Origin of the sequence: Pseudomonas sp. SORGH_AS_0199 (assembly GCF_031453735.1) — a bacterium.
Taxonomy (GTDB): Bacteria; Pseudomonadota; Gammaproteobacteria; order Pseudomonadales; family Pseudomonadaceae; genus Chryseomonas; species Chryseomonas aestiva.
The window spans coordinates 3,626,828-3,741,024 of sequence record NZ_JAVJAE010000001.1; the positions used below are offsets into that span (position 1 = coordinate 3,626,828).

99 protein-coding genes, 2 tRNA genes and 2 pseudogenes (2 of these 103 running past the window's edge) are annotated in these 114,197 nt (G+C 67.1%); 47 read left to right on the forward strand and 56 right to left on the reverse strand.

All coding sequences use genetic code 11. The annotated features are described in order from the left end of the window. A protein-coding gene (prmB, locus tag QE444_RS16995; protein WP_273862266.1) for a 50S ribosomal protein L3 N(5)-glutamine methyltransferase crosses the window boundary here: on the reverse strand, positions 1-267 show its beginning. It extends 648 nt beyond the left edge of the window; only the first 267 of its 915 coding nucleotides appear in the window; it begins with the start codon at positions 265-267; the stop codon falls past the left edge of the window. A 111-nt stretch (positions 268-378) separates the two neighbouring features. Here prmB and QE444_RS17000 point away from each other — a divergent pair, with 111 nt between their 5' ends. Next, positions 379-2,145, forward strand: coding sequence for a thiamine pyrophosphate-requiring protein (locus QE444_RS17000; RefSeq protein ID WP_309740200.1), 1,767 nt, complete (start codon positions 379-381; stop codon positions 2,143-2,145). Positions 2,146-2,214: 69 nt separating this feature from the next. Next, complete coding sequence (locus QE444_RS17005; RefSeq protein WP_309740202.1) at positions 2,215-2,538, forward strand: hypothetical protein; 324 nt, start codon at positions 2,215-2,217, stop codon at positions 2,536-2,538. Here QE444_RS17005 and QE444_RS17010 read toward each other — a convergent pair whose 3' ends face one another. Genes QE444_RS17010 through QE444_RS17020 form a run of 3 tightly spaced genes read right to left on the reverse strand, consistent with a single transcriptional unit; the run spans position 2,539 to position 5,248 of the window. After that, complete coding sequence (locus tag QE444_RS17010; protein ID WP_133861079.1) at positions 2,539-3,408, reverse strand: rhomboid family intramembrane serine protease; 870 nt, start codon at positions 3,406-3,408, stop codon at positions 2,539-2,541. Continuing rightward, positions 3,405-4,364: a metallophosphoesterase gene (locus QE444_RS17015; RefSeq protein ID WP_285386102.1), complete on the reverse strand. Its 960-nt coding sequence runs from the start codon at positions 4,362-4,364 to the stop codon at positions 3,405-3,407. The genes QE444_RS17010 and QE444_RS17015 overlap by 4 nt, the downstream gene beginning before the upstream one ends. Beyond that, on the reverse strand, positions 4,364-5,248 hold the full coding sequence (locus QE444_RS17020) for an NAD(+) kinase (protein WP_007158929.1): 885 nt from the start codon (positions 5,246-5,248) through the stop codon (positions 4,364-4,366). Before QE444_RS17020 ends, QE444_RS17015 begins: the two co-directional genes overlap by 1 nt. Positions 5,249-5,288: 40 nt before the next feature. Here QE444_RS17020 and QE444_RS17025 point away from each other — a divergent pair, with 40 nt between their 5' ends. Beyond that, a complete protein-coding gene (locus tag QE444_RS17025; RefSeq protein ID WP_309740207.1) occupies positions 5,289-6,269 on the forward strand; it encodes a DUF1853 family protein in 981 nt (326 codons plus the stop codon). Here QE444_RS17025 and QE444_RS17030 read toward each other — a convergent pair. The 3 genes from QE444_RS17030 to QE444_RS17040 all read right to left on the reverse strand — a co-directional run bounded on the left by QE444_RS17030 (position 6,242) and on the right by QE444_RS17040 (position 10,799). Beyond that, positions 6,242-7,165: a pyridoxal-phosphate dependent enzyme gene (locus tag QE444_RS17030; RefSeq protein ID WP_309740209.1), complete on the reverse strand. Its 924-nt coding sequence runs from the start codon at positions 7,163-7,165 to the stop codon at positions 6,242-6,244. The genes QE444_RS17025 and QE444_RS17030 overlap by 28 nt on opposite strands. 11 nt (positions 7,166-7,176) lie before the next feature. Beyond that, the gene (locus tag QE444_RS17035; RefSeq protein ID WP_187979675.1) at positions 7,177-8,490 is read right to left on the reverse strand and encodes a chromosome partitioning protein ParA; all 1,314 of its coding nucleotides are present in this window, start codon (positions 8,488-8,490) and stop codon (positions 7,177-7,179) included. 287 nt (positions 8,491-8,777) lie between these two features. After that, complete coding sequence (locus QE444_RS17040) at positions 8,778-10,799, reverse strand: NADPH-dependent 2,4-dienoyl-CoA reductase (RefSeq protein ID WP_309742020.1); 2,022 nt, start codon at positions 10,797-10,799, stop codon at positions 8,778-8,780. A gap of 229 nt (positions 10,800-11,028) precedes the next feature. Here QE444_RS17040 and QE444_RS17045 point away from each other — a divergent pair, with 229 nt between their 5' ends. The 4 genes from QE444_RS17045 to QE444_RS17060 all read left to right on the forward strand — a co-directional run bounded on the left by QE444_RS17045 (position 11,029) and on the right by QE444_RS17060 (position 16,428). Further along, positions 11,029-12,051 carry a carbon-nitrogen hydrolase family protein gene (locus tag QE444_RS17045; protein ID WP_187979677.1) on the forward strand — a complete coding sequence of 341 codons (1,023 nt, stop codon included), beginning with the start codon at positions 11,029-11,031 and terminating at the stop codon, positions 12,049-12,051. After that, complete coding sequence (locus tag QE444_RS17050; protein ID WP_187979678.1) at positions 12,048-13,091, forward strand: AraC family transcriptional regulator; 1,044 nt, start codon at positions 12,048-12,050, stop codon at positions 13,089-13,091. The genes QE444_RS17045 and QE444_RS17050 overlap by 4 nt, the downstream gene beginning before the upstream one ends. A gap of 65 nt (positions 13,092-13,156) precedes the next feature. Further along, the gene (locus QE444_RS17055) at positions 13,157-15,682 is read left to right on the forward strand and encodes a mechanosensitive ion channel domain-containing protein (RefSeq protein ID WP_309740220.1); all 2,526 of its coding nucleotides are present in this window, start codon (positions 13,157-13,159) and stop codon (positions 15,680-15,682) included. Positions 15,683-15,687: 5 nt separating this feature from the next. After that, the gene (locus QE444_RS17060; protein ID WP_280306407.1) at positions 15,688-16,428 is read left to right on the forward strand and encodes an NUDIX domain-containing protein; all 741 of its coding nucleotides are present in this window, start codon (positions 15,688-15,690) and stop codon (positions 16,426-16,428) included. On the opposite strand, the gene cysE is transcribed toward QE444_RS17060, so the two are convergent. Genes cysE through QE444_RS17075 form a run of 3 tightly spaced genes read right to left on the reverse strand, consistent with a single transcriptional unit; the run spans position 16,410 to position 18,332 of the window. Then, positions 16,410-17,198, reverse strand: a complete 789-nt coding sequence (gene cysE / locus QE444_RS17065) for a serine O-acetyltransferase (protein WP_309740223.1) — start codon at positions 17,196-17,198, stop codon at positions 16,410-16,412. The two genes, QE444_RS17060 and cysE, sit on opposite strands and share 19 nt — an antisense overlap. A 15-nt stretch (positions 17,199-17,213) precedes the next feature. Continuing rightward, positions 17,214-17,780 (reverse strand): GNAT family N-acetyltransferase, encoded by a 567-nt coding sequence (locus QE444_RS17070; protein WP_187979682.1) that lies wholly within the window; start codon positions 17,778-17,780, stop codon positions 17,214-17,216. Between the two features lie 9 nt (positions 17,781-17,789). Further along, positions 17,790-18,332, reverse strand: coding sequence for a helix-turn-helix domain-containing protein (locus tag QE444_RS17075; RefSeq protein WP_273862278.1), 543 nt, complete (start codon positions 18,330-18,332; stop codon positions 17,790-17,792). 666 nt (positions 18,333-18,998) lie between these two features. Between QE444_RS17075 and QE444_RS17080 the strand changes: the two are divergent. The 8 genes and pseudogenes from QE444_RS17080 to QE444_RS17115 form a co-directional block, all read left to right on the forward strand. Then, positions 18,999-19,175: pseudogene (locus QE444_RS17080) on the forward strand (general stress protein); the annotation flags it as partial. 221 nt (positions 19,176-19,396) lie between these two features. Then, positions 19,397-21,202, forward strand: a complete 1,806-nt coding sequence (locus QE444_RS17085) for a methyl-accepting chemotaxis protein (protein ID WP_309740227.1) — start codon at positions 19,397-19,399, stop codon at positions 21,200-21,202. Between the two features lie 2 nt (positions 21,203-21,204). After that, positions 21,205-21,660: a chemotaxis protein CheW gene (locus QE444_RS17090; RefSeq protein WP_273862279.1), complete on the forward strand. Its 456-nt coding sequence runs from the start codon at positions 21,205-21,207 to the stop codon at positions 21,658-21,660. After that, complete coding sequence (locus tag QE444_RS17095; protein WP_187979685.1) at positions 21,657-22,904, forward strand: protein-glutamate O-methyltransferase CheR; 1,248 nt, start codon at positions 21,657-21,659, stop codon at positions 22,902-22,904. Before QE444_RS17090 ends, QE444_RS17095 begins: the two co-directional genes overlap by 4 nt. Beyond that, the gene (locus QE444_RS17100) at positions 22,901-23,428 is read left to right on the forward strand and encodes a chemotaxis protein CheW (protein WP_187979686.1); all 528 of its coding nucleotides are present in this window, start codon (positions 22,901-22,903) and stop codon (positions 23,426-23,428) included. The genes QE444_RS17095 and QE444_RS17100 overlap by 4 nt, the downstream gene beginning before the upstream one ends. Continuing rightward, a complete protein-coding gene (locus QE444_RS17105) occupies positions 23,425-25,611 on the forward strand; it encodes a hybrid sensor histidine kinase/response regulator (RefSeq protein ID WP_273862280.1) in 2,187 nt (728 codons plus the stop codon). The genes QE444_RS17100 and QE444_RS17105 overlap by 4 nt, the downstream gene beginning before the upstream one ends. Then, complete coding sequence (gene cheB / locus QE444_RS17110; protein ID WP_273862281.1) at positions 25,608-26,645, forward strand: chemotaxis-specific protein-glutamate methyltransferase CheB; 1,038 nt, start codon at positions 25,608-25,610, stop codon at positions 26,643-26,645. Before QE444_RS17105 ends, cheB begins: the two co-directional genes overlap by 4 nt. 96 nt (positions 26,646-26,741) lie before the next feature. After that, the gene (locus QE444_RS17115; RefSeq protein ID WP_273862282.1) at positions 26,742-27,788 is read left to right on the forward strand and encodes a diguanylate cyclase; all 1,047 of its coding nucleotides are present in this window, start codon (positions 26,742-26,744) and stop codon (positions 27,786-27,788) included. Here the strand turns inward: QE444_RS17115 and QE444_RS17120 are convergent. Then, the gene (locus tag QE444_RS17120; RefSeq protein ID WP_133861098.1) at positions 27,785-28,699 is read right to left on the reverse strand and encodes a diguanylate cyclase domain-containing protein; all 915 of its coding nucleotides are present in this window, start codon (positions 28,697-28,699) and stop codon (positions 27,785-27,787) included. The genes QE444_RS17115 and QE444_RS17120 overlap by 4 nt on opposite strands. Positions 28,700-28,705: 6 nt before the next feature. Continuing rightward, positions 28,706-35,311: a response regulator gene (locus tag QE444_RS17125; RefSeq protein ID WP_309740235.1), complete on the reverse strand. Its 6,606-nt coding sequence runs from the start codon at positions 35,309-35,311 to the stop codon at positions 28,706-28,708. A gap of 170 nt (positions 35,312-35,481) precedes the next feature. Here QE444_RS17125 and QE444_RS17130 point away from each other — a divergent pair, with 170 nt between their 5' ends. Further along, positions 35,482-37,587 (forward strand): NAD(P)-binding protein, encoded by a 2,106-nt coding sequence (locus QE444_RS17130; protein ID WP_309740237.1) that lies wholly within the window; start codon positions 35,482-35,484, stop codon positions 37,585-37,587. Here QE444_RS17130 and QE444_RS17135 read toward each other — a convergent pair. From QE444_RS17135 to ccmA, 10 genes are read right to left on the reverse strand one after another with little or no spacing between them, the layout of a single operon-like run. Beyond that, positions 37,513-38,409: a hypothetical protein gene (locus QE444_RS17135; RefSeq protein ID WP_309740239.1), complete on the reverse strand. Its 897-nt coding sequence runs from the start codon at positions 38,407-38,409 to the stop codon at positions 37,513-37,515. The genes QE444_RS17130 and QE444_RS17135 overlap by 75 nt on opposite strands. Before the next feature lie 35 nt (positions 38,410-38,444). Then, the gene (gene ccmI / locus QE444_RS17140; protein WP_309740240.1) at positions 38,445-39,629 is read right to left on the reverse strand and encodes a c-type cytochrome biogenesis protein CcmI; all 1,185 of its coding nucleotides are present in this window, start codon (positions 39,627-39,629) and stop codon (positions 38,445-38,447) included. Continuing rightward, on the reverse strand, positions 39,623-40,081 hold the full coding sequence (locus QE444_RS17145; protein ID WP_133861103.1) for a cytochrome c-type biogenesis protein: 459 nt from the start codon (positions 40,079-40,081) through the stop codon (positions 39,623-39,625). The genes ccmI and QE444_RS17145 overlap by 7 nt, the downstream gene beginning before the upstream one ends. Continuing rightward, the gene (locus tag QE444_RS17150) at positions 40,078-40,611 is read right to left on the reverse strand and encodes a DsbE family thiol:disulfide interchange protein (protein ID WP_280306390.1); all 534 of its coding nucleotides are present in this window, start codon (positions 40,609-40,611) and stop codon (positions 40,078-40,080) included. Before QE444_RS17150 ends, QE444_RS17145 begins: the two co-directional genes overlap by 4 nt. Next, positions 40,611-42,572, reverse strand: a complete 1,962-nt coding sequence (locus tag QE444_RS17155; RefSeq protein WP_309740245.1) for a heme lyase CcmF/NrfE family subunit — start codon at positions 42,570-42,572, stop codon at positions 40,611-40,613. The genes QE444_RS17150 and QE444_RS17155 overlap by 1 nt, the downstream gene beginning before the upstream one ends. Further along, positions 42,569-43,024 carry a cytochrome c maturation protein CcmE gene (gene ccmE, locus QE444_RS17160; RefSeq protein WP_133861106.1) on the reverse strand — a complete coding sequence of 152 codons (456 nt, stop codon included), beginning with the start codon at positions 43,022-43,024 and terminating at the stop codon, positions 42,569-42,571. Before ccmE ends, QE444_RS17155 begins: the two co-directional genes overlap by 4 nt. After that, positions 43,021-43,197, reverse strand: a complete 177-nt coding sequence (gene ccmD, locus QE444_RS17165; protein ID WP_309740248.1) for a heme exporter protein CcmD — start codon at positions 43,195-43,197, stop codon at positions 43,021-43,023. The genes ccmE and ccmD overlap by 4 nt, the downstream gene beginning before the upstream one ends. After that, on the reverse strand, positions 43,194-43,940 hold the full coding sequence (locus QE444_RS17170; RefSeq protein ID WP_309740250.1) for a heme ABC transporter permease: 747 nt from the start codon (positions 43,938-43,940) through the stop codon (positions 43,194-43,196). Before QE444_RS17170 ends, ccmD begins: the two co-directional genes overlap by 4 nt. 10 nt (positions 43,941-43,950) lie before the next feature. After that, positions 43,951-44,622 (reverse strand): heme exporter protein CcmB, encoded by a 672-nt coding sequence (gene ccmB / locus QE444_RS17175; RefSeq protein ID WP_187979696.1) that lies wholly within the window; start codon positions 44,620-44,622, stop codon positions 43,951-43,953. Then, positions 44,619-45,224, reverse strand: a complete 606-nt coding sequence (gene ccmA / locus QE444_RS17180; protein WP_309740254.1) for a cytochrome c biogenesis heme-transporting ATPase CcmA — start codon at positions 45,222-45,224, stop codon at positions 44,619-44,621. The genes ccmB and ccmA overlap by 4 nt, the downstream gene beginning before the upstream one ends. 107 nt (positions 45,225-45,331) lie before the next feature. Between ccmA and QE444_RS17185 the strand changes: the two genes are divergently transcribed. Next, a complete protein-coding gene (locus QE444_RS17185; RefSeq protein ID WP_309740256.1) occupies positions 45,332-46,906 on the forward strand; it encodes a flagellar hook-length control protein FliK in 1,575 nt (524 codons plus the stop codon). Continuing rightward, a complete protein-coding gene (locus QE444_RS17190) occupies positions 46,903-47,217 on the forward strand; it encodes an EscU/YscU/HrcU family type III secretion system export apparatus switch protein (protein WP_133861112.1) in 315 nt (104 codons plus the stop codon). Before QE444_RS17185 ends, QE444_RS17190 begins: the two co-directional genes overlap by 4 nt. Positions 47,218-47,638: 421 nt before the next feature. Here QE444_RS17190 and mazG read toward each other — a convergent pair whose 3' ends face one another. From mazG to QE444_RS17215, 5 genes are all read right to left on the reverse strand, one after another. Then, entirely contained in the window at positions 47,639-48,484 is an 846-nt protein-coding gene (gene mazG, locus QE444_RS17195) for a nucleoside triphosphate pyrophosphohydrolase (RefSeq protein ID WP_309740260.1), read from the reverse strand. A 68-nt stretch (positions 48,485-48,552) separates the two neighbouring features. Then, positions 48,553-50,793, reverse strand: a complete 2,241-nt coding sequence (relA, locus tag QE444_RS17200; RefSeq protein ID WP_208691702.1) for a GTP diphosphokinase — start codon at positions 50,791-50,793, stop codon at positions 48,553-48,555. Positions 50,794-50,856: 63 nt separating this feature from the next. After that, positions 50,857-52,221: a 23S rRNA (uracil(1939)-C(5))-methyltransferase RlmD gene (gene rlmD, locus QE444_RS17205; RefSeq protein WP_309740263.1), complete on the reverse strand. Its 1,365-nt coding sequence runs from the start codon at positions 52,219-52,221 to the stop codon at positions 50,857-50,859. After that, a complete protein-coding gene (gene cysM / locus QE444_RS17210; protein ID WP_309740265.1) occupies positions 52,208-53,107 on the reverse strand; it encodes a cysteine synthase CysM in 900 nt (299 codons plus the stop codon). The genes rlmD and cysM overlap by 14 nt, the downstream gene beginning before the upstream one ends. 80 nt (positions 53,108-53,187) lie before the next feature. Next, complete coding sequence (locus QE444_RS17215; RefSeq protein ID WP_178118384.1) at positions 53,188-54,078, reverse strand: alpha/beta hydrolase; 891 nt, start codon at positions 54,076-54,078, stop codon at positions 53,188-53,190. Positions 54,079-54,290: 212 nt separating this feature from the next. On the opposite strand from QE444_RS17215, the gene QE444_RS17220 reads away from it, so the two are divergent. Beyond that, positions 54,291-57,059 (forward strand): response regulator, encoded by a 2,769-nt coding sequence (locus QE444_RS17220; RefSeq protein ID WP_133861116.1) that lies wholly within the window; start codon positions 54,291-54,293, stop codon positions 57,057-57,059. Positions 57,060-57,063: 4 nt separating this feature from the next. Here QE444_RS17220 and dinB read toward each other — a convergent pair whose 3' ends face one another. From dinB to QE444_RS17235, 3 genes are all read right to left on the reverse strand, one after another. Further along, entirely contained in the window at positions 57,064-58,161 is a 1,098-nt protein-coding gene (dinB, locus tag QE444_RS17225) for a DNA polymerase IV (RefSeq protein WP_309740270.1), read from the reverse strand. Positions 58,162-58,254: 93 nt separating this feature from the next. Further along, the gene (locus QE444_RS17230) at positions 58,255-58,488 is read right to left on the reverse strand and encodes a hypothetical protein (RefSeq protein ID WP_017642220.1); all 234 of its coding nucleotides are present in this window, start codon (positions 58,486-58,488) and stop codon (positions 58,255-58,257) included. A gap of 23 nt (positions 58,489-58,511) precedes the next feature. Continuing rightward, entirely contained in the window at positions 58,512-58,838 is a 327-nt protein-coding gene (locus QE444_RS17235; RefSeq protein WP_187979704.1) for a hypothetical protein, read from the reverse strand. A gap of 171 nt (positions 58,839-59,009) precedes the next feature. On the opposite strand from QE444_RS17235, the gene QE444_RS17240 reads away from it, so the two are divergent. The 5 genes and pseudogenes from QE444_RS17240 to QE444_RS17260 all read left to right on the forward strand — a co-directional run bounded on the left by QE444_RS17240 (position 59,010) and on the right by QE444_RS17260 (position 63,857). Then, positions 59,010-59,156 (forward strand): hypothetical protein, encoded by a 147-nt coding sequence (locus QE444_RS17240; RefSeq protein ID WP_166655896.1) that lies wholly within the window; start codon positions 59,010-59,012, stop codon positions 59,154-59,156. A 90-nt stretch (positions 59,157-59,246) separates the two neighbouring features. Beyond that, positions 59,247-59,323, forward strand: a tRNA-Met gene (locus QE444_RS17245). A gap of 190 nt (positions 59,324-59,513) precedes the next feature. Next, complete coding sequence (mprF, locus tag QE444_RS17250; protein WP_263258930.1) at positions 59,514-62,171, forward strand: bifunctional lysylphosphatidylglycerol flippase/synthetase MprF; 2,658 nt, start codon at positions 59,514-59,516, stop codon at positions 62,169-62,171. Between the two features lie 7 nt (positions 62,172-62,178). Continuing rightward, positions 62,179-63,455: pseudogene (locus QE444_RS17255) on the forward strand (virulence factor family protein). A gap of 96 nt (positions 63,456-63,551) precedes the next feature. Next, positions 63,552-63,857, forward strand: a complete 306-nt coding sequence (locus QE444_RS17260) for a hypothetical protein (protein ID WP_133861121.1) — start codon at positions 63,552-63,554, stop codon at positions 63,855-63,857. Positions 63,858-63,903: 46 nt separating this feature from the next. On the opposite strand, the gene QE444_RS17265 is transcribed toward QE444_RS17260, so the two are convergent. Next, complete coding sequence (locus QE444_RS17265) at positions 63,904-65,745, reverse strand: potassium transporter Kup (RefSeq protein WP_133861257.1); 1,842 nt, start codon at positions 65,743-65,745, stop codon at positions 63,904-63,906. A 306-nt stretch (positions 65,746-66,051) separates the two neighbouring features. Between QE444_RS17265 and rimO the strand changes: the two genes are divergently transcribed. Continuing rightward, positions 66,052-67,377, forward strand: coding sequence for a 30S ribosomal protein S12 methylthiotransferase RimO (rimO, locus tag QE444_RS17270; RefSeq protein ID WP_187981377.1), 1,326 nt, complete (start codon positions 66,052-66,054; stop codon positions 67,375-67,377). Between the two features lie 7 nt (positions 67,378-67,384). Here the strand turns inward: rimO and cadR are convergent, their stop codons facing one another. The 3 genes from cadR to QE444_RS17285 all read right to left on the reverse strand — a co-directional run bounded on the left by cadR (position 67,385) and on the right by QE444_RS17285 (position 69,832). Beyond that, on the reverse strand, positions 67,385-67,855 hold the full coding sequence (cadR, locus tag QE444_RS17275; protein WP_133861122.1) for a Cd(II)/Pb(II)-responsive transcriptional regulator: 471 nt from the start codon (positions 67,853-67,855) through the stop codon (positions 67,385-67,387). Positions 67,856-68,079: 224 nt separating this feature from the next. Beyond that, complete coding sequence (locus QE444_RS17280; protein ID WP_133861123.1) at positions 68,080-68,259, reverse strand: hypothetical protein; 180 nt, start codon at positions 68,257-68,259, stop codon at positions 68,080-68,082. A 169-nt stretch (positions 68,260-68,428) separates the two neighbouring features. After that, positions 68,429-69,832 (reverse strand): hypothetical protein, encoded by a 1,404-nt coding sequence (locus QE444_RS17285; RefSeq protein ID WP_309740281.1) that lies wholly within the window; start codon positions 69,830-69,832, stop codon positions 68,429-68,431. A gap of 136 nt (positions 69,833-69,968) precedes the next feature. Between QE444_RS17285 and QE444_RS17290 the strand changes: the two genes are divergently transcribed. Next, entirely contained in the window at positions 69,969-70,220 is a 252-nt protein-coding gene (locus QE444_RS17290) for a CsbD family protein (RefSeq protein WP_017642209.1), read from the forward strand. A gap of 80 nt (positions 70,221-70,300) precedes the next feature. On the opposite strand, the gene QE444_RS17295 is transcribed toward QE444_RS17290, so the two are convergent. The 3 genes from QE444_RS17295 to tesB all read right to left on the reverse strand — a co-directional run bounded on the left by QE444_RS17295 (position 70,301) and on the right by tesB (position 73,116). After that, positions 70,301-70,669 (reverse strand): response regulator, encoded by a 369-nt coding sequence (locus QE444_RS17295; protein WP_133861125.1) that lies wholly within the window; start codon positions 70,667-70,669, stop codon positions 70,301-70,303. 25 nt (positions 70,670-70,694) lie between these two features. Beyond that, positions 70,695-72,143 (reverse strand): ATPase domain-containing protein, encoded by a 1,449-nt coding sequence (locus tag QE444_RS17300; RefSeq protein WP_133861126.1) that lies wholly within the window; start codon positions 72,141-72,143, stop codon positions 70,695-70,697. Between the two features lie 112 nt (positions 72,144-72,255). Then, positions 72,256-73,116, reverse strand: coding sequence for an acyl-CoA thioesterase II (gene tesB, locus QE444_RS17305; protein ID WP_133861127.1), 861 nt, complete (start codon positions 73,114-73,116; stop codon positions 72,256-72,258). A 171-nt stretch (positions 73,117-73,287) separates the two neighbouring features. Between tesB and QE444_RS17310 the strand changes: the two genes are divergently transcribed. The 7 genes from QE444_RS17310 to QE444_RS17340 all read left to right on the forward strand — a co-directional run bounded on the left by QE444_RS17310 (position 73,288) and on the right by QE444_RS17340 (position 81,163). Beyond that, positions 73,288-74,904: a histidine kinase famiy protein gene (locus QE444_RS17310; protein ID WP_133861128.1), complete on the forward strand. Its 1,617-nt coding sequence runs from the start codon at positions 73,288-73,290 to the stop codon at positions 74,902-74,904. Further along, the gene (locus QE444_RS17315; protein WP_280306359.1) at positions 74,901-75,533 is read left to right on the forward strand and encodes an exopolysaccharide biosynthesis protein; all 633 of its coding nucleotides are present in this window, start codon (positions 74,901-74,903) and stop codon (positions 75,531-75,533) included. The genes QE444_RS17310 and QE444_RS17315 overlap by 4 nt, the downstream gene beginning before the upstream one ends. Beyond that, positions 75,530-76,456, forward strand: a complete 927-nt coding sequence (locus QE444_RS17320; protein WP_187979707.1) for a histone deacetylase — start codon at positions 75,530-75,532, stop codon at positions 76,454-76,456. Before QE444_RS17315 ends, QE444_RS17320 begins: the two co-directional genes overlap by 4 nt. Before the next feature lie 12 nt (positions 76,457-76,468). Further along, a complete protein-coding gene (locus QE444_RS17325; RefSeq protein WP_158891225.1) occupies positions 76,469-77,245 on the forward strand; it encodes an NYN domain-containing protein in 777 nt (258 codons plus the stop codon). A gap of 154 nt (positions 77,246-77,399) precedes the next feature. Next, positions 77,400-78,641 carry a zinc-dependent alcohol dehydrogenase gene (locus QE444_RS17330; RefSeq protein WP_309740289.1) on the forward strand — a complete coding sequence of 414 codons (1,242 nt, stop codon included), beginning with the start codon at positions 77,400-77,402 and terminating at the stop codon, positions 78,639-78,641. A gap of 53 nt (positions 78,642-78,694) precedes the next feature. Continuing rightward, complete coding sequence (locus tag QE444_RS17335; RefSeq protein WP_309740291.1) at positions 78,695-79,939, forward strand: TIGR03862 family flavoprotein; 1,245 nt, start codon at positions 78,695-78,697, stop codon at positions 79,937-79,939. A 108-nt stretch (positions 79,940-80,047) separates the two neighbouring features. Then, complete coding sequence (locus tag QE444_RS17340) at positions 80,048-81,163, forward strand: FUSC family protein (RefSeq protein ID WP_309740293.1); 1,116 nt, start codon at positions 80,048-80,050, stop codon at positions 81,161-81,163. An 18-nt stretch (positions 81,164-81,181) separates the two neighbouring features. On the opposite strand, the gene QE444_RS17345 is transcribed toward QE444_RS17340, so the two are convergent. After that, positions 81,182-83,074: an alkaline phosphatase family protein gene (locus QE444_RS17345; RefSeq protein WP_309740294.1), complete on the reverse strand. Its 1,893-nt coding sequence runs from the start codon at positions 83,072-83,074 to the stop codon at positions 81,182-81,184. Between the two features lie 138 nt (positions 83,075-83,212). Between QE444_RS17345 and QE444_RS17350 the strand changes: the two genes are divergently transcribed. Further along, positions 83,213-84,529 (forward strand): DEAD/DEAH box helicase, encoded by a 1,317-nt coding sequence (locus QE444_RS17350; RefSeq protein ID WP_309740297.1) that lies wholly within the window; start codon positions 83,213-83,215, stop codon positions 84,527-84,529. 150 nt (positions 84,530-84,679) lie between these two features. Here QE444_RS17350 and cysS read toward each other — a convergent pair whose 3' ends face one another. Both cysS and QE444_RS17360 read right to left on the reverse strand, forming a co-directional pair. Further along, a complete protein-coding gene (gene cysS, locus QE444_RS17355) occupies positions 84,680-86,065 on the reverse strand; it encodes a cysteine--tRNA ligase (protein ID WP_309740302.1) in 1,386 nt (461 codons plus the stop codon). Further along, the gene (locus QE444_RS17360; RefSeq protein WP_309740304.1) at positions 86,065-87,753 is read right to left on the reverse strand and encodes a glutamine--tRNA ligase/YqeY domain fusion protein; all 1,689 of its coding nucleotides are present in this window, start codon (positions 87,751-87,753) and stop codon (positions 86,065-86,067) included. The genes cysS and QE444_RS17360 overlap by 1 nt, the downstream gene beginning before the upstream one ends. 146 nt (positions 87,754-87,899) lie before the next feature. On the opposite strand from QE444_RS17360, the gene QE444_RS17365 reads away from it, so the two are divergent. From QE444_RS17365 to QE444_RS17375, 3 genes are all read left to right on the forward strand, one after another. After that, complete coding sequence (locus QE444_RS17365) at positions 87,900-88,394, forward strand: peptidylprolyl isomerase (RefSeq protein WP_280306354.1); 495 nt, start codon at positions 87,900-87,902, stop codon at positions 88,392-88,394. Next, positions 88,391-89,119 carry a UDP-2,3-diacylglucosamine diphosphatase gene (lpxH, locus tag QE444_RS17370; RefSeq protein WP_280306353.1) on the forward strand — a complete coding sequence of 243 codons (729 nt, stop codon included), beginning with the start codon at positions 88,391-88,393 and terminating at the stop codon, positions 89,117-89,119. The genes QE444_RS17365 and lpxH overlap by 4 nt, the downstream gene beginning before the upstream one ends. Positions 89,120-89,303: 184 nt before the next feature. Further along, positions 89,304-90,116 carry an HDOD domain-containing protein gene (locus tag QE444_RS17375; RefSeq protein WP_187979714.1) on the forward strand — a complete coding sequence of 271 codons (813 nt, stop codon included), beginning with the start codon at positions 89,304-89,306 and terminating at the stop codon, positions 90,114-90,116. Positions 90,117-90,190: 74 nt separating this feature from the next. Here the strand turns inward: QE444_RS17375 and QE444_RS17380 are convergent. The 13 genes from QE444_RS17380 to aroC all read right to left on the reverse strand — a co-directional run bounded on the left by QE444_RS17380 (position 90,191) and on the right by aroC (position 101,094). Next, a tRNA-Ser gene (locus QE444_RS17380) sits at positions 90,191-90,280 on the reverse strand. 533 nt (positions 90,281-90,813) lie between these two features. Beyond that, positions 90,814-91,551 (reverse strand): proteasome-type protease, encoded by a 738-nt coding sequence (locus QE444_RS17385; RefSeq protein WP_158891243.1) that lies wholly within the window; start codon positions 91,549-91,551, stop codon positions 90,814-90,816. 97 nt (positions 91,552-91,648) lie between these two features. Next, positions 91,649-92,449: a transglutaminase family protein gene (locus tag QE444_RS17390; protein ID WP_187979716.1), complete on the reverse strand. Its 801-nt coding sequence runs from the start codon at positions 92,447-92,449 to the stop codon at positions 91,649-91,651. Then, a complete protein-coding gene (locus QE444_RS17395; protein WP_158891247.1) occupies positions 92,446-93,399 on the reverse strand; it encodes an alpha-E domain-containing protein in 954 nt (317 codons plus the stop codon). Before QE444_RS17395 ends, QE444_RS17390 begins: the two co-directional genes overlap by 4 nt. Positions 93,400-93,461: 62 nt before the next feature. Beyond that, entirely contained in the window at positions 93,462-94,871 is a 1,410-nt protein-coding gene (locus QE444_RS17400; RefSeq protein ID WP_187979718.1) for a circularly permuted type 2 ATP-grasp protein, read from the reverse strand. 257 nt (positions 94,872-95,128) lie between these two features. Further along, a complete protein-coding gene (locus QE444_RS17405) occupies positions 95,129-95,470 on the reverse strand; it encodes a ribonuclease E inhibitor RraB (RefSeq protein WP_133861144.1) in 342 nt (113 codons plus the stop codon). A 103-nt stretch (positions 95,471-95,573) separates the two neighbouring features. Continuing rightward, entirely contained in the window at positions 95,574-96,425 is an 852-nt protein-coding gene (gene speE / locus QE444_RS17410) for a polyamine aminopropyltransferase (protein ID WP_273862309.1), read from the reverse strand. A 96-nt stretch (positions 96,426-96,521) separates the two neighbouring features. After that, the gene (locus QE444_RS17415; protein WP_026083979.1) at positions 96,522-96,734 is read right to left on the reverse strand and encodes a PLDc N-terminal domain-containing protein; all 213 of its coding nucleotides are present in this window, start codon (positions 96,732-96,734) and stop codon (positions 96,522-96,524) included. Positions 96,735-96,839: 105 nt separating this feature from the next. After that, complete coding sequence (gene mtnC, locus QE444_RS17420; RefSeq protein ID WP_309740313.1) at positions 96,840-97,526, reverse strand: acireductone synthase; 687 nt, start codon at positions 97,524-97,526, stop codon at positions 96,840-96,842. Next, entirely contained in the window at positions 97,523-98,074 is a 552-nt protein-coding gene (locus QE444_RS17425; RefSeq protein WP_017642184.1) for an acireductone dioxygenase, read from the reverse strand. The genes mtnC and QE444_RS17425 overlap by 4 nt, the downstream gene beginning before the upstream one ends. After that, entirely contained in the window at positions 98,071-98,685 is a 615-nt protein-coding gene (locus tag QE444_RS17430; RefSeq protein WP_133861148.1) for a methylthioribulose 1-phosphate dehydratase, read from the reverse strand. The genes QE444_RS17425 and QE444_RS17430 overlap by 4 nt, the downstream gene beginning before the upstream one ends. Positions 98,686-98,824: 139 nt before the next feature. Next, positions 98,825-99,988, reverse strand: a complete 1,164-nt coding sequence (locus tag QE444_RS17435; protein WP_309740318.1) for an MFS transporter — start codon at positions 99,986-99,988, stop codon at positions 98,825-98,827. Between the two features lie 14 nt (positions 99,989-100,002). Next, positions 100,003-101,094, reverse strand: coding sequence for a chorismate synthase (aroC, locus tag QE444_RS17440; protein ID WP_187979723.1), 1,092 nt, complete (start codon positions 101,092-101,094; stop codon positions 100,003-100,005). Between the two features lie 135 nt (positions 101,095-101,229). On the opposite strand from aroC, the gene QE444_RS17445 reads away from it, so the two are divergent. From QE444_RS17445 to QE444_RS17490, 10 genes are all read left to right on the forward strand, one after another. Next, entirely contained in the window at positions 101,230-102,198 is a 969-nt protein-coding gene (locus QE444_RS17445) for an alpha/beta fold hydrolase (RefSeq protein ID WP_309740321.1), read from the forward strand. A gap of 43 nt (positions 102,199-102,241) precedes the next feature. Then, a complete protein-coding gene (locus tag QE444_RS17450) occupies positions 102,242-103,021 on the forward strand; it encodes a hypothetical protein (protein ID WP_187979725.1) in 780 nt (259 codons plus the stop codon). Positions 103,022-103,166: 145 nt separating this feature from the next. Next, a complete protein-coding gene (locus QE444_RS17455) occupies positions 103,167-105,548 on the forward strand; it encodes a penicillin acylase family protein (RefSeq protein ID WP_309740323.1) in 2,382 nt (793 codons plus the stop codon). A 242-nt stretch (positions 105,549-105,790) separates the two neighbouring features. Then, positions 105,791-106,987 (forward strand): CmpA/NrtA family ABC transporter substrate-binding protein, encoded by a 1,197-nt coding sequence (locus QE444_RS17460; protein WP_280306337.1) that lies wholly within the window; start codon positions 105,791-105,793, stop codon positions 106,985-106,987. A gap of 11 nt (positions 106,988-106,998) precedes the next feature. Then, on the forward strand, positions 106,999-107,571 hold the full coding sequence (locus QE444_RS17465) for an ANTAR domain-containing response regulator (protein ID WP_027599890.1): 573 nt from the start codon (positions 106,999-107,001) through the stop codon (positions 107,569-107,571). 133 nt (positions 107,572-107,704) lie between these two features. Beyond that, positions 107,705-108,946 (forward strand): alanine transaminase, encoded by a 1,242-nt coding sequence (gene alaC, locus QE444_RS17470; protein ID WP_187979727.1) that lies wholly within the window; start codon positions 107,705-107,707, stop codon positions 108,944-108,946. Positions 108,947-109,040: 94 nt separating this feature from the next. Then, positions 109,041-109,235 carry a hypothetical protein gene (locus QE444_RS17475; RefSeq protein ID WP_273862316.1) on the forward strand — a complete coding sequence of 65 codons (195 nt, stop codon included), beginning with the start codon at positions 109,041-109,043 and terminating at the stop codon, positions 109,233-109,235. Further along, positions 109,235-109,990 (forward strand): hypothetical protein, encoded by a 756-nt coding sequence (locus QE444_RS17480; protein ID WP_133861156.1) that lies wholly within the window; start codon positions 109,235-109,237, stop codon positions 109,988-109,990. The genes QE444_RS17475 and QE444_RS17480 overlap by 1 nt, the downstream gene beginning before the upstream one ends. A gap of 123 nt (positions 109,991-110,113) precedes the next feature. After that, positions 110,114-110,629: a DUF4142 domain-containing protein gene (locus QE444_RS17485; protein ID WP_017642172.1), complete on the forward strand. Its 516-nt coding sequence runs from the start codon at positions 110,114-110,116 to the stop codon at positions 110,627-110,629. 439 nt (positions 110,630-111,068) lie between these two features. Then, on the forward strand, positions 111,069-112,280 hold the full coding sequence (locus QE444_RS17490; RefSeq protein WP_309740330.1) for a nitrate/nitrite transporter: 1,212 nt from the start codon (positions 111,069-111,071) through the stop codon (positions 112,278-112,280). Positions 112,281-112,315: 35 nt separating this feature from the next. On the opposite strand, the gene QE444_RS17495 is transcribed toward QE444_RS17490, so the two are convergent. The 3 genes in view from QE444_RS17495 to QE444_RS17505 are tightly spaced (each overlapping or abutting the next) and all read right to left on the reverse strand, a layout consistent with a single transcriptional unit that may run on beyond the window. Further along, on the reverse strand, positions 112,316-112,888 hold the full coding sequence (locus QE444_RS17495; protein ID WP_273862318.1) for a GNAT family N-acetyltransferase: 573 nt from the start codon (positions 112,886-112,888) through the stop codon (positions 112,316-112,318). Then, entirely contained in the window at positions 112,885-113,421 is a 537-nt protein-coding gene (locus tag QE444_RS17500; protein WP_309740332.1) for a GNAT family N-acetyltransferase, read from the reverse strand. The genes QE444_RS17495 and QE444_RS17500 overlap by 4 nt, the downstream gene beginning before the upstream one ends. Continuing rightward, positions 113,418-114,197: the final stretch of a dipeptide ABC transporter ATP-binding protein gene (locus QE444_RS17505; RefSeq protein ID WP_309740335.1), read on the reverse strand. The gene runs 873 nt beyond the window's last position; only the last 780 of its 1,653 coding nucleotides appear in the window; its start codon lies beyond the right edge, outside the window — the gene reads right to left on this strand; the stop codon is at positions 113,418-113,420. Before QE444_RS17505 ends, QE444_RS17500 begins: the two co-directional genes overlap by 4 nt.

The window sequence follows — 114,197 nt, forward strand, 5'->3', positions numbered from 1 at the left end:
TTCGCCGAGCAGATAGGCGGTCGGCACACGCTCCTGGATGCGCTTGTGCAGGAGCACCCCGAGTGCGTAGCGCTCGTCGTCTTCCAGGGCGCAGTCCAGGTAGCGATCGGCGGTGTCCCAGGGCAGGTGCACGGCGCCCAGCACCAGGGCGCGGGCCTCGTCCCAAGCGTTGTCGTGGCCATGGCCGAAGAACAGCTCTTCGGCATGGAAGCGGCTGACGGCCCAGCGGATGTGGTCGCGCAAGGTGCGCAGGCGGGATTCGCTCATGAAAGGCTCCGGATGATCAGCCGCGCATTCTAACCCGCGCCCGGTCCGGCTGCAGGAACTTAACGTCCGGGCCCTTCTTCCTAAATCTAGACCTTCAACGAGGAGAACGTCATGAGCAAGACCGTAGCCGACCATCTCTGGGAGCGCCTCGGCCAGTGGCACGTCGAGCGCATCTTCGGTTACCCCGGCGATGGCATCAACGGCATCATGGGCGCCCTGGGTCGGGTAGCCGACCAGTTCGACTACGTGCGGGTGCGCCACGAGGAGATGGCCGCCTTCATGGCCTGCGCCCATGCCAAGTTCACCGGCGAGGTGGGCGTCTGCCTGGCCACCTCCGGGCCCGGGGCCATCCATCTGCTCAACGGCCTGTACGACGCCAAGATGGACCATATGCCGGTAGTGGCCCTGGTGGGCCAGCAGGCCGCCTCTTCACTGGGCAGCGACTATCAGCAGGAAGTCGACCTGCACACCCTGTTCAAGGACGTCTCCGCCTATGTGGAGACGGTGGTGCATCCGGCGCAGCTGCGCCATGTCATCGACCGCGCCTTCCGCGTGGCCATCGCCGAGCGCCAGGTGGCGACGGTGATTATCCCCAACGACATCCAGCAGCTGCCGGCGGTGGAAAGTCCGCCGCACCAGCACGCCAATCTCCTTTCCGGTGCCGGGGCCATCCCGCCGCGACCCTATGCCCAGGAAGACGACCTGCAGGCCGCGGCAGACATCCTCAATGCCGGCAAGAAGGTTGCCCTGCTGGTGGGCGCCGGCGCCCTGCAGGCGCGCAGCGAGGTGATGGCGGTGGCCGAGAAGCTCAGCGCCGGGGTGGCCAAGGCGCTGCTGGGCAAGGGCGTACTCTCCGACGAACTGCCCTATGTCACCGGCGCCATCGGTCTGCTCGGCACCGAGGCCAGCGATCTGCTGATGAAGGAATGCGACACCCTGCTGATCGTCGGCTCGACCTTCCCCTATACCGAATTCCTGCCTCAGGAAGGCCAGGCGCGAGCGGTGCAGATCGACCTGCATGTGCGCAACATCAGCATGAGATATCCCATCGAGCAGCCGTTGCTGGGCGATGCCGCCGAGACCCTGAGACGCCTGCTGCCACTGCTGGAGAGCAAACCCCACGATAAATGGCGCGCGCGCATCGAAAAGAGCGTGGCCGCTTCCTGGCACTCCATCGAGCAGCGCGCCCTGGCGCCCGCCGAGCCGATCAATCCGCAGCGGGTGTTCCACGAACTTTCCAGCCAGTTGCCGCAGGATGCCATCCTCTGCGGCGACAGCGGCTCCCACACCAACTGGTATGCCCGCGACATCCGCATGCGCGGGCAGATGCTGGGGTCGCTGTCGGGCAAGCTGGCGACCATGGGCTGCGGCATTCCCTATGCCATCGCGGCCAAGTTCGCTCATCCGGATCGTCCGGTGATCGCCCTGGTGGGCGATGGCGCCATGCAGATGAACGGCAACGCCGAACTGGTCACCCTGCAGCAGTACTGGAAGAGATTCAGCAATCCGACCTTCATCGTCATGGTGCTCAACAACGGCGATCTCAATCAGGTGACCTGGGAGCAGCGTGCCCTGGCTGGAGACCCCAAGTTCGCCCCGGCCCAGGATGTACTCGACTTCCCCTATGCCCGCTATGGCGAATTGCTCGGCTTCAAGGGTCTGCGCATCCATCGCCCGGACGAGGTGGCCGATGCCTGGCAGCAGGCCTTCGAGGCGGATCGCCCGGTGGTGCTGGAATTCGTCACCGACCCCAGCGTGCCGCCGCTGCCGCCGCATATCAGCTTCGAGCAGGCCAGGGCCTTCCTCGGCGCTATCGCCAGTGGCGATCCGAATCGCTGGGACATGCTCAAGCAGGGAGCCCGGCAGCTGCTGCGCTAGCCCGCGCCGCTCAGGCTCGCCAAGCAACGCCGAGGCGTATAACCTCGGCGGCCTTACAGAGCCTGGGGTATGAGCATGCAGTTGCCCGAGCACGACCGTTTCGATCCACCGCCGCTGCGCCTGCGGCGGCCCTTCCTGACCTCCCTCGCCGCCGGCCTCGGCACCCTCTCGGTGCTGACCGGCCTGGCCGCGCTGCTGGCGGGCGGTGCGGCCCTGCTGCAGTGGCCGCAGCTGACGGCCTATCTGAGCCTGACCCGCGAGACCGCCCAGGGCTGCCTGGGCGGCGGTGCGCTGCTCTTGCTCATGGGGCGCTGGTTGCGTCGCCGCAGCCAGCGGCGCTGGCGCTATCGCAACGCCTTGCGCCTTTCTCCCGAGCTCAAGCGGCGACGCTAGCTAGCGCTGCCGCAGGCGGGCCAGGCCACCGCCCAGCAGTCCGGTGAGGCAACCCAGCACCAGACCGCCGACATGGGCGCCATTGGCGATGGAGCCGAAACCGAGCAGATCGAAGACCCCGGTCAGGCAGATCACCAGCCAGATCAGCATCATGGCCACCACGCCACGGGGCATGCGATAGGCCGGATTGGGCGCCAGCCACTGGAACAGCCAGCAATGGCCGAGCAGACCATAGAGCACGCCGGACAGACCGCCGAACAGCGCCGGCCCGGTCCAGGCGTACTGCACCAGGTTGGAGCCGGCGGCGAACACCAGGGTCAGGAGCAGCAGCAGCAGGCCGCCCTGGCGGAATTCGATGCGGCGACCCAGCTCCCAGTACCAGAGGGCGTTCATCGCCAGATGCAGCAGGCCGAAGTGCAGGAAGATCGGGGTGACCAGTCGCCACCATTCGCCGCGGGCCAGGCTGGCGTCGAGATCGAGAAAGGCGATGTGCTCCGCGTCGATCAGGCGGAATTCCTGCAGCGTCAGGTAGTGGATCAACGCCAGGTTGTCGCCCAGTTCGGTGGCCAGGCCCAGCAGCAGGGTGACGGCGAGAAAGACGGCGCTGACCGGACTGGCCTTGAGTTGCGCCAGCAGCCCGAAGCCCCGCGGTCCACGCGTCGCCTGGACCTCGCCGCGCGGATCGCCGTCGGGATAGCGTTCATAGAGGCTGCGGGTCTCTTCGATCCGCGCCGGGTCCAGCACCCAGAGCACCTGGCTGTCGCCCTCTTCCACCACCCGGTGGCGGATCTGCAGGCGCCGCAGCAGGCGCGTGAAGCCCAGCAGGTCACGGCCCAGGGGCACGCGCAGCACGGGTTGCGGCTGGTTCATCGCCCCTCCTCGCGCTGCACGTCGATCCAGACGAACTTGGCCGGGTCGATCTGGCGTTCGTCGTCGAGGCGGTAGGCCACCAGCTTGCCGTACTTGACCGCACTGTAGTCCAGGCAGGCGAGGTTCGGCCGCAGAGGTTCGGGATGGCCATCGCGCCAGTAGTGACCGACGAACAGCATCGGCTCATCCTCGCCATAGCAGAGCAGCCCGGCCTTTTCCTCGTCGCTCAAGGGTTCGCAGGCGATTTCCGCCGGCAAGGCATCGGGCTGGAAGACCACGTCGCCATAGGTCTGGGGATCGCTTTCCCAGAACTTGGTGCGAAAGCGCGCCCGCACATAGCCATCGCTGCCGGTGAGGCGCAGGCCATGGGGCAAGGGCAGCGACACGCCGTTGAGCAGGCGCGAGGCGACCCGACTGGCCAGGCTGCCGCCGACGATGGACTGGCGCACGAAGTCCTCGTCGATGCAGGCATCCGGATAGTGGTGGAGGAATTCGTCGATCAGCCGCTGATCCCAGCAGGCATGGACGATGCGGAAGTGCCCGAAGTCCTTGCACAGCGGCAGCCGGTAGAGCCAGCGCAGATGGTCCTGCCACTCGCCGGGATGGTCGGCGAAGGCCGCCAGGGTCTCCTGGATCAGCTGGCGATGGCGCGGCGTGTGTTCGCGTACCCAGGTCTGGCCGGTGCCGGGCAGCGCCGGGGTGTGCCAGGCCAGGGCATTGAGTTCGTGATTGCCGAGGATGCAGTGGGCATGGCCGCCTTCGACCATGGCCCGCACCCGGCGCAGGGAGCCGCGGATGCGCGGGCCGCGATCGACCAGGTCACCGAGAAAGATCGCCTGGCGCTCGGGGTGCTGCCAGACGCCGTCCACCTGCTGATAATCGAGACGCTCCAGCAGCAGGTCCAGGGTATGGGCGCAGCCGTGGAGATCGCCGATCAGATCGTAGCCCAGGGGCATCAGTCGTCTCCCAGCCGACTGCCCCAGCCGAGCTTGGTCCGGCAGATCTCGTAGTAGTTGTGATCCAGCGGATGGATCAGCCTGAGTTTGTGCGGCTTCTTCTGAATGGTCACGGTATCGCCGGGTGCGCAGGTGAAATGATTCTGGCCATCACATGAGACCTGCGGATAGATCGTCATGTTCGGCGACACCAGGATCGACAGGGTGCTGTCGCCGGACACCACGATGGGCCGGCTGGACAGGGTGTGGGGATACATGGGCACCACCACGATGGCATCCAGCTTGGGATGCATGATGGGGCCACCGGCCGACAGCGAGTAGGCGGTGGAGCCGGTGGGGGTGGCGACGATCAGGCCGTCGGCGCGCTGGCTGCAGACGAACTGGCCATCGATGTACAGCTCGAATTCGATCATCCGGGTGGACTTGCCCGGATGCAGCACCACGTCGTTGAGGGCATCGCCCTGGCCGATCATCTCGCCGCCGCGCTCGACGAAGGCATCGAGCAGGAAGCGCGTCTCCATCAGGTACTGACCGTCGAGCACCTCGGCGACCTTGGTCTCCAGTTCATCGGGACGGATATCGGTGAGAAAGCCCAGCTTGCCGCGGTTGATGCCCAGCACCGGCACCCGCGGGCGCACCAGGGCGCGGGCGGCGCCCAGCAGGCTGCCGTCGCCGCCGACCACGATCACCAGGTCGCAGATCTCGCCCATGAGCTTGCGCGACACCGTCTGCAGGCCATGCCCGGGCAGGACCTCGGCGATGGTGTTTTCCAGGATGACGTTGCGCCCGCGTTGCAGCAGAAAGGTCTTGAGCCGGCGGATGGTGTCCAGCACCTGGGTGCTGCCGAGTCGACCGATGATGCCGATGTTACGAAAGGAGTCCATGACGCGCCGGCGGCCCCGTTGGCTGGAAAGTGCGGAAAGTATGGGCGAAAGGCCGTGGCAGCGGCAAACCGCCCTCATCCGACCGCGGGTCGCCGCCGGTGATCCGCAGCGGACCGGCTTGGCCTATGCTGGCACCATGACGCCCTTCGCCGAATTGCACGCCCTGCCCCGCCGCTTGAGCCAGCCCCAGGTACGTGACCTCGCCTGGACCCTGATCGCCCCGCCGCTGCTGGAAGCCGCCGACACCCGCCATCCGCTGGTCGCGAGCGACTGGGCGAGTCATCCCGGCAGACTGGCCGACTGGCTGCGGCAACAGGACGCGGCGCCCGCGGCCCTAACAGCCTGGCTTGCCCAGGGCAGCGACCGCCGGCTGGGGCGCCAGTACGAAAGACTTTGGCAATTCGCCCTGGAACGGGCACCGGGGCTCAGATTGCGCGCGGCCAACCTGCCCCTGCGCGAGGGCGACCGTACCCTGGGCGAACTGGACCTGCTGGTGGAAGACGCCGAGGGGGTCCATCACCTGGAACTGGCGGTGAAGTTCTACCTGGGCGAAGGTCCACCAGACGCGCCGCGCTGGCTGGGTCCCGGTGGCGAAGACCAGCTGGCGCGCAAACTCTCACACCTGCGCCAGCGCCAGCTGCCGCTGTCGGCCACGCCCCTGGCCCAGGCCAGCCTGACGGCGCTGGACATCGCCCCGCCGCGGGCGGCGCTGTGGCTGGGCGGCTATCTGTTCCAGCCACTCGACCGCACCCTGCCCTGGCCGGTTGGCGCCCTGCCACCCCGCCAACCCCAGCTGTGGTGCGAGCGGCAGCTGTTGCCGGACGGTCATTGGGAGGTGCTGCCCAAGGGCCACTGGCTGGCGCCCGCAGTCGCCGACACGCCCTGCCTGCCGCTGCCGGACGGCGAGCCGAGCTGGCCGCAATTGCTGGTGCGGCGCGATGCACGTGGCGACGAAGAGGCGCGACTGTTCCTGGTGCCTGCGGGCTGGCCGGTTCAGCCGCCGGCCAACGCCGCCAGCTGAGTTTCCAGCGCGCGGCGGCCCTGGAGACCACCGCTGTGGACCAGCACCAGGCGACTGCCCGGCGCCAGCGCGCCGCCCTCGATTGCCTGGCGCAACGCCAGCCAGAGCTTGCCGGTATAGAGCGGCTCCAGGCCGATCCCAGTCTGCGCCTCGAATTCCGCCATGGCCCGCGCCAGCTCGGCATCGAGGCGGCCGAAGCCGCCGCGGCTGGCGTCCATCAGGCGCCAGTTGACGCCAGTGTGCTGCGCGAGCAGCCGGTCGAGCGTGGCTTCGACGCCATGCCCGGGTGGCACCGCCAGGCCGCCCACCACCTGCCAGGCGGGATCGGCGGCGCGGATCACCCCGGCCAGGGTGGTACCGGTGCCGGCAGCCAGCCAGAGTTGCTGGCAATCGGGCCAGCCCAGGGCGGCGAGTCCCTGCCGCAGTTCCGTGACGATGGCCGCGCAGGCCGCAGCGGCCTGCGCGTCGCAGCCGCCTTCGGGAATGGGTAGCAACCCGGGATAGCGCGCCTGCCAGGACTGCCAGAAGTCGCTGTCGTGGCGGCGGCGATAACCGCCATAGCCGAGCCAGTGCAGCGTCATGCCATTGGCCTGCAGATCCTCGACGGTGGGCGTCCGGCAGGGCTCGCCACGCAAGAGGCCGACGGTGGCGAAGCCTTCCTCCCGGCCCAGGGCGGCCAGCGCATGCAGATGATTGGAGTGGGCACCACCCAGGCTGATGAGCCCGCGGCCTTCGCCCCGAGCCAGGCGTTCGCGCCAGGGCCGCAGCTTGTAGGCCTTGTTGCCGTTATGCCCGGCCGAGCGCTGATCCAGGCGCAGCACCGCCAGGCGCAGGTCCCGCGCCGCCAGGATGGCGAGCTGCACCTCCTGGAGCACGGCGGGCGAAGGAAAGATCATCAACCAGGGAGTCAGAGATTGGCGACGTCACCATCGCTGTCATCGCCGCGGTGCTCGGCGCACAGGGTCGAGCGCAACGGATCGAACTGGGCGGGGTGTTCCACCCGCACCACCGGCCGTCCGCAGCGCTCGCCCTCCACCTCGGCCTGGCAGACCGGCTGCTGGTGATGCTCCAGCCAGCGCTGATACTGCTCCCGGCTGACCTTGCAGTGCTCGGCGACGTAACCCAGGGGATCGGCGCTGAAGCGAGGGACGTCCTGCCGGCTGAGGATCAGATGACCGGCGCCGGGCTGGAAGGTGACGAAGAGGATGCCCTGGCGCGCCAGGCGCTCCAGCTGGCCTTCGTTGCTGTCGCCGATCAGCTGGGCGCAGCGCTCGCGCAGCTGGCGGATGTCTTCCTGCAACTGGCCGTCCAGCTCGTCGCGGTACTTGAGTTCCACCTCGCGGATGGTCAGCTGGTTCTTCAGCTCGCCCACGGCGGCGGCCACCCGGGCCTCGCTTTCGGCTTCGGACTGGATGCGCAGCGCCTCGATCTTGTAGAGGGCGTTGCGCTCCAGGGTGCGCATCTGCTCGTTGAGCTCTTCGCGCTGCTGGCGAGTTTGCTCGTGCTGCTGCTCCAGGTGCTGGGCCAGGGCGGCATAGCGCACCTCCAGCTCGGCCTTGGCCGCGCGTACCTCGTCGGCGTCGCGCTGCAGACGCGCCAGGTCTTCCTGGTGCTGGCGGGTCAGGGTCAGCAGCCGGGTACGCTGACCGGCGATCAGCTTGTCCAGCGCCTCCTGGTGTTCCTGGGCGAGGATGCGGCGGACCCGTTCGAGACGGGCCTCGACATCGATGCCGTCGGCGGCGCTAGGGTGGTATTCCCCGGCCAGCTCCACCTCGCCATCGCGCGGCGCGACCAGGCCCAGGCAATCGCGGATCGCCTGCCAGTCGTCGTGCTCGGTCTCGCTGCGGGGATCCCAGAGATCGCCCTGGTGCCAGGAAATCGGGCAATGGCTGCGACTGGCCAGGCGGATCGGTCCGGCGCCCAGGTCGGGGCCGACATCGCCGCGCTCGGCCAGCTCGCCCAGCGGCAGGTCCCATTCCGGCAGCGGTTTGCCCTGGGCATCGAAGGCCAGCAGGAAGAACACCGCGGCCTTGACCCTGCGGTGCTCGTCCAGCAGCAGATAGACGAAGCGATGGCGCCGTCCGGCGCAGTCGAGCAGCGTCTGGTCGCCCTGCCAGAGCGCCTGAAAATCGGGGAACAGCAAGGCGCGATTCACACCCTGGTCGCCGAACCCCAGCACCACCGGGGTCAGTACCGTCTCTACGTTCAACGTCTCTGCCATCTCTCGCCGCGTGCTCTGTCGATCCCACATGAATACCGAGGCCGGCGTCTCGCCAATTGGCGACCGGACCTGCGTCCGCCCGCCGACCTCTGGCGGCGACACGGTAGACCCGCGTCGCCGCCCAACTCCTTCGACGCGCCGGGCCCCCACCCGACGCATCAGGACGGCAGCTTAGCCAATCCTGGTCGGCGGGATGGAAGAGAGGCCAGACATTGGGACGAGGGTCGGTCCGGAACCGATGTTATGCGGAGTGGATCACAGAAATCATCCCTGATCGCAACGAAGAGTTACAGCTGGGCGGCAAGGCGAGTGGCCTGATCGATGGCGCGCTTGGCGTCCAGCTCGGCGGCGACATCCGCGCCGCCGACCCGGTGCACCGCCACGCCGGCGCCGAGCAACTCGACTTCCAGCTCGCGCAGGGACTCCTGGCCCGCGCAGAGCACGACGTTGTCGACGTCCAGCACCTGCTCGCTGCCATCGGGCAGGCGCAGGCGCAGGCCGGCGTCGTCGATACCCAGGTATTCCACCCCGCCGAACGCCTGGACGCCACGCTGCTGCAGGCGCGAGCGGTGGATCCAGCCAGTGGTCTTGCCCAGGCCCTTGCCGGGTTTGCCCGGCTTGCGCTGCAGCAGCCAGACTTCGCGTGGCACGGCCGGCGGCGTCGCCGGGGCCAGCCCGCCGCGGCTGCTGAAACTGGGATCTATGCCCCACTCGCGGTAGAAGGCGGTGATGGGCTCCGCGTCCTGATGGCCGTGGGTGAGGAAATCCGCCACGTCGAAACCGATGCCGCCGGCGCCGATCAGGGCCACCCGCCGCCCTACCGGCTTGCGTTCAAGCAGGACGTCCAGGTAGCCCAGCACCTTGGGATGGTCGACCCCCGGAATGGGCGGCACCCGCGGCGTCACGCCGGTGGCCAGGATCACCCCGGCGAAGCCCTCGGCCTGCAATTCGGCGGCGCTGACGCGCTGGTTGAGGCGGACATCCACCGCCAGTCGCTCCAGACGCCGCTGGAAATACCTCAGGGTCTCGCCGAATTCTTCCTTGCCGGGAATGCGCCTGGCGACATTGAACTGGCCACCGATGCGCTCGCTGGCCTCGAACAGCACCACCTGGTGGCCGCGCTCGGCCAGGGTGCAGGCGGCGGCCAGGCCGGCCGGCCCGGCGCCGACCACGGCAAAGCGGCGTGATTCGGCGGCGGGCAGGATCTGCAACTCGGTCTCGTGGCAGGCGCGCGGATTGACCAGGCAGCTGGTCAGCTTGCCGGCGAAGGTGTGGTCCAGGCAGGCCTGGTTGCAGGCGATGCAAGTATTGATCTCGTCGGCGCGGCCGGCGGCGGCCTTGGCGACGAAGTCCGGGTCGGCCAGCAGCGGCCGGGCCATGGACACCAGGTCGGCCTGGCCGGCGGCGAGGATGGCCTCGGCCACCTCCGGGGTGTTGATGCGGTTGGTGGCGATCAGCGGCACCCGCACCCGGCCCTTGAGCTGGGCGGTGACGGCGGCGAAGGCGCCGCGCGGCACCAGGGTGGCGATGGTGGGGATGCGCGCCTCGTGCCAGCCGATGCCGGTGTTGATCAGGCTGACCCCGGCGTCTTCCAGCCAGAGCGCCAGCTGCAGGCATTCCTCGGGGGTGCTGCCCTGTTCCACCAGATCCAGCAGCGAGAGGCGGAAGATGATCAGGAAATCCGGGCCGGTCGCCCTGCGGATGCCTGCGACGACGGCCAGCGGCAAGCGGCAGCGACTGGCGAAGTCGCCACCCCAGCGATCCGTGCGATGGTTGGTCCGCGCGGCTATGAATTGATTGATGAAGTAGCCTTCGGAACCCATCACCTCGACACCGTCGTAGCCGGCCTGCTGCGCCAGCGTGGCACAGCGGACGAAGGCGGCGATCTGCCCCTCCACCTCGGCCTCGTCCAGCTCGCGTGGGGTGAAGGGATTGATCGGTGCCTGCAGCGCCGAGGGCGCCACCAGCTGGGGGTTATAGGCATAGCGACCGGCGTGCAGGATCTGCAGGCAGATACGGCCGCCGGCGGCATGCACCGCGTCCGTCACCGGCCGATGGTGCTCGGCCTCCTCGGGAGTGGTCAGCTTGGCCGCGCCCTTGGCCACCGCCCCCTCTTCGTTGGGCGCTATGCCCCCGGTGACGATCAGCCCCACCCCGCCCCGCGCCCGCTCGGCAAAGAAGGCGGCCATCCGCGCGAAGCCGCCAGGCCGCTCTTCCAGCCCCGTGTGCATGGACCCCATCACCACCCGGTTGCGCAGGGTGATCGACCCCACGGGCAGGGGTTCGAGCAGATGCGGATAGCTATTCATAGGGGTGGTATTAAGGGGGGCAAGCTCGATCATGGCGGTCTCCGGTGGTTGGCCTTTCTGGGAAAGCCTGGCGCCACGATAGGAGCAGCGCGGGCTGGCCTCAATCACCGGAAATGACAACCTCTTTACCCAAATGTACAGCCGCCCCTTGGCAGTGGCGGTCTGGTCTCCTACCCTGAGCACCTTTATCTCGCCCGGCCCGGGAGGCCGGGACCGCTCTGGAGTGCCGATGCGCAAGCTCGTGTTCCTGGTGCTGATCGCCCTGTTCGCCGTGCTGGCGGGCTGGGTGGCCCAGCGGCCAGCCTTCCATTACCTGTCGGATCTGCGCAGCAGCCTGGCGGTGGACCTGACCACCACGCCAGCGGCGGCCACCACCGGCAACCTGCTGGGGATCGAGCCCGAACTGGTCGCCCTGGACTATGGCAATCCCGAGCGATTGCGCCTCAAGCTCGCTGCCTATCTGGCCAATGCACGGCGCCTGGGCCTGATCGGCGCCCAGACCATCGTGGTGCTGCCCGAGCACCTGGGCACGCCCCTGGCGCTGATGGGCGAGAAGCCCGAGGTCTATGCCGCGGCGCGCAGCGAAGAGGCCATCCAGTGGCTGCTGCTGGGCAATCCGTTGCGCGTGGCTCGCGCCTGGTTCCAGGCCGAGGGTGACCGGCGCCTGGCCGACAGCCTGTTGCGCATGAAGGCCTGGGACATGGCCAGCGCCTATCAGCAGCTCTTCGGCGGCCTTGCCCGCCAGTACGGCGTCACCCTGGTGGCCGGCTCCATCGTCCTGCCCGGTCCGACCCTGGTGGACGGCGAATTGCAGGTGGGTACGGGACCTTTGCGCAATGTCACCCTGGTCTTCGGACCCGACGGCAAGGTGCTCGGCCAACCGCTGGTGCGACCGCTGACGGCCAGGGACAGCGGCGACGATCTCAGCCCGCCGCTGCTGCGACTGGAGACGCCGCTGGGCCGTCTCGGCGTCATCCAGGGCAGCGACACCGGTCGCGCCGGCGTGCTGGACGCTCCCCAGGTGGACTTGCTGGCGATTCCCGCCCTCGCCTCGGGCGCCACCCCGGCACCGGCACCCTTCGACATCCAGCGCCTGCGCGCCGCCGGCATCCGCGCCGCCCTGGAAGTGCAGCTGCGCGGCCGCCTCTGGGAATGGCAGGCCGGCGGCGGCAGCCAGGCCTTCACCCCGGATGCGACAGCGGCCACCGATGCTGCCCAGGCCGGGAGCAAGCTGATCAATCTGCGGCTATGAGCGCGCCGGCGCTGCGCCTGGGCGACCTCTCCACCGGCTTCGTGCTGGCGCTGGCGGCAGCCGTCGCCCAGCGGGGTGCCGATGCCGCCGGCCTGCTGGCACGCTTCGGCCTGACCGCGGCGCGGCTGGCCGAACCTGGCGGACGGCTGTCGATCCCCCACTACATGCGCCTGGGCCATGCGGCCCTGGAACTGACTGGCGATTCGGCGCTGGGCCTGGCCATGGGCCGGGCGATGCGGCCGGCCTTTCTCGGTCTCGCCGGCGTCACCGTGGGCCAGGCGCCGGACGTGCGTCACGCCGCCGAGACGCTGCTCGAACTGGAACCGCTCTATGGCCGCAACTACCGGGGCCGGTCGCGCTATGCCGCCCAGGGCCGCGACGCCTGGCTGCACTTCTATAGCATCAGCCCCTACAACGGTTACAACCGCTTCGTGGTTGACGTGGTGCTCAGCGCCTGGCTGGCGCTGCTGAGCGCCGTCGCCGGGCGCCCGCTACAACCGCGCCGCGTCCTCATCGAATACCCCGCACCGGCGGACGTGGCGCCCTACCACGCCGCCTTCGGCTGCGCGGTGGAATTCGGCGCCGCCGAGAATGCGCTGCTACTCGATGCCGCGACCCTGGCCCGGACCGGGTCCGAGCATTGCCCGGCCACCTGGCGCCAGCTGCTGGCCCTGAGCGAAGTCGAACACGGCCGCCTGACCCGCACCCGCGGCCTCACCGAGCGGGTGGTCGAAGTCATGGGGCCCTTGCTGCGGCACGGCGAGCCGACCCTGGAGCAGATCGCCAGCCGGCTGCGTCTGCCGTCCTGGACGCTGAGGCGCAAGCTGGCCGAAGAAGGTACCCAGTACCGTACCCTGCTCAACCTGACCCGCCGCGACCTGGCGCTGGCCTATATCCGCGATACCGAGGCCAGCTTCGGCGAGATCGCCTATCTGCTTGGCTTCGCCTCCCCCGCCGCCTTCCAGCGCGCCTTCAAGCGCTGGACCGAGCAGACGCCGGGTGACTGGCGGCGTCTCCAGCGGCAGGGAGTGGCCAACTGAAGGGAGCATAGGCGAGGATCGCGGGTCCTAACTGGCTGATCCTTCATCAGGACCGCTATCGCCCCATGCCGAACTTCCTGCTCGCCCTGTTGCTGCTGTGCCTGGCGTTGCCCCTACGCGCCGCCGAAACCCCTGGCCCGCCCCCGACCGGTCTCGATCCTCAGCAGGCGCGCCAAGTCGCGGCCCTGCTGCAGGATCCGCAGCGCCGCCAGGAGCTGATCCTGACCTTGCAGGCCATCGCCAGCCAGCCGGCGAGCGCGACCGGGACGAAGGCGGCACCGGCGGCTACGGCAACCGCCGCCACTGCACCAGCGGCAGCCGCCCCGGCGCCAGGCGAGGAAAAGGCGCTGGTACCGCTGGAAGCCAATGGCCTGATCGCCCAGACCCTCAGTCGCGTCGGTCGCTGGGCCGACAACCTGGGCAGCGAGCTGAACCAGGTGCAGCGGGCCGTGCGTACCCTGCCCGACTGGTCGCGCGCCAGCTTCACGTCCGAAGCGGGTCGCCGCGCCCTGCTGCAGGCCTTGCTGACCCTGGCCACCCTCTTTGCCGCCGGCCTGGTGGGCGAGTGGCTGATCCATCGGGCGCTCCGGCGCCCGCGGCAACGGCTGCAGCGCCATGCCGATCTGGCCGACACCCGCGCCCGACGCCAGGCCCAGCAGCAGGCGGCCCAGCAGTCCCCTGCTGAAGCGTCGGCACCGGCGGTCGAGGAGGCCGCTACCCGCCCGGCCGAAGCCGCGGTGGCCCTGGTCAAGACTCAGCGTGATGGCGTGGATCAACTCGAAGAGGTGCCCATCGCCCCGTCCGACAGCGCCGCACCTGCGCCAGCCGCGCCGGTGACCGAATCCACTGCCACCGATCCCGCATCCGCCAACCGCGCCCGACCCAGCGCCGAGGAGCACTGGACCACCCTGCGGCACCTGCCCTTCGCCCTGGGACTGCTATTGCTGGAACTGCTGCCGCTATTGGCTTTCTGGGCCACGGCGGCGCTGCTGATCCACTATCTGGTGGGCGCGGATGCCAATCAGCGCGAGCTGGTCGGTGGCTTCCTCGGTGCCTATCTCACCACCCGCCTGGCGCTGATCGTCATCCGCCTGCTGATCGATCCCGCCGCCCACGGCATCCGCCTGCTCAAGGTCAGGACCGCCCTCGCCTGTACCCTGCTGCGCTGGCTGCACGCCTTCGTGGCCCTGATCACCTTCGGCCTGGCGCTGGCCCAGGCCGCGGACATCCTGGGTGCCAACGAAGAGGGCCGCGAAGCCATCGTCAAGCTGGTCTCGCTGCTGGCCCATCTGTTGGTGGTGGGACTGATCTTTCATGTCCGCCGGCCGGTGGCCGCCCGTATCGCCGGGCGCCAGGATGGCAGTGGCGCCCTGACCGTGCTGCGCGCCTGGCTGGGTCAGGTCTGGGCCGTATTCGCCGCCGTGTTCGTCATGGGTGGCTGGACCATGTGGGCACTGGACATCGAGAACGGGCTGCCGCGGCTGATGAATTTCGTCGCGCTGTCCGCCGGCATCGTGATCCTCGGGCGCCTGGCGGCGGTATTCCTGCTCGGCCTGCTGGGTCGCTTGTTCCAGCCCGCAACCACCGAAGGCGGCAGCGCTACCGATCTGCACCTGCAGCGCTACTATCCGCTGGCGCGCTGGCTGGTGGGGGTGATCGTCACCCTGATCACCGTCCTGGCGCTGTTCCAGTCCTGGGGCTGGAGCGTGCTGGACTGGTTCGGTGACGGCAGCATCGGGCGCAGTCTGCTGTCCGCCTTTCTCACCATCCTCATCGCCGCCGTCATCGCGGTGGTGGTCTGGGAAGGCGCCAACGCCACCGTGAATCGTCGACTGAGCAGCTGGAACGAACGCGGTGACACGGTGCGGGCCGCGCGCTTGCGTACCCTGCTGCCCATGCTGCGCACCGGGCTGTTCATCCTGGTCGCGCTGATCGTCGGCCTGACCGCGCTGAGCGAACTGGGCATCAACACCACGCCGCTACTGGCCAGCGCCAGCATCATCGGCGTGGCCCTGGGCTTCGGCTCGCAGAAGCTGGTGCAGGACTTCATCACCGGTATCTTCCTGCTGCTGGAAAACGCCATGCAGGTGGGCGACTGGGTCACCGTGGCCGGGGTCTCGGGTACCGTGGAGTACCTCTCGATCCGCACCGTGCGCCTGCGCGCCGGCGACGGCTCCCTGCACATCGTGCCCTTCAGCTCGGTGTCGGCGGTCAACAACATCAACCGTGGGCTGGGCAACGCCGCCCTGCGCATCAGCGTGGGCTACGCAGAGGACATCGAGCGCGTCATCGCCGAACTCAAGGACATCGGCGCCGGCATGCGCGCCGACGAGGCCTTCAAGGAGCTGATCCTCGCCGATCTGGAGATCTGGGGCGTGGACGCCGTCGACGGCTCCATGGTGACCATCGCCGGGCAGATGAGATGCCTAGACAAGGGCCGCTGGGGCGTGCAGCGCGAACTCAACCGCCGCATCCTCGAACGCTTCCGCGAACGCGGCATCGAGATCGCCAATCCGCGTGCCAGCCTGCTGCTGCCCAGCGAAGCCGGTATCGTGCCCTCCTCGCCCATCCAGCCACGGCCTGCGGAGTAACAGCTGTGCAATACCGTCAAGACGCCTTCAACGGCCTGATCATCGACGCCGCCTCGCTGCCGTCCACCCGCGAGGCCTTTGCCCCGGCGCTGGCGGAGTTGCTCGACAGCGCCCGCCGCGACGGACGCAACCTGATCTGGCTGACCCTGCCGCTGGCCCTTGGCGAGCTGGTCGGGGTGGCCACCCGCGCCGGTTTCGTCTTTCACAACTGCCTGGAGCAGGAGCTGACCCTGGTCTGGCGGGGCACCGCCACGGCCTTCGCCCCCTTCGTCCCGACCCACAGCCTGGGCGTCGGCGGCCTGGTGCTCAATGCCCGTGATGAACTGCTGGCGATCCGCGAACGCGGCAGCCAGGGCTACAAGCTGCCGGGGGGCCATGTCGAGCTGGGCGAAGACCTGGGGCCGGCGGTGATCCGCGAGGTCTGGGAGGAAACCGGCATCCACAGCGCCTTTCGCAGCGTGGTCGGCCTGGTGACCACGCATCCCTACCGCTTCGGCAAATCCAATCTCTATGTGGTCTGCCGCCTCGATCCCCTGAGTGCCGACATCGCCATCCAGGATCCGGACGAGATCGAGGACGCCCGCTGGCTGGCGCTGCCCGACTACCTGGCGGATCCGGGCAACAGTGCCTTCAACCGCGAGCTGGTGCGCAGCCTGGCGCAGGCGGAGGGCCTGCGGTCGAGCGCGCTGAACAGCGAGCGCTATCCCAAGGCCGAGGTCTTTCTGGCTCAGCCGTCGAAGGACTGATCCATGCTTTCGGCCGGATGGGCATCGCGCGGACGCCCTACCGGGCGAGCGGGAATACCCACCACCGTGGTGTGGGGCGCCACCGGATGCAGGACCACGCTGTTGGCGCCGATCTTGGCGCCCTCGCCGATCTCCAGATTGCCGAGGATCTTGACCCCGGCGCCGATCATCACCCCGCGCCGCACCTTGGGATGGCGATCGCCCTGCTCCTTGCCGGTGCCGCCCAGGGTCACCTGCTGCAGGATGGAGACGTCGTCCTCCACCACCGCGGTTTCGCCGATGACGATGCCGGTACCGTGGTCGAGCATGATGCCGCGCCCCAGCCGCGCCGCCGGGTGGATGTCGATGGCCAGCAGCCGATTGCAGCGCGCCTGCAGGTGCAGGGCCAGCAGCCGCTCGCCGTTGTGCCAGAGGGCATGGCTCAGGCGCTGGGTCTGCAGCGCCAGGAAGCCCTTGGAGAACAGGAAGATCTCCAGCAGGCTGGCATAGGCCGGATCCCGTGCCAGCACCGCTTCCAGGTCCGCGCAGGCCGCCAGGGTCAGCGCCGGCCACTCGGCGTGCAGGGCAGCGAAGCGTTCGCCGAGTGACTCGGCCTGCCCTGAATCCTCCGCCAGGGCCTCGGCGCAGCGCCGGACCAGGGCGGCGGCCAGATCCACCGGCTGCAGCAGCGCTCGTGTCAGCCCCTCGGCCAGGGCCGGGGCGTCGCGGCGCCCGGCCTCGGCTTGGGCGCGCAGGAGTTGCCAGAGTTCGGGAGCGGAGCGAAGCGGCATGGCGGGACAGGGTCCTTAACTGGGAGCGCCCAGCTTAGCGGGCGCGGCCGGTAACGTCTTGTACATCAGGGTGGTGCTGTCACGGCGTTCGGGTTGGCGGGCATCCAGGGCATAGCCGGGAATCCTGCCGACCACCTGATAGCCGAGGGACAGATAGAGCGGCTCGGCATGGTCGTCGCTGCGGGTGTCCAGGGTCAGCAATTCCCGCCCCTGGGCCTGGGCGGCCGCTTCCACCGCCTGCATCAGCCGACGCGCCAGGCCCTGGCGACGGCAGTCCGGATGCACCAGCAACTTGACCACGTCAGCGCGGTGCGGCTGATTGGCCGGGGTATCCAGCACCAGTTGCACGCTGCCGACCACGCGGCCGTCCTGCAGCGCGGCGAACAAGAGCCGGATGCCCCGGGCCAGGCCCGGGGCCACGGCTTCGGTCCAGAAGCGCCGGTTCACCACGTCGGCCAGCGGCAGGATGAAGCCGATGCTGGCGCCCTGCTCGACACAGGCGGCCAGTAGTTGCTGGAATTCATTCAGATGCCTCGTGAAAGCGGCGGCGTCGAGCTGTTCGATACGCAGGGAAGCACTCATGGACACACCTCAGATCATGAACAGGAGATAACGGGCGCCCGCCGGGCCACTCAGGAAGCGACTGCTACCCCAGAGGCGATAGCGCAGGCAGTCGCCGACGCCCAGTTGATAGGGCTGCTCTTCGATCCACAGCTGCAAGTCGCCTTCGAGCAGGAGCAGATGGTGTTCGAGGCCTGGCCGGGGCGATGCCTGATAGCGGATGTCCACGCCCGGCCCCAGCTGGCTCTCGATGACTTCACCCGCCAGAGCCTGGGCCGGCGGCGAGACCGAACGGCGGGTGAAGGCCTGCTCGGGATCGGCCCAGATCTGCTGCGCCTGGCGCTCGACCTGGGCCGGATAGGCGCTTTCCACGCTATGCAGCAGGCGCGTCAGGGTCAGGCCGTAGGCCGAACAGAGCTGCCCGAGGACCGCCGTGGTCGGACTGACCTCGGCATTTTCCAGCCGAGACAGCGTCGCGCGACTGACCCCGCTCAGGGTTGCCAACTGCTCCAGTGACAGCTCGCGCTCCAGACGCAGGGCCTTCAGCCGGACGGCAAGACGTTGATCGAGCATGGCCATCTCCCAATTTAGGGATTTTTTCTCACATTCGGGAAAATTTGGAAAGGGCTTTTTTGCAAGACCTGCCTTATCAGACGTATCAACGAACTTCCTATCGCATTAAACTTTATCGGAAGAACTTATATTACCGACTGCCCAGCAACCTGGCTGATCGACTTGATTACTTGGTCGAACGCTCTAGCTTGGCTGTTCGCCCACATTTTATCGTCAGGCGAACAGCGTTACCCTGTAACAGCGCGAGAAGTGGCGCTATTGAAGCGGCGATAAATTTACCCATGAAGAAAGAACAAGCTCTCGGCCAAGGCGTCTGAGTCAGACTGCGGCAAAGCTCAACCCGGATACGCCCTGCAGCCAGATGCATCAAGACATTTCGGCACATGACAGATAGCCTGCTGGATTACTGTCGCTCCGCTCGCCGATTCTTCTACAGCCCCTGTACAACCTTTGGCCTGACGGCTCTGGCCAGGCCATCGTTAAATAAAAGTCTATATTTAACTTGCACGTCGTATAACAAAATATCCCTTTATCACCTCGCTCGAACTCGTCTTCCGCCCCCTACTCTCAATAACCGAAACGCCTAGCCTTTGGGGAGCGCAGCGTTCGACTCTTCAATAATTGAAAGTGGGAGAAGTTCTTATGGCCAACAAAAGCAGCAATCCAGGCAACTTCGCCAACAACCGCGATCGCGCCGCCGAGGCTGGTCGCAAGGGTGGACGTGCCAGCGGCGGCAATTTCGCCAACAATCCGACCCGGGCTTCCGAAGCCGGGCGCAAGGGTGGTCAGAATAGCCATGGCACTCGCCGACCCGAAGCGGCGAACGACGTCGAGGCGACCTGACCCGCGTTCCTCGATGCCGCCCGGCAGCCCTCCAGGCATGGCAAGACCTGGCAGGCTGCCCTTTCTGTTATTGCTGTTCCATCGCTGCTGGCACCTCAGGCGCCTGAGCCCCCAAGTGCGTTACAACTCACACAAATGCATGACCGTGCTACTTTTATCGGACAACCCGAGTGCTCCCCAGGGCTCACTCTTTCTGCCTCTGTCCGTCTGCACCGGTGCCCATGCTCAACAACATTCGCATCCAGAACAAACTCTTCGCCGGCTTCGCCGCCATCATCGCCCTGGTGGTCCTGCTGCTCTGGCTGACCTATGCCGCGTTGCAGAGCCTGGTGGACGCCAATCGCTGGGACAGGCACACCGCCGAGGTGCTGCTGTCGGTCACCACGCTGGACAACAATCTGCTCGAGACCCGGGCCAAGTTGCGCAACTACTGGTATTCCGGCTCAACCGCGGATGCCGACGCTGCGCGGCAGGCGCTGGCGCCACTGGCCGCAGCCGTGCGCGTGCCGCAGCAGCTGACCCAGGATAATGCTGAGCAACAGCAGCGCTTCGCTCGCCTTGCCGCGGACCTCGACACCTGGCGCCAGCAGACCTTCGAACCCCTGTTGCGCCTGCGTGATACCGGCAATCTGTCAGCGGTGCAGCTGGCCAACGAGCCCCTGATCACCACCCTGACCAATCAGGTCGCGGCCATGCGTCAGCAGATCCAGACCATCGCCGATGAAGAACGCCGCCTGTACGCGCAACGCGCGGGTCATACCGAGCAGGTACGCGACCAGCTGACCTGGACCCTGGTCGCCGGCGGCGCCCTCTGCGTGGTGCTGGCCGCCCTCATCGCCTGGCTGCTGTCCCATAATCTGCTGCGTTCGGTGCGCCGGCTGACCGATACCGTGGCGCGCATTTCCGCGGGCGACAGCAGCGCGCGCGTGGCGGTCCAGGGCCGTGACGAACTCGCCCAGGTCGGTCTGGCCTTCAATCAGATGGCGCAGCAGATCCAGGACGACCACGTCCGCGAACAGGCGCTGATGCAGCGCCTGCGCGCCGATGTCGACGACCTGCTCGGGCTGGTCAACAAGGCCGCCGCCGGTGACCTCACCGGACGGACCGCGGTCAGCGGCGACGACGCCATCGGCCAACTGGCCCGCGGCCTGAGCAAGATGATCGAGGACCTGCGCGGCATGCTCGCCAAGGTGCAGCGCGCCGGCATCCAGGTGACCTCCTCCACCACCGAGATCGCCGCCTCCTCGCGCCAGCAGGAGGCCACCAGCATCGAGCAGGCGCAGACCAGCGTCGAGGTGCTGAGCACCACGCGCGAGATCGCCGCCAACGCCAATGCCCTGGTACGCACCATGGAAGAAGCCGTGCAGGTGGCGGACGAGACCACCGAGGGCGCGGAGCAGGCGCGCAGCAGCCTGGCGAGCATGGACGGCACCATGCAGCGCATGGTGGCGGCGACCGATTCGATCAACGCCAAGCTCGCCGCCCTGTCGGAGAAGTCCAGCCACATCAACAAGGTGCTGACCACCATCACCAAGGTGGCCGACCAGACCAATCTGCTGTCGCTCAACGCCGCCATCGAGGCGGAAAAGGCCGGTGAAGCGGGCCGCGGCTTCTCGGTGGTGGCCACCGAGATCCGTCGCCTGTCCGACCAGACCACCGCGGCCACCGACGACATCGAGCAGATGCTCAAGGACATGAACTCCGCGGTTTCCGCCAGCGTCATGGGCATGGACAAGTTTTCCGAGGAGATCCGCCGCAGCGTGCAGGAGGTGGCCAGCGTCAGCGATCAGCTGGCCGGGGTGATCGAGGACGTGCAGAAGTTGCCGGCGCGGTTCGATATCGTCCTGGAGGGCATGCAGTCCCAGGCGGTGGGTGCCGGCCAGATCGCCGAGACCATCACCCAGCTCAACGACAGCACCCAGCAGACCACCGAGGCGCTCAAGGCCACCAGCGAGGCGGTCCAGTATCTGCAACAGGCGGCCCAGGACCTGCAGAGCAGCGTCGCCACCTTCTCGGTCACCCGTTGACCATGCAGATCCTGATCTTCCAGCTGGCCGATGCCGCGGCGGCCCTGCCGACGACGGCGATCCGCCAGGTGCTGCCCCTGTTGCAGCTCACCCGCTTCCCTGCTGCGCCGGCGGGCGTCGCCGGCCTGATGAACCTGCACGGCGCGGCGATCCCGGTGGTCGATGTCACCGCTATGAGCGGCGGCCTGGGTGCCCGGGCGCGCCAGGACACCCGCATCCTGCTGGTGGACTTCACCCTGCCCGATGGCCGCAGCCGGCCGCTCGGACTGGTAGTGGAAGGCGTCGCCGGCGTGCGTCGGATCTCCGCCAGCGTGCCGCGACCGGCAGGTGTCCGACTACCCGACTATCCCTGGCTCGGCGAGGTGCTGGAGACGCCCGAGGGCCTCTGGATGTGGCTGGAACCGGATCGCCTGCTCTCACCGGCCCTGGCCGCCCTGCTGTTCCAGGAGGCCGCGTGAAGCTCGATCCCCGGCTGGCGCCCCTGGTACGGGCGCGCACCGGCCTGGCCATCGCCGACGACATGCTCGGTCGCGCCATCCGCCAGCGCCTGCGCGAGCGCCAGGAGGGCGATGCGGAGGACTACATGGCGCGCGTCCTCGACGACGAAGCGGAATTCGCCGATCTGCTGGACCTGCTGGTCATTCCCGAGACCTGGTTCTTTCGCGATCCCCAGGCCATCGCCCATGCCGCCCGCTTCGCCCAGGAACGCCATGCCCGCAGCGGCGCACCGGTGCGGCTGCTCAGCCTGCCCTGCTCCACCGGGGAAGAGCCCTATACCCTGGCCATGGCGCTGTTCGACACCGGCCTGCCGGCCCAGGCCTTCGAGGTGACCGCGGTGGATATCAACGAGCCGTCCCTGGAGCGCGCCCGCCGCGGCCTCTATGGGCGCAATTCCTTTCGCGCCCGCGACCTGAGCTTTCGCGATCGCTATTTCGCACCCGAGGGCGATCGCCATCGCCTGGCCGAACGGGTGCGCAACCAAGTGCGTTTTCGCCAGGGCAACATCCTGCAGCTGGGCAGCCTGCGCGACGGCACCGCCTTCGACGTGGTGCTCTGCCGCAACCTGCTGATCTATTTCGACGACCAGACCCAGGGCCGCGCCCTCAGTCACCTGGCCGCGCTCATGCACGACGATGGCCTGCTCTGCGTCGGCAGTTCGGAGATGGTCAGCGCCATGCGCCACGGCTTCGCCAGCCTGGGCGTGGCCCACGCCTCCGCCCTGGTCAAACGTCAGGCCGTCGCCCCCGAACAACCGCGCCCGCCCACACCGGCTGCGCCGCCACGGCGCAAGGCCGCGCCGCGCCCACCCGCGGCGGCGAACCTGCCTGCGCGCCTGCGCGCCAGAAGCACGCCTTCACCTGCCCCGGCTACCCCCGTCTCCGCCGCCCCTGCGCCGCTCGAAGAAGCCCGGCGCCTGGCCGATGCCGGGCGCGGCACCGAAGCCGAGGCGCTGTTGCGCAACCTGCTCGAGACGGATCGCAGCCAGGCCGGTGCCCACTTCCTGCTGGCGCTGATCCTGCCCGACGCCCGCGCCGCCGAAGCCGAGCGGGCGCTGCGCCAGGCACTTTATCTGGAGCCAGGCCACTACCCCGCCCTCTGTCGCCTGGCGCTGATCTGTGAAAGAGCCGGCCGACTCGACGAAGCCGGACGCCTGCGCGAACGTGCCGCGCGCATCCAGACCCGCGCCGGTGACGAGGCATGAGCCTGAACCGTGAACTCAGCGCCCTGGAGCGCGCCGCCTGGGCCGAGCACTATGCCGAGCCGCTGGACGATCGCCAGGCGCGCTCGGCCAGTGCGCTGGTCTTTCGCCTCGGCGCGGAATGGCTGGGGCTGCCGGGCAGTTGCCTGGTGACCGCCACCGAACCCACCGCCGTGCACCGCGTCCCGCACCGGCGCTCGCCACTGCTGCGCGGCATCGTCCCGGTGCGCGGTCAGCTGCAGCCCTGCATCGCCCTGGAGCTGCTGCTGGCGGTGGCGCCGGCTGAACAGACCCGCGGCTTTCCGCGCCTGTTGCTGCTGCATGTCGGGCGCCGCGACTGGGCGGTGCAGGTAGACGAGGTGCTGGGCCTGCAGCGCTATGCCCCGGGCGAGGTGCAGCCGCCGCCAGCCACCCTGGGCGGCGAGTTGCTCAGCTACCTGGGCGGCGTCTATCGCGAAGGCGCGCACCAGGTCGGCCTGCTCGAGCTGACGCGCCTGGAGCGGGCCCTGGAAGAGGCGCTGCGATGAGTCAGCCGCCGCGCGATGTGCGCGAGATGTCGCTCTACGATCTCTTCGCCAGCGAGGTGCAGAGTCATCTGCAGGCGCTGGATGCCGGTCTGTTGCGCCTGGAGCGCGACCCCAGCGACACCGGGGTGATCGAGCCGATGATGCGCGCGGCCCATTCCATCAAGGGCGCGGCGCGCATCGTCGACCTCGACGGCCTGGTGGAGCTGGCCCACGCCATGGAGGACTGCCTGGTCGCGGTCCAGGCCGGACGTCGCCAGCTCGGCCCGGCGGACCTCGATCGGCTGTTTCGCTGCGTCGACGTCCTCGGCGAGGTCAGTCGCCTGGACGAGGCCGCCAGCCAGCGCTGGCAGCGCGAACAGCGCGATAGCCAGCGGGCGCTGGCGCAGGCGCTGAGCGCTGGCGCGGGCGATCCGCCGCCAGCGGCCGCAGGCGCCCCCCGTGAGTCGGCGCCGGCGCCCGTCGTACCCGAAGAACCAGCCCCCGACGTCGAGCGCGGCCGGGACCCGCTGCGGGTGGACAGCGGTCGCTTCAACCAGATTCTCGCCCTCACCAGCGAAGCCCGGGTCATGGGCCTCGGCCTGCATGGCCTGGTCCAGGGTTTCCAGGGCTATCGCGCGGAATTGCAGGGCCTGTTCGGCCAGGCCCAGGCGGTCAGCAGCGAAGTGCGTCAGCGCCAGGAAGGGTTGCTCGATCGCTATCAGCAGCAGCTGCAGGCGCTGGAAGCCTACGAGCGGCGCCTGCTCGGGGTCTGCCAGGGTCTGCTGGACGAGGTGCTGGGGGTGCGCATGCGCCCGCTGCGCGATGCCGTCCAGGGCTTTCCGCGGCTGGTGCGCGACCTGGCCCGGGGCCTGGACAAGGACGCCATGCTGCAGGTGGACGGCGCCGACACCCTGATCGATCGGGAGGTGCTGGCGCGACTGGAAAGCCCGCTCAATCACCTCTTGCGCAACGCCGTCGACCATGGCCTGGAAACCCCGGCCGAACGCCGCGCCCTGGGCAAGCCCGAGTGCGGCCAGATCCGCCTGGAGGCACGCCATGTCGCCGGCCGCCTGCAGGTCAGCCTGCACGACGACGGCCGCGGCCTGGACCTGGAGCGCATCCGCGCCGCGGTCATCGCCCGGCGCCTTAGTCCGGCGCCGGTGGCCGCCGAGCTGAGCCCGGCGGAGTTGCTGGAGTTTCTGCTGCTGCCCGGCTTCAGTCTCAAGGAGACGGTGACCGAGCTGTCCGGTCGCGGGGTGGGCCTGGACGTGGTGGCCGACGCCATTCGCGCCCTGGATGGCGAGGTGCGCCTGGAAACCCGGCCGGGGCTGGGCTTCAGTACCCACCTGCTGGTACCGGTCAGTCGCTCCATCGTCCGGGCGCTGATCGTCGACATCGCCGGCGAGGCCTATGCCCTGCCGGTCAATCGCATCGAACGGGTGCTGCGCCTGGATCCGGCCGAGGTGCACTCGCTGGAGGGCAAGGCCTTCTTCCTGCTCGGCGAGGGTCGCCTGGGGCTGGTCGCGGCGCATCAGCTGCTGGAGCTGGATGGCGCGCCGCCCAGCGGCGATCTCGCCGTGCTGGTGATCGGTGGTGGTGACCGGCGCTACGGGCTGGTGGTGGATCGCCTGCGCGGCGAACAGGGCCTGGCGCTCAAGCCGCTGGACGAGATCTTCGGCAAGTTGCGCTCGGTCATCGCCGGGGCGCTGCTCGACGACGGCAGCCCGGTGCTCCTGCTGGACGTGGCCGACCTGCTCACCGGCATCGAGCGACTGCTCGGCGAGGGCCGCCTGCGGCAGGTGCAGAGCGGCGCGGCCACGGACAACCGCAGGGTCAAGCGAGTCCTGGTGGTGGACGACTCCCTCACCGTGCGCGAGATGGAGCGCAAGCTCCTGGAAGGCCAGGGTTATCAGGTGGAGGTGGCGGTGGACGGCATGGACGGCTGGAACGCCGTGCGCGCCGGTGAATTCGACATGCTGCTGTCGGATATCGACATGCCGCGCATGAACGGTATCGAGCTGGTGGAACTGGTGCGCCGCGATCCGCGTCTGCATGCCCTGCCGGTGATGATCGTCTCCTACAAGGATCGCCCGGAGGATCGGCTCAAGGGCATGCAGGCCGGTGCCGACTACTATCTGACCAAGGGCAGCTTCCACGACGACGCCCTGATCACCGCCGTGCAGGACCTCATCGGAGCCCCATGAGAATCGCCATCGTCAACGATCTGTTGCTCGCCACCGAGGCCTTGCGTCGCCTGCTGATCGGCGACGGGCGCCATACGGTCGCCTGGATCGCCCATGACGGCGAGGAAGCCGTGGCGCGCTGCGCCGAGGACCGCCCGGATCTGATCCTCATGGACCTGCAGATGCCCCGCCTGGACGGCATCGAGGCAACGCGCCGGATCATGGCGCAGTCGCCCTGCGCCATCCTCATGGTCACCGCCACCCCCGATGACTGCGAGGGGGTGTTTCGCGCCATGGGCGCCGGCGCCCTCGACGTGACCGCTACCCCGGCCTTGAGCGGCGGTGCCGATGGTGGCGCCCTGCTGCGCAAGATCGCCCGTATCGAACCCCTGGTGCGGCTGCCCGAACGACCCGCGCGCCCGCCCCAGGCCACCGCTGCCACGCCGAGCACCGCGGCCGACGCCACCCGCGATAGCCTGGTGGCCATCGGTGCCTCCACGGGTGGACCGGCGGCCCTGGTCAGCCTGTTCGAGACCTGGGCGCCCACCAAGGAGGCCAGCGTGGTGCTGGTGCAGCATATCGACCGCCGCTTCGCCCCCAGTTTCATCGGTTGGCTCGGCACCCAGATCGCCTGGCCGGTCACCGCCGCCATGCCCGGCGCCCTGCCGGAGCCCGGCCACGTCGCCGTGGCCCTGGGTGACGATCACCTGCTGCTGGATGAGCGCGGCCGCTTCGCCTATACCGCCGAGCCGGTGGACTACCCCTATCGTCCCTCGGTGGATGTGTTCTTTACCCAGCTCGCCAGCCACCCGCTGCGAGCCAGCAAGGCCCTGGGCATCCTGCTGACCGGCATGGGCCGCGATGGCGCCAGCGGCCTCTATGCCCTGCGCCAGAGCGGCTGCCCGACCCTGGCCCAGGACGAGGCCAGTTGCGCCGTATACGGCATGCCCGCGGCTGCGGTTAGAATGGGCGCCGCGGAGCGCATTCTCAGCCCCGCGCAGATCGGCGCCTGGCTGCAAAGACGCTTCGGCAACGGCTCGCGTAACATGACATGAAAGGTCGCCAACAGGAGCGTTGGACGGCGCAGTGGCAGGGATTGGCCAAGAAGAGACGCGGGACGCCCGACCCCGCCCGCACAAGGACTCGCAGTAATGGCCACGCATGAGGGTAACGCCCAGGATAGCCTGACCGCACCCAAGGTGCGCCTGCTGCTGGTGGACGATCAGCTGATCATCATCGAAGCCTTGCGGCGGATGATCGCCGATCAGCCCGACATCGAGCTGCATTACTGCCTGGACGCTCACCAGGCGGTCAACATGGCCCTGCAACTCAAACCCACGGTGGTCCTGCAGGACCTGATCATGCCCGAGATCGACGGTCTGGAAACGGTCAGGCGCTTCCGCGCCGAACCGGCCCTGCGCGACGTGCCCATCGTGGTGCTCTCCTCCAAGGAGGATCCCCAGGTCAAGGCGCAGAGCTTCGCGACCGGTGCCAACGACTATCTGGTCAAGCTGCCCGACAAGCTGGAACTGCTGGCGCGGGTGCGCTACCACTCCGAGGCCCACGTCCTGCGCGCCCAGCGCGACGAGGCCTTTCGCTTCCTGCGCGAGAGCCAGCGCCAGCTCGCCGAAGCCAATATCCAGTTGCAGAAGCTGGTGGCCATCGACAGCCTCACCGGCATCAACAACCGCCGTCATTTCGACCAGACCTACGAGGGCGAATGGCTGCGCGCCCGGCGCAATCGCCAGCCGCTGGCGCTGCTGCTGTGCGATGTCGACCACTTCAAGCGCTACAACGACACCTATGGCCATCTCAGCGGCGATCTCTGCCTGAAGAAGGTGGCGGCGGTGCTCACCGAGCAACTCAAGCGCCCGGCCGATCTGGTGGCCCGCTACGGCGGCGAGGAATTCGCCATGGTGCTGCCGGAGACCGACGCCGAGGGTGCGCTCAAGGTCGCCGAAGCCTGCCGTGCCGGGGTGGAACGGCTGCAGGTGGCGCATTCCGGCAGCGACCTCGGTTTCGTCACCATCTCCATCGGCGTCGGCAGCATCCAGCCGCAGAGCGGCGACGATCACGAAGCCTTCATCGAATGCACCGACCAGGCCCTGTACCAGGCCAAGGCCGAAGGCCGCAACCGGGTGCATCTGGTCAAGGGCGGCAAGGAGCTGGCGTCCCAGGGCGTTTCGCCAACCGGCTAGAAGCTGCGACTGACCAGGCGATTACGCCCTTCGGCCTTGGCTTGGTAAAGCAGGTTGTCGGCGGCCTTGAGCAGCCCGTCGGGAGTCTGTTCGGGGGTCGGATTGCAGCAGGCCAGGCCCATGCTCATGGTTAGCCAGAGGCGGTCCTCCGCCAGCGGATGAGCGATGCGCAACTCGGCGATGCCCTGCCGGCAGCGCTCCAGCACCGCTTCCGCCGCCGTGCGCGTGGCGCCCGGTAGCAGGAGCACGAATTCCTCCCCGCCATAGCGCGCCAGGCAGTCCCGCTCGCGGATGCGCTGCTCCAGCACCTGGGCGACCCGCGCCAGCGCCTGATCCCCGGCGCCGTGGCCGTGGGTATCGTTGTACTGCTTGAAGTAATCGATATCGAGCATGGCGATGGCCAGCGAACCCCGCCGGCTGACCGCCAGCTGCCACTCGATCGTCAGCTGCTCGTCGAAGCGACGGCGATTGCCCACCGCAGTCAGCGGATCCATGTGCGCCAATTCCTCCAGCAGCCGCCGCTGACGGGCCAGTTGCAGGTGCAGCCGCACCCGCGCCAGCACGGCCAGTGGATTGAAGGGCTTCTGGATGAAGTCGCTGGCGCCCAGCTCGAAGCACTCCACCTCGCGGTGCAGGTCGTTGGCCGCGGTGATGAAGATCACCGGGATGGCGCTGGTCTCGGCGCGGCGCTTGAACAGCTGGATCAGCTGCAGGCCGTCGATGCCGGGCATCACCACGTCCAGCAGGATCAGATCCGGGTGTTCGCGGGCGGCCTTGGTCAGTGCCTGGACCCCGCTCTTGGCCAGCATGATGCGCGCCTCGTTGCGCAACAGATCGCCGAGGACGCGCAGATTGCTCTTCTGATCGTCGACGATAAGGATCAACGGCAGCTCGGGACGACGCCCCTCCATCGGCAACTATCCCGACCGTTGTCCGGCCTGCCGCACTCGCCGCAGCAGATCCGCGGTGGCATCGGCGGCATGTTCGAACTCGACGTCGTTCACCCACTCGCGGATCCGTACCACGTCGGCGCTGTGCGGGGTGCTCACGCAGGCGCGCAACAGGGTGTCGAGCACCTCCTCGGCAGCGAAATCCGACGTCTGCAGGAGTCCGACCAGGCGTTCGAGCAGGGCTTCCAGTTCCTCGACGGCGGCCTCCTCGCCGCCGGCGACCTCGACCAGGATCTCGTCGAGCGACGCCAGGCACCGCTCGGCCTCGGCCTGCAGGCGGCGCACCTCCTCACCAATGGGCTGGGCCAGCCGGATCCGGGTGGTCAGGCGTTGCGCCGCTTCCTGCAAGTCCAAGGCGCCGACATAGGCGGCGGTGGCCTGCAGGCCGTGGGCGCATTCGAACAGCGCGGTGACATCGTCGGCCGCGCGCCAAGCGGCGATCCGCCCAGGCAATTCGGCCTGCTGCACGCGGAAATCCCGCATCAGCTGCTCATAGAGCTCGGCGCTGCCGCGCAGCAGGCGCAGCGCCGACTCGGGTTCGAGCACCGCACTGGCCCGCGCGCGTGCCAGCACGCCGACCTCCTTCACATCCCCCCCCTCTTCCACTGCCTTGCGCTCGGCGCGCTGCAGCTGCTCGAGATTGGCCCAGGCGGCGATGATACGGAACAGCTCGGCGGGATCGAGCGGCTTAACCAGGTGATCGTTCATGCCCGCATCCAGGCACCGCTCGCGATCGCCGGGCAGGCCGTTGGCGGTCATGGCGATGACCGGCAGCGCGGCCAGCGCCGGGCGGGTGCGCAATTCGCGGGTGGCCGACAGGCCGTCCAGGCGCGGCATATGGACGTCCATCAGCACCAGGTCGTAGCGCTGCCGCTCCAGCTGGTCCAGCGCCGCCTGGCCATCTTCGGCCACGTCGATCAGGATGCCGCTGCCCTGCAGGAAGCCGATGACCACCTGGCGGTTGATGGCGTTGTCGTCCACCAGCAGCAGGCGAATGCCCTGCAGATCCACCACGCTTTGGCCCACCGTCGGCGCGGTCACCGGTGTCAGGCCCAGCCCGGACAGCAGTCGCTGCACGGCGGGACCGGTAACCGGTTTGTCGAGGAGTTCCAGACCTGGCAGATCCTCGCCCAGGCTGCGCACCTCTTCCGCCTCGTAGGGCGAGGCCAGCAGGGTCAGCGCCAGCTCCGGCTGACGGAAGCGCAACTGGCGCGCCAGCGCCAGGCCGTCCTCGGCGCCCAGGCGCCAATCGACGATGGCCAGTTCGAAGACCGCCGTGGCCATGGCCGCCAGGGCCTGCTCGGTGGATTCCGCTTCCACCACCTGCATGCCCAGTTCGCGCAGGCGTTGCCCCAGGGTGCGCCGGGCCAGGCCGTGGTCGTCCACCAGCAGGACCTGCCGCGGCGTCTGGCTGGGCAGCCGCTCCGGCTCGCCCACCACCGGCAGGGTCAGACGCAGGGTAAAGCAGGAGCCGCGCCCGGCTTCGCTATGGACCTCGAGGGTGCCGCCCATGAGTTCGGTGAGCTGGCGGGAGATCGCCAGGCCCAGGCCGGTACCGCCATAGCGACGGCTGATGGAGCCATCCGCCTGGGTGAAGGGCTGGAAGAGTTGCGCCTGCTGCGCCTCGGTCAGGCCGATGCCGGTGTCTTCCACCGCCAGGCTGAAATGGGCACGACCCGCTTCGCAGACGGCACCGACGCGGATCAGCACATGGCCCCGCTCGGTGAACTTGACCGCATTGCTCAGCAGATTGACCAGCACCTGCTGCAGGCGCAGCGGATCGCCTTCCAGCGCCAGGGGAATGTCCGGACCGCAATCCAGCACCAGTTCGACGCCCTTCTCGTGGGCCTTGATGGCGCAGAGATTAAGCGTGCGTTCGAGCACCTTGGCCAGGTTGAAGCCCAGTTGTTCGAGCTGGGTACCACCGGCTTCGTTGCGCGAATAGTCGAGCACGTCGTTGATCACCCCCAGCAGGGTCTCGCCAGAGTCGAGGATCTTGCCGACGTGGCCGCGCTGTTCGCCGGACAGCCGGGTGCCCAGGGTCAGGCGGCTGAGGCCGATCACCGCATTGAGCGGGGTGCGGATCTCGTGGCTCATGGTCGCCAGGAACAGCGACTTGGCGGCCGCCGCTTCCTCGGCCCGGATGCGCGCCTGGTCCAGTTCGAGGGTCCGTTCGCCGACGCGCTGCTCCAGGGTTTCGTAGATCTGCGCGTGCTCCAGGGAGATCGCCGCCTGGGTGGCCAGGATGCCCAGCACCTGCAGCCGACCCGGGGTGAAGGCCTGGGCCAGCAGGTTGTTTTCCAGATAGAGGATGCCGATCAGGCGGCCCTGGCGCAGCACCGGCAGGCAGCAGACCGAGCGCGGACGCCGCGCGCGGATGTAGACGTCGCGCACGAAGCGGCCGGCGCGGGCGGCGTCATCGAGGATCACCGGTTCGCGGTGACGGATCACGTGGGACACCAGGGTCAGGGGCACCAGGCCCTCGCCGGAGTCCTGTTCGTTCAGCGCCAGTGGCAGCCCCTGCAGCACCTTGGGCTCGGCCGAGCTGCTGCAGATCGAGGCCTGCACCAGCCAGCGACCGCCCTCGGGCAACAGCAGCAGGCCATGCTGGGCGCCGCCCTCCTCCAGGATGATGCGCATCATCCGCGCCAGCAACTGATCCAGCGCCAGCTCGTTGGAGATGGTCTGTAGCGACTTGAGCACCGACAGCCAGTCCAGCCGCATCATCTCGCTGGTGGCCTGGCCCTGGGTGCGCTGCACCGTCAGGGCGGTGGCCTCGGCCGCGCGCAACCAGTGGGGGAATTCGTTCTCCAGCGCCTGGGCCTTGGCCGCGGCGCCCCAGTGCAGATAGCTGCGCTGGGCATCCTGCAGATAGGTCCGGGCGATCCGCGGACGCTGCTGTTCCAGCCAGAAGCGCCCATAGAGTTCCTCGGCCAGCGCCGCGCCCTGGCGAAAGCCGTGCAACCGCGCGGATTCCAGTGCCTGTTCGTAGAGATCCATGGCCGCTTCGACCCGGCCCTCGCGGCGCGCCCGCTCGGCCGCCACCAGGTCACGCTTGTGGGCGAAGTTTTCCGGGCAGTGCGCGGCCCAGCCGTTCAGCCGTTCCTGGGCGATCTCGACCTTGGCCAGCGCCTCACCCGCCAGTTCGCTCTCGGCCAGCAGGATCAGCGCCTGATAGAAGGCGTGCTCGGCGATGCTGAACCAGCCGAAGCTCGCCGCCAGCGAGGCTTCCATGGCTTCGGCGTGCTGCCGCGCCTGGGGCAGCCGGCGGAACAGCAGCGCCGCCTGCATCTTGTTGAAGTCGTAGTAGTTCAGACAGAGCACATGGCCGCTGTCCTGCATCTGCCGCACCAGCGCCGCTTCGTCCTGACCCTCTTCGTCCCAGCTCTCCTGACCCGGGGTGAGCCCCTGCAGCAGCCGCAGCGACTGGCGCAGGATGGTGAAGATCTCCAGGGTGTTGGGATCGCCGATGCCCAGCAGGATCCGCTCGATCTCCGCGGTTTCGCCGAGGATGTCGTCCAGCGGGGCCCCGGCGTGCTGCAGGTGCTTGAGGATGTGGAAGGCGCTGTAGGCGGTGAAGATGATCTCGCCGGTGCGCTGACCGGCGGCCAGGGCCTCGCGCAGCAGGGCGACGTTGTCCGCGATGGGGCTCGACCAGGGACTGTTGGTCACCGCGAACATGGTGTAGACCTTGCACTTGAGCGGCAGATTGCCGGTGCGGTCGACCAGGTCGACGGCCAGGCGCCCGACCTGGCAACCCAGTTCGTAGCGACCGTGGAAGGCCGACAGCAGCGAGCCGTAGTTGGCATAGCCGAAGGGCGAGAGATCGCCATTGCCGTACTGGATCGACAGCTTGACGATGCGCATGACCGCCAGCAGGCTCATCGGCAGGTCGACGTTGATCGCCGGCCCCCAGAGCAGGCCCAGCAGGCGGATCAGCAACTGGGCACGCGGATCTTCCATGCGTGGCAGGTCGAGCAGCGCCGCCGGACTGCGCTCGGCGAGCCAGGCCTCGACCTCGGCGCTGTCGGCGCCGATGGCCTGGTTGATGGCGTCCGGCGCTTCCGGCCAGGGTTCGTCCAGCACCTGGAGGCCGGCCTTGGCCACCACCAGGGCTTCGGTGAAGCGCCCGAGGCCACTGTAGAGGTCGATCTGCAGGGCCCGCACCCCGGCTTCCTCGAAGATGGTGAGCGCCCGCGGCAGCAGCACTTCGCAGATGCGTAGGGCCTCGTTGGCATCGCCACAGAGGTGCGCGACCTCGGCCCATTCCCGATGCAGCTGGAACAGCAGCTCATGGCGGCTCTCCCAGGCCGCATCGTCGATCAGCGCGACCGCCGTGCGCAGAAACTCCTGGGCGGCGGGATAGGCGTTGGCCTGGCGCGCCTTGCGCGCGGCGTCCAGATTGAGTTCCAGCAGCTGCAGCCGCTCGGCGGGCGTCTCGATCAGCGCCAGCGCCAGGTTGAGGTGATTGACCGCGTCCAGCCGCGTGGCGCTGCCTTCGGCGAGATAGAGCTGACCGGCGCGCAGGTGGACCCGCTCGCGCTCGGCAGGCGCCAGCAGCGAGTGAGCGGCATGGCGTACCTGATCGTGCAGGAAACTGTAGTGCGTGGGCGTCTGTTCCCCCGCCGGGCCGCCTTCGGGCTCGGTGAGCAGGCCTTCCTGCACCAGCGACTGGCAGAGGCGGCGGATGTCCGCGGGCGATTCCGCCATCAGCGCGGCGAGGCGATCGCTGGAGAAATGGGTGCCCAGACAGGCTGCCCACTGCAGCAGTTGCGAGGTGCTCGCCGGCAGCTCCTTGAGCTTGCCGACCATGAAGTCGACGACATTGTCGTAGACGTCCAGGGCCTGCAGCCGCGCCAACTCCCAGTGCCACTGACCCTGCTCGCCGTCGAACTCCAGCAGGCCTTCCTGCTGCAGACTGCGCAGCAACTGCTCGATGAAGAAGGGATTGCCGAGGGTCTTGTCCAGGCAGAGCCCGGCCAGGGCCGCCTGCTCCGCCGCCGGTGCCGGCAGCAGTTCGGCGATCAGGCGCTCGATCTCCACCCGCGACAGCGGACCCAGCGACAGGGTACGTATCAGCGCCGCGCCGAGCAGGCGCTCCAGGGCGCTGCCGGCGAGCTGTTCTTCACGATGGGTCGCCACCAGCAGCAACGGCCCCTGGTCGGTCCGCGCCAGCAGGCGCTCGATCAGGCGCAGCGACGCGCTGTCGGCCCACTGCAGATCGTCCAGCCACAGCAGCAGCGGACGGGTGTCCACGGCGAAGGCCAGCAGCAGCGCGATCACGGCTTCGTCGAAGCGTTGTTCGGCCTGTAGTGGCGGCAGTTCGGCCACCGGTGCCTGGGGCCCGAGCCAGGTGGCCAGCTCGGGCGAGACCTCGGTCAGCACCCCGGCGTTGCCACCCAGAGCCTCGACCAGGCGGTCGGCAAAGGCTTCGCCCAGACTCTGCCCGACCTCGACCAGCTCGCGCACGGCCTGGCGCAGGGCGCCATAGGGCACGCCGCTGCCAAGGGTCTCGAACTTGCCGTGGGCGAGCAGCACCCGCTCGCCCTGGCGACGGACGAAGGACTGCACCAGCGCCGATTTGCCCACCCCGGAACTGCCACTGACGAAGACGGCTTCGATCCGGCCCAGGGTCGCCCGCGCCAGCGCCTCTTCGAGCAAACGCAGGGGCGCGCCGCGCCCCTGCAGGGTGCGTACCGGCATCAGGCGTGCCGGCGGATCCTGCTCGCCCAGGGCGAAGCCCCCCCGCTCGCCGGCCTGATGGGCCGCCTGGCAGCGCTGCAGATCGCGCAGGATGCCGTAGCAGCCCTGGTAGCGTTCCTCGGCGGCCTTGGCCATGAGCTTGTCCACCAGCGCCGCCAGCATCGGCGGTACCGTCGGCACCCGCTCGACCAGCGAGGGCGCACGCATCGCCAGGTGCGCATGCACCAGTTCGAGCGGGTCCTGGGCGCGAAACGGTGGCTCGCCCGCGAGCATCTCGTAGAAGGTCACGCCCAGCGCATAGAAGTCGCTGCGATAGTCCTGATGGCGCCCGGTCCGCCCGCTCTGCTCCGGGGCCAGATAGGTGAGCGAGCCCTCCAGGCGGGCATCGCTGCCCTGGACGGTGCCAAAGGCCGTGGCGATGCCCAGATCGGTCAGCCGCAGGCTGCCCGTGGTGCAGTTGCAGACGATGTTGCGCGGATTGAGGTCGTTGTGGGCGATGCGCAACCGGTGCAGCCGCGCCAGGGCACGGACGATGGCCAGCGCCCAGTCGAAGAAGTCATCCAGCGCCAGCGGCCCGGCGGCGAGCAACCCGGCGAGGTCGGTGCCGCCGATGTCTTCGAGCACCAGCACCTGCCGACCCTGGTATTCCAGCAGTTCCAGGGCGGCGCTCACCGCCCCGCTGGCACTGGCCCGGCGGGTCAGTTCGAATTCATGGCGCAGCCCGGCCTGGGCCTGGGGCGTGGGATAGTCGGCGGCCAGCTGCTTGAGGATCACCGGCTGGCCATCGGCCAGGCGCGTGCCGCGGTAGATCAGGGCATGGCGGCTTTCGCTCACCCGCGCCTTGCAGCTGTAGCCTGGAATCCTCAACACCGCGTTCGCCTCGATCCTCGGCCGACCGGGCGATACCGGGCCAGCGCCTCAACTATTTCCGTTGCCTTGCTAAAGTCTCAAGGGAACTTTTCGATAAAGTGATATTACCCTAGCCATCATTTGGCTTACGTCCACTGGTGCAACAATTTGCACACTTCGGAGCAATACGCATGGACGCCGTACCTTCTGTCCGCAAAATCGCCATCTTGGGCGGCGGCGTGTCCGCCGTCACCACCGCCTTTCGTCTTACGAGTGAGCCCAACTGGCAGGACCGTTACCAGATCACCCTGTACCAGCAGGGCTGGCGTCTCGGCGGCAAGGGGGCCAGCGGACGCAAGGCGACCGACCACCAGCGCATCGAGGAACATGGCATCCATGTCTGGTTCGGCTTCTACTACAACGCCTTCCACAGCCTGAGGCAGTGCTACGAGGAACTGGACCGGCCTGCCGGCGCGCCGCTGGCGACCCTCGAAGAGGCCTTCTTCCCGCATTCCCATACCGCCTTCGCCGATGCCTTCCAGGGACAGTGGACCACCTGGCCCATCGATACCCTGGCCCTGCCCGGCAAGCCCGGCGAGGGCTGGAATCCCAAGCCCTTCATGGCGGCCCTCGGCGATCTGCTGGAGTGGTTGCTGCGGCTGGGCGAGGTGGACGACACCCCGGCGGCGGCCGCGCCAGGCGGCCTGTTCGCCCGGCTGCGCGCGCACTGCCGCGAGGAATTGCAGGAGCTGGCACTCAAAGAGGCGGAGCACCAACTACGGCAGGCCCGCACGGCGCTGCCCGACGGCGTCGACCATCCCGTGCTGCTGGCGTTGCTGCGCAGGCTCCGCGGCCTGCTCGGCGACATCCTGCACGACCGCAGCCAGACCCACGTCAAGGCCCACCGGCTGTGGCTGCTGATGGATTTCGGCCTGACCGTGCTGATCGGCATGCTCGCCGACGAGGTCTATGCCAAGGGCTTCGCAGCGCTCAACGAAGAAACCTTCCAGACCTGGCTGAGCCGGCACGGCGCCAGCGCCGCGACCCTGGACGGCGCGGTGCTCAAGTCCCTGCACGGCGGCATCTTCGCCTATCGCGACGGCGACCTCGCCCAGCCCGACGTCGAGGCCGGCACCGTGCTGCGTGCCGCCCTGCTGGCCCTGACCACGGCCAAGGGCTCCTTCATCTGGCGCATGCAGGCCGGCATGGGTGATGTGGTCTTCGCGCCCTACTACGAGGTGCTCGCCCGCCGTGGCGTGGACTTCCGCTTCTTCCACCAGGTCACCGCCATCGAAGCCGCCGACGACGGTCAGGGACCACGGGTGACGCGCCTGCAGATCCAGCGCCAGGTCACCCTCAAGGGCGACGCCTACCAACCGCTGGTGGACGTCAAGGGGCTGCCCTGCTGGCCTTCGGCGCCGCTGTACGAGCAGCTCGACGAGCAGATCGCCCGGGAGCTGCAGGACGGCCAGATCAATCTGGAATCCAACTGGAGCGGCTGGCAGGGCGTCGAGCAGCTGGAGCTGCAGGTCGACCGCGACTTCGACGAGGTGGTGCTGGGGATCTCCGTGGCCGGCCTGGCCGACCTCGCCCCCAGCCTGTGCGCCCTGGACCCGGCATTCGCGCGCATGAGCCGGCAGGTGGCCACCGTCGCCACCCAGGCGGTACAGCTCTGGCAGAACCGCGACGCCTGGCAACTGGGCTGGAGTGGCTCGCCTCAGGGTGGGCAGGCGCCCGAGCTGCTGGGCTTCGCCGCCCAGGCGATGGACTCCTGGGCGGATGTCAGCTACCTGGTGGACCGCGAAGACTGGTCGAGCGGCACGCTGCCGGCGGACATCAGCTATTTCTGCGGGGTTTTCGCTGCCAAGGCTGCCCCGCCCATCGGCAAAAAGGATGACTATCCGCAGCAGGAGGCTGCCAAGGTGAAGCAGGCCTTCCTCGACCTCATGAACGGCAACCTGGGCGCCTACTGGCCGGCAGCCGTGACCCCCGCGGGCTATCGCTGGGACTTCCTGCTGGCGCCCGCCGAGGTCCAGGGGCCGGCGCGCTTCGACTATCAATACTGGCGGGCCAACGTCGATCCCAGCGAGCGCTATGTGCAGAGCGTGGCCGGCAGCAGCCGCTATCGCCTGGCCACCGACGGCAGCGTCTGCCGCAACCTCTATCTGACCGGCGACTGGATCGACAACGGCTTCAACATGGGCTGCGTGGAATCGGCGACCCTATCCGGCCTGCAGACCGCTCGCGCCCTGCTCGGCCACCGCGAGGTCCTGCCCGGCGAGGACGCCTTCCAGTAGCGCCACCGCCTGGATCGCTGCGCGCTCGGCGCAGCGCTCCACGGCAGGCGGATAGCACGGCGCGGTGCCATCCAGATAGTCCAGCAGCTCGGGCGCCTGGTTCCAGACCGCGGCCTCGCTGTAGAGGCGAGGCAATTCCAGCCGAATCCAGCCATCCATGAGGCGTACGCCCAGCTCCTCGATACCCAGCCCGTGGCCCTCGATCACCTCGCGATCCGCATCGGTGAGGGGATAGTGCGGCGGATAGAACTCGGCCAGGCTGACCAGCAACTTGACCGAAAAGCCGCGCGGATCGGCCAACAAGGCCCCCAGCTCGGCGAACAGCGTCGCCTCTTCCACCAGCGCCTGGGCGAACATCAGTCGGTAGAGGGTGATGTTGAGAAACAGCTGACCGACCTCATTCTCCGCGCGCGCGTCCGCCTGATGCAGGGCGAAGCCGGCCAGGATGGAGGCGTTGTGCGCCCGGTACCAGTGCCGCGGGGTGGGATCGGCGATGAAGGTCAGCCAGCAGCGCGTGGGATAGGGCGCCTGGTCGCCGGGCAGCCCATGCTGCGCCAGGCAGCCGGCCAGCTCGGCCAGGTAGATGAAGTGCAGATTGACGTTGCGCCACCAGGCGCTGCCGGTTATGGGATCCAGGACACCGGCCTGGATTTCCCAGTCGAGAAAGGCCAGTTCCGAGTCGCCATAGCTCAGGCCGTCGTTGTCGGTATCGCCAAAACGCTGATAGAAGTCTTCGCGCACCGCTCGCCGCCAGGACGGGACGTTCTCGATCTGGCGACAGAGCTCGCTGGTCGCCGCGACGGCGTCTTCATAGGTGTACATGCCTTCCCTGCCCCGCATATCAAGATTCCGCCCGATCATGGCGCGATGGCATCAGCGGCTTCCACGCGCAATAGGCTGAACGCACTAGAAGAGAGCTCCAGTGGCGTTCCCTCATGCCGCCAGTCCCCCTTGAGCGGATCGCCGCCCCGGGCGATCACCACGACCGGTCGGATCTGTCGATGGTCGGACAGCTTGCGCTGGGGAAGCATGGCGTCGCGGTCATCCAGCCGCACCCGGCGGGGCAGATCGGCAACACTCAGCCGCCGCACCGCCAGCGGTGGGCCGGGTTGATCCACCGCCAGCGCCAGCACGAAGACACTGTCCTCGGGCCGCACCCGTTGCGCCACCGCGGGCGCCAGACTGACCTCCACGTCCAGCCCGGGCGTGGTCAGCGCCTGACCGGCGGCCCGCGCCGCCGTCTCCGCCCGGGCGACGCCTTGGGCGAGGGTGTCGCGCAGGGGATCCCCTGGTGGCAGCACGGCGACCAGGCGCTGCCAGTAGCCGGCCGCCTTGGCGTAGGCTCCTCGTTCGTAGGCGGCCATGCCCAGCAGACCCAGGGTGGTGGGCTCGCCAGGATTGGCGGCCAGGGCTTCGTCGGCCAGGGCCTGGGTGCGCGCATCCAGCTGACGCCCTGCGGCGAAGAAACGGGCCTGGGCCAGTTGCCCGAGGACTTCCGCGCGCCGGCCATCGCGCTGGATGACCTGCTCGAAGGCGGCCACGGCATCCTGGTAGCGACCCAGGCCGGCATAGGCCCGTGCCAGCAGATACCAGTTGTCGGTCGCCTGGGGTTGCAGTCGCGTCGCCGCTTGCAGGTCGGCCAGCAGCGCCTGGGGCGAAGCCGGCGCCGCGGCGAGGCGCTGGCTCAGCTGCAGCGCCGGCCAGGCGCCGAGCAGCAGATAGAGCCCCAGGGCCAGGGCCGGGCCGCCCAGGGCGACCGCGATACCCAGGCGCCGGCCGTAGCGCGGCGGCGAAGAGCCCTCAACCGGACTGTCGGCGAGCAGGCTGCGGCCCGCCTCGGCTTCGGCCAGCGCCAGCGCCTGGGTGTCCAGTTCCCCCCGTGCGGCCCGCGCCCGGGCATCGGCCAGGCGTTCCTGATAGAGCGAGCGATTGAGCACCGCCCGCTGGTCCGCCAGGACGCGTCCACCGCGCAGCAGCGGCACGAGCAGGATCAGCACCGCCAGGATCAGCAGCAGTCCCGCCAGCCCCCAGAAGGTCAGCATCCTGGCTCCTCCTCCTCGGCCTGCAGCGCGGCCAGTCGCTGGCGTTCGGCGTCGCTCAGCGTCTGCTCCGGGCGGCGGCGGCGCGTCAGGACCAGCAGCAGCCCGGCGCCACCCAGCAGACCCAGGCCTGGCAGCAGCCAGAGCAGCAGGGTGCGACCCTCGAAGGGCGGCCGATAGCGGATGAATTCGCCATAGCGCTGCTCCAGGTGGGCGACGATCTCGTCATCGTTCTGCCCGGCCGCCATCAGGCGCTGGATCTCGCGGCGCAGATCGCCGGCGATGGGCGCATTGGAATCGGCCAGGTCCTGGTTCTGGCACTTGGGACAGCGCAATTCGCGGGTCAGCGCCTGGAAGCGCGCGCGTTCGGCGTCGTCGCGAAAGCCATAGGGGTCGATGGCCGCGTGGCTCAGGGTCGACCAGACCAGCAACAGCAGCAGCCAGCCGACCCTCATGGCGTCGCCACCAGGGCCCGGTAGCGCGGCCCGAGGTCGGTGTCCCAGACACGCTGATCGATTACCCCGACATGGCGATAGCGCACCACGCCGCGGGCATCGATGAGAAAGGTCTCCGGCGCGCCATAGACACCCAGGTCCAGCCCCAGCCGCCCTTCGTCGTCACGGATATCGAGCTGGTAGGGATCGTGGAATTCCGCCAGCCAGCGGCGGGCGCTGGCCTGGTCGTCTTTGTAGTTGACGCCATGGATCACCACGCCCTCGGCCTTGAGGCGAGTGAGCACCGGATGCTCTTCCCGGCAGGCTACGCACCAGGTGCCCCAGACATTGACCAGCGCCGGGCGGCCGAGCAGATCCTCCCGGGTGAACAGTCGTTGGTCCTGTACGCCCGGCAGCGAGAACGCCGGAAACGGCTGGCCGACCAGCGCCGACGGCAGGGCCTGGGGATCGCGATAGAGTCCGCGAAAGAGCAAGCCGGCCAGCACCAGGAAGGCCAGCAGTGGCAGGCAGAGCAACAGGCGACGACGCATCAGGCGGACTCCGCGGCAGCGGCAGGGGAAGAGGATCGCCGGCGGCGATAGCGCGGATCGGCCAGGGCCAGCAGGCCACCCAGGGCGGTGAGCAGGCCACCGAGCCAGATCAGTCGGACGAAGGGTTTGATCTGCAGGCGCACGGCCCAGGCGCCCTGCCCCAGTGGCTCGCCGAGGGCCACATAGAGATCGCGGCTCAGGCCGGCGTCGATGGCGGCTTCGGTCATCACCGCGCCGCTGGCCAGATAGCGGCGTTTTTCCGGGGTCAGCAGGGCGACCACCCGCCCCTCGCGCTCGACCTGCAGCAGGGCGCGTTCGGCGGTGAAGTTAGGCCCCTCGTAATGCTGGGTGCCGGCGAAGCCGAAGCGATAGCCCTGGAGTTCGACGTGCTCGCCCGGCGCCAGGCGCAGATCGCGTTGCACATCCAACTGACTGGCCAGCACCACCCCCAGGGCCAGCACCGCCAGCCCCAGGTGGGCCAGGTGCATGCCCCAGTAGCTGCGTGGCTGACCGCGCAGGCCGCGGCGCCAGCCCAGCGCCACCACCTTGCCCAGCACGTCGCGCAGCGTGGTCAGCAGGATCCAGGCCGCCAGCGCCAGCACCGCCAGGATCGCCGCCCTGGGCCGGTCCAGCCACCAGCCGGCCAGCCCCGCCAGGACGGCGCAAGCCAGCAGGACGGGCGCCAGCAGGCGCACCAGCCAGCGCCCCGGGCTGCTTTTCCAGCGCACCAGCACCCCGACGCCCAGGGCCAGCATCAGCAGCGCCATCAGCGGCACGAACAGCAGGTTGAAATAGGGCGGCCCCACCGACAGCTTGGCCCCGGTCAGGCTGTCGATGATCAAGGGATAGAGAGTACCGAGCAGGACCGTGGCGGCGGCGGTCACCAGGATCAGATTGTTGACCACCAGCAGCGCCTCGCGGGAGGCCAGGCTGAAGGCCGCCGAGCCGCCGAGCGCCGGCGCGCGCCAGGCGAACAGCGCCAGGGAGCCGCCGACCACCAGCAGCAGGAAGGCCAGGATGAAGACGCCGCGGGTGGGATCGCTGGCGAAGGCATGCACCGAGGTCAGCACCCCCGAGCGCACCAGAAAGGTCCCCAGCAGGCTGAGCGAAAAGGCGGCGATGGCCAGCAGCACCGTCCAGCCCTTGAACAGACCGCGCTTCTCGGTCACCGCCAGGGAGTGCAGGAGCGCCGTGCCCACCAGCCAGGGCATGAAGGAGGCGTTTTCCACCGGATCCCAGAACCACCAGCCGCCCCAGCCCAGCTCGTAGTAGGCCCACCAGGAGCCCAGTACGATGCCGCAGCCGAGCAAGGCCCAGGCCAGCAGCGTCCAGGGCCGGGCCCAGCGCGCCCAGGCGGCGTCCAAGCGTCCTTCCAGCAAAGCCGCCAGGGCGAAGGCGAAGGCCACCGAGAAACCGACATAGCCCATGTAGAGCATGGGCGGATGCAGGATGAGCCCCGGGTCCTGCAGCAGCGGATTGAGGTCGTTGCCCTCCCGCGGAAATTGCGGCAGCAGGCGCGCGAAGGGATTGGAAGTGGCCACCAGGAAGGTCAGGAATCCCGTGGCCACCAGCCCGAGGATGCCCAGCACCCGCGCCAGCAGGGCCTGGGGCAAGGACCGCGAACAGCACGCCACCGCCAGACTCCAGCCCGCCAGGATCAGCGCCCACAGCAGCAGGGACCCCTCGTGGGCACCCCAGGTGGCGCTGACCTTGTAGTACCAGGGCAGGCGACTGTTGGAGTTGGCCGCCACATAGGCCACCGAGAAGTCGTCCTGCAGAAAGGCCCAGGTCAGGGCGGCGAAGGCCAGTGCCAGGAACAGCCACTGGCCGAGGGCGGCCGGGCGCGCCAGGCGCATCCAGTCGGCCTGGCCGCGCCAGGCGCCCAGCAGTGGCAGGGTGCCCTGCACCAGGGCCATGATGAGCGCCAGCAGCAGGCAGAGTTGCCCGAGTTCCGGGATCATGGCGTCGGCCTCGCGCCGTCCAGCGGTCGCCCGGCCTGGCGCAACGCCTGGCTCACCTCGGGCGGCATGTATTTCTCGTCGTGCTTGGCGAGGATCTGATCGGCGACCAGACGCCCCTGGTCGTCGAGGCGGCCCAGGGCCACCACGCCCTGCCCTTCGCGGAACAGATCCGGCAGGATGCCGGCATAGTTCACCCGCACCTCCTGCTGGAAGTCGGTGATGACGAAGGTCACCGCCAGGGAATCCGCGGCGCGCACCAGGCTGCCCTTCTCCACCATGCCGCCGGCGCGGATGCGGGTAGCGGGCGGCGCCTCGCCTCGGGCGATCTGGCTCGGGGTATAGAAGAGGTTGATGTTCTGCTGCAGGGCGCTGAGGGCCAGCGCCGCCGCGCCCCCTACGCCCAGCAACAGCAGCAGGATCCACAGCAGCCGTCGACGGCGGACCGGATTCATGGCCGCCGCTCCCGCCGCCAGCGCTGGCGCAAGGCCCGCTGCAGTCGGCGACGCGCCTGCCAGCCGTGCAGCAGCAGACCGCCGAGGATGACCAGGGTCAGGCCGAAGGCCGGCCAGACATAGAGGCCGTGGCGGCCCATGCCCAGGACCTGCACCCATTCCACTCCGCTCACGCGCCCTCCTCGCCCAGTTCCAGGCGTACCCAGCGACTGCGCCACTCGCGCCTGAGCACCTCCAGGCGCATCCGCTGCAGCAAGACGCCAGCGAAGAACAGATAGAACGCCAGCACCATCACCAGCAGTGGCAGCCACATGGCGGCGGGCATCGGTGGCCGCGCCACCAGGCTGAAGGTGGCCGGCTGGTGCAGGGTGCTCCACCACTCCACCGAATACTTGATGATCGGCAGATTGACCGAGCCCACCAGGGCCAGGATGGCGCAGGCACGGGCGGCGCTCTCGCGATGCTCGATGGCCTGCCCCAGGGCGATCACGCCCAGATAGAGAAACAGCAGCACCAGCATCGCGGTGAGCCGGGCGTCCCAGATCCACCAGGTGCCCCAGGTGGGAATGCCCCACAGCGACCCCGTGGCCAGGGCGATCACCGTCATCCAGGCGCCGATCGGCGCGGCCGCGCGCAGGGCCACGTCAGCCAGCTTGAGACGCCAGACCAGGCCGATGGCTCCGGCGACCGCCAGCAGCAGATAGCAGGACTGCGCCAGAAAGGCGGCCGGCACATGCACATAGATGATGCGAAAGCTGTCGCCCTGCTGGTAGTCCGGCGGGGCCAGGAACAACCCCCACACCAGACCCACGGCCAGCAGCACCCCGGCCAGCGCCAGGCAGGGTCCCTGCAGGCGGCCGGCCAGGCGATAGAAGATGGCGGGAGAGCCCAGGCGGTGCAGCCAGGTCCAGTTCATGTCGTCCTCGTCATTGGGCCGCGCCGATGCGCAGGCCGGCGGCGACCGCCAGGGGCGCCAGGGTCAGGGCCAGCAGAGTCAGGCAACCCAGCCAGAGCAGCAGCCCCGTCACCGGCAGGCCAAGACGCGCCGCGTCCAGGGTGCTGGCGCCCAGGATCAGCACCGGGATCTGCAGCGGCAGGTTGAGCAGCGCCAGCAGCAGCCCGCCACGGGCCAGGCCCACGGTGAGGGCCGCGCCTATGGCACCGATCAGGGTCAGGGCCAGACTGCCCAGGGTCAGGGCCGCCAGGGTCGCCGGCAGGGCCGCGGCGGGCAACCCCAGCATCAGCGCCAGCAGCGGCGTCAGGGCCACCAGGCCGAGGCCGGCGAAGCACCAGTGCACCAGCAGCTTGAGCAGTACCAGCAGCGGCAGGGGCTGAGGTGCCAGCAGCCAGAGCTCCAGCGAGCCATCCTGCCAGTCGCTGCGAAACAGGGCTTCCTGGCCGAGCAGCAAGGCCAGCAGCAGTGCTATCCACAGGAGGCCTGGTGCCAGGGCGGCCAGCTGCTGGCTATCGGGGCCCAGCGCCAGGGGAAAGAGGGTCACCACCAGGGCATGGAAGGCCAGGGGCGTGAGCCACAGCGCCGGACGGCGACAGGCCAGGCGCCCTTCGCGCCTGAGGAAGGCCAACCAGGCGCCGCTCATCGGCCACCGTCCAGCCAGAGCAGCCGATGCCCTTCGGGGACGACCTCCAGTTCGCGGTGACTGGTCAGTACCAGGGCGCCGCCTGCTGCGCAATGGGCGCGCAGGCGCGCTTCCAGCTGCGTGCAGGTGCTGGCGTCGAGGGCGGTGAAGGGTTCGTCCAGCAGCCAGAGCCGCGGCGGTTCGGGCAACTGGAGCCGGGCCAGGGCAACGCGGCGACGCTGGCCGGCCGACAACTGCCCACAGGGCTCGTCCGCCCAGTCGGCCAGGCCTACCGTTGCCAGGGCGACCCGGCAGGCCTCACTCGTGGTCGGGCGCCACAGATTGGCCAGACTGTGGAGATTTTCCACCGCCGTCAGCCCCTCGGCGATGCCGGGCGCATGGCCCAGCCAAAGCAGTTCGGCCGTGGCGGGCCGGCGCACCTTACCCGCGTCCGCCGGCAGCAGTCCCGCCAGGATGCGCAGCAGGCTGGTCTTGCCACTGCCGTTGACGCCCCCGATCTGCAGCGACTCGCCCGCCGCCACGCTCAGACTCAGGTCGTCGAACAGCAGGCGACCGCCCCGTTCGCAACGGAGCGCGACGGCGTCGAGCAGGGGCTGATTCAAGACAGGGGATCTCACGGCACTAAAGTCGGTCGGGCGCTGGCCGTTAACCCGGCACACGCCCTTGAAGGCGCGCCATTATACACAGGCGATTCCACCGGACCTGCCCGATGACTTCCATCTCCGCGATCCAACCCAGCGTCGGCGTCACGCCCGCCCTGCCCGTCCGGGCCGCGGCGGCGCAGGCATCGGACGCGGGGGCGCAGATCCTGCAGGCCCTGCAATCCCTCGACGACCTGATTCCGCCCGGCAGTACCGCGACCGCCGAGGTACTCGCCACCCGTCCGGCCGGCCAGAGCTTCCAGTTCCTGCTGCAACTGCAGCTGGCCGAGGGTGGCAGCGTCCTGCTCACCACCCAGAGTCCGACCAACAACTTGCCGGTGGGCAGCCAATTGCTGGTGAGCACCCTCGGCTCCACCCAGCTGGCGGTGCTGCTGCAGAGCCTGGAGGGCGACGCACCACCGCCGCCGCTGCAGCAGCTGGATCTGCGCCAGCTGCCGGTGGGCACGACCCTGCAATTGCGGGTGCTGAGCAGCCTGCTGCAACAGCCACCTGGCGCGACGCCCACCTACGAGGTGATCGCCAAGGCCCTGAGTTCCAGTCTCGAAGGTCGCCAGCTCAAGCTGGAATCACCCCGCCCGGTACCGGTGGGCAGTCTGCTGACCGTGGTGATCAAGGACAGCCAGGAGGTCACGGTGCTGCCCATGGCGCAGCGCCTCGACCAGCTCGACATCGATCGCCAACTGCAGGGCCAGGGGCAGCGCCAGCTGTCGATGAATGCCCTGCTGCAATGGCTGGAAGACGTCCCCGAGGCAGAGCTGCCACCGTCGGTGGGCGCGGCGCTCAAGTCCCTGCTGGCCAATCTGGAAACCACCGAGGCCCTGGGCACGCCCCAGGGCTGGGCCCGCGCCCTGGCGCGCAGTGGCCTGCAACTGGAGCAGCAATTGCTGGATCGCGGCGGTCCCGATCTCCAGGAGGACTTCAAGGCCAACCTGCTGCGCCTGGTGGATCGCCTGCTGGCCAGCGTGCCGGGCGAGGCCCTGCGCAATCCCCAGGTCGCGATCCAGACCGCCCAGCAGAATCTGCCCGATGCCTTGCGCCGGGCGCTGGGGGACGCCGCCACCGCCAGTCGCCAGCCCACCGCCCTGGACTTTCCCCTGGGCGAACGCGATGGTCGCGGCCTCAGTGCCGCCAACGCCGAGCTCGACGAATTACTGCAACTGGCCACGGGCGTCATCGCCCGCCTGCAGACCCACCAGCTGGCCAGCCTGGCCCAGACCCAGGTCCTGCCCGATGGCTACTACCTGTCCACCTGGCAGACCGAGATTCCCTGGCGCGATGGCGAGCGCCTCGGCGCGGTGCAGGTGCGCTTCCAGGAAGAACGACCGCCGCCGGATAACCGTGGTGAAGCCCGCGACAGCCTGTGGAAGGTGGAACTGGCCTTCGACCTGGCGCCGCTGGGCCCGCTGCAGGTGCGGGCGCAATTGGCCAGCGGCCGGCTGTCGAGCGAATTCTGGGCGGAAAAAGGCGCCACCGCGACGCTGATCGATACCGAATTGCCCCATCTGCGCGAACGCCTGCTGGCGGCCGGCTTCGTGGTCGGCGACCTCAGCAGCCGCCAGGGCCGTCCCGCACGCCATCCGCGCACCACCCTCGAACAACGCTGGATCGACGACACCGCATGAGTACAACCGCCGCCCGCCAGGCCATCGCGCTGTCCTATGACGGCAGCAGCGCCCCCATCCTCTCCGCCAAGGGCGATGCCGAACTGGCCGAACTCATCCTGGCCACGGCCCGGGAGCACGAGGTGCCTATCTACGAGAACGCCGACCTGGTGCGCATCCTGGCGCGCCTGGAACTGGGCGCCGAGATCCCCGAGGCGCTCTATCGCACCCTGGCCGAGATCATCGCCTTCGCCTGGCACCTCAAGGGCAAGTGCCCGGCGCACCTGGCCGACCAGCCGGATCTGTCGCCGGGTTGGGAAAGGATGCCGTAGGAATCGGTCCTCACGGCCATGGCGGCCCGCCGATGCGGCCGGGGCCAGTAGGAACGGCCCATGGCCGCGATCTGCCGTGTAGCCTGGATAACGGCGCAGCCTTATCCACCCTTCGAGGCGGCCTGCCCGTGGAAAACGCCATGCGGTTTTCCACGCTACGGCTGATCGCGATCTTGCCGCGGCTGATGGAGATGAACGCCCACTCGGACAGCCCCCTCTCCCTCCCGGAGAGCGTTGGGGTGAGGGTGCCCCCGGCAGTCACTCCCAGCGAAAAACGCTGCGCGTTTTTCCACGCGACGACACTACGAATCGTTTTATCGTGGCCATAGGCCGCTCCTACGGGGAATGATGCGCTTGCAAGAGCGCCCACATCAGTGGACCGCCATGACCGCGATCAAGCAATCCAGCCAGCGGAATCGACCTACCCCCGCCGCAACGAATGCCCGACGGCACCCTTCTCGGCCACCTTGGCGGCGTCCCAGAGTGCATCCATCTCTTCCAGGCTGGCCTCCTGGGGCGTTCTGCCCTGAGCGTTCAGGCCTTCCTCGATATAGCGAAAGCGCCGCTCGAACTTGGCGTTGGCCTGGCGCAGGGCGTCCTCGGCGTCAACCTGCAGGTGCCTCGCCAGATTGACCATCACGAACAGCAGATCGCCGACCTCTTCCGCCACCTGGGCAGCCTGGCCGTTGGCCATGGCCTCGCGCACCTCGTCCAGTTCCTCCTGGATCTTGGCCACCACCGGCATGGCGTCGGCCCAGTCGAAGCCGACATTGGCCGCACGCTTCTGCAGCTTGGCCGCCCGACTCAGGGCCGGCAGCGCGGCCGGCACGTCATCCAGCAGCGAGAGCTGCTCCGGCGCCGCGGCCTTTTCCGCGCGCTCCTCGGCCTTGATTTCTTCCCAGCGGCGCTTGATGGTCGCCTCGTCCAGTCGCGGCAGGTCGAGCGGGCCATGCAGGTCGCCGTCGGGAAAGACATGGGGATGGCGCCGTACCAGCTTGCGGGTGATGCCATCGACCACCTGGGCGAAGTCGAAATGGCCATCCTCGCGACCCAGCTGGCTGTAGTAGATGACCTGGAACAGCAGATCGCCCAGCTCGTCGCGCACCTGCGGGAAATCCCGCCGGGCGATGGCGTCGGCGACCTCGTAGGCCTCTTCCAGGGTGTGGGGCACGATGCTGGCGTAGTCCTGGCGCAGATCCCAGGGGCAGCCGTGTTGCGGATCGCGCAACCGGGCCATGAGGTGCAGCAGATCGTCGAGCTGGTACATGGATGAATCCTGTTACTGGAAAAGAACGAGGCGCCAGGAGGCGCCTCGTGGGGTCGTCGTCACATCTCTCAGGCAGCGCGATTGCGCCGGGCTTCGATGATGTTGGGCAGCTGGGAGATGCGCCCGAGCAGGCGGCCGAGGGCGTCCAGGCCGGGGATCTCGATGGTCAGCAGCATATTGGCGGTGTTTTCCTCGCGATTGGAGCGGGTATTCACCGCCAGCACGTTGATCCGCTCGTTGAGCAGGATCTGCGAGACATCGCGCAGCAGACCGGAGCGGTCGAAGGCCTTGATCACGATGTCGACCGGATAGGTCTGCACCGGCACCGGGCCCCAGCTCACCTGGATGGTCCGCTCCGGCTCGCGACTGGCCAGCTGCAGGGCGTTGGCGCAATCCTGCCGGTGGATGGTCACGCCACGGCCGAGGGTGATGTAGCCGACGATGGCATCGCCCGGCACCGGCTGGCAGCAGCCGGCAATCTGGGTGAGCAGGTTGCCTACCCCCTGGATCTGCACATCGCCACGCTTGCCCGGCTTGTTGGTGGGCTTGCGCGGCAAATGATCGAGGGTGTCGAGGCCCTTGTCCGGCTCCACCAGCTGCTGGGCGGCGTGCATCACCTGGGCAAGGCGCAGATCGCCGGCGCCCAGGGCCGCGAGCATGTCCTCGGCACCTTTGTAGTTGACCTTCTCAGCCAGGGTGTTGAAGTCCACCGGCGGCAGTGCCAGGCGCGACAGCTCGCGCTCGACCATGGCCTTGCCGGCGGCCACGTTCTGATCGCGCGCCTGGAACTTGAACCAGTGGACGATCTTGGCCCGGGCCCGCGAGGTGTTGACGTAGCCAAGGTTGGGGTTGAGCCAGTCGCGGCTGGGCGAGCCCTGCTTGCCGGTGATGATCTCCACCTGCTCGCCGGTCTGCAGCTGGTAGTTCAGCGGCACGATGCGGCCGTTGATCTTGGCCCCGCGGCAGTTGTGGCCGATCTCGGTGTGCACCCGATAGGCGAAGTCCAGCGGCGTCGCGCCCTTGGGCAGGTCGATGGCGTGGCCGTCGGGGGTGAAGACGTAGACCCGGTCCGGCTCGATGTCGACCCGCAGCTGATCGGCCAAGCCGCCGATGTCGCCCAGCTCCTCGTGCCATTCCAGCACCTGGCGCAGCCAGGAGATCTTTTCTTCGTAGTGGTTGGAGGCCGACTTGACGTCGGTTCCCTTGTAGCGCCAGTGGGCGCAGACGCCCAGTTCGGCCTCTTCGTGCATGGCATGGGTGCGGATCTGCACCTCCAGCACCTTGCCCTCCGGACCGATCACCGCAGTATGCAGGGAACGGTAGCCGTTCTCCTTGGGATTGGCGATATAGTCGTCGAACTCGCGGGCAATATGCCGCCACAGGGTATGCACGATGCCCAGCGCGGTATAGCAGTCACGCACCTCGGGCACCAGCACCCGCACGGCGCGCACGTCGTAGATCTGGCTGAACTCCAGGCCCTTGCGCTGCATCTTCCGCCAGATGGAATAGATGTGCTTGGCGCGCCCGCTGAGGTCGGACTTGATGCCGGTGGCGGTGAGTTCGTCACGCAGCTGCTGCATGACGTCGGCGATGTATTGCTCGCGATCCAGCCGCCGTTCATGCAGCAGGGTCGCGATCTGCTTGTACTGCTGGGGCTCCAGGTAGCGGAAGGACAGGTCCTCCAGCTCCCACTTGATATGGCCGATGCCCAGCCGGTGGGCCAGGGGCGCGTAGATGTCGGCGACCTCACGGGCCACCCGGTTGCGGCGCTCTTCGGTGGCGTTCTTGACCGCGCGGATGGCGCAGGTGCGCTCGGCCAGCTTGATCAGGGCCACGCGCACGTCGTCGACCATGGCCACCAGCATGCGGCGCAGGTTGTCGACCTGGGTCTGGCTGCCCAGCACCATGGACTTGCGCGGATTGAGACTCTCGCTGATCGCCGCCATGCGCAGCACGCCTTCGATCAGCTTGGCCACCACCGGCCCGAAATGCTCGGCCGCCGACTCCAGGGTCGCCTTGCCCTCGCGCACCGCCCGGTAGACGATGGCGGCGATCAGGCTGTCCTGATCCAGCTTGAGGTCGGCCAGGATCTCCGCCATCTGCAGGCCGGTATGGAAACTGGAGGTCCCCTCCGCCCAGGTGTGCTCCACCTGGCCGGAATTCTCTTCCGCCGTGCGGGCGAAGCCGCAGGCGTCCAGCAAGGCCTCGCGATCGAGATTCGGATCCACGCTCTGGATATGATCCAGCCAGGCGTGGAGGTTGATGCTGCCATCGACGTTGACTGGCTGATGCGCTCTGACCTGTACCATCTACCCCTTCCTCACGGCGTAGCCTTCTCGCCGGATTGGCTCGCATCGGTTGGCGAGCCGTCGTTACCCGGGCATCCTGCCCGCTTCGAACAGCACCATGGCTTCCACATGGGCGGTCTGCGGGAACATGTCGAGAATGCCCGCTCTTGTCATGCGATAGCCCTGTCGGACCAGCTCCCCGGCATCCCGTGCCAGGGTGGCCGGATTGCAGGAGACGTAGACCAGCCGCCCGATACCCAGGCCGCTGAGCTGCCGAACCACTTCCAGCGCACCGTCGCGCGGCGGATCCAGCAGGGCCAGCGAATGGCTGCCCAGATCGGCGGGTAGCGGGTTCGACAGATCCACCTGTAGAAAGTGCGCGTTGCCGATGCCGTTGTCACGTGCATTTTGTATTGCCCGGGATGTCATCGCCGCGACCCCTTCGATACCGGTAACCGCCGCTGCCTGCCGCGCCAGCGGCAGGGCGAAGTTGCCCAGCCCGGAGAACAGATCGAGCACCCGGTCATCCGCCGTCGGCGCCAGCCAGTCCAGCGCCTGGGCGACCATGGCCTCGTTGATGGCGGCATTGACCTGGACGAAGTCGCCCGGCTGATAGGCCAGGGTCAGGTCCCAGGACGCCAGCCGGAAGCCCAGCCTGGCGTCGGCCTGATCCGGCTGCGGCTCGCCCTTGCCCTGCCACCAGAGCTGGACGCCAGCCGCCGCGCAGAAGTCGCGCAGGCGCGCCTGGTCGCCCGGCAGCAGCGCCCGGGTATGGCGCACCATCATGGCCGTTGCCGTGCCCTGGAAGAGCTCCACATGACCGATCGCCTGGGGCTGTTCCAGCCCGCTCAGCAGGTCAGGCAGCGCGCGCAGCAATGGCTGCAGCTCCGGCACCAGTACCAGGCAGTCGTCGGGGGTGACGATGTCCTGGCTGGCCTCGGCGCGAAAGCCCACTTCCAGGCGGCTCTGGCGTTCGTCCCAGCGCACCGCGATGCGGGCGCGGCGGCGATAGCCGAATTCGGGACCGACCATGGGCGCGGCCCAGGCCAGCGGCTGCACCCCGGCCAGACGGCGGAATTGCTCGGCCAGGGCTTCCTGCTTTAGGGTCAGCTGATCGGCATGGGGCAGGTGCTGCAGGGTGCAACCGCCGCAGCGGTCGGCCACGCTGCAGGGCGGTGTACGCCGCAACGGACTGGCCTCCAGTACCCGAAGGGTACGGGCCTCGACCACCTGACTGCGGGCGCCGAGCACCCGCGCCTCGACCCGCTCGCCCGGTAGGGCACCGGCGACGAACCAGGTCCGCCCGCCTTCGCGCGCGATGCCACGCCCGTCATGGGACAGCCGCTCGATGCCCAGCAGCTGCCGCTTGCCGGTCGGTACCCCGGTCGCCCGGGCGCCACCGGCTGGTTGAAAGCGCAGCCCGCCGCCGCCTCGCTTAGCGCGCGTCATAGACGCCGGTCGACAGGTAGCGATCGCCTCGGTCACAGATGATCGCGACGATCACCGCATTGTCCACTTCCCCGGCGATGCGCAGGGCGCCCGCCACCGAACCGCCGGACGACACGCCGCAGAAGATGCCTTCTTCCCGCGCCAGGCGACGCATGGTGTCTTCGGCCTCCTGCTGCCCCATGTCGATGATGCGATCCACGCGGCTGGCCTCGTAGATCTTCGGCAGATAGGCCTCCGGCCAGCGGCGGATGCCGGGGATGGCCGCGCCCTCCTCCGGCTGCAGACCGACGATCTGCACCTTGGGATTCTGCTCCTTGAGGTAGCGCGAGGTGCCCATGATGGTCCCGGTGGTGCCCATGGAGCTGACGAAATGGGTGATGCTGCCATGTGTCTGGCGCCAGATCTCCGGCCCGGTGCCCAGGTAGTGGGCCACCGGATTGTCGCCATTGCCGAATTGGTCGAGCACCTTGCCGCGGCCTTCGGCCTGCATGCGCGTGGCCAGATCCCGCGCGCCTTCCATGCCGTCTTCCCGACTGACCAGGATCAGCTCGGCGCCATAGGCGGTCATGGCCGCCTTGCGCTCGGCGCTGGAGTTGTCAGGCATGATCAGGATCATGCGGTAGCCCATGATGGCGGCGGCCATCGCCAGGGCGATCCCGGTATTGCCGGAGGTGGCCTCGATGAGGGTATCGCCGGGCTGGATGTCGCCACGGGCCTCGGCCTGGCGGATCATCGACAGCGCCGGGCGGTCCTTGACCGAACCCGCCGGGTTGTTGCCTTCCAGCTTGAGCAGCACGGTACTGCGGGTGTCGCCGGCCAGGCGCTGCAGGCGCACCAGCGGCGTGTTACCGATGCAATCGGCGATGGTGGGATAGTGCAGACTCATGAATCAGCTCGTTCCGCCAGGGGTGAAAGCCTTCCATGATACTCCCAAAGCCTCGCCGACCCTACCCATCCGGCGCTTGGCTAGGGCCGGCGGGTGGCGGCGCCGTCGCTGGCCACCTCCAGGGCGGCGGGCAGGCTCAGCGACAGAATGCCCTCCGGCCCCAGGTTGGGCTGCACCTGGGGGGTCACCTGCATCCCCGGCAGTCCACCCAGGCGCTCGGCCAGTCGCCTGGCGGCATCGGGGGCGACCTTGCGGGTCAGGTCCTCGGTACCGGAATACAGCCAGAGCTGTACCGGCCGGGCGCCGCCCACGCCCTGGAATTCCTCTGCCCGCTTGAGGATGTAGCCCTGCTGCCAGCCATAGGCGACATCGCTCGCCACGTAGCGCTGGAAGGCCTGCGGCTGCCGATAGAGGGTGTCGAGCACGAACAGTCCGCCGTAGCCATGGCCCCAGAGGGTCTGGCGATTGGGGTCCACCGGCACGCTCTGGGTCAGCAGCGGCTTGATGCGCTGCTCGATCAGGTCGAGAAAGGCCCGCGAGCCTCCCGCCGGCCAGTCCTTGCGCACGTCGTCGCGCGTGCGGCCATTGCCCACCGCCGGGGTGTAGTCGTAGGTGCGTTCCTGCATGGCGTCCGCGGCATCGGCGTAACCGATGGCCACCAGCACCGGCGCACTCTTCAGTTTATGGGGGGACAACCAGACGTCCTGGAGTTGCGCCAGGGCGGCATCGCCGTCCAGCAGGAACAGCGCGGGATACCCCATCATCGGCGCCGGCTGCTTGGGAATGCCGATATAGACCCGATAGCGACGCTTGCCGTCCGCCGAGTCGAGCAGGTGCGTCTCGAAGCTGTAGTACATCGACCCCCGCTCCACCAGGGTGGTCTTCTTCGGCTCCTGGGCCTGGCTCGACGCCATCCAGCCGGTTCCCAGCAACAGGGCGCCCGCCAGCATCAGACTGCAACTCTTCTTCAAAGGATCTCCTCGAACACGACCGCACCGGAACGACCGGCAGTCCCTACCAGACCGCCGATGGGGTCAATGGTTGTGCACCCCAGCCAGGGACCGTGGCAGCCTTCGCGGATTTTCGCGAATCGGCGCGCCAGGGGGTGCGACCCCTTTCGCAAAGACTCTCTTTACATTTGGTAAAGGGGTTAGACTCGCCAAATTTCCTCGGGGGACGCGCAGTGCTGGACGAATTGGGACTCAAGGGGCGCATCCTGCTGTTGAGCGTCCTCCCGACCTGCTGCATGGCGGCCCTGCTGGGGGTCTACTTCAGCTGGGTGCAGCTGTCCGACATGCGCAGCCAGCTCATCGAGCATGGCCAGCTGGTGGCCCAGCAGATGGCCCCACTCATCGCCCCGGCCATGCGCACCGGCGACAACGACCAGCTCAACCGTATCGCCCAGCGCGCCCTCGACCAGGCCGATGTCCGGGCGATCAGTTTTCTGGATGCCGACGGCAACCTCCTCGCCCACGCCGGCCCCTCAATGACCGTGGAGCTCACCGGGCGCGACTACCAGACCATTAGCATGAGATCCGGGCTGGACATCACCCACTTCAACCTGCCGGTGCAGACCCATGATCTGCGCCTGACCCGCAGCGACGGCAGTCCGGCCACGCCCCAGACCCTGGGCTGGATTCAGCTCGAACTCTCCCATCACGCCACCCTGCTGCGCGGCTATCGCAACCTGGTGGCTGGCCTTCTGCTGATCCTGCTCGGCCTGGCCTTCACCGCCTTCATCGCGGTGCGCATGGGCCGCCGGATCAACCGGCCCCTGCAGGTGATCGCCCACGGCGTCAGCCAGTTGCAGGAAGGTCGCCTGGAGACGCGCCTGCCGACCCAGCTCGGCAGCCCCGAATTCGACGAACTGGCGACCGGCATCAACCGCATGGCCGAAGCCATGGAGAACGCCCAGTTCGAGATGCAGAACAACATCGACCAGGCCACCGAGGACGTCCGCCAGAATCTGGAAACCATCGAGATCCAGAACATCGAACTGGACCTGGCGCGCAAGGCGGCGCTGGAAGCCAGCCGCATCAAGTCGGAATTCCTGGCCAACATGAGCCACGAGATTCGCACCCCGCTCAACGGCATCATCGGCTTCACCAACCTGATGCAGAAAAGCGAGCTGACCCCGCGCCAGCAGGATTACCTGAGCACCATCCAGAATTCCGCCGAGAGCCTCCTGGGCATCATCAACGAGATCCTCGACTTCTCGAAGATCGAGGCCGGCAAGCTGGTGCTGGAGAATCTGCCGTTCAACCTGCGTGACATGATCCAGGACACCCTGACCATCCTGGCGCCCTCGGCCCATGAAAAGCACCTGGAGCTGGTCTGCCTGGTCTACCGCGACACACCGACCCACCTGGTCGGCGATCCGCAGCGTCTGCGCCAGGTGCTCACCAACCTGGTGAGCAATGCCATCAAGTTCACCCATTCCGGCACCATCGCCGTGCGCGCCATGGTCGAGGAAGAGACCGACGACCATGCCCAGCTGCGCATCAGCGTCCAGGACACCGGGGTCGGCCTCACCGACGAAGACCGGCAGATGCTGTTCCAGGCCTTCTCCCAGGCCGACAACTCCCTGACCCGGCAGGCCGGCGGCACCGGACTCGGCCTGGTCATCTCCAAGCGCCTGATCGAGCAGATGGGGGGCGAGATCGGCCTGGAGAGCATTCCCGGCGAGGGCTCGGAATTCTGGATCACCCTCAACCTGCCCAAGGCCCACGGCAGCGTCGAGAGCCACAAGCGCATCGCCCTGGCCGGTCGCCGCGTCGGCCTGGTGGAGCCCCACCCCCTCACCCGCCAGGCACTGCAGCACCAGCTGGAAGAATGCGGTCTGAGCGTGGAGCCGTTCGAGACCCTGGAGCAGCTCAGCGAAGCGGTCGCCCACCCGGCCTCCGGCAAGCTGCCGGTCAGCCTGGCGGTGCTCGGTGTCAGTGCCCGCAGCATTCCGCCGGATCTGCTCACCGAGCGCATCTGGGAACTGGGTCGCCAGGACTGCAATACCCTGGTCTATTGCCCCACCACCGACCAGGCGGTGTTCCACGCCTCCCTGCCCGATGTCCATTGCCAGCTGCACGCCAAGCCGGCCTGCAGCCGTAAGCTCGAGCAGGCGGTGGCCGAGCTGCTCAACCAGCGCCCGCAACGCAACGAGAGCGGCGGCCTGGGCATCACCGACCGCCCGCCGCGGCTGCTCTGCGTGGACGACAACCCGGCCAACCTGCTGCTGGTGGAAACCCTGCTGACCGATCTCGGCGCCCAGGTCACCGCGGTGGAGAGCGGCTACGCGGCGGTGGAAGCCGTCCAGCAGGAGCGCTTCGATCTGGTGTTCATGGACGTGCAGATGCCCGGCATGGACGGCCGCCAGGCCACCGAGGCGATCCGCGACTGGGAAGCCAGCGAAGGCGGCACCCCGGTGCCCATCGTCGCCCTTACCGCCCACGCCATGGCCAACGAGAAGCGCGCCCTGCTGCAGAGCGGCATGGACGACTACCTCACCAAGCCCATCAGCGATCGGCAGCTGGCCCAGGTCATCCTCAAGTGGACCGGCCTGCGCCTGCTGCACAGCTCGGCGCCCGAGGTCACCAGCCTCAACAGTGGTGGCCAGGACATTTCCACGCTGGCGGTGATGGATGCGGACGAAGGCCTGCGCCTGGCGGCCAACAAGCCGGATCTGGCCAAGGATCTCCTGAGCATGCTGCTCGCCTCCCTGGCGGCGGACCGTCAGGCCATTCGCCAGGCCCGCGAAGACGGTGACCGCATCGCCCTCATCGAGCGCGTCCACCGCCTGCATGGCGCCACCCGCTATTGCGGCGTGCCCCAGCTCCGCGCCGCCTGCCAGCACAGCGAAACCCTGCTCAAGCAGGGCGCGCCGACCTCCAGTCCGGCGCTGGAAGAACTGGACGCGGCCATCGTCAATCTGTCCGCCCAGGCCAAGAGCCCGCTCTAGCGGACTAGTCCTCGAACAGCCTCATCTGCAGCGCCGCCTCGCGCAGATCCGTCAGGCGCACGCCCACCCCGAGCAGCCGTACCGGCCGATTGCCCCGCCGGTAGGCCTGCTCCAGCAGGCGCCGATAGCTGTCGAGATCACGACCGGCGCCCTGCTGTTCCAGGGTGGTCTGGGTGAAGTCGTGGAACTTGACCTTGATGAAGGGTCGCTCCGGGCGATAACGATCGGCCAGGCGCGTCAGCCGCTCTTCGAGCTTGGCCAGCAACTCGGGCAACTCCTGCGCACAGGCGGCGGCATCGGGCAGATCGCGGTCATAGGTGCGCTCCACGCTGGCCGATTGCCGCTGGCTGTCCACCTTGACCTGGCGCTCGTCGATGCCATGGGCCAGCGACCAGAGGCGCTCGCCGAAGCTGCCGAACTCGCGCAGCAGATCGAAGCGCGACCAGGTCTGCAGGTCGCTGCAGAGGACGATGCCGCGGCGCTTGAGCTTGTCGGCGGTGACCTTGCCCACGCCATGCAGCTTGGCCACCGGCAAGGCGGCGACGAAGTCGTCCACCTCGTGCGGGGCGATGACGAACAACCCGTTGGGCTTCTTCCAGTCGCTGGCGATCTTGGCGAGAAACTTGTTGGGCGCCACCCCGGCGGACACCGTGATGTTCAACTCCTGCCACACCCGCCTGCGGATATCACGGGCGATCAGGGTGGCGCTGCCGTTGAACAGCTCGCACTGGGTGACATCCAGATAGGCTTCGTCGAGTGACAGCGGCTCGATCAGCTCGGTGTAGTCCTGGAAGATGCCGTGGATCTGCCGTGATACCTCCCTGTAGACCTCGAAGCGCGGCTTGACGAACACCAGGTCTGGACAGAGCTTCTGCGCCTGGTGGGACGACATGGCGGAGCGCACGCCGAAGGCCCGGGCCTCGTAGTTGCAGGTGGCGACGACCCCACGACGATCAGGGGTCCCGCCTACCGCCAGCGGCTTGCCGCCCAGGCGCGGATCGTCGCGCATCTCGATGGACGCATAGAAGCAGTCACAGTCGACATGGATGATCTTGCGCTGGCGCTTGGGTGGGAGCTGGGCGGGAGGACTGTCCGGAGCCATGGAGAGAGATGCCGGGCCGGGCTTGGCGGCTGATTATCCGTACAGTAAGCCAAGACCGCCCGGATTTGTCCATGGCGGACGACGAATCGCCCGTTAACCGACGTCTTGCAGCAGGCGTTGCCGATGGACGACCTCTTCGCGCAGCTCATCGACCACCGCCTTGAGGTCATGGGCATGGTGCAGCTGATCGTAATAGAGGTGGCGCTCGGCGATCACGCCGTCGGGCGTGGTGATCATCAACCGCGCGAAATGCTCGCTGCGCTCGAAGAACTCGATGCGACCCAGGCCCTGGAGATGTTGGAGCAAGGTTTCCAGCAGCAGATTCATGGCGGCCCCTTGGACTTTCCTGGTCAAACGGTTCGGTCGCGCTGCCCATCGTCGAAAGGTGCACCCTCGTCGCCGGCGATGACGGTCCGATCTTCTATATGGCCGGAGCGAACATGACGGGACGTGGTGTCCAGCAATTCCTGCGCCGCAGCGCGGAGCGTCTGCATGTCGTAGACGAGCAATTCGACTTTCTCCACGACCTGAAGTGCCATCTCCGACGCACCTTTGGCACTGCTGCCGGTAAGCGCCAGGGAAAGATTGCACAACTGGGCGACCAGTGTCGCTATATCGTGATCCATCACGCGCATGATGCGCTGATCCAGACGACTCGAATCCTGGGTAGGGTGCATGAGGTTCTCCATAACACCCATCGAGGATAGCACATGGCCACCACCTGCCCTGGCCCTTAGCGGCGTTTTGCTATCACCTTCTCACTTGATCGCGCAGGGGCCCTCATCGGGTTTCCGGACCCTTTGCCGGCTAGATGGGTCGACTGAGGACGTACCTCTAGGAGAACCCCCATGAAGCGCCCTCTACTCGTGTCCTCTGCCCTGCTCCTCAGCCTCATGCTGGGTGGCTGCTTCGATCGCGACCAATCTGATCAGCAGAACCGCTCCAGCGGCGAAAAGGCGTCGGTGCAGATGCAGAAAAGCGATGGCGACAAGTAGGCCCGTCCCTGCTTGGTAAATAAGCCTTTGATGAATATTAAATTTTTCCTTGACGAATTTTTTCTTAGCCCTATACTGAGCCACATCGGACGCGGGATGGAGCAGTCTGGTAGCTCGTCGGGCTCATAACCCGAAGGTCGTTGGTTCAAATCCAGCTCCCGCAACCAAATTCGAAAAAACCACTCTCTTGAGTGGTTTTTTTTTGCCCTGAATTTGACCCGGTTCAGATCCAGGCGGTGCGAACTCTGTGGCTACAAGAGCTACAAAGGTTGGTATAGAGCTTTTTTATCTGTACAAGGCTTGGCAAACCGCGCGCGACCAGTAATCTGACGCGCGTTCCTGTCTAGAGGAGTTTGCATGACTGCACCTGATCCAGCCAAAGAGGTCTCCTCGAAGCCGGCATCCCCTGCGGACCACCCTGTTTCGCCCCCTCAGGCGCTGCCCTGGCGCCTCCTGGAGCGCCTGACGGCCTACCGGCAACCCATCGAACTGGGTCTGACGCTGGTGTTGTTCGCCGCCGCCCTGGTGGTCTGCTGGCATCTGCTGAGCAGCATCGATGGCGAAGCTCTCCATGATGCCCTTCACGATATTCCACACTCCTCCCTGATCGGCGCGCTGATCGCCGCAGCCGCCGGCTTCACCATCCTGCTCGGCTACGAGTGGTCGGCCATGCGCTTCGCCGACGTCAAGCTGCCGGCACGCGCCTGGACCATGGGCGGCCTTACCGCCTTCGCCATCGGCAATGCGGTTGGCCTGTCCATGCTGTCCGGCGGGTCGGTGCGCTATCGCCTCTATGCCCGCCAGGGCCTCAGCGCTCTGGAAGTGGCGCAGATGACGGTGTTTTCCAGCCTGGCGCTGGGCACCGCGCTGCCGCCCCTGGCCGCCATCGCCGCCCTGACCAATCTGCCGGCGTCCACCCAGGCCCTGCGCGTTCCCGAAGCGGTGATCATCACCGTGTCCGCCCTGATCCTGCTCGGCTATGCCGTCGGCATCCTGGCCCTGCGCCGCTGGCGGGTGCCCGAGCAGCCCTGCGCCCACGCCCTGCACTTCCGCATCGGCAAGCGTGCCCTGCGCCTGCCGACCCTGCGGCTGTCCGTGCTGCAGCTGGTGATCACCATCCTCGACGTGACCGCCGCCTCGATGGTGCTCTATCTGCTGCTGCCCACAGCGCCGCCCTTCGGTGCCTTCCTGCTGGTCTACCTGCTGGCGCTGGCCGCCGGGGTGCTCAGTCACGTTCCGGGCGGTGTCGGCGTGTTCGAGGCTGTCCTGCTGGCGGCCTTCGCCAACGAGCTGGGCGCCGCCCAGTTGGCGGCGGCGCTGGTGGTCTACCGCCTGTTCTATGTGCTGCTGCCCTTCGTGATCGCCTGCCTGGTGCTGCTGTTCAGCGAAGGCCGCCGCCTGCTGTCGAACAGTCCGGCCGTACGGGTCGCCTCCGGCCTGGCGGCACCCATCCTCGCCATCCTGGTTTTTTTTTCTGGGGTGGTACTGCTTTTTTCTGGGGTCACCCCTGAAATAGACACCCGCCTGGAAGGCATGGATTTCCTGCTGCCCCAGCGGTTGATCGATGCCTCCCACCTGGGCGCGAGCCTGATCGGCGTCGTCTGTCTATTGCTGGCGCAGGGATTGCGCCGGCGCCTCTCCGCGGCTTGGGCGGTGACCTTGGTCTTGCTGTTGCTGGGCTGCCTGCTGTCCCTGTTGAAAGGTTTCGACTGGGAGGAAGCCTCCATTCTGGCGATCACGGCCGCGCTGCTCGCCATCTTCCGCAAATCCTTCTATCGCCGCAGCCGGCTGATGGAACAGCCCTTCTCGCCGCTGTACGTGACCGCCAGCATCTGCGTGGTCGCCGCCTCGGTGTGGCTGCTGCTGTTCGCCTATCAGGACGTGCCCTACGACACCCGCCTCTGGTGGCAATTCGCGCTGGATGCCGATGCCCCACGCGGCCTGCGTGCCGCCCTGGGCAGTTCGGTCCTGCTGCTGATCATCGCCCTGGGCTGGCTGCTGCGCGCCGCGCCGCCGCCGATCGAAGCCCCCACCAGCGCCGAGCTCGAGCGGGCCTTCGGCATCGTGCGCAAATCCAGTCAGCCGGATGGCGGCCTGGTGATGACCGGTGACAAGGCCCTGCTCTTCCACGACAGCGACGATGCCTTCCTGATGTACGGACGACGGGGTCGCAGTCTGATCGCCCTCTTCGATCCCATCGGCCGCTCCCAGCCTCGCGCCGAGCTGATCTGGAAATTTCGCGATCTCTGCGACCTGCACCATGCCCGGCCGGTGTTCTATCAGGTACGGGCGGAGAACCTGCCGTTCTACATGGACATCGGTCTCACGGCGCTCAAGCTTGGCGAAGAGGCCCGGGTGGACCTGCATGCCTTCGATCTCGACAGCAAGGGCAAGAAGGACCTGAGATACACCTGGAATCGCGGCCAGCGCGACGGCCTGGCAATCGAATTCCACGCCCCGGGCGAAGCGCCGCTGGACGAGCTCAAGGCCATCTCCGACGTCTGGCTGGAGAGCAAGCAGGTGCGCGAGAAGGGCTTTTCCCTGGGTCGTTTCGATCCGACCTACCTCAAGCACTTTCGTATCGCCGTGGTGCGTTTCCAGGACAAGGCGGTGGCCTTCGCCAACCTGCTGGAAACCGAACGCCCCGACCTGGCCAGCATCGACCTGATGCGGGTCACCGCGGATGCGCCCAAGCAGACCATGGAATTCCTCATGCTGGGGCTGATCCTGCACTTCAAGGCTGCCGGCTTCGCCCGCTTCTCCTTGGGCATGGTCCCGCTGGCCGGTCTGCACCCCCGCCGTGGCGCTCCCATCACCCAGCGCCTGGGGGCCATGGTGTTCAGACGTGGCGAACAGTTCTATAACTTCCAGGGGCTGCGTCGCTTCAAGGACAAGTTCGATCCGGAATGGGAACCGCGCTACATGGCGGTGCCCGCCGGCCTGGATCCCCTGGTCGCCTTCGCCGATACCGCCGCCCTAATCGCCGGGGGTTATACCGGCCTGGTCAAACGTTGAGACTCCTATGCTGAAACGTGCACTCGCAGTACTGCTCGTCATCCTGCTGATCGCTGGAGGTCTGGGCTGGTGGTGGCTTCATCGCTGGCCGTCGGCGCCCCAGGTCAAGGTCCTGGAGCAGCCGGATGGCCGCCTGCTGACCATGGCCGCACCCAAGGGCGAGCCGCATGCCCACGTGGTCCTGGCCACGCCCTCGGACCTGCAACTGGCGGATGCCGATCTGCTGGGCCTGGCGACCAACACCGGCGCCGAGATCGTCCAGTACGAGGTCAGGGTCGCCAACAGCTGCCAGGCGCAGAACGACGACTTCACCCAGGCGGCCAAGCAGCTGAGTGGCGCCCCGACCTTCGTCGGCGGCATCGGCCCGGGCGCCGCCCGCGCCTGGCGCTGGCTGACGACCCAGGACAACCCGAAGGCGGCGGCCCTGAGCGTGGGCTTCAATCTGGAAACCCTGGATTGCCCCGACGCCCTGCCGGCCAAGGCGGCCGCTGGCCAATGGCACATCGCCTGGAATGATCATCCGATACCGACGATTCGGCCATCTTCGTGCGTCAGCAGAGCAATGCCGACCTGACCATCGCCGACTATGGCACTGCCCTGCCGGTGGTGCTGCGCACCCAGCTGAAGAATCGCCTGCTGGGCCAGCACAACGACATCCCGACCATCGAGATGCCGGCCGATCCGGACGTCAAGCCCGGCCATCCCGACGTCGTGACCATTTTCTACTCCGGTGACGGCGGCTGGCGCGATATCGACCGGCTCTCGGCCCAGGCCATGAACGAGGCCGGTTATCCGGTCGTTGGCGTGGACTCCCTACGCTACTTCTGGCAGCACAAGAGTCCCGAGCAGGTCGCCGCCGACCTCGCCAACCTGATGCAGGAATACCGCGAGAAGTGGAACGCCAAGCACTTCGTCCTGGCTGGCTACTCCTTCGGCGCCGACATCCTGCCAGCGGTCTACAACCGCCTGCCCAAGGCGGATCAGGACCAGGTGAGCTCGCTGCTGCTGCTGGCCTTCAGCCGCAAGAGCAACTTCGAGATCGCCGTGGAAGGCTGGCTGGGCAAGCCGGGTGACGAAGCCGATACCCTGCCGGAAACCAGCAAGATTCCCGCCGCCAAGCTGTTCTGCGTCTATGGCGAGGAAGAGAAGGACGACAGCGGCTGCACCCAGGCGGGTCAGCCGGGTGAGAAGCTGGGTCGCCCGGGCGGTCACCATTTCGACGAGAACTACGACAAGCTGGCCGACTTCATGGTCAAGGCCATCGAGGCCCGTACGCCGCAATAGCGTATTTCGTCCGGGCCTGCGGGCCCGGACGAACGGCTGGAACAAGGGGCCGGTCTCCCGCGGTCTATGGCTGCAACAGCTACGGAGACTCCCGACATGAGCACACCGCTTTCCGCCGATGCCGCCAGCAAGATCCTGGTGGATGCCTTTCAGCCCCTTGGCTGCGTGGTGTCTTCCGGCACGGATGGCCACGACCTGGCCCTGGGCGTGGTCGATGCCCAGGGCAAGACGCTCTACACCGAAGAACGGCTCAGCGAGGGCGACTACAGCGATCCCCTGCGCCTGGCCGGCTACATAGGCACGGTGCGCAGCGAGCTGGAAGGCCGTGGTCAGACCCTCGACAGCTGGCAGATGCCCTTCATCACCGATCCCGACGCCCTGCCGCCGCCGGTGTTCAACTAGGCAAAGAAAAGGCCCCTGCTGGGGCCTTTTTTCTTGCTGCGCCGGACTAGATCTCGACCTGGGTGCCCAGTTCAATCACCCGGTTCACCGGCAGTTTGAAGAATCTCAGGTTGCCGTTGGCGTTCTTCATCAGGAAGACGAAGAGATTCTCCCGCCAGGGCGCCATGCCCAGCCGCTTGGAAGCGATCACCGTCTCCCGACTGAGGAAGTAGGTGGTACGCATCGGAGTGAAATCCAGCCCTGGATAGGGGCAGTGGCTGAGCGCCAGGGGGATGTCCGGTTCGTCCATGAAGCCATAGTGCAACACCACCCGATAGAAGCCGTCACCGAAGTCCTCGACCTCGATGCGCTCGCCGCGCGATACCCGCGGACGGTCCTCGTAGCGCACCGTGAGCAGCACCACCTGCTCGTGCAGCACCTGGTTGTGCAGCAGGTTGTGCAGCATGGCGTGGGGAACCACATCGGTACGGGCGGTGAGGAACACCGCGGTGCCCTTGGCGCGGAACGGTGGCTGGGCGCGAATGCTGCTGATAAAGATCGGCAGCGGCAGCGCACCATCGTCCAGGCGTTCCACCACCAGTTGCCGGCCCCGCTTCCAGGTGGTCAGCAGGATGAAGATGATGACACCGGCGATCACCGGGAAGGATCCGCCGGAGAGGATCTTCGGCGCATTGGCGGAGAAGTACAGCACGTCGACCAGCAGAAAGCCGATCAGCAGCGGCACCATGATCCAGCGCGGCCATTTCCACAGCAGCAGGATCACCGCCGACACCAGGCAGCTGGTGATCAGCATGGTCCCCGTCACGGCCACGCCGTAGGCTTCGGCCAGGTTGGCCGACGACTGGAAGGTCAGGATCAGGAAGATCACCCCCAACATCAACGCCCAGTTCATCAGCGGGATGTAGATCTGCCCCTGCTCCTGGCTGGAGGTGTGCTGGACCTGCATGCGCGGGATGTAGCCCAGCTGGATGGCCTGTCGGGTCATGGAAAAGGCGCCGGTGATCACCGCCTGGGAGGCGATGACGGTAGCCAGGGTCGCCAGGCCGATCATCGGCAGCAGCAGCCACTCAGGCGCCAGCAGATAGAAGGGATTGCGCACCGCCGCGGGATCGGCCAGCAGCAGCGCGCCCTGCCCGAAGTAGTTCAGCACCAGCCCTGGCAGCACCAGCAGCAGCCAGGCCCGGGCGATGGGCTTGCGCCCGAAGTGGCCCATGTCGGCATAGAGCGCTTCGGCGCCGGTCAGCGCCAGCACCGCCGCACCCAGCACGATGAAGCCCTTCACCGGGTTGTCGACGAAGAATTGCACCGCCCAGTAGGGATTGAAGGCCTTGAGCACCTCGGGTTGCTGGACGATGCCATAGACACCCAGGGCACCCAGGGTAGTGAACCAGAGTACCATCACCGGCCCGAAGAACTTGCCGATGGTGGCGGTACCGCGCTTCTGGATGGCGAAGATGCCGACCAGGATCACCAGGGCAATGGGTACGACCCAGGCGTCCAGGCCATCGAAGGCCAGCTCCAGGCCCTCCACCGCCGACAGCACCGAGACCGCCGGGGTGATCATGCTGTCGCCGTAGAAGAGCGCGGCGCCGAACAGCCCCAGCAGGACCAGGGTGGTGGCCAGGCGTGGCGAGCCCTGGGCGGCGCGGCGAGCCAGGGCCGTGAGGGCCATGATGCCGCCCTCGCCCTGGTTGTCGGCGCGCATGACGAAGGTGATGTACTTGAGGGTGACGACCCAGATGAGCGACCAGAAGATCAGCGACAGGATGCCGAGCACGCTGTCGTGATTCAGCGGCAGGCCGTAGTGCGGCGAAAAGACTTCCTTGAGGGTATAGAGAGGACTGGTGCCGATGTCGCCGTATACCACGCCGGTGGCGAGCACGATCATTCCCAAGGCCGAAGGGGCTTTACCACCGTGCTCGTGTTCCGGACGGCTCATGCAGGGCTCCTAGAGTCTAAAATCGGCGCATCCTGCGCCGAAGCGGCGTCAGGATCAAGTTGAAAAGGCCGGTAGCGTGGCGCGCGCAACCTCTCGGCGCAGCGCTTCCAGCACCATAGACTCCTTGGTCGGCAAAAAGCTCTGCGCGGTCGCCGGGACCCGCCTGCCCCTTCCAAGCGGCGGCAGAGATGGCTAGAATCGCGCGTTTTTTGATCAAGGCGCCTCCTGAGCGCCCGCCGAGGTTAGCCCATGTCCATCCAAACGTCCGCCCCCAAGGTCGGTTTCGTCAGCCTCGGCTGTCCCAAGGCCACCGTCGATTCCGAACGCATCCTCACCCAGCTGCGCATGGAAGGCTACGAGATCGTGCCGACCTATGAAGACGCCGACGTGGTGGTGGTCAACACCTGCGGCTTCATCGACAGCGCCAAGGCCGAGTCCCTGGACGCCATCGGCGAGGCCATCGCCGAGAACGGCAAGGTGATCGTCACCGGGTGCATGGGCGTGGACGAGGGCAACATCCGCGGCGTGCATCCCAGCGTGCTGGCGGTGACCGGGCCGCAGCAGTACGAGCAGGTGGTCAACGCCGTGCACGAGGTGGTGCCGCCGCAGCTGGAGCACAATCCGCTGATCGACCTGGTGCCGCCCCAGGGCATCAAGCTGACCCCGCGCCACTATGCCTATCTGAAGATTTCCGAAGGCTGCAACCACAGCTGCAGCTTCTGCATCATCCCCTCCATGCGCGGCAAGCTGGTCAGCCGCCCGGTGGGTGACGTGCTGTCCGAGGCCGAGCGCCTGGTCAAGGCGGGCGTCAAGGAGCTGCTGGTGATCTCCCAGGACACCAGCGCCTACGGTGTCGACCTCAAGTACCGGCTGGACTTCTGGAACGGCCAGCCGGTCAAGACGCGCATGCTGGAACTGTGCGAGGCGCTGTCGGGCATGGGCGTCTGGGTGCGCCTGCACTATGTCTACCCCTACCCCAATGTCGACGACGTCATTCCGCTGATGGCCGCCGGCAAGCTGCTGCCCTACCTGGACATCCCCTTCCAGCACGCCAGCCCCAAGGTGCTCAAGTCGATGAAGCGCCCGGCGTTCGAGGACAAGACCCTGGCGCGCATCAAGCGCTGGCGCGAGATCTGCCCGGAGCTGACCATCCGCTCCACCTTCATCGTCGGCTTCCCCGGCGAGACCGAGGAAGACTTCCAGTACCTGCTGGACTGGCTCACCGAAGCCCAGCTGGATCGCGTCGGCTGCTTCCAGTATTCACCGGTCGAAGGCGCACCTGCCAACGAACTGGGCCTGGAGCCGGTGGCGGACGAGGTCAAGCAGGCGCGCTGGGAGCGCTTCATGGCGCACCAGCAGGCCATTTCCGCGGCGCGCCTGCAGCTCAAGATCGGTCGCGAGATCGAGGTCCTGATCGACGAGGTGGACGAGCAAGGCGCCATCGGCCGCTCCTACGCCGATGCCCCGGAAATCGACGGCAACGTCTATGTCGACAGCGCCAATCCCCTCAAGCCGGGCGACAAGGTCTGGGTCCGGGTCACCGACGCCGACGAGTACGACCTCTGGGCAGAGACGCTCTGAGTCCTGGCTAGTCGTGCAGACGGTGGGTGCCGGGCACATGGGCGTGTCCGGCCGCACTGCAACTGGCGGTAGTCGCTGACGGCGCCGCCGGTTGACCGAGTTCGCGCAGGATGCCGCAACGGTCACCCTCGCCCTCTCCCTGGCAGTGACGCCTCAGGGTCACCAGTTGCTCGCGAAGCTGATTCAATTCGCGAATGCGCACCTCGACATGATGCAGATGGGCGCCGATCAGGGCATCCACCTGGGCACAGCCGGGTTCGCTGGTGTCGCGCAGGGCCAGCAAGGCCCGAATCTCCTCCAGCGTCATGTCCAGCGAACGGCAATGGCGGACGAATACCAGACGCTCGACCTGAGTGTCGTCATAGCTGCGATAGTTGCTGCTGCTACGCGCTGCCGGGCTCAGCAGCCCCTCCCGCTCGTAGTAGCGGATGGTCTCGACCGCGCAATCGGTGCGTCTGGCCAATTCGCCGATCTTCATCACTCTGTCTCGTTCTGCTGACGGACGCCCAGCCTGCGCCGCCGACCGCTTCGGAGCAAGAGGCCACGGCCGTCAGGAAGGTGCTGAACTGCGGCTTTTCTCGGAGGGGCGGCAGGTGAAGCGAATCACGCGGGGAAGTGGCCGAGACCTGCCTTGGCGGCTGGCCAGACAGCACGACGCCCCGGCGATGAGTGGGTCGCCGGGGCGTCGAGACAGCCGCCAGACTAGTTGGCGTTGTTCTGGTAGAGCGCGGAGACCCGGTTCGGATGCTCCGACTGGAACTGCGTTTGCGCATTGGCACGGATCGATTTGTTCGATACGTCGCGGCTGGCAGCGGACGCCGTACCCGACAGCAGGCCCAGGAACAGGACGGCGACGATAGCTTGGACACCCAGGACTTTCATAGCGAATACCTCTTGGTTGTGCTGTTTCGATAGACACAGCGTACTCCAGGTACTAATTCGCCAAAAAGAGCGCTTTGAGAGAGTGATCTTTACCTATAAGGAAAATATCGCCTGGGAACTTCCAGACCTTTCCTGAGCGTCCGTCTTTCGGCCAAGGGCTCTGGTTCGGCTATCGCAGCTCCTTCAGGTGCTTTTCCAGCCCCATGGCACGGCCGGCGCCGACACTGGTCAGCTGAAAGAAGCCGTAGTCTTCCAGATAGGTCCAGCGACTCCGCGGCCCGCTCCCCGTCTCGCCATGCTGGCACTCCAGGGTCTTGGCCCGCCCGCTGAGGCTGGCCAGTACCTTGCGTGCCTCGCCTTCGCTCACCACCTTGCAGGACAGCCTGATTTCGCGCTGCTCGGTGCCTTTGAGATTGCCGGTCAGGGATTGCCGCCCCTGATAGCCGACCTGGCTACCCACGGCAAGGGCGCGCCAGTCGCCGCTGAAGCTCAGTTGGTCCAGGCTGGCCACCTCTTCCACCGGCAGATTGCCGTTGTCGATACGGGTACGACGTACCAGATCGATCAGCCCGCGCCAGTTGAGCGAATCGACCCGGGCAGCCTTGCCCTGGGCACTGAAGCGCAGCAGTCCGGGCTGCGGGCCGGGGCTGACCTGCACCTCTTCGCGATAGGCATGGGTCTGGCCTTCGTAGCGACTTTCGCCTTCCTCCACGAAGCGCTGGACGGCCAGACGCGGCGCGGGTAACGCCTGCGCCTTCAACGCCTGCAGGGGCTGAGCCTGCGGCGCGGGCAATTCGCCGAGGGGCGGTGGTGCGGCCGGTGCGGTGTCGGCAGCCTTGACCCCATCCAGGCGTGGCGTGGCCAGTAAGGCGTCCCGACGATCACAGGCGGCTTCCAGCAGCGTACGCCGCTCGACCGGCGCCGCCGTGAAGGCCTCCTGGCCCTGAGCGCCCAGCTGGCTGTCGGTCACCCGCCCGCGGTCGTCCAGGCCGTAGCGCGCCAGCAGCAGGTAACGACGCGCCGTGCAATCGGCGGCCAGGGATTCGCGCCACTGACGGACCGGAGCGCCATAGCTAGGCGTCTGCACCGCGACGGCCAGTTGCTGACCTCCCCAGAAGCGGCGTATTCCGTTGGCATCCACCAGGCTGTTACGGTCGATCACCAGGGTGTCACCCTCAGGGCCACTGGCGAGGGCGCGCCAGTCGGTGTTGGCCGGCTGGGCGCAGAACGCCGCCACATCGGGACGCTGCCTGAGCGTCGCGACCTTGGTAGCGCTCAGCGGCAGGGGCACGGCATAGGCATTCACCCGTCCGGGATAGACCCGCTGAGCACCATCAAGGTAGAGCAGCTCGGCCTGGTCGGCCGTGCAATCCAGAGAAACCAAGGCGGAACCGCCCTCTGCCAGGGCAAGTGCCAGCTGCAGGCGTGAACCTTCGCGCAGAACGCTTTCGGCGATGATCGGACGGGTGAAGAGGTCATCGGCACTGGTCGGGGGCTCGACCGGCGGCTGCTGGGTGCTGCAGCCAGCCAGTAGCGACAGCAGGCAAAGGACGGAAAGACGGCTGGAGATCATGAATCCTCTCGACAGGGAACCGCGAAAGATGTCGCGAACAGCAAATTGACCTGAACGAAATGCGTCTGGCGCGGATCAATAAAGGAAGCATGCCGTTTGGCATGACCTCCCCCGTTTCCCCACACGAGGTGCATTTATGAATACCGATCAGATCATAGGCAATGCCAAGGACGCTACCGGCAAGGTCCAGGACAGTTTCGGCGCAGCGACCGGCAATGCCGACTGGCAAGCCGAGGGCAAGGCCCGTCAACTGGAAGGCAAGCTGCAGGAGCAATATGGCCAGGCCATCGACTGCGCGCGCAATGTGACCGCCGACAAGCCCTTCACTGCTCTGGCCATCGCCGGCGGTGTCGGTTTCGTGCTGGGCGTACTGCTTTCGCGCTCCTGATCGGAGACGCCGGGCTGGCCACTGCGCCAGCTCCACAGCAAAAAGGCCTGTCTAGACAGGCCTTTTTGCTGTGGAGCTCATTAACGTTCCAGCGTTACCAGGTGCTTGTGTACCGCGTCCACGATTTCGCCAATGTTGAACGGCTTCTGGAACACGGCATCGAACAGCTCCGAACTCTCCTGGGCCAGGTGTGCCTGGGCCCCGCTCATGAGGATGATGGGCAGGTGTTGCAGGCCCTGGCGTTCACGTAACGCTTCCGCCAGCTCACGGCCATTCATCACCGGCATCATGAAATCGGTGATGACCAGCGACGGTAGTTCTCGATCGAAGACATCAAGCGCTCGGCGGCCGTTGCTCGCCTTGACCACCATGTAGCCTTCGTCTTCAAGAGCGAAGGCCAGGATGTCCGCTATCAGAAATTCGTCATCGACTACCAGTATCGTCGTCATGTGGAGACTCTCCCAGCCGACGCGATCATGGTTGTATTGAGGGCATGGCTGAACCGGAAAGCACCTTCACCATGTCTTTGAACGCCTTTTTCAGTTCGATTCCCGAGTTGTCTATCACCATCTCGCGTAGCGAGGGGTCATAAAGGCTATCCCGCACCTTGAGGATGGACAGAACTCTTTTGATCTCCGCCTCGGCCTCGACGAATCGCAGCAAAATCAGATTGTCCACCATGCTGGAAAGTTCGGGGGCCGGCGCTGCTATGTCCGCGCCAAACATGTCCCGTAATTCCCAGGTAGCTAGAACTGTGACGCCCTGGGTACGCAGCTCGTTCAGTAATGCGCTGAAGTATTCGATGAGCCGCCCCTGTGGCAGGGCGAAGCGGGCAATGGCGCCCAGGCTGTCGATAACCAGCCGTCTGATGCCGTGCTGCTGGACCAGCGCGAGCAGCTTCAGACCCACTTCATCAAGGCGCAACTCGGTCGTGGGCTGCCAGTGCATGTGCAGTGCGCCCTGATCGATACGCCCGGCCAGATCGAGCCCCAGGGCGTCGGCCTTGAGTTGCAGCCGCTCCGGCGGTTCATAGAAGCTGAACATCAGACCGGGGGCCTCGGGCGTGCAGGCGGCCAGGAAATTCAGCGAAATGGACGTCTTGCCGGCACCCGAAGGCCCCATGAGCAAGGTGGTCGAGCTTTCCGGTAGCCCGTTCTCGATCATCGCATCCAGCGAAGCCACGCCACTGGTTACCCGCTGGTGCCCAAGGCGATAGGTCGCGCCCACCGAGGGATCGCGATAGAGAGTTTCCAACCTTGGAAACACGGTGATGCCGGCATCGGAGATGGTGAATTCGTGGAAGCCCGGCAACGCGCCGCTACCGCGGGTCTTGCGCAGCGCCAGGCGGCGGATGGTGCGACTGCCGATCTCTTCCTCGTGCAGGTCCAGCACGCCATCGACCATGGTGTGTTCCGGGCTGCCATCTTCGAGACGCGCGCTGGTGAGAAAGATCACCGTGCAACCGGCAAAGGCCGCATGCCCCTGCAACTCGGCGATGAACTTCTTGGTGTCGATGGGCGTTTCCGCACGCGAGCGCGCATTGAGCAGGCCATCCACCACCAGCAGACTGGCCTTCTGCCGGCTGATCTCGCGCCGCAGCAGGCGCACGACCTCATCCAGCCCCTCGCCTTCCATGGTGTCGAAGGCACTCAGGTACTGGACCTGATCCCCGATGCACGAGCGGTCGAAGAAATCCAGCGTGGAAAAGAACTGGAACATCCGCTCGTGGGTTTCCGACAGCATGGTCGCAAACAGCACCCGGCCACCGCCGCGCACATGGTTGAAGGCGATCTGATTGGCCATGATCGATTTGCCGGAGCCCGGACGGCCCTGGATGACATAGGACGCGCCTGCGACCAGGCCTCCCTTCAAGATCTCATCCAGCCCCTGGATACCGGTTACGACGCGCTCGAGTCGATTCAAGAACGATGCCTCAAACTAATGATGTGTCTGGGACGCCTGGACAGGCGCCCGGTGCTTCGCAGGCAAGAGCCTATAAGGGTGCTACCGAAATAGCCAGCCAGGGGGCCTGGTCTTAGCCGCGTTTGCGAATCAGTCCTTCCTGGGCTACCGAGGCCACCAGCTGGCCCGCGCGGTTGTAGATGCTGCCGCGGCACAGGCCACGCGCGCCACCGGCCCAGGGACTGTCGATGGCGTAGAGCAGCCAGTCGTCCAGACGGAAATCGCGGTGGAACCAGACCGCATGGTCGAGGCTGGCGATCTGCAGCGAGCGATCCCAGAAACTGGTGCCATGAGGCAGCAGCGAACTTGGCAGCAGGTTGAAGTCCGAGGCATAGGCCAGCAGGTAGCGGTGCAGCGCCGGCTGGTCCGGCAAATCGCCCGTGGCGCGGAACCAGACGTGGCGGACCGGCTCGGTCGGCTCCGGCTTGAAGGGATCGGTAAAGACCACCGGGCGCATCTCGATCGGCCGTGGTCCCAGCAGCTTGTCGCGCAGCGGCGCGGGGATCAGCTCGGCATAGCGCTGGGCATGGGCGATCTCCGACTGCAGGGTCTCGGGTGCGGGCACCTCCGGCATGGTCGTCTGGTGTTCGAAGCCAGGCTCCTCGACATGGAAGGAGGCGCTGCAGAAGAAGATCGGCTGCTCGCCCTGGAAGGCGGTGACCCGGCGGGTGGAAAAGCTGCCGCCATCGCGGATGCGATCCACCTGGTAGGTCACCGACTCCACCGCCGAACCGGCGCGCAGGAAGTAACCATGCAGCGAGTGCACGCGGCGCTCCACCGGCACGGTCTGGCTGGCCGCCGACAGCGCCTGACCCAGCACCTGTCCACCAAAGAGCTGGGGAAAGCCGAGATCCTGGCTGCCGCCGCGATACAGATCGGGGGCCAGGGATTCGAGGGTCAGCAGATCGACCAGGTTGTCCAGCACCTTGCTCATGGGGAGGGTTCCTTGACAGAGAGCGATCATCATACGCAAAACCGGTCAAATCCTGTGCGTTCGCCGTGCTTCCAGACACATTGCTCATCGTATGACGATAACTGGTGGAGCTTGTGGCCGTATAAGCGGTCACAATGAAGGTATCGCTGTCCGCTCGCAGGCTTCCTTTCCATGACCGAAACCGCCAACGCTTCGTCTCCCCACCCTTCCGCAGCGCAGATCGCAGAGCTGGGCAAGGGCCTCGGACACGACGACATCTTCTTCGCCGCCGTGAAGAAGACCCGGATGCCGATGATCGTGACGGATCCACATCAGCCGGATAATCCGATCATCTTCGCCAACGAGTCCTTCCTGCGTACCACCGGCTATGCCCTGGACGAGGTGATGGGGCGCAATTGCCGCTTCCTGCAAGGGCCTGACACCCGTCCGGAGCACATCGCCGAAATCCGCAATGCCGTACGCGAGCAACGCGATTGCGACATTGAGCTGCTCAACTACCGCAAGGACGGCTCGACCTTTTGGAACGCGCTGTTCATTTCGCCGGTGTTCGATCACGAGGGGCACCTGCGCTACTACTTCGCCTCGCAGCTGGATGTCTCCCGTCGGCGCGATGCCGAGGACGCCCTGCGCCAGGCGCAGAAGATGGAAGCCCTGGGCCAACTCACCGGTGGAATCGCCCATGACTTCAACAACCTGCTGCAGGTGATGGTCGGCTACCTGGATATCCTGAGGATCAACCTGGACCGTCCGGAACTGGACAAGGACAAGGCCAAGCGCCATGTCGACAACACCCGCGACGCAGTGAATCGAGCGGCGACCCTGACCCAGCAGCTGCTGGCCTTTGCTCGCAAGCAACGCCTGACCGGGCGCGCGGTGGACCTGAACAAGCTCATCAATGCCCGCCAGGGGCGCCTGACCCAGGCGCTGGGTGAGCCCTTCCGCTTCATCTTCCGACCAGCACCGGCGCTGTGGAATTGCCGCCTCGATCCGATCCAGCTGGAAACGGCGCTGCTCAATATCGTCGACAACGCCCGCCTGGCCATGCAGGAGCGAGGCGCCGGCACCCTGACCCTGGAAACCCTCAACGTCGAGGTCAATGGCCAGGACCTGGCCCACGGCGGTCTGGCCCAGGGGCATTATGTCTGCATCGCCCTGACCGACACCGGCAGCGGCATGTCCACCGACGTGCTCGGGCGCGCCCTGGACCCCTTCTTCACCACCCGCGACGAAGGCCAGGGCAGCGGCCTGGGCCTGTCCATGGTCTATGGCTTTCTCAAGCAGTCGGGCGGCCTGGTCAGGCTCTATTCCGAAGTCGGCATAGGCACCTCGGTGCGTCTCTACTTCCCGGTTTCCGAAGAGGAGGCGCGTGAGCATCCGGCACCCCTGCCGACCCCGCACGAAGACGGCGGTGGCTCCGAGACCATCCTGGTGGTGGATGACCGACCGGACGTGGCGGCGCTGGCCCAGGCCATCCTGGAGGAGACCGGCTACCAGGTGCTGGTCGCCCACAATGGCCAGCAGGCGCTGGACATCCTCGCTCGCGAGCCCGCCGTCGATCTGTTGTTCAGCGATCTCATCATGCCGGGCGGCATGAATGGCGTGATGCTGGCCAAGGAGGCCCAGCGGCGGCAGCCCGAGTTGCGCATCCTGCTGACCACGGGTTACGCCAACAACGCGCTGGAACTCGAGGAAGGCAACGGCGAACGCTTTCCGATTCTCAACAAGCCCTATGGCCGCCAGGACCTGACCCGCTGGATCCGTCGCATGCTGGACAGCGGCCAGCCATGAAGGACGAGGCCCTGGAGCACGAGCCCGCCAGCTGCGATGCCGGGCAGGATGGCCCGGTAGACCTCCAGAGCTTTCTGGCCTGCCTAGAGCGGGTGGGTAACAGCCCGAACCAGGTCTCGGTGCGGCACCTGATCGATGCCATCGGCAGCCGCTCCTTCGGCCCCATGATTCTCCTGCCGGGGGTACTGGCGATCTCGCCGCTGACCGGCATTCCCGGTATCGCTACCGCCATTGCCGTCTTCGTGATGCTGGTGAGTGGCCAGCTGCTGCTTGGCCGGGATCATTTCTGGCTGCCGCGCTGGGTGCTGCAGCGCTCGGTTTCGCGCGGCAAGCTGCGCAAGTCGCTGCGGCTGCTGCAGCGGCCGGCGCGCTGGGTGGACAAGGTGGTCAAGTCGCGACTGCGGGTGCTCACCTCGCGCCCGGCGCACTTCGTCACTGCCCTGCTCTGCATCCTGATCGCCGCGACCATGCCGGTGCTGGATCTGGTGCCCTTCGCCAACACCACGGCGGGACTGGCATTGACCTCCTTCGCCCTGTCGCTGATCGCCCGCGATGGTCTGCTGTTCCTTCTGGCACTGGGTTTCTGCACCGGCATCCTCTGGTTCATCCTGGAGCTCCTGGTGTTTTGAGCACGCGCCTGCCACTGGTCTACCACGAGGACTACAGTCCGCCCTTCCCCGCGGGCCATCGCTTTCCGATGGAGAAATTCCGCCTGCTGCACGAGCACCTGAGCGCCAGCGGCATTCTCGGCACGGACAACTGGCAGCGGCCCGAGCTCTGCCCGGACGAGGTGCTGGCGCTGGCCCATGCGCCCGCCTACATCCGCGCCTTCCAGGCTGGCGAGCTGGCGCCGCCGCTGCAGCGCCAGCTGGGCCTGCCCTGGAGCGAAGCCCTGGTGCGCCGCACCATCCGCGCCGTGGGCGGCTCCCTGCTCACCCTGGAGCTGGCGCTGCGCCATGGCCTGGCCTGTCACCTCGCCGGGGGTACCCATCATGCGCACCACGACTATCCAGCCGGCTTCTGCATCTTCAACGACCTGGCGATCTTGGCGCTGTCGCTGCTGGAAAGTGGGCGCGCCGGGCGGGTGCTGATCCTGGACTGCGACGTCCACCAGGGTGATGGCACCGCACGCATCCTCGCCGAGGTGCCGGACGCCGTCACCGTCTCGCTGCACTGCGCCACCAACTATCCGGCGCGCAAGGCGCAAAGCGACTGGGATATCCCCCTGCCCCGCGGCCTGGACGACGCCGGCTATCTTCAGGTTCTCGACGAGGCCCTGGGCTACCTGCTGCCCCTTCATCAACCCGACGTGGTGCTCTACGACGCCGGCGTCGACGTCCACCGCGATGACGCCCTAGGCTATCTGGATCTCACCGATGCCGGTCTCGCCGCCCGGGACGGTTTCGTCTTGCGGCGCTGCCTGGCGGCGGATATACCGGTCGTGGGAGTCATCGGTGGCGGCTATTCCGCCGATCGCCAGGCCCTGGCCCGCCGGCACGGCATTCTCCATCACACCGCGACCCAGGTCTGGCAGGAACTGGGCCTGACCTGAACAGGAGTTTTCATGAGCAAGACAGTCAAGACCTCTGAATCCAGCCAGGCGCGCCTGGCTGTACTGATCGATGCCGACAACGCACCAGCTGCCATCGTCGACGGTCTCATGGCCGAGATCGCCCGCTTCGGTGTGGCCAGCGTCAAGCGCATCTATGGCGACTGGACCCAGCCGCAACTCAACAGCTGGAAAAAGGTGCTGCTCGACCACTCCATCCAGCCGGTGCAGCAATTCGGTTATACGAAGGGCAAGAACGCCACCGACAGCGCCCTGATCATCGACGCCATGGATCTGCTCTACACCCGCCGCTTCGACGGTTTCTGTCTGGTTTCCAGCGACAGCGACTTCACCCGCCTGGCGGCGCGGCTGCGCGAGGAAGGGCTGACGGTCTATGGCTTCGGCGAAGAAAAGACCCCGGACCCCTTCGTCTCGGCCTGCGACAGATTCATCTACACCGAGATCCTCAGATCCAAGCCGCGCGAAGAGCCGCGGGAAGCCAGCAGTACCACCGACAAGCCGGCCACCACCAATCGCGGCAAGCCCAAGCTGAGCACCATCCTCAAGCTCATTGAACAGGCGGTGGAAGATGCCTCCGACGAAGGCGGCTGGGCCAATCTGGGCCTGGTCGGCACCAACCTGGGCAAGGTGCGTCCGGATTTCGATGCCCGCCTCTATGGGCATCGCAAGTTCAGCGGTCTGGTCAAGGCCCATGGCGATCGTTTCGAGGTCCAGGAACGCGACCCTGCCGATCGCAGCGCGGGCAAGGCCGTCTATATCCGCAACCGCTGACGCCGCTGCGCCTGCCCGGCTCTAGACTGGGCACTGGCGGCGAAAAGCCGCGATCGGTCGCTATCAAGGTGCCATACCACCGGTCCGAGGCCGCGGAACCGCTCGGCTGGCGGTGGCCTCAATCCTAGGTGCTTACCGCCCTACGGAGACCGCCATGCGAGCCTTGACCTACCACGGTGCCCACGATGTCCGCGTCGATACCGTGCCTGATCCGACCATCCAGGATGCCGACGACATCGTCCTGCGGGTGACCGCCACAGCCATCTGCGGCTCGGACCTGCACCTCTATCGCGGCAAGATTCCCACCGTTGAGCACGGTGATATCTTCGGCCACGAATTCATGGGTGTCGTCGAGGAAACCGGTCCGGCAGTGACCGCCGTGCAGAAAGGCGACCGGGTGGTGATTCCCTTCGTCATCGCCTGCGGCAGCTGCTTCTTCTGCAACCAGGATCTCTACGCCGCCTGCGAAACCACCAATACCGGCCGCGGCGCCATTCTCAACAAGAAGCAGATCCCACCGGGCGCGGCCCTGTTCGGCTTCAGCCATCTCTACGGTGGCGTACCGGGCGGCCAGGCGGAGTACGTGCGCGTACCCAAGGCCAACACCGGGCCCTTCAAGGTGCCCGGTACCCTGGCCGACGAGAAGGTGCTGTTCCTTTCCGACATCCTGCCCACCGCCTGGCAGGCGGTGCTCAACACCGGCATCGGTCAGGGCTCCAGCATCGCCATCTACGGCGCCGGGCCGGTCGGCCTGCTGTCCGCGGCCTGCGCGCGGATGCTGGGTGCCGAGCGCATCTTCATGGTCGATCACCACCCCTATCGCCTGGCCTATGCCCAGCAGACCTATGGCGTCATCCCGATCAACTTCGACGAAGACGATGACCCGGCCGCGACCATCATCGAGCAGACGCCCGGCAAGCGCGGCGTCGACGGTGTGGTCGATGCGGTAGGCTTCGAGGCCAAGGGCAGCACCACCGAGACCATTCTTGCCAACCTCAAACTGGAAGGCAGCAGTGGCAAGGCCCTGCGTCAGTGCATCGCCGCGGTACGCCGTGGTGGCACCGTGAGTGTCCCGGGCGTCTATGCCGGCTTCATCCATGGCTTCCTGTTCGGCGACGCCTTCGACAAGGGCCTGACCTTCAAGATGGGCCAGACCCACGTACAGCGCTATCTGCCGGAACTGCTGGAACACATCGAGCGCGGCGACCTGGCGCCGGAGGCCATCATCACCCACCGGATGTCCCTGGAGCAGGCGGTCGAGGGCTACAAGATCTTCGACAAGAAGCAGGAGGACTGCCGCAAGGTGATCCTGACGCCGGGACGCACGGAGCCCCTGATTCCGGAGCGACTGGAAGAACCCCTGGCGACGCCCCTGGGTCAGGCTGGCGTGGTCTAAGAGCCCAGCACCTCGCGTACAATGGCGGCTTTCCGTAGCTCCTGGATGCCGCCATGTCTCTCTCCCCCGCCACCCCTGCCGTCGCTGTCATCGGGGGTGGCCCCGCCGGGCTGATGGCGGCCGAGACCTTGGCCGCTGCCGGCATCCCCGTAGACCTCTTCGACGCCATGCCCTCCGTGGGCCGCAAGTTCCTGCTGGCCGGTGTGGGCGGCATGAATATCACCCATGCCGAGGAACAGGCCGCCTTTCGCCGGCGCTATCGCGAACGCGAAAGCGGCGTCGGTCTCTGGCTCGATAGCTTCGACAGAGATGCCCTACGTGCCTGGATCCATGACCTCGGCATCGAGACCTTCGTCGGCACCTCGGGGCGAGTGTTTCCCGCCGACATGAGGGCCGCGCCGCTGCTGCGCGCCTGGCTGCATCGCCTGCGCGATCAGGGCGTACGCATCCACACCCGCAGCCGCTGGCTGGGCTGGGACGCCGAGGGTCGGCTGCGCCTGGCGACCCCGGAAGGCGAGCGCCTCTTGCGGCCCCAGGCCTGTGTGCTGGCATTGGGCGGCGGCAGTTGGCCGCGCCTGGGCTCGGACGGTGCCTGGCAGACCTTGCTGGCCGAACGTGGCGTCACACTGCGACCGCTGGAACCGGCCAACTGTGGCTTCGAGGTGGCCGGCTGGAGTGACTTCCTCAGGACCCGCCATGCCGGCGCGCCAGTCAAGCCGGCCGCCCTGGCGCTGTCCGGCCAACCGCCGCGCCAGGGCGAATTCGTCCTTACCGAGACCGGCATCGAAGGCAGTCTGGTCTATGCGCTGTCCGCCGAGATCCGCTCGGCCATCGAAGGCGACGGCCAGGCAACCCTGACCCTGGATCTGGCCCCCCAGCGCGACCTCGCCGAACTCGGCCGGGCACTCGCCAAGCCGCGCGGCAGCCAGTCCCTCGCCAATCATCTGCGGCGTCACGCCGGGATCGACGGTGCCCGCGCCGCCCTGCTTCGCGAGCTGGCCCCGGCGGAAACGTTCCAGGACATGGCTCGGCTGGCTCAGGCCTGCAAGGCCCTGCCGCTCACCGTGGTCAGACCGCGCCCCCTGGCGGAAGCCATCAGCAGCGCAGGCGGCGTGCCCCTGGAAGCATTGGACGAGGGCCTGATGCTGCGGCAATTGCCTGGCGTCTTCTGTGCCGGCGAGATGCTCGACTGGGAAGCACCCACCGGCGGCTATCTGCTCACGGCCTGCTTTGCCAGCGGCCGGGCGGCGGGACAGGGTGTGCTGCGCTGGCTGGCCGCTGGTGGCAGATCGGCCTGAGCAGTCCCGGCGCGATGCCGCTCTACCGCTCGCGGCCGGCCCCGGTGATGCCAGACGGCGACCGGGCGCGGTAGCATAGGCAGCGACCACGGCGATCATCATGGATCCATGCCACCTTCCCAGGCGTTGTCGGAATTCAGGCAGTTGTTGCGCGATCTGGCGGGAGATCTCCGCCAGTTCGGCCGCGACCGTGGCCGCCTGGTCGACGAACTGGAAACCCTGACCTCGGTCTTGCTGGCGATCCTGCTCGGCCATTTGGCCGGGGTTCAGCATGTCGGTTGGGCGGCTTTCAGCGGCTATATCGTGATGAGGTCAGATGTCCGCGACAGCTGCGCACGCGGCTGCCTGCGAGTGCTGGGTACCTGTATCGGCGCCGCAGGTGCCCTGCTCGTCCTGCGCCACCTGCAGCTGAACCCCTACGAGCAGGCTGGACTGCTGGGCACCGTGGGCAGCATCACCCTCTATCTGACCCTGGTGGGCCGCTATGGCTACGCCTGGTTGCTGGGCGGCCTCACCTACGCCATGGTGGTCCTGGCAAGCCTCCAGGCACCCGCTCAGCTCGAGCAATACGCCCTGTCCCGTCTGTTGGAAGTGGCGCTCGGCACCTCGGCCTGCGTACTGGTGAGCGCGCTTTCCACCTACGGCGTCCGTGCCCGCCTTTGGCCCAGGGTACCGACCACGGTAGCCTCAGCGCCGCGAACCCTGGGTGTCTGGCAACCCTTGGCATTGCGCCATGCGCTGCAGGGCGGTCTGGCCCTGGCCCTGCTGGCGCTGGGCGCGACGGGGAAGATCGCGGTGGACATCAGCCAGGCCGCCATCACCATCCTGGCGGTCATGGTCGTTCCCTTCGACGGCCTGAGCAGCGCCGGCAAGGCAGTCTCCAGAAGGCTGCTGCATCGAATGCTCGGTTGCCTGCTCGGCGGCGGCCTGGCGGCCATTCTGCTGCTGGTTAGCCAGGAAAGTCTCTGGCTGACGCTGGCGGGCGTCGCGCTCGGCGTACTGATCGGCAGACACCTCGAGAACGGCCCGCTCGGTATCGGCTATCTCGGCATGCAGTTCGCGCTGGCGTTTCTGGTGGTGATGGTGCCTGACCACCATGACTATATCGACCCGGTGGCAGGCATGGCGCGGCTGGGCGGTATCCTGCTGGGTTTTCTGGTGCTGGAGCCGGTGTACTGGATCTCGACCTGGCTGATCAGGCGCCTGTCCCCCTCGAGAACCTAGCAAGCGGCCGCGCTGACCTCAGGCCGGGCGTTCGACGAACTCGGTGGCCGGCGAGCCATCGGCATTGTGCTGGCGGATCACCGCCGGCCGCCCTTCCTCGTCCAGCAGCACCTGGCCGATACCGGCGCCGTTCCACAGCCGCTCGCCGGCCTCGCGGCGATCGGGCAGGCGTGGCTGCAGCGCCCAGCGGCGACGCTTGGTGAAGCCGTTGAGCGGCGACCAGGGCGCATAGAGCCAGCGATTGAGCCGGTCCAGGGTCGCCAGCAGGCGCGGCGGAAATTCGTTCTTGATGCCGCTGCTGGTGATCTGCCAGAGCCGCGGCTCGCCCCGTCGGTCACGGATGCGGATGTCGTAGACGAAGGAATAGTGCACGTCGCCGGAGAGCACCACGTAGTTGCCCGGGGTACGCCGGTGGCGAAAGATGTTGAGCATGGTCTTGGCCGCACCGGGATGGGCCATCCAGTTCTCGGCATCCACCATCAGCGGCTGGCCGAACCAGGTGAAGATACGCTGCACCGCCTCGATCAGCTTGACGCCGAACATGGGCGCGGCCGAGACGATCACCGCCGAGGGATGGTCCAGCAGATCCTGCTGCAATTCGCAGAGGGCTTCCCAGTCCATCAGGCCCGACGGATGCTCCAGGCGTCTTTCGCTGCGCCAGCGGCGGGTGCGGGTGTCCAGCACGATCAGCGGCGGATCGGTCTTGAGCACATAATGCCAACCCTGGAAGCGCAGCAGATCATCGATGCAGGTGTTCTGCACCGGGCAATTCAGCGTGCCATCGTCTCCCGCCGTTTCCAGCAGACGGGCCGTAGCTGCCAGCGGCTCGGCCACCGACTCAGGCGCATTGCCCCAGGCCTGGCAGAGCAGATAGGCGAGCAGCGCATTGCCGAGGATACGCCGGGAAAAGGGGTGGCCGTAGGCGGTCTCCTCCCAACGGGCGGACAGATTCCAGTCATCGGTGACGTCGTGGTCGTCGAAGATCATCAGCGTCGGTACCCAGGCCAGGGCCCGTGCCGCCTGGGGCAGGGTCGCGACGAAGCCGTCGATGCAGCGCGATTCGGCGGCGTAACGCTCACTGTCCTTGGCGTCCAGTGCCGGCGGCGGCACCTCGATCAGGCTCCAGGGTGTCGGCGACCAGCAGAGCAGATAGAGCGCCAGCACCTCGCTCAGCGTCACCAGGTGATTGTGCGCATTGGTGGAGGTGAAGATCGGCTTTTCCACTCCGCCGAAGAATTTCTCGCGTAGCGCCCGGTTGGCCTTGAAGGCCGGCAGCAGGTCTTCGCGGTGATAGAGGTTGGCCGGATGGGCCATCAGCGCGTCGCTGTCCGCCACCACCGCGCCTTCGAGACCCTCGCCATGGAGGCCGAGGCGGCGGATCAGTGCCTGCACCGCCAGCAGCATCGGACCCGCGACATCGTCGGCATAGACCTGATCGCCGGTGAGCAGCAGGGCCGCGGGCCGCTCCGCGGGGGCCGTGCAGGCCTGCAGCAGGCGATCCACCGCGATCAGGCCATCGGCCGAGGCATGATGAGGCTTGCGGCAGGAGCCATGGAGCAGGTGATCGAAACGCGCGCGCAGCACGAAGCGTGGCAGCTCGCCCTCGGCGGAGAGCAGGTGTGGCGCCCAGTCGCGGATCCCGCCGCCGGCCAGCCGGACGTCGTACTGGATGAAGGCGTCGACCGGCAACACGACGGCGGGCCGGACGTCGATCAGTTGCAGATAGGCGTACTCGCCCAGGCGCAGGCACCGCACCTCGGCCTGAGCCCCGAGTTCGACCGCGCCCTGCCATAGCCGTGGGACAGGCACCTCGGCCGTGGTGGTCACCAGCCAGAGCAGCAACCGTGAGGCCTCGGTGCGCCGCAGCAGCGGGCCGGCCAGGACCGGGGGCAAGGTAGGGGTAGCGCTCATGGGGTCTCCTGTAGCCACGGAACTGACCACTATGCCGTGCCGGGATTCCGCCTGCAGCCGCCGCTTGGCTACAAAGTTTGAGCACGCGTCACAGTCGGCCTAGAATTCGCTCCCTTTTCGTCGCCTTGCGGGCCCGTCATGACCTTTGCCGACCTCGGCCTCATAGATCCGCTGCTGCAGGCGCTCAGCGCCCTGGAGCACAGCTCCCCTACCCCGATCCAGCGCCAGGCCATCCCGGCGGTGCTGGCCGGTCGCGACCTGCTGGCCGCCGCCCAGACCGGCACCGGCAAGACCGGCGCCTTCGGCCTGCCGCTCCTGCAGCGACTGGTGCAGGAAGGCCCGGCGGTGGCGCCCAACCATATCCGTGCGCTGATCCTCACCCCCACCCGCGAGCTGGCCGAACAGGTCCATGCCAGTCTGCGCGACTACGCCCAGCACCTGCCGCTGCGCACCGCGGTGGCCTATGGCGGCGTCAGCATCAATCCGCAGATGATGAAGCTGCGCAAGGGCGTGGACGTGCTGGTGGCGACCCCCGGGCGCCTGCTCGACCTGTTCAGCCAGAACGCCGTACGCTTCGACCAGGTGCAGCTGCTGGTGCTGGACGAAGCCGATCGCATGCTCGACCTGAGCTTTTCGCGGCAGCTGGGCGAGTTGTTCGTCATGCTGCCGCGCAAGCGCCAGACCCTGCTGTTCTCGGCGACCTTCTCCGACGCCGTGCGCCAGCTGGCCGCGCCCGTGCTGCGCGATCCCCAGACGATCGACGTGAGTCCGCGCAACACCGCTGCCGTCACGGTCAAGCAGTGGGTGGTGCCGGTCGACAAGAAGCGCAAGACCGAACTCTTCCTGCACCTCCATCGCAGCGGTCGCCACGGCCAGGTGCTGGTGTTCGCCAAGACCCGCAAGGGTGTGGAGCAACTGGTGGAGGCGCTGCAGGCCGAAGGTCTGACCGCGGAATCCATCCATGGCGACAAGCCCCAGCCCGCGCGGCTGCGCGCCCTCGCGCGCTTCAAGGCCGGCGAGGCCGACATCCTGGTGGCCACCGACGTGGCTGCGCGTGGCCTGGACATCCAGGACCTGCCGCTGGTGGTCAACCTGGACCTGCCCATCGTCGCCGAGGACTATGTCCACCGCATCGGCCGGACCGGGCGTGCCGGCAACCAGGGCCAGGCCGTGTCGCTGGTCTGCGCGGATGAAGTGGAGCAGTTAGCCGCGATCGAGACGCTGATCGGCCAGGTCCTGCAGCGCCGCGACGAACCGGACTTCATCCCCGATCACCGGGTCCCGGAAACCCGACCCAACGGCCTGGTCGTGAAGAAACCCAAGAAGCCGAAGAAGCCCAAGGTGGGCGCGCCGGTGTCGGACAAACCCCTGGGTCGCTGGGTGGAAGACGGCAAGCCGAAGGTCAAGTCGGTACGTAAGTCGCCCGGTTTGGGCAAGCCGCGCAAAAAGCCCTGAGGTTTGGAGCGATGGACAAGGCTTCGCCGTTGTCCATCCTACGACGCACTCCGTAGTCCGGAAAACCGCGCAGCGTTTTCCGGGGATGGGACGGTGGACCAGGCCAGATCAGCTGGATGACGCAGAACCGTCATCCAGCTGATCGCAGACCTATTCCACCAGGCGCCAGGTGGTGCCGCCCTTGCCGTCTTCCAGCACCACACCGAGAGCGGTGAGCTGATCGCGGATGCGGTCGGATTCCGCCCAGTTCTTTTCCGCGCGCGCGCTCAGGCGCGCCTGGATCAGGGCCTCGACCTCGGCCGCATCCACCCGCCCCGCCGCGTCGGCGCGCAGGAAGGCTTCCGGCTCCAGTTGCAGCACGCCGAGTACATCACCCAGTTCGCGCAGCCGCCCGGCCAGGCCAGCAGCCGCGGCAGGATCGCTCTCGCGCAGGCGGTTGATCTCGCGGGCCAGCTCGAACAGCACGCCGCAGGCACCGGCGGTGTTGAAGTCGTCGTCCATGCACTGGGCGAAGCGCTCGGCATAGCTTTCGCCGCCCTGCGCCGGCGCCTGGGGCAGGCCCTTGAGCGAGTGGTAGAAGCGCTCCAGAGCACCCTTGGCCTCGCGCAGGTTGTCTTCCGAGTAGTTGATCGGACTGCGGTAGTGACTGGCGATCAGCAGGTAGCGCACCACCTCGGGGTGGTACTTTTCCAGCACCTCGCGCAGGGTGAAGAAGTTGCCCAGCGACTTGGACATCTTCTCGCCATTGATGGTGATCATCCCGCAATGCAGCCAGGCGTTGGCGTAGGTCTTGCCGGTGGCCGCCTCGCTCTGGGCGATCTCGTTCTCGTGGTGCGGGAATTCCAGGTCGTTGCCGCCGCCGTGGATGTCGAAGGTCTCGCCCAGGCAGCAGGTGGACATTACCGAGCACTCGATATGCCAGCCCGGCCGCCCGGCGCCCCAGGGCGACGGCCAGCTCGGCTCGCCCGGCTTGGCGGCCTTCCACAGCACGAAGTCCAGCGGATCTTCCTTGGCTTCGCCCGGCTCGATGCGGGCACCGATGCGCAGGTCCTCGATGCGCCGCCGCGACAGCTTGCCGTAGCCGGCGAAGCGATTGACCCGGTAGTAGACGTCGCCATTGCCCGCGGCATAGGCGTAGCCCTTGTCGATCAGTGTCTGGATCATGGCGTGCATGCCGTCGATGTGCTCGGTGGCGCGCGGCTCCTGATCGGGCTTGCGGATATTCAGCCGCGCCTCGTCCTCGTGCATCGCCTCGATCATCCGCGCCACCAGGTCGGTGAACGGCTCACCGTTGGCGTTGGCGCGATTGATGATCTTGTCGTCGATGTCGGTGATGTTGCGCACGTAGGTCAGGTCGTAGCCGCTATGACGCAACCAGCGGGTGATGACGTCGAAGGCCACCATGCTGCGACCATGGCCCAGGTGGCAATAGTCGTAGACGGTCATGCCGCAGACGTACATCCGCACCTGCCCCGGCACCAGCGGCGTAAAGGCTTCCTTGGTCTTGGTCAGGGTGTTGTAGAGGTGCAGCGCCATCATTGCCCCCAGGAATCGCGCAGGGTCACGGTGCGGTTGAACACCGGCTTGCCGGGCGCCGAATCCCTGGGATCGACGCAGAAGTAGCCCTCGCGCTCGAACTGGAAGCGGTCTTCCGGCCGGGCCTGAGCCAGCGACGGCTCGGCGCGGCAGCCCTGGAGCACCACCAGGGAGTCGGGGTTGATGTTGTCGAGGAAGCTGCCGCCCTCTTCGCTCTTCTCCGGCTGCGCCGAACGGAACAGACGATCGTAGAGGCGCACCTCGCACTCCACGCTGCCCTCGGCCGGCACCCAGTGGATCACGCCCTTGACCTTGCGGCCCTCGGGATTCTTGCCGAGGGTGTCCGGGTCGTAACTGCAGCGCAGTTCGACGACGGTGCCGTCGGCGTCCTTGATGGCTTCGTCGGCGCGGATTACGTAGCTGCCGCGCAGGCGCACCTCGCCACCCGGCTCAAGGCGCTTGTAGCCCTTGGGCGGATTCTCTTCGTAGTCACCCTGGTCGATGTACAGCTCGCGGGTAAAGGGCAGCTGGCGCACACCCAGATCCTGCTTGGGATGGCGCGCCAGTTCCAGATTCTCGACCTGGCCCTCGAGGTAGTTGGTGATCACCACCTTGAGCGGCTTGAGCACGCACATGGCGCGCGGGGCGTTCTGGTCCAGGTCCTCGCGGATGGCGAATTCCAGCATGGCCACGTCGACCACGCCGTTGGAGCGGGTCACACCGATCATCTCGCAGAAGTTGCGGATGGCGGCCGGGGTGTAGCCGCGACGGCGATAGCCCGACAGGGTCGACATGCGCGGATCGTCCCAGCCGTGTACGTGGCCTTCGTCCACCAGCTGCTTGAGCTTGCGCTTGCTGGTGACGGTGTAGTTCAGGTTGAGGCGGGCGAATTCGTACTGGCGTGGCTGGGCCGGCACCGGCAGCTTGGCCAGGAACCATTCGTACAGCGGGCGATGGTCCTCGAACTCCAGGGTGCAGATGGAGTGGGTCACGCCTTCCAGGGCATCGGACTGGCCATGGGTGAAGTCATAGCTCGGATAGATGCACCAGGCATCGCCTGTCTGGTGGTGATGGGCGTGGCGGATGCGATAGAGGATGGGATCGCGCAGGTTCATGTTGGGCGAGGCCATGTCGATCTTGGCGCGCAGCACCTTTTCGCCGTCCTTGAATTCGCCGGCCTTCATGCGGGCGAAGAGGTCCAGGTTCTCGGCCACCGAACGGTCGCGGAAAGGACTGTTGCGACCCGGCTCGGTGAGGCTGCCACGGTATTCGCGGGCCTGCTCGGGGGTGAGGTCGCAGACATAGGCCAGACCCTGCTCGATCAGGTTGACGGCCCAGGCGTAGAGCTGGTCGAAGTAGGCGGAGGCGTAGCGCACCTCGCCGGCCCAGTCGAAGCCCAGCCAGTGCACGTCGCTCTTGATGGCGTCGATGTATTCCTGGTCTTCCTTGGCCGGGTTGGTGTCGTCGAAGCGCAGATGACAGTCGCCGCCGAATTCCTTGGCCAGGCCGAAGTTCACGCAGATCGACTTGGCATGACCGATGTGCAGGTAGCCGTTGGGCTCGGGCGGGAAACGGGTGACGATCTTGGCCTGCTTGCCGGCGTCCAGGTCAGCCTGGACGATCTGCCGCAGGAAATGCGCGGGGGCGGCTTTGGCGGCGGTGGACGAGTCGGAAGTCGGCTTGCTCATGGGATCCTTAACTGGGCAGACGCACGGCCAGGGTAGGCCGGGCAAAGGTAAACCCGTATCATAGCCCAACCCGTCAAGTCCCGGCGAAACCCTTGAGGCCCTCGCCGGGTCTGGATGCTGTCCCCCTTAGCTACGGATTCGCTGCCATGATCAAGCTGCACACCAACCACGGCGTCATCACCCTGGAACTCTTCGAGGACAAGGCGCCCGAAACCGCGGCCAACTTCAAGGAATACGTCAGGAGCGGTCACTACGACGGCACCATCTTCCACCGTGTGATCAGCAACTTCATGGTCCAGGGCGGTGGTTTCGAGCCGGGCATGAAGCAGAAGCCGACCCGCGCCCCGATCAAGAACGAGGCCAACAACGGCGTCTCCAACGCGATCGGCACCGTCGCCATGGCCCGCACCATGGACCCGCACTCCGCCTCGGCGCAGTTCTTCATCAACGTGTCCGACAACACCTTCCTCAACCATACCGCGCCCACCAGCCAGGGCTGGGGCTATGCGGTGTTCGGCAAGGTCGTCGAGGGCATGGACGTGGTCAACGCCATCAAGGGCGTCGCCACCACCAGCAAGGCCGGTCACCAGGACGTGCCGAGCGAAGACGTGATCATCGAGAAGGCCGAGATCGTCGAGTGATTTTACTGGTCTCCGACCTGCATCTCGAACTGCAACGCCCGGACCTGGTCCGGGCGTTTTTGCATCTCCTCGAAACCCGTGCCCGCGGTGCCGAGGCCCTGTACATCCTTGGCGACCTGTTCGAAGCCTGGATCGGCGACGACGCCATGGGTGCCTTCGAGCAGGAAATCGCCACCGCCCTGCGCCAACTGGCCGACAGCGGCACGGCCGTCTACCTGATGCATGGCAATCGCGACTTCCTCATTGGCAAGGCCTTCTGCCGCCAGGCCGGCTGCCGCCTGCTGCCGGATCGCCATATCGCCGACTTCCACGGCCGCCGGGTGCTGCTGATGCATGGCGACACCCTCTGCACCCGTGACGAGGGCTACCAGAAGCTGCGCCGCATCCTGCGCAACCCCCTCACCCTCTTCGTCCTGCGCAACCTGCCACTGGCCAGCCGCCAGAAGCTGGCACGCAAGCTGCGCAGCGAGAGTCGCCAGCAGACCCGGGCCAAGGCCATGGACATCACCGATGTCACCGAGGCCGAGGTCGAGCGGGAAATGCGCGCCGCCCGGGTGACGACGTTGATCCACGGCCATACCCACAGGCCCGCCCGCCATGAACTCCTGCTCGATGGCCAGCCGGCCGAACGTATCGTGCTGGGCGATTGGGACCGTCGCGGCTGGGTGCTGGAAGCCAGCGAAGCGGGCCTGACCCAGGTCGATTTCGCCCTCGACGAACGGTAAGGGCGTAGCCAGGCAGGCCTGGCTCGCTGGCGGCAGGTCCCTGACCAGCAAAGCAATTTTTCCCGGCTAGCCGGTATTGGCCGCCCGGGCTGCGACCGATCGTCACATGACAGCTACAGAAATCCGCGCAGGCGACCGATGACGAGGGTGTAAGGAGATGTAACCCTTTTCCGCGGAGACGCCCATGCAACTCGACACCCTCTTTGCCCAGCTGCACAACCTGCCCAACGTTCCCGAGGTGGCGCAGGTTCTGATCCGGCAGTTCGACGACCCCAACACCAGCATCGAAACCCTGTCGCGCACCGTGGCGCGCGATCCGGTCATCGCCGCCAAGGTACTGCGCCTGGCCAATTCGGCGCGCTTCCGCGGCGCCCGTGAATCCACCAGCATCGAAGACGCCGCCCTGCGTCTGGGCTTCAACACCCTGCGCACCCTGGTGCTGGCCTCGGCCTTCGCCAGCGGCTTCAAATCCGCGCCCGGCTTCGATCTGCAGGCCTTCTGGTACAACAGCTTCCTGGTCGCCAGCCTGTGCAAGCCGCTGGCCAAGCAGGCCGGCCTGGATCAGGAAACCGCCTTTACCTGCGGCATGCTGCATGACATTGGCGAGTTGCTGATCCAGAGCGGCGCGCCGGAGCTGGCGCCGAGCCTGGCCGGTCGCGCCACTGCCAGCAGCCATCGCGCCGCGGACGAAACCCTGCAATTGGGATTTGGCTATCCGGAGGTAGGCGCCGAGCTGGCGCGCCGCTGGCAGCTGCCCCAGGTGCTGCGCGACGCCATCGGCTACCAGGCGCGCCCGTTGCAGGCACCGGAAAGCAATGGCTATGCGCTGATCGTGGCCCAGGCGGTCGCCGTGGCCGAGGTGCTCCACGAGAACGCCGGCGACAGCAAGGTGCAGGACCTGAGCGGCCCGCTGTTCGCCAGCATCGACCTGGCGCAGCTGAGCGCAGTCCTGCCCAACGCGCGGGATACCGCCGCGACCTTCGCCCAGGCCGCCTGATTTCTGGATGGCCTGGCCAAATCGCAGGCAAGAAAAAACCCCTGGAGCTGGGCTCTCAGGGGTTCTCTCAGATCTGGCGGTGAGGGAGGGATTCGAACCCTCGATAAGATTTCTCCTATACACACTTTCCAGGCGTGCTCCTTCAACCGCTCGGACACCTCACCAGATTTGCTCGGCGGCTGCATCTGCATCACCGAGGCGCGCAACTATAGGCAAAGGCGATTTCGATGGCAAGCTTTTTCTTCAATCTATTCATGCATTTGCATTCACGACCTGGAAGGTGCTCCGCCCTGCCCCGTTCACGGGATGACCGGTTGGTCGCTTTCCCCGCCCTCAAGGTCATTGATACCTCCGACCAACGGTAGCGTCGCAAGCATTTTTCTAATCGGCTGAAAGCAAAGGAAAAATTGCCTGGTACGACATTTCTGATAACCGCCTGGCCGGTTACCGACACAAAACTGAAATTTATGTTCTATAGCTACTGGATAGTGCTCAAGCCTGCGGGTATCAGTAATTGCATGCCGCTGTTGCGCAAGCGCTTCCCGCTGAAGACGTAAAGGCTCTAAACAGCTAACAATAAAGGCCCCGAGTCATGTTCAAGAATCCCGTCCCCAAGTGGCGTCAGGCGAGTTTCGTGCTCATCGTCACCACCGTAGTGCTGGTCATCCCCAACCTCTCGCGGTTCGTTGGCTGATCCCTAGCGCCAATAGTCCGCAGGGGCTGCCGGCAAGGCTGCCAGCAGATCCCGCAATCCCTCCCCCCAGCCCTTGCGCAAGGCCTGGAAGTAGGGATCGTGTTCGTCGATCCGATGACTGCTCACCTGCGCCAGTCGATCACGCGGATAGACCACCAGATCCAGCGGTAGCCCAACCGACAGATTGCTGCGAATGGTGGCGTCGTAGGACAGCAGCGCGCAGCGCAGGGCTTCCTCCAGCGGCGTCGCGAAGGTCAGCGCCCGATCCAGGATGGGCTTGCCGTATTTGCTCTCGCCGATCTGGAAGTAAGGCGTGTCCTCGGTGGCACTGATGAAGTTGCCGTGGGGATAGAGATTGAACAGCTCCGGCTCCGCGCCGCGGATCTGCCCACCCAGCAGAAAGGAACAGCTCAGGTCCAGGCCGTGCCCCTGGGGCGCATCCTCGGCGTCACGTTGCAGGACCTCGCGCAGGGTCTGGCCCAGCAGTCGGGCGGCGTCGTACAGGGTGGGCACCCCGTGGAGGTTGTCCCGCTCGCTGTCCAGCCGTTGTCGGAGGAGACTTACGACCGCCTGGGAGGTGGCCAGATTGCCCGCTGACTGGATGGCGATCAGGCGCTCGCCGGGGATCCGGAACAGATGCAGCTTGCGGAAGGTAGCGATGTTGTCGACCCCGGCATTGGTGCGGGAGTCGGCGACGAATACCAGGCCATCTTGCAGTTTCATGGCGACGCAATAGGTCATGCGAACCTCGGGTGATGGAACGGTCAACGCAACAGGCCCGACCCCAAAAGAAAAGACGGCCCGTGGCCGCCTTCTCGTCTGCTGTGGGCAGCGCTGATTATTGCTGTTGCTGCACCTGCTGCAAGGGCTCGACCAGTACCTTGGCCTCCATGTGCTCCACCCCGCCACCGCGGCGCATGCCGCGCACCGGACAGGCATCCAGGTAGTCCAGGCCGATGGCCAGGCGCAGGTGCCGCTCCGGTCGGATCAGGCGATTGGTGACGTCATAGCTGTACCAGGCGCCGTCGTGCCAGGCTTCCGCCCAGGCGTGGCTGGAAAGGTGCGCGCTGTCATCGGTGCACAGATAGCCAGACACATAGCGTGCCGGGATGCCCAGGCTGCGGGCGCAGGCCAGGAAGGCATGGGCATGGTCCTGACAGACCCCGGCCCCCTTGGCGAAGGCCTGGGCGGCATTGCCGTCCACCTCGGTGGAGCCGGGCACATAGGTCATGCGCTCGTGCAAATGCTCCATCAGCTGGATCAGGGTGGCGCGATCCCGGCGACCGTCGCAGACCTCGCGGGCGAAGGCGGTAAGCGCCTCGTCGGCCTCGGTCAGCCGGGTCTGACGCAGAAAGGGAAAGGCCGAGGCCTGGCACGGTTCCGCCTCGAAGGTCTCGTCGATCTCCACCTGGCCGCTGGCGGTGATGGTGATGGCGTCGTGCGGGGTGTCCAGGGTCAGCACATGGAGAATGTTGCCGAAGGGATCGCGCTGCGCGAGCGCCGGGCGTGGCAGTGCCAGCTCCCAGCTGAGAATCTTCTGTCGCGCGTCGTCCTGTGGCGTGAGACGCAGGTACTGGATGCTGGCGCGGACCAGGTCGGCGTAGCGATACAGGGTTTCGTGATGGATCGCGAGTCTCATACGATCTCCAGGTAAGCGGTGTTGATGCCACTGCCGAGTTGGCGGACGTGGACAATGAAATCGCCGATCCAGGCATGCAGGCCTTCTTCGAGCACCTCGTCGATGCTGGTGTAGCGCAGGCGTGCCTCCAGGCCTGCCGCCAGGCGCTTGGCCTCGCGACCGTTCTCGCCGGGCAGACTGACCAGCACCCGGTGCAGCTCGATCACGCAGGCCAGCAGCGAGCGCGGCAGGTCTTCCTGCAACAGCAGCAGCTCGGCGCCGTTGCGCACGTTGAGGGCATCGCGATAGAGCTCGGTATAAGCCTCGAAGGCGCTCAGGGCGCGTAGCAGGGCGCTCCACTGATAGAAGCCGCGGGCGGAGGCATCGCTGATGGCTTCCGCTTCCTCTTCGCCGAGCACCTGGTAGCGAGCGTCGAGCATGCGCAGGGTGTTATCGGCGCGTTCGACGAAGGTACCCAGGCGGATGAAGCGATAGGCGTCGTTTCTCATGATGGTGCCGACGGTGGCGCCACGGAACAGGTGGGAACGCTCCTTCACCCACTCGCAGAAACGGCTGATGCCGAAGCGGATCAGGCCGGTGACGGCGATCTCGCGCATCTCCAGCCAGGTGGAGTTGACGTTCTCCCACATGTCGGCGGTGATGCGCCCACGCACCGCGTGGGCATTGCTGCGCGCAGCCTGCAGACAGCAATAGATGCTGCCAGGGTTGCGCTCGTCCAGGGCGAAGAAGTGCAGCAGGCGCTCGGGGTGCAGGGCCCCGTGCTTTTCCCGGTAGTCATCCAGGGTGCCGGTGATGAGCAGTGGCATGGCCAGTTCATCCAGGCCTCCGCCCTGCCCGCTCTGCGGCATCATCGACAGCGAATAGCTGACGTCCAGCATCCGCGCGAGATTCTCGGCGCGCTCCAGGTTGCGGGACATCCAGTACAGATCGGCAGCGGTACGACTCAACATGGTGGGGTCGCCTTTCAAAGGTCCTTGCGGGGCCGCCGGAGCGGCCACTGTTCTGTGGCGATCTAGTCCTGGACCACCCAGGTGTCCTTGGTGCCGCCGCCCTGGGAGGAATTCACCACCAGCGAGCCTTCGCGCAGGGCGACCCGGGTCAGGCCACCAGGCACCAGACGCGTCTTGCGCCCGGACAGCACGAAGGGCCGCAGGTCGATGTGGCGCGGCGCGATGCCGTTCTCGACAAAGGTCGGGCAGGTGGACAGCGACAGAGTCGGCTGGGCGATGTAGGCACTGGGGTTGGCCTTGAGCCGCGCGCGGAAGGCTTCGATCTCCAGGCTGCTGGCGGTGGGGCCGACCAGCATGCCGTAGCCGCCGGAACCATGGACTTCCTTGACCACCAGCTCGGGCAGGTTGGCCAGCACATGGGACAGTTCGTCCGGCTTGCGGCACTGCCAGGTGGGCACGTTATAGAGGATGGGTTCTTCGCTGAGATAGAAGCGGATCATCTCCGGCACATAGGGATAGATCGACTTGTCGTCGGCCACCCCAGTACCTATGGCATTGGCCAGGATGACATTGCCGGCGCGATAGGCGGCGAGCAGACCGGGCACGCCGAGCATGGAATCGGGATTAAAGGCCAGCGGGTCGAGGAAGGCGTCGTCGAGACGCCGATAGATGACATCGACCTTGCGGAAGCCAGAGGTGGTACGCATGAACACCTGCTCGTCACGCACCAGCAGATCGGCACCCTCCACCAGCTCCACGCCCATCTCGCGCGCGAGGAAGGCGTGTTCGAAATAGGCGCTGTTGAAACGACCCGGGGTAAGGACAACCACCGTGGGGTTGTTGACCGGGGTGGAGCTGCGCAGGGTATCGAGCAGGATGTTCGGATAGTGGTCGATGGGCGCGATGCGCTCCAGGGTGAACAGCTCGGGAAACAGCCGCATCATCATCTTGCGGTTTTCGAGCATGTAGGAGACACCGCTGGGGGTGCGCAGGTTGTCTTCCAGCACGTAGTAGGCGCCATCGCCATCTCGTACCAGATCGACCCCGGCGATATGGGCGTAGATGCCATTGGGCAGGTCCAGCCCCTGCATGGCCAGCTGATACTGGTCGTTGGCCAGCACCTGCTCGGCGGGAATGACCCCGGCCTTGATGATGCGCTGGTCATGATAGAGGTCGTGCAGAAAGAGATTCAGCGCCTGGACACGCTGGATGCAGCCGCGTTCGATGATCTGCCATTCGCTGGCGGGAATGGCGCGCGGCAAGGCGTCGAAGGGAATCAGGCGTTCCGTGCCCTGTTCGTCGCCATAGAGGGTGAAGGTGATCCCGGCGCGATGGAACAGCAGATCGGCTTCACGCCGACGCTGGGCCAGGAGTTCCGGGGGTGTCTCGCTCAGCCACTGGGCATAGCGACCATAATGCGGTCGACACTGTGCCTGGACGTCATACATCTCGTTATACAGTTGGCGGCTCATGCCGATCTCCTTGTCACCCACGGTGCAGCTTCGCAAGCCGCGTGCCAGCGCCAGAGCCTTCAAGATCAAGCCCTTGCGCGGCTGCGAGTCGCACGATGCACCAAACCCAGGCACGTCAGCGTGCGCATGCACCGCAACGTCTCCGTCATGAGCCTAAGACGGTGCGCCACGCGGAAAGTGCGATGATTGAGGGGCCGAGCGGTAACCGGAGATGAGACAGGCACCCCGTCTGGGATGCCGCCTCGGGACGTGCAGGATCAGGCGGAGCTGCGGCTGACTTCCTGGGTGACGCCCCAGCCATCGAGCTGACCGCCAAGAGGCGCCACCACCGCCTCGAGATCGCTTTCGAAATCATCGATGGTGGCGTGGGTGGCGAACATCACCTTGCTGACCTGCAGATGCCAGCCGCCCTCTTCATGGGGGAGCACCTGGGCGTTGAGGGATTCGCCGTGAAACTGGTCCGCAGCGATGCGGGCCTTGCCTTCATCGGCGAAAATGGCAAAGAAGTCGATGGGATGGAAGCGGGCGAAATCGAAGCCGCCCTCCTTCATCCGCTGCAGCAGGTTCAAGCTCACATCATCGGCAAACGACAAGGACATAGGACTTCCCTCCTCTGGTTCGGATGATCGTCTCGCTGGACGTCGCTACCGACGCCTGGCGAGTCGCGGCTGAGAACTCGAACGGTGCAGCGACCGCCAGGGCTTACGCCTTGCCGATGGCCTCCAGCACGTATCGAGGTAGAGCAAAGGCTGCGGCATGCAGCTCCGGAGTGTAATAACGGGTCTGGATGCCTGTATCACTGTAGCGCTGCGCCAGGGTTTCGGCATTCTGCCGACGCAAGGTCGAGTCCTTGCTACCCCAGGCCAGGGTCATGACGCCCCCTATGTAAGTAGGCACCGCCGACAGATAAAAGTGCCAATCGGCGAACAGCCCGGACATGCGGCTGGCAGTGGTCTTGACCTCGTCCAGTTGCAGGAACGGAGTACCGTTCTGGGCCACCATCACGCCGCCGTCGTTCAGACAACGATGGCAGGCCTGATAGAAGTTCTCCGAAAAGAGAACCTCGGCCGGTCCGATGGGATCGGTGGAGTCAGAGATGATGACGTCGTAGCGTTCGGTGGTGTTGGCGACGAAATTCATGCCGTCGTCGATCACCAGCTTCAGCCGCGGGTCGTCGAAGGCGCCTGCCGAGTGACCGGGAAAGTGCTCCTTGCACATCGCCACCACCGAGCCGTCGATCTCGACCATGGTGATGTGCTCGACACCCCGGTGCTTGGCCACTTCGCGCAGGATGCCACCGTCGCCACCGCCGATGATGAGCACCCGCCTGGGCGCCGGATGGGCCAGCAGGGGGACGTGGGTGAGCATCTCGTGATAGATGAATTCGTCGGCCTCGGTGGTCTGGATGACGCCATCCAGGGCCATGACCTTGCCCAGCACGGCGTTCTGGAAGATCACCAGGTGCTGATGCTCGGTGCGCACCTCGTGCAGCATGCGCTCGACGGTGAATCGCTGACCGTAGCCGTCGTAGAGGGTTTCCAGGTAGTCGCTCATGTCGATCTCCGCAGGTGGCTGGCCGAGACAGACAATGCCCGGCCAAAAGCCGGGCATTGTAAGAGCTGGATGTGACAGGCTCCAGCGTTGTGCTAGCTAGCCCTTGTGCGTGGGTGCCGTGGCCGAGCGATTGCCGCGTGGTCCGGCGGCAGCCCAGGCGATCAGGCCGATCACCGGCAGCACGATGATGAGCACCGTCCAGCCGATCTTGGCATTGCTGGTGCTGTCACTGCGGATGACGTTGACGATGGCCCAGATGTCGAGCAGGAAGACGATGAAGCCCAGTACACCGCCGATGGTGGAATTGATCATGTCGCGACTCCCGTTGCGAGGACACAGGTCTCGTCAATTGGGACTGGCGATGAGGGCGTCGAGTTCGGCCGGCTCGCTTGGCAGCGAGGCCGGCCGTGGGCTTCAGCTGAGTCCGGCGAGATCGATGTCGGCAAAGGACGCCACGCACGGATGATCGCCCAGTTGGCCACCGGCACGTACCAGCCCGCAGGTCGGCAGGCCCGCCTGGCGCGCGGCATCCAGCTCTTCCACCACATCGGAGAGAAACAGCAGTTCCGCCGGCGCGTGGGTGGTGGCCGAGGCGATGCGCGCATAGGACTCGGCGTCGCGCTTGCCGCCGGTCAGGGTATCGAAATACCCGGAAAACAAAGGCGTGAGATCGCCATGCTCGGAGCAGCCGAAGATCAGCTTCTGCGCCTGGATCGATCCGGAGGAATAGACGTACAGCGGCAGCCCCGCCGCGTGCCACTGGCGCAGGGTCTGGACGGCGTCGGGATAGACGTGGCCCTTGAGGGTGCCGGCACGATAGCCCTGCTCCCATACCTGACCCTGCAGCGCCTTGAGCGGTGCGGCCTTGCGGTCGGTGGCGATCCATTCCAGCAGGATGGCGATCACCCGCTCCACGTCGGCGTCCAGCTCGCCGGCTTCGGCGCGCACGGCATCGAGTTGCTCGGCCACCGCCGGCTCTCCGGCATGGGCGCGCACAAGGGCCGGCAGGTGCTCACGGGCATAGGGAAAGAGCACGTCGAAGACGAAGCTGACGGCGCTGGTGGTACCTTCGATATCGGTGAGGATGGCCTTGATCGTCACGCCTCGACCTCCAGGCGCGGGAAGCGCTGGGCGATGTCGACGCCGGTGAAGTGGGCGACCCAGCCATCGGGATTGTCGAACAGGCGGATGGCGACGAAGGACGGCGACTCGCTCATGTCGAACCAGTGCGGCGTACCGGCCGGCACCGAGATGAGGTCGTCCTTCTCGCAGAGCACGGCATAGACCTGGTCGTCGATGTGCAGGGTGAAGAGGCCCTGACCGGCGACGAAGAAGCGCACCTCGTCTTCATTGTGGCGATGTTCTTCGAGGAACTTGGCGCGCAGCGCCTCCTTCTGCGGATGCTCGGGATGCATGCTGATGACGTCGACGGTCTGGTAGCCGCGCTCCTGGATGAGACGATCAATCTCCGGCCGGTAGGCGGCGATCACCTCCTCCTGGCTGGCGCCCGGCGCCACCGGGGCGGTGGCCTGCCAGCGCTCGAAACGCACCCCGACCTCGGCCAGGGTGGCGGCGATGTGCTCGCCATCGCTGATCACCTTCAGCGGCTGGCGCGGTTCGGCATCGTGGTAGACGGTCAGTCGGCTCATGGACGCAGGCTCCGGGTCTTGAGTTCGCATTCGAAGAGGAATTCGAAGGCTTCCACGTGGCGCAGGGCGTCGGCCATGCGCGGGCCCCAAGTATAGAGGCCGTGTCCGCGGATCAGGTACCCCACGCAGTCGGGATGCACGTCCAGCCAGGTCTGCACCTGGTCGGCCAGACGCGGGATGTCCTGGTCGTTGTCGAACACCGGGATCTCCACTCGCACGTCGTGGGTGGTGACGCCATGCAGGGCCTTCTGCAGCTCGTAGCCGTCCAGCAGCAGGCGATCGCCTTCGAGCTGGCGCGAGAGCACCGTCGAATTCACCGAATGGGTGTGCAGCACGGCGCCGATCTCCGGCTGCCAGCGATAGAGCTGGGTGTGCAGCGCGGTCTCGGCCGAAGGCTTCTTGTCCTCCAGCGGCGTGCCGTCGAGATCGGTGGCGAGCACGTCGTCCAGCTCCAGCTGACCCTTGTGCTTGCCGGAGACGGTCAGCAGCAGGCGACTGTCGGACAGCCGTACCGAATAGTTGCTGCTGGTGGCCGGCGACCAGCCGCGGCCATAGAGGAAGCGACCGGCGTCGATGATTTCCCGGGCCAGTTGCTCACGCTGCTGGATCATGGAGGGTTCTCCTAGGTTCTGTACGAAAAGTCGCCGAGCGATGGTCAGGCGAGGCGAAAAACGATGAGGAAGCGGAGTTTACGAGAGGTAAATGAGCATTGCGACCGGGCTGGCGATCCAGGTGTTTTTCAACGAAGCATCACCGAGCGCAGGCACTTTTCGTACTGGACCTAACGGACAAGAGGATGAGGAAGGCGCCTGCCAGCGCCGCCAGGGAGGCGCCGGCAAAGGCGGCAAGGGCGCCGGACACCTGCCAGGCATAGCCAGCATACAGCGCGCCCAGCGCCCCGCCAGCCCCGGAAAGTGCCGCGTAGAGCGATTGGGCCTGGCCCTGGCGGCGGCGGTCGAAATGGGATTGCACGAACTGGATGGCGGCGGCGTGGAAGCAGGCGAAGGTGGCCGCATGCAGGAGCTGGGCGAACAACAGCACTGGCAACTGGTCGGCCAGGGTGCCCAGCAGCAGCCAGCGCCCGGCGGCGATCAGAAAGGCGCCGACCAGCAGGGTGTTGAGCGCCAGCCGCGCCAGTAGTTGCGGCATCACCAGGAAGATCAGCACCTCGGCGACCACGCCCAGCGACCAGAGCTGACCAATGACGCCGCGGCCATAACCGAGTTCTTCCAGATGCAGGGTGAAGACCGTGTAGTAAGGGCCGTGGGACAGCTGCATCAGCGCCGCGGCAGCGAAGAAGGCCAGCACCCGCGGCTGGCGCAGGGTCGTCAGGAAGGGCTCGGCCGGCGCCTCGGGCCGCTGGCCTGGATCGACCTTGACCCCTGGCACCGCCAGCGAGGCCAGCAGGATGATCGCCATCACCAGCAGCAGATAGGCCGGATAGAGATCCAGGCTGACGTATTCGAAGGCCCAGCCGAGCCCCGCCACCGCGGCGATGAAGCCGATCGAGCCCCAGAGGCGGATGCGCGCATAGCGCTGTGGCTGGTCGCGCAAATGGGCCAGGGTGATGGCTTCGAACTGGGGCAGCACCGCGTGCCAGAAAAAGGCATGGCCGGCCATGATCAGCGCCAGCCAGGCGAAGCCCTGGCCGAAGTAGATACCGGAAAAGCACAGCAGGGTGCAGGCGGCGCCGAGGCGGACGATGCTCAGCCGGCGGCCGGTGCGATCGGCCAGCCAGCCCCAGAGGTTGGGCGCCAGTACCCGCATCAGCATGGGGATGGCCACCAGCTGGCCGATGGCGGTGCCGGAAAAGCCCAGGTGGTGGAAGTACAGCCCCAGGTAGGGCGCCGTGGCCCCCAGCAGCGCGAAGTAGGCGAAGTAGAAGCCCGACAGCCGCCAATAGGGAACCGGCATCGTCCGTCCGCGGATCAGAGTTGCGGCAGGGTGGGCGTGTGCACTTTCACCTCGGCGTTCTGCGCACGGTGACGCAACAGGTGATCCATCAGCACCAGGGCCATCATCGCCTCGGCAATGGGCGTGGCGCGGATGCCCACGCAGGGATCGTGGCGACCCTTGGTGATGATATCCACCGGATTGCCATGGACGTCGATGGAGCGCCCCGGGGTGGTGATGCTGGACGTGGCCTTCAGCGCCAGGTGGGCGACGAGGGGCTGACCAGAGGAGATACCGCCCAGCACGCCACCGGCGTTGTTGGACAGGAAGCCCTCCGGGGTCAGCTCGTCACGGTGCTCGGTGCCGCGCTGGGCGACGCTGGCGAAGCCGGCGCCGATCTCGACGCCCTTCACCGCATTGATGCTCATCAGCGCATAGGCCAGTTCGGCGTCGAGGCGGTCGAAGATCGGCTCGCCCAGGCCCGGCGGCACGCCGTCGGCGACCACGGTGATGCGCGCGCCCACCGAGTCCTGATCGCGGCGCAGCTGATCCATGTAGGCCTCCAACTCCGGTACCCGGTCCGGATCGGGGCTGAAGAAGGCGTTTTCTTCCACGCTGTCCCAGGTCTTGAAGGGGATCTCGATGGGGCCCAGCTGACTCATGTAGCCACGCACCCGGATGCCCTGGGTGGCCAGGTACTTCTTGGCGATGGCGCCGGCCGCCACGCGCATGGCGGTTTCCCGCGCCGAGCTGCGACCGCCGCCGCGGTAGTCGCGCAGGCCATACTTGTGGTGGTAGGCGTAGTCGGCATGGGCCGGGCGGAACAGGTCCTTGATCGCCGAGTAGTCCTTGGACTTCTGGTCGGTGTTGCGGATCAGCAGGCCGATGGGGGTACCGGTGGTGACGCCCTCGAAGACCCCGGACAGGATCTCCACCTCGTCCGCTTCCTGGCGCTGGGTGGTGTGGCGGCTGGTGCCGGGCTTGCGCCGATCCAGGTCACGCTGCAGGTCGGCGATGTCCAGGGGCAGTCCGGGTGGGCAACCGTCGACGATGGCGACCAGCGCCGGGCCATGGCTTTCGCCGGCGGTGGTGACGGTAAACAGCGTGCCGAGGGTATTGCCGGACATGCGAGGGCTCCGCGCTACGGGTGAAAGGTATGGATTCAAATTGGCAATAGGCGATTTTACACGCGCCGTGGTCTTTTACACGGATTGTGTGCGGGATAGGCCCCCACACCCCAGCTCTCCGGTGCCCTTCCTGCCATGCGTCTGCTGTTCTCCCTGCTGCTGTGCCTCGCCCTGCCCGCCCTCGCCACGGCGGCCGATCCCGTGCTCTACCGCCCCCTCCAGCTCGACACCGGCAGCGGCGTGCTCAAGGGCAGTCTGATCCTGCCCCGCAGCGAGCGTCCGCAACCGGTGGTGCTCTTCGTTTCCGGCTCGGGCCCCATCGACCGCAATGGCAACGCCCCCGGCGCCCGCAATGCCGCCCTGCAGCGTCTGGCCGAGGCCCTGGGCCGGCAGCGGATCGCCAGCGTGCGCTTCGACAAGCGCGGGGTGGCCGAGAGTCGCGGCGCCGAGCCGGACGAGAGTCGTCTCAGCGTGGAGCGCTATGTCGACGACCTGGTCGGCTGGATCCGGCTGCTGCGCGCCGATCCGCGCTTTTCCAAGGTGGTCCTGCTCGGTCACAGCGAAGGCGCCCTGATCGCCAGCCTGACCGCCGACCGGGTGCCGGTCGCCGGCGTGGTCACCCTGGCCGGCAGCGGCCGGCCCATCGACGTGGTGCTGCGCGAGCAGCTGGCCGGCAAGCTGTCGCCCGCCGGCCTGGCCAGCGCCCAGTGGATCATCGACCAGTTGCTGCGCGGCACGCCGGTGCCCGAGGTGCCGAAGGAATTGCTGGTGCTGTTCCGTCCCAGCGTCCAGCCCTATCTGATCTCGCTGTTCCGCCAGAATCCGGCCAGGGCCTTTGCCGGCATCCACGCCCCGGCACTGATCGTCCAGGGTACCCATGACGTGCAGGTGGAGGTGGACGATGCCCGCGCCCTGCAGCGGGCCAAGCCGGATGCCGAACTGGCGATCATTCCCGGCATGAACCACGTGCTGCGCATCGCCCCGGCGGACATCCAGGCGCAACTGCCCACCTACGACAACCCCAACCTGCCGCTGGCCCGCGCGCTGGTCGAGCGCGTGAGCGCCTTCGTCGCGCGCTCAGGTTCCCCGCACCCTGGCCGATAAGCCGGCACAGGCGCCCAGGAGGCGCGCCAGCTGGAGTCCGCCCGTGGAAACCCCCGATCAAGCATCGCCGGCCGTCGAAGCCGTTCCCAATGAGCCCCATCCCTGGGCCAGCCTGCCGCCGGAGCGCTTCCAGCTGCTGCGGCTGATGCCGCAGCCGGCGGATCGTCGGGTGGGCGTGCGCCCCCTGCGCTTCGTGCAACTCGGCCTGGTCGAGCGCCATGGCGACGAAGAAAGCCTGCTGCGGCTGACGGTGCAGATTCCCGGCCAGCTGCTGCACCGCGAGGTGAACGTGCTGGAGGTCTGGGTCGACCATCGCCTCGGCGAAATCCGCCTGGGCCCCGAACGCGGCCTGCAGATCGAGCCCGAGGAGCGCGGCCTGGGCCGCTTCCTGCTGGCCCGGGCGGCCGCCTGGGCGCGCTTGCGCTGGAACCACTACCGGGTGCAGGACCTGCCCCTGGCGCGCCGCGACGCCCTCGACGAAGACAGCCGCAAGCGTCGCGACCACGTGCTCGGCGCCCAGGGCTTCACCGTCGAGACGGCGGCAGACGACGAGCGCCAGCAGCTCTGCCGGGCGGCCCGGGTCAGCCAGCTGCGCGAGGACTGGAATACCGACAAGGTGCAACTGCTGTCGCTGCTGGACGGCGCCACCCTGCTGGAGCAATGCGACCGGGTGATCGACGAGCGCGATGCCAGCCTGCGTCAGCTGGAAGACCGCATCGCCCTCTATCGTCGTGATGACATCTCTTTGAGATTCGCCATCGGCTGCCTGGCGGTGTTCTGCCTGTTCCAGGCCGCACTGCTGATCTGGATGGCGCTGCGCTGAGCGGTCTGGTGCCGCGCCAGGCGCCTTTCCCGATGACCTGTCGGCAGCGCCCAGACGCCACCCCTCGCCCGAGGCTTGCTCCCCCGGTGGACCCTGCTAACGTAGCCACCCGTTCGCATCCATCCGCTCGGAGTGTCCGCTGTTCATGGTCTCGCCTCTCCCGTTTCGCTCGCGCGCGCCGCTGCGCCTCGCCACTCTCGGCCTGCTGACCGCCCTCGCCGGCTGCCAGTATTTCGCCGAGGAGCCGTCGCCCCGCGGCCAGCCGCAACTCAAGGGCAGCCTGCCGCTGCGCGGTCTGGCGCAGACCGCCTCGGTGCGCCGCAATGCCGACGGCCAGCCGCTGATCGAGACCACCACCTTTCACGATGCCCTCTTCGCCCTCGGCTACGTCCACGCCAGCGAACGCCTGGCGCAGATGGTCGAGCTGCGCCTGCTGGCCCAGGGGCGGCTGGCCGAGGCCTACGGTGAAAGCCGCCTGGACAGCGACAGATTCATGCGTGCCGTGGACCTGCGCAAGGCCGCCCAGGTGGCCTACGGCAACGCCTCGCCGCGGATGAAGACCTTCTTCGAGGTCTATGCCCGGGGTGTCAACGCCTACCTCTATCGCGCCGGCGAGCGGGTCGCGCTGGATGGCCACGACTACCGCGCCGAATACTGGAAAGCCGAAGACAGCGCCCTGCTCTTCGAACTGCTCAACTTCGCCCAGGCGGTGGACCTGCGCAAGGAAACCGCGGCGCTGGCCCTGGCCGCCCAGGTCGGTCCCGAACGCCTGGCCTGGCTCTTGCCCACCTACCCCGACGAACCTCTACCGGAAGAAGAGACCGCCAAGTTGCGCGGCCTGAATCTGCGCGGCCAGCTGCCCGGACTCGACGCCCTGCTGCAGGTCCAGCGGCAATTGGCGGCGCTCGCCCCCTTCGGCGGCCCCACCGGTACCGCCTGGGCCGCCACCCCGGGCCATACCCGCAGCGGTCGCAGCCTGCTCGGCGTCGACAAGGTCAGCGCCTTTGCCGGCCAGTCGCCCTTCACCCTGGTGACCCTGAGGGCGCCGCGCTTCGAGGCCGTGGGCACCACCCTGCCCGGCCTGCCGCTGCTGCTCGACGGCTACAACGGCAAGCTGGCCTGGGGCGCCGCGACCCTGATGGGCGACAGTCAGGACCTCTACCTCGAACGCCTGCAGCGCCAGGGCGGTCGCCTGCAGGTGCAGAGCGGCGGCCAGTGGCAGCCGGCCGGCGAGCGGGTGGAGACCTTTTTCGTCCGCGGTGAAAAGCCGCGGCGCGAGACCCTCTACACCAGTCCGCGCGGTCCGCTGCTGAATCTGGCCCTGGCGCCGGACGCCAACGGCTACGGCCTGGCCCTGCGCAGCAGTCGCCTGGAAGCCGACAAGAGCCTGGACGCCCTCTTCGACCTCACCCGCGCCAAGGACGTGGAGCGCGCCTTCGAACTGGCTCGCGAGCTGCGCGCCAGTGACTGGAATCTGGTATTCGCCGATGCCGAGCATGTCGGCTGGCAGGTGACCGGCCGTTATCCCAATCGCCGCAGCGGCCTGGGGCTGCTGCCCTCGCCCGGCTGGGACGAGCGCTATGCCTGGGATGGCTACGCCGACCCCATGCTGCACCCCTACGATCAGGACCCGGCCCAGGGCTGGCTGGGCGCCGCCAACCAGCGCGTGGTGCCGCGTGGCTACGGCATGCAGCTGTCCAGCAACTGGTCGGGCCCCGAGCGCCAGGAGCGCCTGGCACAACTGGCCGGGCGCTCGGCGCGCCTCGATACCCGCGACGCCATGGCCCTGCAGCAGGACCAGACCACCACCCTGGCCGCCAAGCTCAAGACCCAGCTCGACGCCCCCGGCTTCGCCGCGCCACTGCGCCAGGCCATCGCCGCCCTGCCGGCCACCCAGCGCCAGCAGGCGGAAGAAGCCCTGCGCCGTCTGCAGGGCTTCGACGGTCGCCTGGCCGCCGGTTCCGCGGATGCGGCGCTCTACGAGGCCTTCTTGCAGGCCCTGGCCGAAAAGACCTTCGCCGATGAATTGGGGGGCACCAGGAGCCCGGCCTGGCAGGCCTTCACCACCCTCAGCGACACCGGCTACAACGCCATCGTCGATCATCTCCTGGCCCGTGACGACAGCCCCTATTGGGATGACGTCAGCACGCCGGCCCGTGAAGACAAGCCGGCGATCTTCGCCCGCGCGCTGGCCGGGGCCGTCGAAACCTGCGAGGCCAAGCTGGGCAGTGATCGCGCCGCCTGGCAGTGGGGCCGCTTGCACCGCCTGGATGGCAATGCCAGTGGCGGCGACGGCTCGACCCTGGACCTGACCGCCAGCCACTGGGGCGGCGATGACCAGGCCTGGCTGGCGCCGGCGCTGCGTCTGGTGGTGGACTTCGGCCTGGCCGAGCCCCTGCAGGCGAGCCAGGCCGGCACCCCGGGCAAGGGCTGGACCCGCGGCCAATACCAGAGCCTGCCGTTGCAACCGCAGAATCTGGAGCGCGTCTATGGCCGTGATCGCCTGCTGCTGATCCCGCAGAAGTAATCTTCCCCTGGCAACCCGTGACTTGGCGCAGGTTTTGCCCTTTCTCTGTCAGACCTCAGCCGGCGCCCCTCCTCCCGCCGCGCCGCGGACCGCCGCAGAGGCGCTGTCCGGCAGGCGCCGTGGCCGTGAGAGCGCCCGGTGATGGTGCCGTGCCTGTCACCAAAATGGTGCAGGCTCAAGCCGAGACGTCCACAGCGGTGCACAAAGCGGTGCCTGGACGTCCGTCAGCCGCCGGAGACACCATGCCTGCCCAGCCTTCCCCCCACGCCGCGCATCTCTGGGTCGCGGGTTCGGATGCCCCGGAAAAGCCCGAGCTCAATCTGGGCTTCCTGCCCCTGAGCGATGCCGCCTCGCTGATCGTGGCGGCGACCCAGGGCTTTGGCGAACCCCATGGCCTGACACTCAATCTGCACCGCCAGCCCTCCTGGTCGGCGCTGCGCGACAACCTGCTCAATGGCCAGCTCGATGCCGCGCATTGCCTCTATGGCCTGGTCTATGGCGCCCAGCTCGGACTGGGCGGTGCCGCCGCCACGCCGATGGCGGTGCTCATGAGCCTGGCGCAGAACGGTCAGAGCCTCAACCTGGCCCGCAGCCTGACCCGGGAAGGCGTCCGGGATACGGCCTCCCTGGTCGAGCGGATTCGCCAGCCGGATGCCCGGCCGCTGACCCTGGCGCACACCTTTCCCACCGGCACCCATATCTTCTGGCTCTACTACTGGCTCGCCGCCCAGGGCATTCATCCCCTCAAGGACGTGCGTACCGCACTGGTGCCACCGCCGCAGATGCCCGAGCACCTGGCTGCCGGCCGAGTCGACGGCTTCTGCGTCGGCGAACCCTGGGGCGCTGCCGCCGTGGCGCGCGGCCAGGGCTTCACCCTGACCACCACCCAGGCCATCTGGCCGGACCACCCGGAAAAGGTGCTGGCCTGCACCGGCAGCTTCGCCGAGCGCTATCCCAACACCGCCCGGGCGCTGATCCGCACCCTGCTTGATGCCAGCCGCTTCATCGAGGAAAGTCGTGAGAATCGCCTGGGCACCGCCCAGCTGATCAGCGGCGCCGACTATGTGGATACCGATCCGGCGTTGCTCGCCCAGCGCTTTCTCGGTCACTACGAAGACGGCCTCGATGGCCACTGGGAGGACGAGCATCCCCTGGCCTTCCATCGCCAGGGCACGGTCAATCCGCCATACCTGTCCGACGGCCTCTGGTTCCTTACCCAGTTCCGCCGCTGGGGTTTGCTACGCGAGGAGCCGGATTACCTGACCATCGCCGAGGCCGTGCAATGCACCGAACTGTACCGGCAGGCTGCCACCGACCTCGGTCTGGCGGTGCCGCCGACCCGGCGCCGCAGCACCCTGTTCGACGGTCGCATCTGGGACGGCAGCGATCCGGCCGGTTACGCCCGCAGCTTCGCCATCCACGCGCTCAGCGATCACTAGGGAGAACGACCTTGCGCATCTTGCTCATCGACGACACCCCCAAGCAGGTCGGCCGTCTCAAGGCCGCGCTGATCGAAGCCGGTTTCGAGGTCATCGAGGAATCCGGCCTGACCATCGACCTGCCCGCGCGCATCGAGGCCCTGCGGCCGGACGTCATCCTGTTCGACACCCAATCACCCGGTCGCGACGTCATGGAACAGGTCTGCCTGGTCACCCGCGACCGGCCACGCCCCATCGTCATGTTCACCGACGAGCACGACCCGGCGGTGATGCGCCGGGCCATCCAGTCCGGGGTCAGCGCCTACATCGTCGAGGGCATCCAGACCAGCCGCCTGCAGGCCATCATCGATGTGGCCCGCGCCCGTTTCGAGACCGACCAGGCCCTGCGCGCCGAACTCCAGGCCCGCGAGCAGCAGTTGCTGGAGCGCAAGAAGGTCGACCAGGCCAAGGGCCTGCTGATGAAGATGCGCGGTTGCAGCGAGGACGAGGCCTATACCCTGATGCGCCGCCAGGCCATGAGCAAGCAGCAGAAGCTGATCCAGGTGGCCGACCAGATCATCGCCATGAGCGAATTGCTCGGCTGAGACAGGCCGCGCGGACCAGTCAGATTTTTTCCTCGACAAGCGCAGCGACCTGCGGCTAATGTCCGCGGCAGGTCACCTCCTGTGACCCACGTCGCTCGGACGGTTCCGGGCGCTTACGTACTTCGAGGAACGCATGACTGATTCCAGTCCCGTGCGCCGCTTTGCGCGCATCGATCGCCTGCCCCCCTATGTCTTCAACATCACCGCCGAACTCAAGATGGCCGCGCGCCGTCGCGGTGAGGACATCATCGACCTGTCCATGGGCAATCCCGACGGTCCGACCCCGCCGCACATCGTCGAGAAGCTCTGCCAGGTCGCCCAGCGCGAGGACACCCACGGCTATTCCAGCTCCAAGGGCATTCCGCGTCTGCGTCGCGCCATCTCCCACTGGTATCGCGACCGTTATCAGGTGGAAATCGATGCCGACAGCGAAGCCATCGTCACCATAGGTTCCAAGGAAGGCCTGGCGCATCTGATGCTGGCCACCCTGGATGCCGGCGACACCGTGCTCGTGCCCAACCCAAGCTATCCGATCCACATCTACGGCGCGGTGATTGCCGGCGCCCAGGTGCGTTCGGTGCCCCTGGTGCAGGGCATGGACTTCTTCGCCGAACTGGAGCGGGCCATCCGCGAGAGCATTCCCAAGCCGAAGATGATGATCCTCGGCTTCCCCTCCAACCCCACCGCCCAGTGCGTGGAGCTGGATTTCTTCGAGCGCGTGGTGGAACTGGCCAAGCGCTACAACGTGCTGGTGGTGCACGACCTGGCCTATGCCGACATCGTCTTCGACGGCTGGCAGGCGCCCTCCATCATGCAGGTGCCCGGCGCTAAGGACATCGCGGTGGAATTCTTCACCCTGTCCAAGAGCTACAACATGGCCGGCTGGCGGATCGGCTTCATGGTCGGCAATCCCGAGCTGGTCGCCGCCCTGGCGCGGATCAAGAGCTATCACGACTACGGCACCTTCACCCCGCTGCAGGTGGCCGCCATCGCCGCCCTGGAGGGCGACCAGCAGTGCGTGCGCGACATCGCCCAGCAGTACCAGCAGCGCCGCGATGTGCTGGTGCGCGGCCTGCATGAAGCCGGCTGGATGGTCGAGAATCCCAAGGCGTCGATGTACGTCTGGGCCAGGATTCCCGAGCCCTATGCCCACCTGGGGTCGCTGGAATTCGCCAAGAAGCTGCTGGCCGAGGCCAAGGTCTGCGTCTCGCCGGGGTTGGGCTTCGGTGACTATGGCGACGACCATGTGCGCTTCGCCCTGATCGAGAACCAGGACCGCATCCGCCAGGCGGTGCGCGGCATCAAGCAGATGTTCCGCGCCGACGGCCTGCTGCCCAAGGCGGCCCCGCGCAAATCCGGCGTCGAGCCGGCCTGAGTCTTCGCCGCGCCGTCGACTGGCGGCGCGGCGAATTCTTGTCAGTCCGGGTGTTCCAAGCTATAAGCGCCTAGTGCATCCCCAGGATATCGTCATGCTGAAACGCCTGTTCAACCTGCTCAAATCGCCCTCCGCGGACGATCTCAAGCTGGCCGCGAGCATCAACAACTCCTACAAGTCCATGCGCGTGGTCGGCCGCGGCACCCTGCGCATCGATCCGGCGGAGGTCTTTGACTCCCCCGAATTCAAGGAAGACCTGGACCGCGCCCGGCGGCTCATCAACCGCTGATGTTCCTGCTGCTGCTCCTGCCGATCCTGGTCAGTGGCTTTCTCGTCTGCCACAAGCATCCGCTCTATTTCTATCGCCTGCATCGCTACGAGGGCCAGTACCTCTATCTGCAGAGCGCCCGTTTCGGGCTGTTCTGCACCCTGCTCGCCGTGATCCTGCACCTGGGCATCGCCCAAGTCCTGCAGGGCCGCCACTGGTCATGGGGCGCGCGAACCTTCTCTCTCGACTACTTCGCCGGTCTCGCCGAGCTGCTGCGCCGCACTGGCACCCTGGATGACCCGCTGCAGGCCGCCTGGATCCTGGTGGTGACGGTGACCGCCCTGCTGATCCCCGGCGCCTGGGCCGCGCTGGCGCGCTGGACCATCAAGCGCAAGTACGGCCTGAGCGAGGACAACTACCGTACCTTCATCCTCGCCGGGATCCTCAAGGACAGTCCGCTGGACGATCTGCTGATGACCGCCTCCATCAACAGGGAGACGCTGATGCTGACCCTGGAAGAGCGCAAGGTGTATGTCGGCCGTATCACTACCCTCGGCGAGCCTAGCGAAACGGAAGGGGCCGACCAGGACGTCTGCATCAAGCCGATCATGAGTGGCTACCGCGACAAGGACAAACTCTGGGTGACCTTCACCACCCACTATGCGGACAAGGGCAAGGACATCTACCTGACCCTGAAACAGAGCCAGATCGTCTCGGCGACGCGCTTCGATTTCGACGCCTACGAAGCGTTTCGCTCAAGCGTAAGCCGCACCTGATCTGGCTTCGCACGCTTTCTTCAGGGAACGTATGACTTTTTAGGCAGGTCCCATTTTGCAGGCGCGTTCACTGCCAGCCGGTGACGCCCTTCCCTTACTGCCAAGAAAATCAGGAGCACGTCCATGACGCCCATGCTGAAGAAAGCCTCCAGCCTGTCCCTCGCCATCCTGCTGGCTGCCGGTGCCGGTCTGGCCCAGGCCGCCGACAAGCTGTCTCCGGCCGAATTCGTCGACGACGCCTCGGCCAAGGGCATCGCTGAGATCGAGGCAGGCAAGCTGGCCCTGGAAAAGAGCCAGTCCCAGGACATCAAGACCTTCGCCCAGAGCATGATCGACGATCACACCAAGGCCAACGAGCAGCTCAAGAGCCTGGCCCAGGAGAAGAAGCTGAAAGTCTCCACCGACGCCGAGCTGATGGACAAGGCCAAGGCCATGATCCTGCAGGTGCGTGACGATTCCTTCGATCGCTCCTATGCCAACAACCAAGTCGTGGCCCATGAGCAGACCATCGAGATCTTCCGCAACGAAGCCAAGACCGGCGATGACGCCGCGCTCAAGGCCTTCGCCGAGAAGACCCTGCCGAAGCTGGAGCACCACCTCCAGGAAGCCAAGGCGCTGCAGACCAAGTACGCGAAGTAACCACCCGGAGCCGCCTTGTCGGCGTACTGCCCTGTCCATCAGTGCGTGGCGGTGCAGGCAATACACCGAATGGAGGTAAGGCATTGAGCGTGTTATCGCGGCCACGGGCCGCTCCTACAGACGCTGCTGTACCCGTAGGAGCGGCCCATGGCCGCGATCCAACCTAGCCCACACTACTTCTTCACAAGCGCCAACAAGGGGCAACCCGCCGTGACGGCGCTCAATCCTTGTGCAGCGCCTTGACCGATTCAGACGCTGCCAATATCGCGATCACCTGTTAACACTGGGCTTGCGCAACTTGGCTTCGCTCTTGCAAAGACCTGGGTAGCGGTGGCCAACGGCGGTCACCCCAATCGACAAAGGCGTCAGTTCACCTCCCGGCAACGGGCAAGGGTGACTGGCGCCTTTTTCATGCCCGTGACGTGCCCGAGGTGCCTCCATGAGTCCCAGTTTCTGGAAAGCCGGCCATGCGCCGACCCTGTTCGCCGCCTTCCTCTACTTCGACCTGAGTTTCATGGTCTGGTACGTGCTCGGCCCCATGGCCGTGCAGATCGCCACCGACCTGCAGCTGACCACCCAGCAGCGCAGCATGATGGTGGCGACGCCCATCCTCGCCGGCGCTGTCCTGCGCCTGATTCTGGGCTTCGTCGCCGATCGACTGTCACCCAAGACCGCCGGCATCATCGGCCAGGTGGTGGTGATCCTGGCGCTGCTGGTGGCCTGGCAGCATGGCGTGCACAGCTATGAGCAGACCCTGGTGCTGGGCCTGTTCCTCGGCTTCGCCGGCGCCTCCTTTGCCGTGGCCCTGCCGCTGGCCTCCCAGTGGTATCCGCCGCAGCACCAGGGCAAGGCCCTGGGCATCGCTGGCGCGGGCAACTCGGGTACGGTGTTCGCCGCCCTCTTCGCCCCGGCACTGGCCAAGGCCTTTGGCTGGACCAACGTGTTCGGCTTCGCGCTGATCCCGCTGATCCTGACCCTGGTGGTCTTCGCGCTCTGCGCCCGCAACGCCCCGGAACGCCCGGCGCCGAAGAAGCTGGCGGACTATGGCCGCGCCCTGGGCGACCAGGACAGCTGGTGGTTCATGTTCTTCTACAGCGTGACCTTCGGCGGCTTCCTCGGCCTCGCCAGCACCCTGCCCGGCTACTTCCATGACCAGTACGCCCTGGAGCCGGTGGTTGCCGGCTACTACACCGCGGCCTGTGTCTTCGGTGGCAGCCTGATGCGGCCCCTGGGTGGCGCCCTGGCCGACCGCATCGGCGGCATCCGCGCGCTGCTCGGCATGTACACCGTCGCGGCCATCTGCATCGCCGCTGTGGGTTTCCACCTGCCCAGCGCCATGGCCGCCCTTGCGCTGTTCGTGGTCGCCATGCTCAGCCTGGGTGCTGGCAATGGCGCGGTGTTCCAGCTGGTCCCCCAGCGCTTCCGCAAGGAAATCGGCGTCATGACCGGACTGATTGGCATGGCGGGCGGCATCGGCGGCTTCGCCCTCACCGCCGGCCTGGGCGCGGTCAAGCAGGCCACCGGCGACTATCAGCTGGGCCTCTGGCTGTTCGCTGCCCTCGGCGTGCTCGCCTGGTTCGGCCTGCTCAGCGTCAAGCGCCGCTGGCGCACCACCTGGGGCTCGGCGGCCGTCACCGCGGCGCGGGTCTGAGGGAAGTCCGGCGGCCAGGTGCCGCCGGTTTTCATTCAGGGGGCGGGACGCACATAGCTGGTCAGCACGTGATCCCGCCAGACCCCGTCGATCTCCAGATAGCGCCGCGCCAGGCCCTCGCGCTCGAAGCCGAGACGGGTCAGCAGATGAGCGCTGCGGGTGTTCTCCGGCAGATGGTTGGCCATGATCCGATTCAGGCCCAGCTCGGCGATGACGAAGTCCCGCCCCAGGCGCACCGCCTGGCGCATCAGCCCCCGTCCCTGCCAGGCTGCATCCAGGCCATAGCCTAGGTAGCAGGCCTGGAAACCGCCGCGAACCATCTGGCTGAAATTCACCGTACCTATCACCAGCGGCCCCGCCCGCAGCACCAGGCGCAATTCGCTCAGGCCTGGGCCGCCGGCGCGGTACGCCGCTACCTGCCCCTGCCATTGCGCCAGGGTATAGAAGGCATCCGAGCGCCGTGGCATCGACAGCGCCAGGTGCTGACGATTGCGCCGATAGTAGTCGGCTACCGCGCCAGGATCGGCCAGGGTCAGGTCGATCAGTTCCACCGCCTCGGTCACGGCGAAGCGGGGCGGATACTGCAGCGGAACGCTCAGGGCGGTCATGGCTTCACCTGCGGTGGCAATTCATAGACCCAGATGGCGCAGCGCTGCCCGTCCGGACCTTGCCGATCGTTTTCCAGCACCCGCACGCGCCGGAAACCCACCCGCTCGGCGAGCCGTTGGCTGGAGTCGTTGGCGGCCGAGGTGGTGAGATAGAGCCCCACTTCGCCGCGCTGCTCGACGAAGTAGCGCAGCGCGGCGGTCATCAGGCCCTGGCCGGTATGCAGGCTGTGCAGCCAGTAGCCGATCTCGTAGCGCCGCCCGCCGTCCAGTGGCGTGAGCCCCAGGCAGCCGAGCAACGCGTCACCGCGCACCAGGAAGTAGCGTTTCTCGCCCTGGGCCAGGGTGAAGGCACCGCGCGCGGCGAGCAGACTGTCGCGGGCCTGGGCGACCGTGGTGTGTTCCCGGGCCCAGCCGAGGAAGCGGCGATGCTCGGCATAGCTCCAGTTCAGCGCCTCGGCGAAGGCCTCGGCCAGGCGCGGTTGCGGCCAGACCAGCGCGAAGTCGGCCAGGGCGATGCGCGGTGGAAAATTCATGACGGGGTCCCGAAATCCAGGCGCGGCACGGCGGCCAGCAGGCGCTGGGTCATGGCGTGAGCGGGCGCACGCAGCACCCGTTCGGCGCTGCCCTGTTCGACGATGCGACCGCCGTCCATCACCGCGATGCGATCGGCCAGGTACTCGACCACGCCGAAATTGTGGGTAATGAACAGATAGGCGAGGCCCCGCTCCGCCTGGAGCTCGCGCAGGAGATCGAGGATCTGCGCCTGCACCGAGACGTCGAGCGCCGAGGTGGGTTCGTCGCATACCAGCACCTGCGGCTCGACGATCAGCGCCCGGGCGATGGCGATACGCTGCCGCTGGCCGCCGGAAAATTCGTGGGCGAAGCGCTGCAGGGTGTCGCCGGGCAGCCCGACCCGCTCCACCAGGGCCGCGGCGCGGCGCTGGCGCTCGGCGGCATCCAGCTCCGGCCGCAGCGCCAGCAAGCCCTGCTCCAGGGTAGCGCCGATGCGCATGCGCGGATCCAGCGAGGCGAAGGGATCCTGGAAGACGATCTGGATCTGCCGCCGTAGCCGCTGCAGGGTACGCCGATCGGTCGTGAGCAGGTCCTCGCCGCCCAGCTGGGCGCTGCCGCTGATGCGCGGTCCATCGAGCAGGCGCAGCAGCGCCTTGCCGGTGGTGGTCTTGCCGCACCCGGACTCGCCCAGCAGCGCCAGGGTCTCGCCCGCGTGCAGGTCGAAGCTCACCCCGTCCACCGCCCTGACCCAGTCCCGCGTTCGACCCCAGGCCCCGCGGCGGAGCGGATAGTGCAC

Excerpts from the sequence above, each read along its gene's own strand:
- QE444_RS17000 (WP_309740200.1), top strand. The coding sequence starts at position 379 with ATGAGCAAGACCGTAGCCGACCATCTCTGGGAGCGCCTCGGCCAGTGG.
- QE444_RS17005 (WP_309740202.1), top strand. The coding sequence starts at position 2,215 with ATGAGCATGCAGTTGCCCGAGCACGACCGTTTCGATCCACCGCCGCTG.
- QE444_RS17010 (WP_133861079.1), bottom strand. The coding sequence starts at position 3,408 with ATGAACCAGCCGCAACCCGTGCTGCGCGTGCCCCTGGGCCGTGACCTG.
- QE444_RS17015 (WP_285386102.1), bottom strand. The coding sequence starts at position 4,364 with ATGCCCCTGGGCTACGATCTGATCGGCGATCTCCACGGCTGCGCCCAT.
- QE444_RS17020 (WP_007158929.1), bottom strand. The coding sequence starts at position 5,248 with ATGGACTCCTTTCGTAACATCGGCATCATCGGTCGACTCGGCAGCACC.
- QE444_RS17025 (WP_309740207.1), top strand. The coding sequence starts at position 5,289 with ATGGGCGAAAGGCCGTGGCAGCGGCAAACCGCCCTCATCCGACCGCGG.
- QE444_RS17030 (WP_309740209.1), bottom strand. The coding sequence starts at position 7,165 with ATGATCTTTCCTTCGCCCGCCGTGCTCCAGGAGGTGCAGCTCGCCATC.
- QE444_RS17035 (WP_187979675.1), bottom strand. The coding sequence starts at position 8,490 with ATGGCAGAGACGTTGAACGTAGAGACGGTACTGACCCCGGTGGTGCTG.
- QE444_RS17040 (WP_309742020.1), bottom strand. The coding sequence starts at position 10,799 with ATGAATAGCTATCCGCATCTGCTCGAACCCCTGCCCGTGGGGTCGATC.
- QE444_RS17045 (WP_187979677.1), top strand. The coding sequence starts at position 11,029 with ATGCGCAAGCTCGTGTTCCTGGTGCTGATCGCCCTGTTCGCCGTGCTG.
- QE444_RS17050 (WP_187979678.1), top strand. The coding sequence starts at position 12,048 with ATGAGCGCGCCGGCGCTGCGCCTGGGCGACCTCTCCACCGGCTTCGTG.
- QE444_RS17055 (WP_309740220.1), top strand. The coding sequence starts at position 13,157 with ATGCCGAACTTCCTGCTCGCCCTGTTGCTGCTGTGCCTGGCGTTGCCC.
- cysE (WP_309740223.1), bottom strand. The coding sequence starts at position 17,198 with ATGCCGCTTCGCTCCGCTCCCGAACTCTGGCAACTCCTGCGCGCCCAA.
- QE444_RS17070 (WP_187979682.1), bottom strand. The coding sequence starts at position 17,780 with ATGAGTGCTTCCCTGCGTATCGAACAGCTCGACGCCGCCGCTTTCACG.
- QE444_RS17075 (WP_273862278.1), bottom strand. The coding sequence starts at position 18,332 with ATGCTCGATCAACGTCTTGCCGTCCGGCTGAAGGCCCTGCGTCTGGAG.
- QE444_RS17085 (WP_309740227.1), top strand. The coding sequence starts at position 19,397 with ATGCTCAACAACATTCGCATCCAGAACAAACTCTTCGCCGGCTTCGCC.
- QE444_RS17090 (WP_273862279.1), top strand. The coding sequence starts at position 21,205 with ATGCAGATCCTGATCTTCCAGCTGGCCGATGCCGCGGCGGCCCTGCCG.
- QE444_RS17100 (WP_187979686.1), top strand. The coding sequence starts at position 22,901 with ATGAGCCTGAACCGTGAACTCAGCGCCCTGGAGCGCGCCGCCTGGGCC.
- QE444_RS17105 (WP_273862280.1), top strand. The coding sequence starts at position 23,425 with ATGAGTCAGCCGCCGCGCGATGTGCGCGAGATGTCGCTCTACGATCTC.
- cheB (WP_273862281.1), top strand. The coding sequence starts at position 25,608 with ATGAGAATCGCCATCGTCAACGATCTGTTGCTCGCCACCGAGGCCTTG.
- QE444_RS17115 (WP_273862282.1), top strand. The coding sequence starts at position 26,742 with ATGGCCACGCATGAGGGTAACGCCCAGGATAGCCTGACCGCACCCAAG.
- QE444_RS17120 (WP_133861098.1), bottom strand. The coding sequence starts at position 28,699 with ATGGAGGGGCGTCGTCCCGAGCTGCCGTTGATCCTTATCGTCGACGAT.
- QE444_RS17130 (WP_309740237.1), top strand. The coding sequence starts at position 35,482 with ATGGACGCCGTACCTTCTGTCCGCAAAATCGCCATCTTGGGCGGCGGC.
- QE444_RS17135 (WP_309740239.1), bottom strand. The coding sequence starts at position 38,409 with ATGTACACCTATGAAGACGCCGTCGCGGCGACCAGCGAGCTCTGTCGC.
- ccmI (WP_309740240.1), bottom strand. The coding sequence starts at position 39,629 with ATGCTGACCTTCTGGGGGCTGGCGGGACTGCTGCTGATCCTGGCGGTG.
- QE444_RS17145 (WP_133861103.1), bottom strand. The coding sequence starts at position 40,081 with ATGAGGGTCGGCTGGCTGCTGCTGTTGCTGGTCTGGTCGACCCTGAGC.
- QE444_RS17150 (WP_280306390.1), bottom strand. The coding sequence starts at position 40,611 with ATGCGTCGTCGCCTGTTGCTCTGCCTGCCACTGCTGGCCTTCCTGGTG.
- QE444_RS17155 (WP_309740245.1), bottom strand. The coding sequence starts at position 42,572 with ATGATCCCGGAACTCGGGCAACTCTGCCTGCTGCTGGCGCTCATCATG.
- ccmE (WP_133861106.1), bottom strand. The coding sequence starts at position 43,024 with ATGAATCCGGTCCGCCGTCGACGGCTGCTGTGGATCCTGCTGCTGTTG.
- QE444_RS17170 (WP_309740250.1), bottom strand. The coding sequence starts at position 43,940 with ATGAACTGGACCTGGCTGCACCGCCTGGGCTCTCCCGCCATCTTCTAT.
- ccmB (WP_187979696.1), bottom strand. The coding sequence starts at position 44,622 with ATGAGCGGCGCCTGGTTGGCCTTCCTCAGGCGCGAAGGGCGCCTGGCC.
- QE444_RS17185 (WP_309740256.1), top strand. The coding sequence starts at position 45,332 with ATGACTTCCATCTCCGCGATCCAACCCAGCGTCGGCGTCACGCCCGCC.
- QE444_RS17190 (WP_133861112.1), top strand. The coding sequence starts at position 46,903 with ATGAGTACAACCGCCGCCCGCCAGGCCATCGCGCTGTCCTATGACGGC.
- mazG (WP_309740260.1), bottom strand. The coding sequence starts at position 48,484 with ATGTACCAGCTCGACGATCTGCTGCACCTCATGGCCCGGTTGCGCGAT.
- relA (WP_208691702.1), bottom strand. The coding sequence starts at position 50,793 with ATGGTACAGGTCAGAGCGCATCAGCCAGTCAACGTCGATGGCAGCATC.
- rlmD (WP_309740263.1), bottom strand. The coding sequence starts at position 52,221 with ATGACGCGCGCTAAGCGAGGCGGCGGCGGGCTGCGCTTTCAACCAGCC.
- cysM (WP_309740265.1), bottom strand. The coding sequence starts at position 53,107 with ATGAGTCTGCACTATCCCACCATCGCCGATTGCATCGGTAACACGCCG.
- dinB (WP_309740270.1), bottom strand. The coding sequence starts at position 58,161 with ATGGCTCCGGACAGTCCTCCCGCCCAGCTCCCACCCAAGCGCCAGCGC.
- QE444_RS17230 (WP_017642220.1), bottom strand. The coding sequence starts at position 58,488 with ATGAATCTGCTGCTGGAAACCTTGCTCCAACATCTCCAGGGCCTGGGT.
- QE444_RS17235 (WP_187979704.1), bottom strand. The coding sequence starts at position 58,838 with ATGCACCCTACCCAGGATTCGAGTCGTCTGGATCAGCGCATCATGCGC.
- QE444_RS17240 (WP_166655896.1), top strand. The coding sequence starts at position 59,010 with ATGAAGCGCCCTCTACTCGTGTCCTCTGCCCTGCTCCTCAGCCTCATG.
- mprF (WP_263258930.1), top strand. The coding sequence starts at position 59,514 with ATGACTGCACCTGATCCAGCCAAAGAGGTCTCCTCGAAGCCGGCATCC.
- QE444_RS17260 (WP_133861121.1), top strand. The coding sequence starts at position 63,552 with ATGAGCACACCGCTTTCCGCCGATGCCGCCAGCAAGATCCTGGTGGAT.
- QE444_RS17265 (WP_133861257.1), bottom strand. The coding sequence starts at position 65,745 with ATGATCGTGCTCGCCACCGGCGTGGTATACGGCGACATCGGCACCAGT.
- cadR (WP_133861122.1), bottom strand. The coding sequence starts at position 67,855 with ATGAAGATCGGCGAATTGGCCAGACGCACCGATTGCGCGGTCGAGACC.
- QE444_RS17280 (WP_133861123.1), bottom strand. The coding sequence starts at position 68,259 with ATGAAAGTCCTGGGTGTCCAAGCTATCGTCGCCGTCCTGTTCCTGGGC.
- QE444_RS17285 (WP_309740281.1), bottom strand. The coding sequence starts at position 69,832 with ATGATCTCCAGCCGTCTTTCCGTCCTTTGCCTGCTGTCGCTACTGGCT.
- QE444_RS17290 (WP_017642209.1), top strand. The coding sequence starts at position 69,969 with ATGAATACCGATCAGATCATAGGCAATGCCAAGGACGCTACCGGCAAG.
- QE444_RS17295 (WP_133861125.1), bottom strand. The coding sequence starts at position 70,669 with ATGACGACGATACTGGTAGTCGATGACGAATTTCTGATAGCGGACATC.
- tesB (WP_133861127.1), bottom strand. The coding sequence starts at position 73,116 with ATGAGCAAGGTGCTGGACAACCTGGTCGATCTGCTGACCCTCGAATCC.
- QE444_RS17310 (WP_133861128.1), top strand. The coding sequence starts at position 73,288 with ATGACCGAAACCGCCAACGCTTCGTCTCCCCACCCTTCCGCAGCGCAG.
- QE444_RS17315 (WP_280306359.1), top strand. The coding sequence starts at position 74,901 with ATGAAGGACGAGGCCCTGGAGCACGAGCCCGCCAGCTGCGATGCCGGG.
- QE444_RS17325 (WP_158891225.1), top strand. The coding sequence starts at position 76,469 with ATGAGCAAGACAGTCAAGACCTCTGAATCCAGCCAGGCGCGCCTGGCT.
- QE444_RS17330 (WP_309740289.1), top strand. The coding sequence starts at position 77,400 with ATGCGAGCCTTGACCTACCACGGTGCCCACGATGTCCGCGTCGATACC.
- QE444_RS17335 (WP_309740291.1), top strand. The coding sequence starts at position 78,695 with ATGTCTCTCTCCCCCGCCACCCCTGCCGTCGCTGTCATCGGGGGTGGC.
- QE444_RS17340 (WP_309740293.1), top strand. The coding sequence starts at position 80,048 with ATGCCACCTTCCCAGGCGTTGTCGGAATTCAGGCAGTTGTTGCGCGAT.
- QE444_RS17345 (WP_309740294.1), bottom strand. The coding sequence starts at position 83,074 with ATGAGCGCTACCCCTACCTTGCCCCCGGTCCTGGCCGGCCCGCTGCTG.
- QE444_RS17350 (WP_309740297.1), top strand. The coding sequence starts at position 83,213 with ATGACCTTTGCCGACCTCGGCCTCATAGATCCGCTGCTGCAGGCGCTC.
- cysS (WP_309740302.1), bottom strand. The coding sequence starts at position 86,065 with ATGGCGCTGCACCTCTACAACACCCTGACCAAGACCAAGGAAGCCTTT.
- QE444_RS17360 (WP_309740304.1), bottom strand. The coding sequence starts at position 87,753 with ATGAGCAAGCCGACTTCCGACTCGTCCACCGCCGCCAAAGCCGCCCCC.
- QE444_RS17365 (WP_280306354.1), top strand. The coding sequence starts at position 87,900 with ATGATCAAGCTGCACACCAACCACGGCGTCATCACCCTGGAACTCTTC.
- QE444_RS17375 (WP_187979714.1), top strand. The coding sequence starts at position 89,304 with ATGCAACTCGACACCCTCTTTGCCCAGCTGCACAACCTGCCCAACGTT.
- QE444_RS17385 (WP_158891243.1), bottom strand. The coding sequence starts at position 91,551 with ATGACCTATTGCGTCGCCATGAAACTGCAAGATGGCCTGGTATTCGTC.
- QE444_RS17390 (WP_187979716.1), bottom strand. The coding sequence starts at position 92,449 with ATGAGACTCGCGATCCATCACGAAACCCTGTATCGCTACGCCGACCTG.
- QE444_RS17395 (WP_158891247.1), bottom strand. The coding sequence starts at position 93,399 with ATGTTGAGTCGTACCGCTGCCGATCTGTACTGGATGTCCCGCAACCTG.
- QE444_RS17400 (WP_187979718.1), bottom strand. The coding sequence starts at position 94,871 with ATGAGCCGCCAACTGTATAACGAGATGTATGACGTCCAGGCACAGTGT.
- QE444_RS17405 (WP_133861144.1), bottom strand. The coding sequence starts at position 95,470 with ATGTCCTTGTCGTTTGCCGATGATGTGAGCTTGAACCTGCTGCAGCGG.
- speE (WP_273862309.1), bottom strand. The coding sequence starts at position 96,425 with ATGAGCGACTACCTGGAAACCCTCTACGACGGCTACGGTCAGCGATTC.
- QE444_RS17425 (WP_017642184.1), bottom strand. The coding sequence starts at position 98,074 with ATGAGCCGACTGACCGTCTACCACGATGCCGAACCGCGCCAGCCGCTG.
- QE444_RS17430 (WP_133861148.1), bottom strand. The coding sequence starts at position 98,685 with ATGATCCAGCAGCGTGAGCAACTGGCCCGGGAAATCATCGACGCCGGT.
- QE444_RS17435 (WP_309740318.1), bottom strand. The coding sequence starts at position 99,988 with ATGCCGGTTCCCTATTGGCGGCTGTCGGGCTTCTACTTCGCCTACTTC.
- aroC (WP_187979723.1), bottom strand. The coding sequence starts at position 101,094 with ATGTCCGGCAATACCCTCGGCACGCTGTTTACCGTCACCACCGCCGGC.
- QE444_RS17445 (WP_309740321.1), top strand. The coding sequence starts at position 101,230 with ATGCGTCTGCTGTTCTCCCTGCTGCTGTGCCTCGCCCTGCCCGCCCTC.
- QE444_RS17455 (WP_309740323.1), top strand. The coding sequence starts at position 103,167 with ATGGTCTCGCCTCTCCCGTTTCGCTCGCGCGCGCCGCTGCGCCTCGCC.
- QE444_RS17460 (WP_280306337.1), top strand. The coding sequence starts at position 105,791 with ATGCCTGCCCAGCCTTCCCCCCACGCCGCGCATCTCTGGGTCGCGGGT.
- alaC (WP_187979727.1), top strand. The coding sequence starts at position 107,705 with ATGACTGATTCCAGTCCCGTGCGCCGCTTTGCGCGCATCGATCGCCTG.
- QE444_RS17475 (WP_273862316.1), top strand. The coding sequence starts at position 109,041 with ATGCTGAAACGCCTGTTCAACCTGCTCAAATCGCCCTCCGCGGACGAT.
- QE444_RS17480 (WP_133861156.1), top strand. The coding sequence starts at position 109,235 with ATGTTCCTGCTGCTGCTCCTGCCGATCCTGGTCAGTGGCTTTCTCGTC.
- QE444_RS17485 (WP_017642172.1), top strand. The coding sequence starts at position 110,114 with ATGACGCCCATGCTGAAGAAAGCCTCCAGCCTGTCCCTCGCCATCCTG.
- QE444_RS17490 (WP_309740330.1), top strand. The coding sequence starts at position 111,069 with ATGAGTCCCAGTTTCTGGAAAGCCGGCCATGCGCCGACCCTGTTCGCC.
- QE444_RS17495 (WP_273862318.1), bottom strand. The coding sequence starts at position 112,888 with ATGACCGCCCTGAGCGTTCCGCTGCAGTATCCGCCCCGCTTCGCCGTG.
- QE444_RS17500 (WP_309740332.1), bottom strand. The coding sequence starts at position 113,421 with ATGAATTTTCCACCGCGCATCGCCCTGGCCGACTTCGCGCTGGTCTGG.